The organism is Jejuia spongiicola (assembly GCF_023502325.1).
In the GTDB taxonomy this organism is placed as follows: Bacteria; Bacteroidota; Bacteroidia; order Flavobacteriales; family Flavobacteriaceae; genus Wocania_A; species Wocania_A spongiicola.
The window spans coordinates 115,343-230,685 of record NZ_JAMFLZ010000002.1 but is presented as its reverse complement, the minus strand read 5'-3'; the positions used below and the strand labels follow the sequence as shown (position 1 = coordinate 230,685).

General features: G+C 31.1%; 123 protein-coding genes and 1 pseudogene (2 of these 124 running past the window's edge). 78 read left to right on the top strand and 46 right to left on the bottom strand.

Features of this window, described 5'->3' with window-relative positions:
- A protein-coding gene (locus tag M3P09_RS05000) for an NAD(P)/FAD-dependent oxidoreductase (RefSeq protein WP_249972255.1) crosses the window boundary here: on the bottom strand, positions 1 to 919 show its 5' portion. The gene continues 359 nt to the left of window position 1, outside the view; the window shows 919 of its 1,278 coding nt (coding positions 1-919); the start codon lies at positions 917 to 919; the stop codon falls past the left edge of the window.
- A 133-nt stretch (positions 920 to 1,052) separates the two neighbouring features.
- On the opposite strand from M3P09_RS05000, the gene M3P09_RS04995 reads away from it, so the two are divergent.
- Both M3P09_RS04995 and M3P09_RS04990 read left to right on the top strand, forming a co-directional pair.
- Entirely contained in the window at positions 1,053 to 1,547 is a 495-nt protein-coding gene (locus M3P09_RS04995) for an RNA polymerase sigma factor (protein WP_099564305.1), read from the top strand.
- 4 nt (positions 1,548 to 1,551) lie between these two features.
- Entirely contained in the window at positions 1,552 to 2,193 is a 642-nt protein-coding gene (locus M3P09_RS04990) for a hypothetical protein (RefSeq protein WP_249972254.1), read from the top strand.
- Here M3P09_RS04990 and M3P09_RS04985 read toward each other — a convergent pair.
- The gene (locus tag M3P09_RS04985; RefSeq protein ID WP_249972253.1) at positions 2,190 to 2,774 is read right to left on the bottom strand and encodes a pseudouridine synthase; all 585 of its coding nucleotides are present in this window, start codon (positions 2,772 to 2,774) and stop codon (positions 2,190 to 2,192) included. The two genes, M3P09_RS04990 and M3P09_RS04985, sit on opposite strands and share 4 nt — an antisense overlap.
- Positions 2,761 to 5,052 carry a type IA DNA topoisomerase gene (locus M3P09_RS04980; RefSeq protein ID WP_249972252.1) on the bottom strand — a complete coding sequence of 764 codons (2,292 nt, stop codon included), beginning with the start codon at positions 5,050 to 5,052 and terminating at the stop codon, positions 2,761 to 2,763. The genes M3P09_RS04985 and M3P09_RS04980 overlap by 14 nt, the downstream gene beginning before the upstream one ends.
- Positions 5,053 to 5,226: 174 nt before the next feature.
- On the opposite strand from M3P09_RS04980, the gene M3P09_RS04975 reads away from it, so the two are divergent.
- Positions 5,227 to 6,504, top strand: coding sequence for a T9SS type A sorting domain-containing protein (locus tag M3P09_RS04975; RefSeq protein ID WP_249972251.1), 1,278 nt, complete (start codon positions 5,227 to 5,229; stop codon positions 6,502 to 6,504).
- A 52-nt stretch (positions 6,505 to 6,556) separates the two neighbouring features.
- Here M3P09_RS04975 and M3P09_RS04970 read toward each other — a convergent pair whose 3' ends face one another.
- Genes M3P09_RS04970 through M3P09_RS04955 form a run of 4 tightly spaced genes read right to left on the bottom strand, consistent with a single transcriptional unit; the run spans position 6,557 to position 10,061 of the window.
- Complete coding sequence (locus M3P09_RS04970) at positions 6,557 to 7,762, bottom strand: DUF418 domain-containing protein (RefSeq protein ID WP_249972250.1); 1,206 nt, start codon at positions 7,760 to 7,762, stop codon at positions 6,557 to 6,559.
- 4 nt (positions 7,763 to 7,766) lie between these two features.
- Entirely contained in the window at positions 7,767 to 8,564 is a 798-nt protein-coding gene (locus M3P09_RS04965) for a lysophospholipid acyltransferase family protein (RefSeq protein ID WP_099564310.1), read from the bottom strand.
- Between the two features lie 52 nt (positions 8,565 to 8,616).
- Positions 8,617 to 9,258 (bottom strand): NUDIX hydrolase, encoded by a 642-nt coding sequence (locus M3P09_RS04960; RefSeq protein WP_249972249.1) that lies wholly within the window; start codon positions 9,256 to 9,258, stop codon positions 8,617 to 8,619.
- A 14-nt stretch (positions 9,259 to 9,272) separates the two neighbouring features.
- Positions 9,273 to 10,061: an alpha/beta hydrolase gene (locus tag M3P09_RS04955; RefSeq protein ID WP_249972248.1), complete on the bottom strand. Its 789-nt coding sequence runs from the start codon at positions 10,059 to 10,061 to the stop codon at positions 9,273 to 9,275.
- Positions 10,062 to 10,188: 127 nt separating this feature from the next.
- Between M3P09_RS04955 and M3P09_RS04950 the strand changes: the two genes are divergently transcribed.
- Both M3P09_RS04950 and M3P09_RS04945 read left to right on the top strand, forming a co-directional pair.
- Positions 10,189 to 10,893, top strand: coding sequence for a peptidylprolyl isomerase (locus tag M3P09_RS04950; protein WP_249972247.1), 705 nt, complete (start codon positions 10,189 to 10,191; stop codon positions 10,891 to 10,893).
- 127 nt (positions 10,894 to 11,020) lie between these two features.
- Positions 11,021 to 13,180, top strand: a complete 2,160-nt coding sequence (locus M3P09_RS04945) for a M3 family metallopeptidase (protein WP_249972246.1) — start codon at positions 11,021 to 11,023, stop codon at positions 13,178 to 13,180.
- 242 nt (positions 13,181 to 13,422) lie between these two features.
- Here M3P09_RS04945 and M3P09_RS04940 read toward each other — a convergent pair whose 3' ends face one another.
- The gene (locus M3P09_RS04940; RefSeq protein WP_099564315.1) at positions 13,423 to 14,025 is read right to left on the bottom strand and encodes a trimeric intracellular cation channel family protein; all 603 of its coding nucleotides are present in this window, start codon (positions 14,023 to 14,025) and stop codon (positions 13,423 to 13,425) included.
- A 150-nt stretch (positions 14,026 to 14,175) separates the two neighbouring features.
- Complete coding sequence (locus tag M3P09_RS04935) at positions 14,176 to 14,895, bottom strand: RDD family protein (protein WP_099564316.1); 720 nt, start codon at positions 14,893 to 14,895, stop codon at positions 14,176 to 14,178.
- A gap of 24 nt (positions 14,896 to 14,919) precedes the next feature.
- Between M3P09_RS04935 and M3P09_RS04930 the strand changes: the two genes are divergently transcribed.
- The 7 genes from M3P09_RS04930 to M3P09_RS04900 all read left to right on the top strand — a co-directional run bounded on the left by M3P09_RS04930 (position 14,920) and on the right by M3P09_RS04900 (position 21,502).
- Positions 14,920 to 15,909 (top strand): stage II sporulation protein M, encoded by a 990-nt coding sequence (locus tag M3P09_RS04930; protein ID WP_099564317.1) that lies wholly within the window; start codon positions 14,920 to 14,922, stop codon positions 15,907 to 15,909.
- Complete coding sequence (locus tag M3P09_RS04925) at positions 15,906 to 16,628, top strand: hypothetical protein (protein ID WP_249972245.1); 723 nt, start codon at positions 15,906 to 15,908, stop codon at positions 16,626 to 16,628. Before M3P09_RS04930 ends, M3P09_RS04925 begins: the two co-directional genes overlap by 4 nt.
- Entirely contained in the window at positions 16,628 to 17,833 is a 1,206-nt protein-coding gene (locus M3P09_RS04920) for a DUF4350 domain-containing protein (RefSeq protein ID WP_249972244.1), read from the top strand. The genes M3P09_RS04925 and M3P09_RS04920 overlap by 1 nt, the downstream gene beginning before the upstream one ends.
- A gap of 2 nt (positions 17,834 to 17,835) precedes the next feature.
- Positions 17,836 to 18,906 carry an AAA family ATPase gene (locus M3P09_RS04915; RefSeq protein WP_249972243.1) on the top strand — a complete coding sequence of 357 codons (1,071 nt, stop codon included), beginning with the start codon at positions 17,836 to 17,838 and terminating at the stop codon, positions 18,904 to 18,906.
- A gap of 15 nt (positions 18,907 to 18,921) precedes the next feature.
- Positions 18,922 to 19,455 (top strand): hypothetical protein, encoded by a 534-nt coding sequence (locus M3P09_RS04910; RefSeq protein WP_099564321.1) that lies wholly within the window; start codon positions 18,922 to 18,924, stop codon positions 19,453 to 19,455.
- Positions 19,456 to 19,465: 10 nt separating this feature from the next.
- The gene (locus M3P09_RS04905; RefSeq protein ID WP_249972242.1) at positions 19,466 to 20,797 is read left to right on the top strand and encodes a DUF58 domain-containing protein; all 1,332 of its coding nucleotides are present in this window, start codon (positions 19,466 to 19,468) and stop codon (positions 20,795 to 20,797) included.
- A 282-nt stretch (positions 20,798 to 21,079) separates the two neighbouring features.
- Positions 21,080 to 21,502, top strand: coding sequence for a DUF2141 domain-containing protein (locus M3P09_RS04900; RefSeq protein ID WP_099564323.1), 423 nt, complete (start codon positions 21,080 to 21,082; stop codon positions 21,500 to 21,502).
- An 86-nt stretch (positions 21,503 to 21,588) separates the two neighbouring features.
- Here the strand turns inward: M3P09_RS04900 and M3P09_RS04895 are convergent, their stop codons facing one another.
- Positions 21,589 to 22,068 carry a Dps family protein gene (locus tag M3P09_RS04895; RefSeq protein ID WP_249972241.1) on the bottom strand — a complete coding sequence of 160 codons (480 nt, stop codon included), beginning with the start codon at positions 22,066 to 22,068 and terminating at the stop codon, positions 21,589 to 21,591.
- A 104-nt stretch (positions 22,069 to 22,172) separates the two neighbouring features.
- On the opposite strand from M3P09_RS04895, the gene M3P09_RS04890 reads away from it, so the two are divergent.
- Positions 22,173 to 23,111, top strand: a complete 939-nt coding sequence (locus tag M3P09_RS04890; protein ID WP_099564325.1) for a LysR substrate-binding domain-containing protein — start codon at positions 22,173 to 22,175, stop codon at positions 23,109 to 23,111.
- Positions 23,112 to 23,146: 35 nt separating this feature from the next.
- Here the strand turns inward: M3P09_RS04890 and M3P09_RS04885 are convergent, their stop codons facing one another.
- The 3 genes from M3P09_RS04885 to M3P09_RS04875 all read right to left on the bottom strand — a co-directional run bounded on the left by M3P09_RS04885 (position 23,147) and on the right by M3P09_RS04875 (position 24,919).
- Positions 23,147 to 23,344 carry a hypothetical protein gene (locus tag M3P09_RS04885; RefSeq protein WP_099564326.1) on the bottom strand — a complete coding sequence of 66 codons (198 nt, stop codon included), beginning with the start codon at positions 23,342 to 23,344 and terminating at the stop codon, positions 23,147 to 23,149.
- A 125-nt stretch (positions 23,345 to 23,469) separates the two neighbouring features.
- Positions 23,470 to 24,270: a TIGR00266 family protein gene (locus M3P09_RS04880; RefSeq protein WP_099564327.1), complete on the bottom strand. Its 801-nt coding sequence runs from the start codon at positions 24,268 to 24,270 to the stop codon at positions 23,470 to 23,472.
- Positions 24,271 to 24,463: 193 nt separating this feature from the next.
- Positions 24,464 to 24,919, bottom strand: a complete 456-nt coding sequence (locus tag M3P09_RS04875; protein WP_249972592.1) for a DUF4442 domain-containing protein — start codon at positions 24,917 to 24,919, stop codon at positions 24,464 to 24,466.
- Between the two features lie 143 nt (positions 24,920 to 25,062).
- On the opposite strand from M3P09_RS04875, the gene M3P09_RS04870 reads away from it, so the two are divergent.
- The 5 genes from M3P09_RS04870 to M3P09_RS04850 all read left to right on the top strand — a co-directional run bounded on the left by M3P09_RS04870 (position 25,063) and on the right by M3P09_RS04850 (position 29,593).
- Complete coding sequence (locus M3P09_RS04870; RefSeq protein ID WP_099564329.1) at positions 25,063 to 25,509, top strand: DUF4870 domain-containing protein; 447 nt, start codon at positions 25,063 to 25,065, stop codon at positions 25,507 to 25,509.
- 69 nt (positions 25,510 to 25,578) lie between these two features.
- Positions 25,579 to 25,920, top strand: a complete 342-nt coding sequence (locus M3P09_RS04865) for a PadR family transcriptional regulator (protein WP_099564330.1) — start codon at positions 25,579 to 25,581, stop codon at positions 25,918 to 25,920.
- Positions 25,917 to 27,767 (top strand): PspC domain-containing protein, encoded by a 1,851-nt coding sequence (locus tag M3P09_RS04860; RefSeq protein ID WP_249972240.1) that lies wholly within the window; start codon positions 25,917 to 25,919, stop codon positions 27,765 to 27,767. The genes M3P09_RS04865 and M3P09_RS04860 overlap by 4 nt, the downstream gene beginning before the upstream one ends.
- Before the next feature lie 107 nt (positions 27,768 to 27,874).
- On the top strand, positions 27,875 to 28,603 hold the full coding sequence (locus M3P09_RS04855) for a head GIN domain-containing protein (protein WP_099564332.1): 729 nt from the start codon (positions 27,875 to 27,877) through the stop codon (positions 28,601 to 28,603).
- Positions 28,604 to 28,753: 150 nt separating this feature from the next.
- On the top strand, positions 28,754 to 29,593 hold the full coding sequence (locus tag M3P09_RS04850; protein WP_249972239.1) for a GIN domain-containing protein: 840 nt from the start codon (positions 28,754 to 28,756) through the stop codon (positions 29,591 to 29,593).
- 95 nt (positions 29,594 to 29,688) lie between these two features.
- On the opposite strand, the gene M3P09_RS04845 is transcribed toward M3P09_RS04850, so the two are convergent.
- From M3P09_RS04845 to M3P09_RS04820, 6 genes are all read right to left on the bottom strand, one after another.
- Entirely contained in the window at positions 29,689 to 30,000 is a 312-nt protein-coding gene (locus tag M3P09_RS04845) for a hypothetical protein (protein ID WP_099564334.1), read from the bottom strand.
- 228 nt (positions 30,001 to 30,228) lie between these two features.
- Entirely contained in the window at positions 30,229 to 30,999 is a 771-nt protein-coding gene (locus tag M3P09_RS04840) for a hypothetical protein (protein ID WP_249972238.1), read from the bottom strand.
- A gap of 199 nt (positions 31,000 to 31,198) precedes the next feature.
- Positions 31,199 to 31,600, bottom strand: a complete 402-nt coding sequence (locus tag M3P09_RS04835; protein ID WP_249972237.1) for a rhodanese-like domain-containing protein — start codon at positions 31,598 to 31,600, stop codon at positions 31,199 to 31,201.
- 9 nt (positions 31,601 to 31,609) lie between these two features.
- Positions 31,610 to 31,927, bottom strand: coding sequence for a rhodanese-like domain-containing protein (locus M3P09_RS04830; RefSeq protein ID WP_249972236.1), 318 nt, complete (start codon positions 31,925 to 31,927; stop codon positions 31,610 to 31,612).
- 125 nt (positions 31,928 to 32,052) lie between these two features.
- Positions 32,053 to 32,673, bottom strand: coding sequence for a thioredoxin family protein (locus tag M3P09_RS04825; protein WP_249972235.1), 621 nt, complete (start codon positions 32,671 to 32,673; stop codon positions 32,053 to 32,055).
- A 6-nt stretch (positions 32,674 to 32,679) separates the two neighbouring features.
- Complete coding sequence (locus tag M3P09_RS04820) at positions 32,680 to 33,228, bottom strand: TlpA disulfide reductase family protein (RefSeq protein ID WP_249972234.1); 549 nt, start codon at positions 33,226 to 33,228, stop codon at positions 32,680 to 32,682.
- A gap of 294 nt (positions 33,229 to 33,522) precedes the next feature.
- Between M3P09_RS04820 and M3P09_RS04815 the strand changes: the two genes are divergently transcribed.
- The 8 genes and pseudogenes from M3P09_RS04815 to M3P09_RS04785 all read left to right on the top strand — a co-directional run bounded on the left by M3P09_RS04815 (position 33,523) and on the right by M3P09_RS04785 (position 40,283).
- Positions 33,523 to 34,929 (top strand): anthranilate synthase component I family protein, encoded by a 1,407-nt coding sequence (locus tag M3P09_RS04815; RefSeq protein ID WP_249972233.1) that lies wholly within the window; start codon positions 33,523 to 33,525, stop codon positions 34,927 to 34,929.
- 2 nt (positions 34,930 to 34,931) lie between these two features.
- The gene (locus M3P09_RS04810) at positions 34,932 to 35,498 is read left to right on the top strand and encodes an anthranilate synthase component II (RefSeq protein ID WP_249972232.1); all 567 of its coding nucleotides are present in this window, start codon (positions 34,932 to 34,934) and stop codon (positions 35,496 to 35,498) included.
- Positions 35,499 to 35,510: 12 nt separating this feature from the next.
- Complete coding sequence (trpD, locus tag M3P09_RS04805; protein WP_099564341.1) at positions 35,511 to 36,503, top strand: anthranilate phosphoribosyltransferase; 993 nt, start codon at positions 35,511 to 35,513, stop codon at positions 36,501 to 36,503.
- Positions 36,503 to 37,288: an indole-3-glycerol phosphate synthase TrpC gene (trpC, locus tag M3P09_RS04800; RefSeq protein WP_249972231.1), complete on the top strand. Its 786-nt coding sequence runs from the start codon at positions 36,503 to 36,505 to the stop codon at positions 37,286 to 37,288. The genes trpD and trpC overlap by 1 nt, the downstream gene beginning before the upstream one ends.
- A pseudogene (locus M3P09_RS17410) lies at positions 37,285 to 37,881 on the top strand (phosphoribosylanthranilate isomerase); the annotation flags it as partial. The gene trpC and the pseudogene M3P09_RS17410, both read left to right, overlap by 4 nt.
- Before the next feature lie 30 nt (positions 37,882 to 37,911).
- Positions 37,912 to 39,093, top strand: a complete 1,182-nt coding sequence (trpB, locus tag M3P09_RS04795; protein ID WP_347709805.1) for a tryptophan synthase subunit beta — start codon at positions 37,912 to 37,914, stop codon at positions 39,091 to 39,093.
- A gap of 3 nt (positions 39,094 to 39,096) precedes the next feature.
- Positions 39,097 to 39,861, top strand: a complete 765-nt coding sequence (gene trpA / locus M3P09_RS04790) for a tryptophan synthase subunit alpha (protein WP_249972229.1) — start codon at positions 39,097 to 39,099, stop codon at positions 39,859 to 39,861.
- Between the two features lie 5 nt (positions 39,862 to 39,866).
- A complete protein-coding gene (locus M3P09_RS04785; RefSeq protein WP_249972228.1) occupies positions 39,867 to 40,283 on the top strand; it encodes a DUF805 domain-containing protein in 417 nt (138 codons plus the stop codon).
- A gap of 30 nt (positions 40,284 to 40,313) precedes the next feature.
- Here M3P09_RS04785 and M3P09_RS04780 read toward each other — a convergent pair whose 3' ends face one another.
- Positions 40,314 to 41,129: a sugar phosphate isomerase/epimerase gene (locus M3P09_RS04780; protein ID WP_249972227.1), complete on the bottom strand. Its 816-nt coding sequence runs from the start codon at positions 41,127 to 41,129 to the stop codon at positions 40,314 to 40,316.
- On the bottom strand, positions 41,129 to 41,851 hold the full coding sequence (locus tag M3P09_RS04775) for a phytanoyl-CoA dioxygenase family protein (RefSeq protein WP_249972226.1): 723 nt from the start codon (positions 41,849 to 41,851) through the stop codon (positions 41,129 to 41,131). The genes M3P09_RS04780 and M3P09_RS04775 overlap by 1 nt, the downstream gene beginning before the upstream one ends.
- 102 nt (positions 41,852 to 41,953) lie before the next feature.
- On the opposite strand from M3P09_RS04775, the gene M3P09_RS17405 reads away from it, so the two are divergent.
- From M3P09_RS17405 to M3P09_RS04760, 3 genes are all read left to right on the top strand, one after another.
- Positions 41,954 to 42,817, top strand: coding sequence for an AraC family transcriptional regulator (locus M3P09_RS17405; protein WP_249972225.1), 864 nt, complete (start codon positions 41,954 to 41,956; stop codon positions 42,815 to 42,817).
- A gap of 1 nt (position 42,818) precedes the next feature.
- Positions 42,819 to 43,271 carry a tRNA (cytidine(34)-2'-O)-methyltransferase gene (locus tag M3P09_RS04765; protein WP_249972224.1) on the top strand — a complete coding sequence of 151 codons (453 nt, stop codon included), beginning with the start codon at positions 42,819 to 42,821 and terminating at the stop codon, positions 43,269 to 43,271.
- Positions 43,272 to 43,390: 119 nt separating this feature from the next.
- A complete protein-coding gene (locus tag M3P09_RS04760) occupies positions 43,391 to 44,608 on the top strand; it encodes a serine hydrolase domain-containing protein (RefSeq protein WP_249972223.1) in 1,218 nt (405 codons plus the stop codon).
- 91 nt (positions 44,609 to 44,699) lie between these two features.
- On the opposite strand, the gene M3P09_RS04755 is transcribed toward M3P09_RS04760, so the two are convergent.
- From M3P09_RS04755 to M3P09_RS04745, 3 genes are all read right to left on the bottom strand, one after another.
- Complete coding sequence (locus M3P09_RS04755; RefSeq protein WP_249972222.1) at positions 44,700 to 44,933, bottom strand: VF530 family protein; 234 nt, start codon at positions 44,931 to 44,933, stop codon at positions 44,700 to 44,702.
- A 133-nt stretch (positions 44,934 to 45,066) separates the two neighbouring features.
- Positions 45,067 to 45,276 (bottom strand): DUF6500 family protein, encoded by a 210-nt coding sequence (locus tag M3P09_RS04750; protein WP_099564351.1) that lies wholly within the window; start codon positions 45,274 to 45,276, stop codon positions 45,067 to 45,069.
- Positions 45,277 to 45,281: 5 nt separating this feature from the next.
- Complete coding sequence (locus tag M3P09_RS04745; protein ID WP_249972221.1) at positions 45,282 to 46,583, bottom strand: DEAD/DEAH box helicase; 1,302 nt, start codon at positions 46,581 to 46,583, stop codon at positions 45,282 to 45,284.
- Positions 46,584 to 46,760: 177 nt separating this feature from the next.
- Between M3P09_RS04745 and M3P09_RS04740 the strand changes: the two genes are divergently transcribed.
- On the top strand, positions 46,761 to 48,617 hold the full coding sequence (locus M3P09_RS04740; protein WP_249972220.1) for a M1 family metallopeptidase: 1,857 nt from the start codon (positions 46,761 to 46,763) through the stop codon (positions 48,615 to 48,617).
- Here the strand turns inward: M3P09_RS04740 and M3P09_RS04735 are convergent.
- Genes M3P09_RS04735 through yaaA form a run of 3 tightly spaced genes read right to left on the bottom strand, consistent with a single transcriptional unit; the run spans position 48,614 to position 50,800 of the window.
- Complete coding sequence (locus M3P09_RS04735) at positions 48,614 to 49,294, bottom strand: uracil-DNA glycosylase family protein (protein ID WP_249972219.1); 681 nt, start codon at positions 49,292 to 49,294, stop codon at positions 48,614 to 48,616. The genes M3P09_RS04740 and M3P09_RS04735 overlap by 4 nt on opposite strands.
- The gene (locus tag M3P09_RS04730) at positions 49,295 to 50,017 is read right to left on the bottom strand and encodes a hypothetical protein (protein ID WP_249972218.1); all 723 of its coding nucleotides are present in this window, start codon (positions 50,015 to 50,017) and stop codon (positions 49,295 to 49,297) included. It lies immediately after the preceding gene.
- A gap of 24 nt (positions 50,018 to 50,041) precedes the next feature.
- Positions 50,042 to 50,800, bottom strand: a complete 759-nt coding sequence (yaaA, locus tag M3P09_RS04725; protein WP_249972217.1) for a peroxide stress protein YaaA — start codon at positions 50,798 to 50,800, stop codon at positions 50,042 to 50,044.
- A gap of 389 nt (positions 50,801 to 51,189) precedes the next feature.
- Here yaaA and M3P09_RS04720 point away from each other — a divergent pair, with 389 nt between their 5' ends.
- From M3P09_RS04720 to M3P09_RS04710, 3 genes are all read left to right on the top strand, one after another.
- A complete protein-coding gene (locus M3P09_RS04720; RefSeq protein WP_249972216.1) occupies positions 51,190 to 51,645 on the top strand; it encodes a hypothetical protein in 456 nt (151 codons plus the stop codon).
- 284 nt (positions 51,646 to 51,929) lie between these two features.
- Positions 51,930 to 53,510: an L-serine ammonia-lyase, iron-sulfur-dependent, subunit alpha gene (locus tag M3P09_RS04715; protein ID WP_249972215.1), complete on the top strand. Its 1,581-nt coding sequence runs from the start codon at positions 51,930 to 51,932 to the stop codon at positions 53,508 to 53,510.
- A 40-nt stretch (positions 53,511 to 53,550) separates the two neighbouring features.
- Complete coding sequence (locus M3P09_RS04710) at positions 53,551 to 53,979, top strand: DUF1801 domain-containing protein (RefSeq protein ID WP_249972214.1); 429 nt, start codon at positions 53,551 to 53,553, stop codon at positions 53,977 to 53,979.
- A gap of 38 nt (positions 53,980 to 54,017) precedes the next feature.
- Here the strand turns inward: M3P09_RS04710 and M3P09_RS04705 are convergent, their stop codons facing one another.
- Together M3P09_RS04705 and M3P09_RS04700 are read right to left on the bottom strand one after the other, a co-directional pair.
- A complete protein-coding gene (locus tag M3P09_RS04705) occupies positions 54,018 to 55,052 on the bottom strand; it encodes an RluA family pseudouridine synthase (protein WP_249972213.1) in 1,035 nt (344 codons plus the stop codon).
- Positions 55,053 to 55,084: 32 nt separating this feature from the next.
- Positions 55,085 to 55,651, bottom strand: coding sequence for a PASTA domain-containing protein (locus M3P09_RS04700; protein WP_099564362.1), 567 nt, complete (start codon positions 55,649 to 55,651; stop codon positions 55,085 to 55,087).
- A gap of 140 nt (positions 55,652 to 55,791) precedes the next feature.
- On the opposite strand from M3P09_RS04700, the gene M3P09_RS04695 reads away from it, so the two are divergent.
- From M3P09_RS04695 to M3P09_RS04680, 4 genes are all read left to right on the top strand, one after another.
- The gene (locus M3P09_RS04695; RefSeq protein ID WP_249972212.1) at positions 55,792 to 56,766 is read left to right on the top strand and encodes a D-alanine--D-alanine ligase; all 975 of its coding nucleotides are present in this window, start codon (positions 55,792 to 55,794) and stop codon (positions 56,764 to 56,766) included.
- Between the two features lie 19 nt (positions 56,767 to 56,785).
- Positions 56,786 to 57,241 (top strand): pantetheine-phosphate adenylyltransferase, encoded by a 456-nt coding sequence (coaD, locus tag M3P09_RS04690; protein ID WP_249972211.1) that lies wholly within the window; start codon positions 56,786 to 56,788, stop codon positions 57,239 to 57,241.
- On the top strand, positions 57,238 to 57,717 hold the full coding sequence (locus M3P09_RS04685) for a hypothetical protein (RefSeq protein ID WP_249972210.1): 480 nt from the start codon (positions 57,238 to 57,240) through the stop codon (positions 57,715 to 57,717). The genes coaD and M3P09_RS04685 overlap by 4 nt, the downstream gene beginning before the upstream one ends.
- A gap of 194 nt (positions 57,718 to 57,911) precedes the next feature.
- Positions 57,912 to 58,358 carry a HEAT repeat domain-containing protein gene (locus M3P09_RS04680; protein ID WP_249972209.1) on the top strand — a complete coding sequence of 149 codons (447 nt, stop codon included), beginning with the start codon at positions 57,912 to 57,914 and terminating at the stop codon, positions 58,356 to 58,358.
- A 159-nt stretch (positions 58,359 to 58,517) separates the two neighbouring features.
- On the opposite strand, the gene M3P09_RS04675 is transcribed toward M3P09_RS04680, so the two are convergent.
- Positions 58,518 to 60,131, bottom strand: a complete 1,614-nt coding sequence (locus M3P09_RS04675; protein ID WP_099564367.1) for a SulP family inorganic anion transporter — start codon at positions 60,129 to 60,131, stop codon at positions 58,518 to 58,520.
- Positions 60,132 to 60,246: 115 nt separating this feature from the next.
- Positions 60,247 to 60,615, bottom strand: a complete 369-nt coding sequence (locus M3P09_RS04670; RefSeq protein WP_249972208.1) for a hypothetical protein — start codon at positions 60,613 to 60,615, stop codon at positions 60,247 to 60,249.
- A gap of 207 nt (positions 60,616 to 60,822) precedes the next feature.
- Here M3P09_RS04670 and M3P09_RS04665 point away from each other — a divergent pair, with 207 nt between their 5' ends.
- Both M3P09_RS04665 and M3P09_RS04660 read left to right on the top strand, forming a co-directional pair.
- On the top strand, positions 60,823 to 62,559 hold the full coding sequence (locus tag M3P09_RS04665; RefSeq protein WP_249972207.1) for a M14 family metallopeptidase: 1,737 nt from the start codon (positions 60,823 to 60,825) through the stop codon (positions 62,557 to 62,559).
- Positions 62,560 to 62,669: 110 nt separating this feature from the next.
- Positions 62,670 to 63,596 carry a hypothetical protein gene (locus tag M3P09_RS04660; protein ID WP_249972206.1) on the top strand — a complete coding sequence of 309 codons (927 nt, stop codon included), beginning with the start codon at positions 62,670 to 62,672 and terminating at the stop codon, positions 63,594 to 63,596.
- 99 nt (positions 63,597 to 63,695) lie between these two features.
- Here the strand turns inward: M3P09_RS04660 and M3P09_RS04655 are convergent, their stop codons facing one another.
- Complete coding sequence (locus M3P09_RS04655) at positions 63,696 to 64,277, bottom strand: NUDIX hydrolase (RefSeq protein WP_099564370.1); 582 nt, start codon at positions 64,275 to 64,277, stop codon at positions 63,696 to 63,698.
- A gap of 132 nt (positions 64,278 to 64,409) precedes the next feature.
- Here M3P09_RS04655 and pyrE point away from each other — a divergent pair, with 132 nt between their 5' ends.
- A complete protein-coding gene (pyrE, locus tag M3P09_RS04650; RefSeq protein WP_249972205.1) occupies positions 64,410 to 65,054 on the top strand; it encodes an orotate phosphoribosyltransferase in 645 nt (214 codons plus the stop codon).
- Between the two features lie 25 nt (positions 65,055 to 65,079).
- Positions 65,080 to 65,475 (top strand): SRPBCC family protein, encoded by a 396-nt coding sequence (locus M3P09_RS04645; protein WP_249972204.1) that lies wholly within the window; start codon positions 65,080 to 65,082, stop codon positions 65,473 to 65,475.
- Here M3P09_RS04645 and M3P09_RS04640 read toward each other — a convergent pair.
- A complete protein-coding gene (locus M3P09_RS04640) occupies positions 65,472 to 66,200 on the bottom strand; it encodes a biotin--[acetyl-CoA-carboxylase] ligase (RefSeq protein WP_249972203.1) in 729 nt (242 codons plus the stop codon). The genes M3P09_RS04645 and M3P09_RS04640 overlap by 4 nt on opposite strands.
- A gap of 93 nt (positions 66,201 to 66,293) precedes the next feature.
- Here M3P09_RS04640 and rsfS point away from each other — a divergent pair, with 93 nt between their 5' ends.
- The 7 genes from rsfS (at position 66,294) to M3P09_RS04605 (ending at position 72,355) form a co-directional block, all read left to right on the top strand.
- On the top strand, positions 66,294 to 66,665 hold the full coding sequence (gene rsfS / locus M3P09_RS04635) for a ribosome silencing factor (protein WP_099564374.1): 372 nt from the start codon (positions 66,294 to 66,296) through the stop codon (positions 66,663 to 66,665).
- Positions 66,666 to 66,674: 9 nt separating this feature from the next.
- The gene (ftsH, locus tag M3P09_RS04630) at positions 66,675 to 68,627 is read left to right on the top strand and encodes an ATP-dependent zinc metalloprotease FtsH (RefSeq protein ID WP_249972202.1); all 1,953 of its coding nucleotides are present in this window, start codon (positions 66,675 to 66,677) and stop codon (positions 68,625 to 68,627) included.
- Between the two features lie 117 nt (positions 68,628 to 68,744).
- Positions 68,745 to 69,353, top strand: coding sequence for an LUD domain-containing protein (locus M3P09_RS04625; RefSeq protein WP_099564376.1), 609 nt, complete (start codon positions 68,745 to 68,747; stop codon positions 69,351 to 69,353).
- A complete protein-coding gene (locus M3P09_RS04620; RefSeq protein ID WP_099564377.1) occupies positions 69,354 to 70,175 on the top strand; it encodes a phosphatidate cytidylyltransferase in 822 nt (273 codons plus the stop codon).
- Positions 70,165 to 70,821: a phosphatidylserine decarboxylase family protein gene (locus M3P09_RS04615; protein WP_249972201.1), complete on the top strand. Its 657-nt coding sequence runs from the start codon at positions 70,165 to 70,167 to the stop codon at positions 70,819 to 70,821. The genes M3P09_RS04620 and M3P09_RS04615 overlap by 11 nt, the downstream gene beginning before the upstream one ends.
- Positions 70,814 to 71,080, top strand: coding sequence for an acyl-CoA-binding protein (locus M3P09_RS04610; protein ID WP_099564379.1), 267 nt, complete (start codon positions 70,814 to 70,816; stop codon positions 71,078 to 71,080). Before M3P09_RS04615 ends, M3P09_RS04610 begins: the two co-directional genes overlap by 8 nt.
- A gap of 153 nt (positions 71,081 to 71,233) precedes the next feature.
- A complete protein-coding gene (locus M3P09_RS04605; protein ID WP_249972200.1) occupies positions 71,234 to 72,355 on the top strand; it encodes an SGNH/GDSL hydrolase family protein in 1,122 nt (373 codons plus the stop codon).
- Between the two features lie 106 nt (positions 72,356 to 72,461).
- On the opposite strand, the gene M3P09_RS04600 is transcribed toward M3P09_RS04605, so the two are convergent.
- Positions 72,462 to 75,092 (bottom strand): valine--tRNA ligase, encoded by a 2,631-nt coding sequence (locus M3P09_RS04600; protein WP_249972199.1) that lies wholly within the window; start codon positions 75,090 to 75,092, stop codon positions 72,462 to 72,464.
- A gap of 242 nt (positions 75,093 to 75,334) precedes the next feature.
- On the opposite strand from M3P09_RS04600, the gene M3P09_RS04595 reads away from it, so the two are divergent.
- On the top strand, positions 75,335 to 75,760 hold the full coding sequence (locus M3P09_RS04595) for a DUF1573 domain-containing protein (RefSeq protein WP_099564544.1): 426 nt from the start codon (positions 75,335 to 75,337) through the stop codon (positions 75,758 to 75,760).
- A gap of 51 nt (positions 75,761 to 75,811) precedes the next feature.
- Here M3P09_RS04595 and M3P09_RS04590 read toward each other — a convergent pair whose 3' ends face one another.
- The gene (locus M3P09_RS04590) at positions 75,812 to 77,146 is read right to left on the bottom strand and encodes an aspartyl protease family protein (protein WP_249972198.1); all 1,335 of its coding nucleotides are present in this window, start codon (positions 77,144 to 77,146) and stop codon (positions 75,812 to 75,814) included.
- Between the two features lie 124 nt (positions 77,147 to 77,270).
- On the opposite strand from M3P09_RS04590, the gene M3P09_RS04585 reads away from it, so the two are divergent.
- From M3P09_RS04585 to M3P09_RS04570, 4 genes are all read left to right on the top strand, one after another.
- A complete protein-coding gene (locus tag M3P09_RS04585) occupies positions 77,271 to 78,461 on the top strand; it encodes a pyridoxal phosphate-dependent aminotransferase (RefSeq protein WP_249972197.1) in 1,191 nt (396 codons plus the stop codon).
- 4 nt (positions 78,462 to 78,465) lie between these two features.
- Entirely contained in the window at positions 78,466 to 79,479 is a 1,014-nt protein-coding gene (gene murB / locus M3P09_RS04580; RefSeq protein WP_249972196.1) for a UDP-N-acetylmuramate dehydrogenase, read from the top strand.
- A gap of 69 nt (positions 79,480 to 79,548) precedes the next feature.
- The gene (locus M3P09_RS04575; RefSeq protein ID WP_099564385.1) at positions 79,549 to 80,079 is read left to right on the top strand and encodes an RNA polymerase sigma factor; all 531 of its coding nucleotides are present in this window, start codon (positions 79,549 to 79,551) and stop codon (positions 80,077 to 80,079) included.
- Positions 80,080 to 80,090: 11 nt separating this feature from the next.
- Positions 80,091 to 80,879 (top strand): anti-sigma factor, encoded by a 789-nt coding sequence (locus M3P09_RS04570; protein WP_099564386.1) that lies wholly within the window; start codon positions 80,091 to 80,093, stop codon positions 80,877 to 80,879.
- Between the two features lie 77 nt (positions 80,880 to 80,956).
- Here the strand turns inward: M3P09_RS04570 and aqpZ are convergent, their stop codons facing one another.
- Positions 80,957 to 81,643: an aquaporin Z gene (gene aqpZ / locus M3P09_RS04565; protein WP_099564387.1), complete on the bottom strand. Its 687-nt coding sequence runs from the start codon at positions 81,641 to 81,643 to the stop codon at positions 80,957 to 80,959.
- A 134-nt stretch (positions 81,644 to 81,777) separates the two neighbouring features.
- Here aqpZ and M3P09_RS04560 point away from each other — a divergent pair, with 134 nt between their 5' ends.
- The 7 genes from M3P09_RS04560 (at position 81,778) to M3P09_RS04530 (ending at position 89,072) form a co-directional block, all read left to right on the top strand.
- On the top strand, positions 81,778 to 81,981 hold the full coding sequence (locus M3P09_RS04560; RefSeq protein WP_099564388.1) for a membrane or secreted protein: 204 nt from the start codon (positions 81,778 to 81,780) through the stop codon (positions 81,979 to 81,981).
- 6 nt (positions 81,982 to 81,987) lie between these two features.
- Entirely contained in the window at positions 81,988 to 83,100 is a 1,113-nt protein-coding gene (locus tag M3P09_RS04555) for a glycosyltransferase (RefSeq protein WP_249972195.1), read from the top strand.
- Positions 83,091 to 83,642: an RNA polymerase sigma factor gene (locus tag M3P09_RS04550; protein ID WP_249972194.1), complete on the top strand. Its 552-nt coding sequence runs from the start codon at positions 83,091 to 83,093 to the stop codon at positions 83,640 to 83,642. The genes M3P09_RS04555 and M3P09_RS04550 overlap by 10 nt, the downstream gene beginning before the upstream one ends.
- Positions 83,635 to 84,855, top strand: coding sequence for an Nramp family divalent metal transporter (locus tag M3P09_RS04545; RefSeq protein WP_249972193.1), 1,221 nt, complete (start codon positions 83,635 to 83,637; stop codon positions 84,853 to 84,855). The genes M3P09_RS04550 and M3P09_RS04545 overlap by 8 nt, the downstream gene beginning before the upstream one ends.
- 53 nt (positions 84,856 to 84,908) lie before the next feature.
- A complete protein-coding gene (lipA, locus tag M3P09_RS04540; RefSeq protein WP_249972192.1) occupies positions 84,909 to 85,787 on the top strand; it encodes a lipoyl synthase in 879 nt (292 codons plus the stop codon).
- Between the two features lie 2 nt (positions 85,788 to 85,789).
- On the top strand, positions 85,790 to 86,806 hold the full coding sequence (gene gap / locus M3P09_RS04535) for a type I glyceraldehyde-3-phosphate dehydrogenase (protein WP_249972191.1): 1,017 nt from the start codon (positions 85,790 to 85,792) through the stop codon (positions 86,804 to 86,806).
- Positions 86,807 to 86,870: 64 nt separating this feature from the next.
- Positions 86,871 to 89,072, top strand: a complete 2,202-nt coding sequence (locus M3P09_RS04530; protein ID WP_249972190.1) for an ATP-binding protein — start codon at positions 86,871 to 86,873, stop codon at positions 89,070 to 89,072.
- Here the strand turns inward: M3P09_RS04530 and lpxK are convergent.
- Positions 89,062 to 90,066 (bottom strand): tetraacyldisaccharide 4'-kinase, encoded by a 1,005-nt coding sequence (lpxK, locus tag M3P09_RS04525; RefSeq protein WP_249972189.1) that lies wholly within the window; start codon positions 90,064 to 90,066, stop codon positions 89,062 to 89,064. The two genes, M3P09_RS04530 and lpxK, sit on opposite strands and share 11 nt — an antisense overlap.
- Before the next feature lie 53 nt (positions 90,067 to 90,119).
- On the opposite strand from lpxK, the gene M3P09_RS04520 reads away from it, so the two are divergent.
- From M3P09_RS04520 to M3P09_RS04505, 4 genes are all read left to right on the top strand, one after another.
- Positions 90,120 to 91,214 (top strand): Nif3-like dinuclear metal center hexameric protein, encoded by a 1,095-nt coding sequence (locus M3P09_RS04520; protein WP_099564395.1) that lies wholly within the window; start codon positions 90,120 to 90,122, stop codon positions 91,212 to 91,214.
- 3 nt (positions 91,215 to 91,217) lie between these two features.
- Positions 91,218 to 91,997, top strand: a complete 780-nt coding sequence (locus M3P09_RS04515; protein WP_099564396.1) for a zinc ribbon domain-containing protein — start codon at positions 91,218 to 91,220, stop codon at positions 91,995 to 91,997.
- A gap of 216 nt (positions 91,998 to 92,213) precedes the next feature.
- Positions 92,214 to 92,873: a peptide-methionine (S)-S-oxide reductase MsrA gene (gene msrA, locus M3P09_RS04510; protein ID WP_249972188.1), complete on the top strand. Its 660-nt coding sequence runs from the start codon at positions 92,214 to 92,216 to the stop codon at positions 92,871 to 92,873.
- A gap of 188 nt (positions 92,874 to 93,061) precedes the next feature.
- Positions 93,062 to 93,355 carry a DUF2584 family protein gene (locus M3P09_RS04505; RefSeq protein ID WP_249972187.1) on the top strand — a complete coding sequence of 98 codons (294 nt, stop codon included), beginning with the start codon at positions 93,062 to 93,064 and terminating at the stop codon, positions 93,353 to 93,355.
- A 117-nt stretch (positions 93,356 to 93,472) separates the two neighbouring features.
- Here M3P09_RS04505 and M3P09_RS04500 read toward each other — a convergent pair whose 3' ends face one another.
- On the bottom strand, positions 93,473 to 94,276 hold the full coding sequence (locus M3P09_RS04500; RefSeq protein ID WP_249972186.1) for a class I SAM-dependent methyltransferase: 804 nt from the start codon (positions 94,274 to 94,276) through the stop codon (positions 93,473 to 93,475).
- A gap of 32 nt (positions 94,277 to 94,308) precedes the next feature.
- Here M3P09_RS04500 and M3P09_RS04495 point away from each other — a divergent pair, with 32 nt between their 5' ends.
- The gene (locus M3P09_RS04495) at positions 94,309 to 94,977 is read left to right on the top strand and encodes a hypothetical protein (RefSeq protein WP_249972185.1); all 669 of its coding nucleotides are present in this window, start codon (positions 94,309 to 94,311) and stop codon (positions 94,975 to 94,977) included.
- 148 nt (positions 94,978 to 95,125) lie between these two features.
- On the opposite strand, the gene M3P09_RS04490 is transcribed toward M3P09_RS04495, so the two are convergent.
- Complete coding sequence (locus tag M3P09_RS04490) at positions 95,126 to 95,545, bottom strand: (4Fe-4S)-binding protein (RefSeq protein ID WP_099564402.1); 420 nt, start codon at positions 95,543 to 95,545, stop codon at positions 95,126 to 95,128.
- 117 nt (positions 95,546 to 95,662) lie between these two features.
- Between M3P09_RS04490 and kynU the strand changes: the two genes are divergently transcribed.
- The 12 genes from kynU to M3P09_RS04430 all read left to right on the top strand — a co-directional run bounded on the left by kynU (position 95,663) and on the right by M3P09_RS04430 (position 106,642).
- Positions 95,663 to 96,934, top strand: coding sequence for a kynureninase (gene kynU / locus M3P09_RS04485; RefSeq protein WP_249972184.1), 1,272 nt, complete (start codon positions 95,663 to 95,665; stop codon positions 96,932 to 96,934).
- A complete protein-coding gene (locus M3P09_RS04480; RefSeq protein WP_249972183.1) occupies positions 96,927 to 98,324 on the top strand; it encodes an FAD-dependent oxidoreductase in 1,398 nt (465 codons plus the stop codon). Before kynU ends, M3P09_RS04480 begins: the two co-directional genes overlap by 8 nt.
- Before the next feature lie 6 nt (positions 98,325 to 98,330).
- Entirely contained in the window at positions 98,331 to 98,732 is a 402-nt protein-coding gene (locus M3P09_RS04475; RefSeq protein ID WP_249972182.1) for a RidA family protein, read from the top strand.
- 44 nt (positions 98,733 to 98,776) lie between these two features.
- Positions 98,777 to 99,142 carry a GIY-YIG nuclease family protein gene (locus M3P09_RS04470; RefSeq protein ID WP_249972181.1) on the top strand — a complete coding sequence of 122 codons (366 nt, stop codon included), beginning with the start codon at positions 98,777 to 98,779 and terminating at the stop codon, positions 99,140 to 99,142.
- Positions 99,135 to 100,577 (top strand): aldehyde dehydrogenase, encoded by a 1,443-nt coding sequence (locus tag M3P09_RS04465; protein ID WP_249972180.1) that lies wholly within the window; start codon positions 99,135 to 99,137, stop codon positions 100,575 to 100,577. Before M3P09_RS04470 ends, M3P09_RS04465 begins: the two co-directional genes overlap by 8 nt.
- Before the next feature lie 4 nt (positions 100,578 to 100,581).
- Positions 100,582 to 101,022 carry a GNAT family N-acetyltransferase gene (locus M3P09_RS04460; RefSeq protein ID WP_249972179.1) on the top strand — a complete coding sequence of 147 codons (441 nt, stop codon included), beginning with the start codon at positions 100,582 to 100,584 and terminating at the stop codon, positions 101,020 to 101,022.
- A gap of 1 nt (position 101,023) precedes the next feature.
- Positions 101,024 to 101,806: an SDR family oxidoreductase gene (locus tag M3P09_RS04455; RefSeq protein ID WP_249972178.1), complete on the top strand. Its 783-nt coding sequence runs from the start codon at positions 101,024 to 101,026 to the stop codon at positions 101,804 to 101,806.
- Between the two features lie 27 nt (positions 101,807 to 101,833).
- Positions 101,834 to 102,370, top strand: a complete 537-nt coding sequence (locus M3P09_RS04450) for a 3-hydroxyanthranilate 3,4-dioxygenase (protein WP_099564411.1) — start codon at positions 101,834 to 101,836, stop codon at positions 102,368 to 102,370.
- 90 nt (positions 102,371 to 102,460) lie between these two features.
- The gene (locus M3P09_RS04445) at positions 102,461 to 103,543 is read left to right on the top strand and encodes an amidohydrolase family protein (RefSeq protein WP_249972177.1); all 1,083 of its coding nucleotides are present in this window, start codon (positions 102,461 to 102,463) and stop codon (positions 103,541 to 103,543) included.
- Between the two features lie 6 nt (positions 103,544 to 103,549).
- Positions 103,550 to 104,692 carry a hypothetical protein gene (locus M3P09_RS04440; RefSeq protein WP_249972176.1) on the top strand — a complete coding sequence of 381 codons (1,143 nt, stop codon included), beginning with the start codon at positions 103,550 to 103,552 and terminating at the stop codon, positions 104,690 to 104,692.
- A gap of 112 nt (positions 104,693 to 104,804) precedes the next feature.
- Complete coding sequence (locus M3P09_RS04435) at positions 104,805 to 106,349, top strand: peptide MFS transporter (RefSeq protein WP_249972175.1); 1,545 nt, start codon at positions 104,805 to 104,807, stop codon at positions 106,347 to 106,349.
- Positions 106,350 to 106,420: 71 nt separating this feature from the next.
- A complete protein-coding gene (locus M3P09_RS04430; RefSeq protein ID WP_099564415.1) occupies positions 106,421 to 106,642 on the top strand; it encodes a hypothetical protein in 222 nt (73 codons plus the stop codon).
- Here M3P09_RS04430 and M3P09_RS04425 read toward each other — a convergent pair.
- Both M3P09_RS04425 and M3P09_RS04420 read right to left on the bottom strand, forming a co-directional pair.
- Positions 106,595 to 107,356 carry a LytR/AlgR family response regulator transcription factor gene (locus M3P09_RS04425; protein WP_249972174.1) on the bottom strand — a complete coding sequence of 254 codons (762 nt, stop codon included), beginning with the start codon at positions 107,354 to 107,356 and terminating at the stop codon, positions 106,595 to 106,597. The two genes, M3P09_RS04430 and M3P09_RS04425, sit on opposite strands and share 48 nt — an antisense overlap.
- The gene (locus M3P09_RS04420; protein WP_249972173.1) at positions 107,356 to 109,299 is read right to left on the bottom strand and encodes a sensor histidine kinase; all 1,944 of its coding nucleotides are present in this window, start codon (positions 109,297 to 109,299) and stop codon (positions 107,356 to 107,358) included. Before M3P09_RS04420 ends, M3P09_RS04425 begins: the two co-directional genes overlap by 1 nt.
- A gap of 190 nt (positions 109,300 to 109,489) precedes the next feature.
- Here M3P09_RS04420 and M3P09_RS04415 point away from each other — a divergent pair, with 190 nt between their 5' ends.
- Positions 109,490 to 110,134 carry an O-methyltransferase gene (locus tag M3P09_RS04415; protein WP_249972172.1) on the top strand — a complete coding sequence of 215 codons (645 nt, stop codon included), beginning with the start codon at positions 109,490 to 109,492 and terminating at the stop codon, positions 110,132 to 110,134.
- A 218-nt stretch (positions 110,135 to 110,352) separates the two neighbouring features.
- On the opposite strand, the gene M3P09_RS04410 is transcribed toward M3P09_RS04415, so the two are convergent.
- From M3P09_RS04410 to M3P09_RS04390, 5 genes are all read right to left on the bottom strand, one after another.
- Entirely contained in the window at positions 110,353 to 110,640 is a 288-nt protein-coding gene (locus M3P09_RS04410; RefSeq protein WP_099564419.1) for a Sec-independent protein translocase subunit TatA/TatB, read from the bottom strand.
- A gap of 71 nt (positions 110,641 to 110,711) precedes the next feature.
- Positions 110,712 to 113,018, bottom strand: coding sequence for a M1 family metallopeptidase (locus tag M3P09_RS04405; protein WP_249972171.1), 2,307 nt, complete (start codon positions 113,016 to 113,018; stop codon positions 110,712 to 110,714).
- 97 nt (positions 113,019 to 113,115) lie between these two features.
- Positions 113,116 to 113,619 carry a DUF6702 family protein gene (locus tag M3P09_RS04400; protein WP_249972170.1) on the bottom strand — a complete coding sequence of 168 codons (504 nt, stop codon included), beginning with the start codon at positions 113,617 to 113,619 and terminating at the stop codon, positions 113,116 to 113,118.
- Positions 113,620 to 113,784: 165 nt separating this feature from the next.
- A complete protein-coding gene (locus M3P09_RS04395) occupies positions 113,785 to 114,585 on the bottom strand; it encodes a carboxypeptidase-like regulatory domain-containing protein (RefSeq protein WP_249972169.1) in 801 nt (266 codons plus the stop codon).
- Positions 114,572 to 115,343, bottom strand: partial view of a carboxypeptidase-like regulatory domain-containing protein gene (locus M3P09_RS04390; RefSeq protein ID WP_249972168.1) — the 3' portion only. It continues 41 nt past the right edge of the window; 772 of the gene's 813 nt are visible here — the last part of the coding sequence; the start codon falls outside the window, past its right edge; its stop codon occupies positions 114,572 to 114,574. The genes M3P09_RS04395 and M3P09_RS04390 overlap by 14 nt, the downstream gene beginning before the upstream one ends.

Here is a 115,343-nt window from a genome sequence, read left to right as displayed (position 1 = left end):
CAATGTCTCCTAAAGCAAAAATATTGGTATAACCTTCTACCTGATTAAACGCATTAACTTTATATCGATTTATACGATCTAACAAAGATTTACCATGTAACCCTTTAACAGGATTTCCAGTAACACCTGCAGCCCAAATTAATGTTTCAGACTCCATTTCCAGGCTAGAATTAGTAAGCACTTTTTTGCCGTCGTAATCTTTAACAAACGTATCGCATTTTACATGTACTCCTAGTTTTTTAAGAAACTGTTCAGCCTTTTTTGAAGCGTGCTCGCTCATTGTTGGCAATACACGAGGGCTCCCTTCAAGCAAATATATTTCCATATCATTAGCATTCAAATCACGATAATCTCTTGGCAAAATATGATTCTTAAGCTCTGCAATAGCTCCTGCTAATTCAACACCAGTTGGTCCGCCACCAACAATAACAAAATTCAATAAAGCTTTTCTAAATGCTTTATCGTTTGTTATAGCAGCTTCTTCAAAATTTTGTAAAATCAAACTTCTAATATTCAAAGCTTGTGGCACCTTTTTCATTGGCATACTGTATGTTTCGATCGATTTATTACCAAAATAATTGGTCTTTGTCCCAGTAGCAATCACTAAAAAATCAAAGCTTAAAATTCCTATATTAGTAGTGATTTCTTGACTTTCAGTATCAATGTTTTCAACTTCTGCTAAACGAAAAAAGGTGTTTTTATGCTTTTTAATTATTTTTCTAAGCGGGTAAGCAATAGAATCTGGCTCTAAACCTGCAGAAGATACTTGATATAATAAAGGTTGAAAGGTGTGATAATTACGTTTATCAATTAATACAACTTGAACTTTTTTATTAGCTAAGGTCTTTGCCAAATTAATACCAGCAAAACCGCCTCCAACAATAACAACTCTTGGCAAACTCGATTGGGGAATATTCATAAAAAAGGGTCTAAAAATATTATAACACAAAGATACTATATAACCAATTTATACACTACTTTTAAATATTATTTTAAGCTAATTGTAACTTTTTAAATATTTAAGCTACTTACCTTATAACTAAACCATCAAATTGAATAAAGAACTTGAACATAGCTTTGTTGAATTGCTAGAAAAGCATCAAAACATTATACATAAAGTATGCCGTTTGTATACTAATAATTATGATGCTCATAATGATTTATTTCAAGAAATAACAATACAACTTTGGAAAGCTTACCCGAAATTTCGTGGTGATGCTAAGTTTAGTACTTGGATGTATCGTGTAGGTTTGAATACCGCTATAACACTTTACAGAAAATCAAAACGACGTATAAATACACAAAATTTTGAAGGTGTAGAGTTTAAAATAAAGGCAGAAGATTATGATGATACTGAAGAGCAGCAATTAAAAGTGCTTTATAAGGCGGTACATCAATTAAATGATATTGAAAAAGCACTTGTTTTCTTGTATTTAGAAGACAAAGATTATAGAGAAATAAGTGAAACCTTGGGTATTAGTGAAGTGAATGCACGTGTGAAAATGAACAGAATTAAAACAAAACTTAAAACCATATTAAATCCGTAATACTATGGATGAATTAGATTTATTAAAAAAAGATTGGAAAAAAGATGATAATAATTTTCCAAAATTATCTTACAATGAAATTTATAAGATGATTTTAAAAAAATCGTCTTCCATCGTAAAATGGATATTTATTATAAGCTTGCTAGAATTTGCTTTCTGGACTTTTATTTCTTTTTTCTTAAAAGATACTGAAAGTATGAAACGCTTTAACCAGTACGACGCAGACGCTGTTTTAATCCCTTTAATGATAGCCGGTTATATTATTCTAGGTTATTTTTTCTATTTGTTTTTCAAAAACTATAAAACAATTTCGGTAACAGATAATGCCAAAATTTTAATGGAGAATATTTTAAAAACAAGAAAAACCGTAAAGCAATATGTTGCATTCAATTTAATTTATCTAGTTATATCTACTATAGTTGTTTTGTTTTTAGAGTTTGATAGAGATCAGCAAGTAATAGACCAAGTAAATCAAGCTGCGGCAAACGGAGAGGCTTTTAAGTTTTATACAGGTATTATTATTGCAACTGTACTACTATTAGCAGCTGCTATTGGTCTTCTTCTTTTCTTTTATTGGTTGGTTTACGGCATCTTATTAAAACGCTTAAACAAAAATTATAAAGAGCTCAAAAAACTAGAAGTCTAAAAGAATTTATCAACTTCCACAACATCACCTGCTTGCATTTGATTTAAATGAATATCCCCTACTCTAACGCGAACTAAACGTAATGTAGGGAATCCAACAGCAGATGTCATTTTCCGAACTTGTCGAAACTTACCTTCGTTTAATGTTATTGATACCCAAGATGTTGGACCATGTCTATCATCTCTAATTTTTTGTGAGCGTGTAGGTAAATTTGGAGTTTGATTTAGCTTAACAACCTTACAAGGCTTGGTTTGATATTTTTTACCATCAAAACCAATTTCTACACCGCATTTTAATTGCTCTATAGCTTTCTCGAAAATAGCGCCATCAACCTGTGCATAATACTCTTTTTCTACTTTTTGACTATTTACAAAATAACTCATTTTACCATCAGTAGTAATGAGCAATAACCCTTCTGATTTTTCGTCCAAACGACCTATAGCCATAGCATTTTCAGGAAAATTATAAAGATTCCCTAGAAACTTCTTTGATTGCTGTTTAGAATCATGACTTTTAAACTGACTCAGATAACCGTAGGGTTTATAGATTATGAAATGACGGTGTGTTTTAGATGTTTCCATTCAAAATACTATACACAAGTTCTCTTGTTGGTGTTTGCCCATTTATTTTAGTTCTTACAGCTTCAAAAGTCATTTTAAAATCACATCCCGATTTATAGTCACTGCAGCCATAAGCTGTTTTTCCTTTTATAACTGTTCCTTTTTTACACTTCGGACAAAATAAGTCTTTAGTTTTCGTTTCTACAGAAGTCTTTTTAGGTTCTAATTTTAGTTTAAAATTATCATCAAAACGAATTAAACCTTCAACCTTCCCAGAATCTGTTTTAAAACCTTTTAAGTTAACGGTGCTTCCTTTTTGAAGTAGTCTTATAAACTGCTTTTCTGAAATTTTTTTACCATTAAAATCAAAAGGCAATACAAAATTACATCCAGACTTATACGCACTACACCCATAAGCCGTTTTGCCTTTAATAAGGGTTCCTTTTTTGCATTTAGGGCAGCCTTCAACAGTTATACCTATCGTCTTTTTAACTGCTGCTTTTGCAGTTCTATTTTTTATTACTGTAGCTTGAGATATGTTAGCGCGTTTTGTCTCACTTCTCACTTCGTACACTAAAGCATCAACCATTCGTTTCATATTTCTTATAAATGCACTCGCGCTAAATTCACCTTTCTCAATATCTTTTAATTGTTTTTCCCAAGACCCTGTTAATTCAGCAGATTTTAATAGTTCATTTTGAATAGTTTCAATCAACTGAATACCTGTAACTGTTGGCAACACCTGTTTTTTATTACGTTTTATATATTTTCTTTTAAATAATGTTTCAATAATATTGGCACGAGTTGATGGTCTACCAATACCATTTTCTTTCATTAAATCACGCAACTCTTCATCGTCAACCTGTTTACCAGCAGTTTCCATAGCACGCAACAAAGAAGCCTCGGTAAACTGATTTGGTGGTTTGGTTTCTTTTTCTAAAAACGATGGCTCATGAGGTCCTTTTTCTCCCTTTTCAAACGTTGGTAAAATCCCAGATTCTTTTTCTTTTTTATTCGAATTTTCAAAGACAAGTCTCCAACCTTTCTCTAAAATTTCTTTTCCTGTAGTTTTAAAAACTACTTTTGCTGCATTTCCTAAAACCGTAGTATTGGATACTGTACAATCATCATAAAAAACCGCGATAAACCGTTTTACGATAATATCGTAAACTTGTTGTTGATTATATTGCAAATTGATTTGCATCCCTGTTGGTATTATAGCATGATGATCGGTTACTTTTTTATCATTAAACACTTTCTTTGATTTTTTAATAGGTTTCCCTAAAAGTGGTTGAGTTAACTTTGAATAGTTTGTCAATTTTTGAAGAATACCTGCAACTTTAGGATATACATCATTAGGCAGAAATGTAGTATCTACTCTTGGATAAGTCACGACTTTTTGTTCGTATAACTTCTGTACAATTTTAAGCGTTTCATCTGCTGAAAAACCAAACTTAGTATTACAATACACCTGCAAACCAGTCAAATCAAACAGTTTGGGTGCATATTCTTTCCCTTTCTTTTTGGTAATAGAATCTATTTCAAATTCGCTTTCCTCTACCTTATTAGCTAAAGCTTCACCGTCCTCCTTTTTAAGAAAACGCCCCTCTTCGTAACTAAAAAGTGTATCTTTATAAAGTGTTTGCAACTCCCAATAGGGTTGCGGTTTAAAGTATTCAATTTCCTTAAATCGGTTTACAACTATAGCTAACGTTGGTGTTTGCACACGACCTACAGATAGCACCTGTTTATAGCCACCGTGCTTAACAGTATATAATCTGGTAGCATTCATGCCCAAAAGCCAATCTCCTATGGCTCTAGAAAATCCTGCATAATATAAATTGTCATAATCTGAAGCTGGTTTTAAATTTTGAAAACCTTCTTTGATAGCTTCAGTAGTTAATGAGGAAATCCATAAACGTTTCACCTCACCTTTATAATTTGCTTCATTCATCACCCAACGCTGGATAAGTTCTCCTTCTTGACCTGCATCACCGCAGTTTATAACTACGTCTGCTTTATCAAATAAACTTTTTACAATATTAAACTGCTTTTGAATACCTGAATTTGCTACCACTTTGGTTTCAAATTTTTCAGGGAGCATCGGTAGATTATTCAAATCCCAGCTTTTCCAATAAGGTTTATAATCGTTAGGCTCCTTTAAGGTACATAAATGCCCAAAGGTATAGGTAATAGCATAGCCATTACCTTCATAATAACCATCGCGTTTAGTATTAGCACCTAACACAGTTGCTATTTCTCTTGCTACACTTGGTTTTTCGGCAATACAAACCTTCATTGATTTAATACTTATATTTCCTTAAAGAAGTTGCAAAATAAGGATTTACTAATGCTTTTTAAAGTAGAATTACTAGGAGTTATTAACTATCAAAAGTATTTTGAAAAAAAATAAAAACCCGCACCCCTTTTAGAGAATAATAATTACTTTTAATTCATAATTTAATTCATCATTATGGGCAAAATATTCTTTTCAACCTTTTTCTTTTTAATCACTTTTACTCATGCTTTCTCCCAATGTCCAAATAGTGATATAGTTTTAAAAACTCAAGCAGATATTGATAATTTCGCAACTAATTACCCTGGATGTACTAATTTAAGTGGTTCATTAACTATAGGAGATATTCCTATGGTAACAAGTTTAATAAATAACCTTAGCGGTTTGAGTTCTTTAACCAGCATAAGTGGTAATTTATATATTTTTGGAAATTCTAATATTTCAAGCTTAACTGGGCTAGATAATATTGAAACTATAGGAAATAAATTAAGCATTACTGGGAATAATTCCATTTTAAATTTTAATGGATTAAATTCCTTGAAAACTACTGGTGAGTTAGATATAAGGTTGAATGATTTGTTAGAAAACTTTTCAGGGTTAAGCAATTTAACAACTGTAAGCAATTTAACAGTTTCAAATTGTCCTAAATTGAAGAATTTCATAGGTTTAGAATCTGTTACAGCTGTAAACAATTTTGCATCATTCTTCAATGATAATTTAGAGAATTTTAATGGATTGAATAATCTAAATACAGTTAGCGGCTCTCTAAACATTGAACAATGTAATCTTTTAAAAGATTTAACAGGTTTAAATGATGTAACATCTATCGGAATTACCCTCAGAATATTTAATAATAATGAAATGATTAATCTTAATGGTCTGGAAGCCGTAAAAACTATTGGAGCCATTAATATCTCTGATAATAACAAAATGCAATCCTTAGATGGTTTAGATTCTGTTATTTCTCTAAATGGATATCTTGGTGTTTTTGGCAATATGCCGAATCTTGTTGACATTTCAGCCTTATCAAACATAGAGTATACAACAATATTTCATTTATACATACAAGACAATATAAATCTTTCTGTATGTGAGGAACCTAATATTTGCGAGTATTTAAATAAAGGTAATCCATCATCAATTTCTGGTAATTCTACTGGTTGTACTACAGAACTAGAAGTTGTTAATAAATGTACTTTATTAAATCTAAATAAGTCAAAACTTCAAAAGGTAATGCTTTATCCAAATCCGTCTGAAAACATTTTTTTTATTGAAGGAAACTCAAAGCTAATTATTGAAAGTATTAAGATTTATAACACTGAAGGTTTCTTAATCAAAGATATACGCAATTCTGACAGAAAAATTAATATTGAAAATTTTTCTACTGGCATGTATTTAGTAAGTATCAACACAACTAACCATGGAAAAATATTCAAAAAAATCATCAAACTTTAAATTTAGCATAGAAATAGATAATAGAAAGTTATGATTTTCAAAATATTAGTGATTAAATATAAGCGTTAGTATTTTTATTGGTTTGTTTCTTTGAAAATACCCATGTTGCTTTATGCCAAATCGTTTCTAAAGGGCCACGTTTATTGTTTTTCATCCACCAATAAGAAAAATATCCAATTAAAACAGAAAGCACAATACTTATTAAAAAGCTATACGTTGCTCCTGTATATTTATAAAGCCCAAAACCAAAACCGTAATATAAAGTAGAACCTATAATAGATTGTAGTATATAATTTGAAAGGCTCATTTTTCCTATAGGTGATAAAGCTCTTAAAACTTTATTCCAAGCTTTCTTTTGAAATAAAAGAACAAAACCAGATACTAACACCACCATAAATGAAAGATTCGTCCATGAAGTCTCAATAGTTTTTAAAGGACGACGAATTACTTCACTAACAAATATATTGTCTACATTTTTTTGAAACACATACAAAACAACAAAAGCTATACTTGAAACTACTAATGCTTTTGTCCAAAACTTATTACTCTCTACAGATGGCTTAAAAAGCTTTTTTCTACCAGCTAACATACCAAATAGAAATAACGATAAAATATGTAAAAAACGACCATTCTCGTTACTCCATTTTAGCACTGCTATTTTACCATTGGTTAAATTCCCTTTAACAGTATTAATGAATGAGCCATCTTTTATATACTCATCCATTTTGCCAAAATAAGCCCAAGACTCTGGGTTTCCAATAACAGCATCTGGGTTTTCAATAGCCTGTAATAATCTAACAATTTCTATAGGTTGCAATAATAAAATAATTGCAACACCTAAAACTACTTTATTATTTAAACGAGCGAAAGGAATAAGTAAAAACCCTATCACGGCATATATGGTAAGTATATCACCTTGATAGAACGCAGAGTTTATAATCCCAAAAACTAATAACAAAACGAGTCTCCATGCAAAAACAGGTCTAAAATCTTTGCCTTTTTTAGCTTGATTATCTGTTTGAATAAAAAATGTTAATCCAAAAAGCAACGCAAACATAGCATAAGACTTTCCTGCAAACATAAAAAAGGAACTATCCCAAACCATTTTATCTAATTTCACTAACCAATCTGGGAAGTTTTCTGGCAAAAAATACACATCAAAATGTTCGAGGTTATGCAGTAACATTATTGAAACTATAGCCAAACCTCGCAAAGCATCAACTACATGTATTCTATTATTATCTTTAGTAGAAACCATTAAATTACCACTCTCGCTTTTTATTTAATTCTTCTTGAGCTTCTAACTCTTTTTGAGGAATCACTTTTAAAAACGACGGATGTTGTTCTATAGCGTATTCTATTCTTTTTACAATATCGTCTGTAGTCTCATTATCGTAATCAATTTCTAAAGGCTCTTTTATTTCAAAAGTTTGAAGAATATTTTTCTTTTTAATACGGAGTCCTTTTTTATCAAATGATCGCCTAAACCCATCAATAACAATAGGCACCACAATAGGCTTATAGCGCTTAATTATATGCGCAGTTCCTTTACGTATAGGCTTAAAAGGTGTAGTTGTTCCTTGCGGAAATGTAATAACCCAACCATCATCTAATGCTTTTCCTATACTAGAAATATCACTCATTTTTACTTGACGGTTAACATCCTTTCCTTCAGATCTCCAAGTACGCTCTATACTTATCGAACCTACATAGGCTAATATTTTTGGTAACAACCCTGCTTTCATGGTTTCTTTTGCAGCTACATAATATATATTAAGCTTAGGGTTCCATAAATAACCTACATTTTTTATGGAATCTGTACGCCCGCTTAAACTTGCGTTAAACACATGAAACATAGATACGACATCAGCAAAATAGGTTTGGTGATTTGAAATAAATAGAACATTAGTATCAGGTAAGGTTTTTATAATTTCTGAACCTTCTATTTGCAACTCATTAAAGCCGCGAAAGCGTCGATGAGTCATAACTCCAAGAATTCTTATGAGCCATTTTTTTACAATAAGAATATGTCCGAATGGATTCCTTTTAAATAATCCCATAAATCACACGTCAAAATTAGTTAGTTGCAACAAATGTAATAAATCTTGCAAACTATAGCATTTGTTTTAACATGTCTTTAATTTCGCTAAGCATCATAGCTGTTGCTCCCCAAACAATATAATTATTTAACTTAAAGGCTGGCACTTCAACATCTATACTATACGATGTTGTAACAGTTTTTGTAACTAATTGATTATCATCCAAAAAATGCAGTAAATCAATCTCAATAATAGCTTCTACCTCATTGTCTTGCTTAACAAATTCTGGTGTGCTTTCAGAAATTCCAATAAATGGCTGTACATGAAAATTACTTGGAGGAATATAAACTTCAGATAATTGTTTAACAACCTTAATGTTTTGAATTGGAACACCTACTTCTTCAAATGTTTCTCTAACGGCAGCATCTTGTAACGATTTGTCTTGATCTTCCAGCTTCCCTCCAGGAAACCCAACTTGAGCGGAATGCACACCATTATAAGTTTTTCTTAAAATTAAAACCAGTGTTGTTTTCTGGCTTTTATCTGGATAAAACAATGCTAAAACACCTGCTTTTTTAGCATCTTTAATTGCTTTTCTTTGGCGCCGTAATAACTCCTGGCGAAACGGTGGTACCATTTTAAAGTGAGATGCTTCGGCTGGTAGTGATATATTTTCTATTTTGGAAATAGCTGTTAAAAAATCTTCGAAATTCATTTAATTAAAAGTGATTATTTAATGATGTTCATAAGCCATTTTTCAGCTAAAACAGGCCATGTTTCAGCAGCTGCATTTCCTTTTCTTAAACCATATCCATGTCCTCCTGATGGCAATACATGTAATTCAACTGGTCTTTTAGCTTCCATAAGTGCGTTTGACAAAACCAAAGAACCTTTATTTGAGTAAGCGTCATCTGTAGTTGCAAATATAAACATAGGAGGCGTTTGATTTGTAATAGACAATTCTGGCGAGATGGAATTGTTTTCACCTGTACTTAAATAGGCTGGATAAATAAGAACAGTAAAATTTGGTCTACAAGAATTTTCATCAATTGTATCTGTTTTTTTATAAGTTTTTTTATCAAAATTGGTTGATGCTCTTGCAGATAAGCTTCCACCTGCTGAAAAACCTAAAACGCCTATTTTTTCTGGATTACAATTATAATCTTTTGCTTTGCTTCTCACAATTCTAATAGCTCTCTGTACATCATTTAAAGCCCCTAAACGATTATCTGGAACTCTATACTGCAATACAAATGCTGTAAAACCTAATGTATTCAACCATTTTGCAATTTCATAGCCCTCTAAATCGATTGCCAAAATTTGATAACCTCCACCTGGGCAAACAATAATACTTGCACCATTATTCTTTGCATTATCCGGTTTATAAACTTCTAAAATAGGGTTAGTAACATCTGTCAACCTAATAACATTATTACTAGTATCAGAAGTTTGAACAGCATGGTGTTTTTCATTTATTTCATTAGGTACTTGATCTGTCCATAAATTTATGGTTTCCATAGTTTGAGGAAAATTTTGTAACGTAAAAAAGATAGCAATACTTAAAAATATGATTTGTTTTTTATTGATATATGTATAAAACATAAACTGAATTATTTATTTTTGGTATCGATTAAAAATTATTTAAATGCGTTTTAAATTATTCTTTTTACTTTTTTTATTTTTTTTGAATTGTGAAGATAAACAATCTAAAAAGAAAAATAACCCTATAGTTTCTGAGGCTCCATCTTCAAAAAAAGAGGCTAAAACTATTGTTACAGAAGAAGACAAACGTGAATTCCCTAAACTAAACTCCAAAAATGCGATGTCATTTTTTTTAGAATATGATAAGCATAATAAAGAGAATAAAGTACGTATAACTACAGATTTTGGAGCTATTGATATTTTATTATTTAATGAGACTAAATTTCATCGTTCTAATTTTATCTTTTTAACGAAACAAAAATATTTTAATGACACACAATTTTATCGTGCCATTGATAATTTTATAGTACAGGCGGGAAATAGCGACGACAGAAAAACTGGAAAAAAACGAGTAAATATTGGCAGATACCTATTACCAACCGATACAAAACGAGGTTTTAAACATGATAGAGGTGTTATATCAATGCCTAGTAGTGAAATTGATAATCCGCATAAACTAGCATCACCTTTCGAATTTTTCATAGTGCAGCAACGTGGTGGGGCACATTTTTTAGATGGAGATTATACTATATTTGGTAAAGTTATCAAGGGTATGGATGTTGTTGATAAAATTGCGGCTGTTGAAACCGATGAAGCCGATTGGCCTTTAAGGAATATCTATATCCGCAATGTGGAAATTATTGATTAATCTACCTAGAAAGATTAGTACTTACTCCCTTCCTTTATGAGAGATCACCTCTCCTTTTTAACTTAATATTATAAAAAATTATAAGTTAATTCAATACCTTACAAAACTTTAAAAACTCAAACTAAAAATGAATACTAAAACACTAATTAAACCTTTGGTTTTTTGTGTATTACTTTCAGTTATTAGCTGTAAAGATGGTGCCAAAACTGACTCGAAAAAAGACACATTGTCTATGAATGATAACACATTACTTCAAGAATGGACTGGATTGTACGAAGGCGTTCCTGCTTTTGACAAAATGAAGGTTGAAGACATCAAAGAAGCTATTGAAATCGGCATGAAGCTAAGCTTAAAAGATATTGATGCCATTGCAAATAATGCTGAATCGCCAACTTTTGAAAACACTATTGTAGAAATGGAACGCTCTGGCGAGGAATTAAATAGAATATTCTCATATTACGGTATTTTAAGTAGTAACATGAGTTCTCCTGAATTTAGAAAAGTTAGAGGAGAGTTGACTCCTAAACTATCTGAATATAGATCAAAAATATCTCAAAACGAAAAACTATTCAAGCGTATAAAAACGGTTTATGATGCTTCGCAAAAATCACCTTTAGAGGCAGATCAGCAACGTGTAGTTGATTTAATTTACAAACGTTTTGAAATGAATGGTGCTAATCTTGATGCAGAAAAAAAGAAACGCTATGCAGAAATAAATAAAGAGTTATCAAGCCTTTACAATGATTTTTCTAACAACGTACTACATGACGAAGAAAACTATGTTACCTACCTATCCAAAGACCAATTGGGTGGTTTAAGCGAAGGTTTTATAAAATCTGCTGCTAAAATTGCTACTGACAAAGGACAAGACGGAAAGTATGCTATTACAAACACTCGTTCATCAATGGATCCGTTTCTAACTTATTCTACTGAGCGTGAACTTCGTAAAAAAGTCTGGACTAACTACTATTCTCGAGGTGATAATGGCGATGAATATGATAATAATCAAATCATAGCCAAAATTTTAAAACTACGTAAAGAGCGTGTAGGATTATTGGGCTACGATAATTATGCAGATTGGAGATTGCAAGATCGTATGGCTAAAAACCCAGAAAACGCTATGGGATTAATGAATGCTGTTTGGCCTGCCGCCATTGGTCGTGTGGCTGAAGAAGTAGCAGATATGCAAGCTATAGCAAATGCTAATGATGATAATATTACTATTGAACCTTGGGATTACAGATATTACGCTGAAAAAGTGCGTAAAAAGAAGTATAATTTAGATAGTGATGAAGTTAAACAATACTTGCAATTAGATAAATTAACTCAAGCATTATTTTACACGGCTGGGCGTTTGTTTAATTATAAATTCACTCCAGTTAAAGAAGGTAGTGTTCCAGTATTTCATCCAGATGTTAATGTTTGGGAAGTAACCGATAAAGGTTCTGGAGCACATATAGGCTTGTGGTATTTAGATCCGTTTGCTCGCGAAGGAAAACGTTCTGGAGCATGGGCAACAACCTATAGAAGTCATACCACGTATGATGGAAAAACAAATGTATTAGCTTCAAATAATTCTAACTTTGTAAAAGCTGCCCCTGGAGAAGCTGTTTTAGTTTCGTGGGACGATGCCAATACGTTTTTTCATGAGTTTGGACACGCTTTACACTTCTTTTCATCAAATGTAAAATACCCAACTTTAAATGGAGGTGTTAGAGATTATACCGAATTTCAAAGTCAGTTGTTAGAGCGTTGGTTATCTACAGACGAAGTTATTAATCAGTTTTTAGTGCATTATAAAACAGGAGAGCCAATTCCTGCAAATTTAGTAGCAAAAATTAAAAAAGCATCTACTTTTAATCAAGGCTTTGCTACTACAGAGTATTTAGCATCTGCCATTATGGATATGAAGCTACACTTGGCAGATCCAACAAACATTGATATTGACAAATTTGAACGGGAAACATTGGCAGAACTAAAAATGCCTAAAGAATTACCAATGCGCCATAGAACACCACATTTTGGACATGTTTTTTCTGGTGAAGGTTATGCTACGGCATATTATGGCTATATGTGGGCTGATGTTTTAACAAGTGATGCCTCTGAAGCATTTAAAGAAGCTCCTGATGGTTTTTATGATAAAGATATAGCTGATAAATTAGTAAAGTATTTATTTGCACCGAGAAACTCTATGGATCCTGCGGAAGCGTTTAGAAAGTTTAGAGGTCGTGATGCCAAAATAGAGGCTTTATTAAGAGATAGAGGCTTTCCTGTACCAAATAATTAAAAAATAAAACACTAGATATTAATGAGTAAAAGCCATGCAAAATAGTATGGCTTTTACTTTGAAACGGTTTCGCGTTAGGGATTGTAATGGAAATCCTTTTTAAAAAGAATAACGCTATATATAATGTATTAAACCAAGCTTATACAAATTGCATGGCATTCACTCCACGCAATGGCACTTTAAAAAGATTGTATTGGAAAGCCCGACTTTTTGTTTTTTTCAAAAAGTAACGCCCAAATAAATTAGCTTTTATATATAGTTGGTAAGGCAATTTTAAATTTTACTGCTAATAACCTTGTAAGGATTACAACTATGCCAGCGATTATAAAAACCCAATTGTTTTCTATTGGTAATTCGCTTAATAAAAAATATGTTATCCCTCCAAGAATACAAGCTGTCGCATATATTTCTTTTCTAAAAATAACAGGTATTTCGTTGCATAAAATATCTCTAATTACACCACCAAAGCTGGCGGTCATCGTCCCCAATGCTATACAAATTATTGGGTGCAATCCTGCATTGATTCCTTTATCAATACCTACTACAGTATATAAACCAATACCAATGGTATCGAACAAAAACAATGAAGTTCTTAAATAATTTATTTTACTTCTAAAGATAATTGCAAAAATTGCTGAAGCTATAATTGTGTATGTAAATGTCATATCTTTCATCCAGCTCACTGGTGTTTCTCCAATAAGCAAGTCTCGAAGTGTGCCACCTCCTACAGCTGTTACAAAAGCAATTATAAGTATTCCAAATAAATCCATTTTTTTATTAATGGCAATAAGGACACCAGAAATGGCAAAAGCAATAGTTCCTAAAATATCTATGGTATAAAACATATTTTTTAATTAATCTGTTTCTGAAATAAACTCGAAAGTAGTTCTTAAAATTATTCAACTCTTAGTATCTAACTTCAAAAAATGAGATCCCGAGACAATCTCGGGATAAGCGATTCACACAATTTTGCTTTGCAAAAATTGGTTCTCTGCTTACATATTTTGAGTGTAAAAATTATAATCTTTTAAAATAACATCAATAAATTCAATATCTGTTCTTTGTTTTACGTTTTTAATCTCCACTACTTCAATTAATTTATTTCTAAGCTTTATTAAAGTTTGATAATCTTTAGATGCCTTAGCAACAGTAAATGTATCTTTAATAATTCGTGCATCATTATCTGATAATTTAATAACATTTGGATATGTTGGCTTATAATCAGTTTTTAAATTTTCTAGAATAGTGTGGCTAATATTAACTTTATCTTTTAAAGCAATAACTGCTGTCCCAGCAACCATATCACCTAGTCGCTGTTGTTTTTTACTAAACATTATTACAAAAAAGCCTAAACCAAAAATGTAAACATCTACTATCCTAAAAAACCAACGTACCACATAATCTGCCAATGAAGCTTGATAACCATCAATTTTTACAACTCTAATTTTTAAAGCGCGTTTGCCAATGGTTTGTCCTTCCAAAAGTGATTCTAAAACTAAGGTGTAGAACATTACAGGGAAACTTAATACAGTGTTAATGGCTATTTGAGACCATTCATCCATGTTTTCAAATGCACCAAAAGTCCAATTTAAAACTAACAAATAACCAATTTTAATGGCTGTATCTATTATAAATGCTAATAAACGTTCTCCTGCTCCTGCAGCTGTGAATTTTATTTTTACATTTTGGGTCGTGTTAATTTGTAACTCTGACATTTTATATTTTAATTTATCAAATATATGAGGGAAGTTTCATTCATCAAACAAAATAAAGAAAAATGGCTGAGTTTTGAGGCCGCTATTTTTAATAATGATTTTAAAGACCCCGACGAACTTGCATCTCAATACATTCATTTAATTAACGATTTGGCTTACGCACAAACCTATTACCCTAAAAGTAAGGTGATTGTGTATTTAAATCAACTTGCTGCCAAAGCTTTTCAAAAAATTTACAAAACCAAAAGAGAAAACACAAACCGATTTATTGAGTTTTGGAAAACCGAAGTCCCTTTAATTTGTTATGAATATCGAAAATTTATTTACATCGCTTTCATCATTTTCTTTGCTTTTACTTTCATTGGAGTGATTTCAGCTGCAAATGATGGAGAGTTTGTACGTTCAGTTTTAGGCGACAATTATGTAAATATGTCCATTGAAAACATTGAAGCTGGTGACCCTGTAGCGGTTTATAAAAGCGGTAGTAATTGGGGCAGTTTTATTGGTATTACTATTAATAATTTACGAGTAGGGATTATAGCTTTTATATTGGGTGTATTTGGAGGTATTGGCACACTGTATATTATGTTTAAAAATTGTATTATGCTAGGTTCTTTTCAGTATTTTTTTTACGAAAAAGAAGTCTTTTGGGAAAGTGTCCGTGGTATTTGGATTCATGGTTCTATGGAAATTTTTGCTATAGTTATTGAAGCTGCTGCCGGATTAATTCTTGGTGCTAGCATTTTATTTCCTGGTACACACTCTAGATACACTTCTTTTAAAAATGGTGCTAAAACTGGTGTAAAAATTTTAATAAGCACCTTCCCTTTTACCTTTTTTGCTGGTTTTTTAGAAGGCTTCATAACGCGCTATTCTAATATAATGCCCCATTGGTTATCGGTTGGAATCATTTTAATTACCCTCGGAACTATTAGCTATTATTATTTAATTTATCCTTTCAAAGTGCAAAAAGAAATTACTCAACTACCTATTTTAAATCAATCTTCTATTTGAAAATAATAAGATTACATATTATTTTTCTGATTTTGATTTTTGCAAATCCTCAAAATGCTTTTGGTCTTTCTACTTTTCAAGAGCCTAATCAAATCAGAAAGTTTGATGACGATTTTAAAACGCGTTATTCAAATAGAAAATATAATTATGAAGGTAAAGAAGTTGTAAACCAATCTCAAGGCGGTTCTGGAAAATATGAAGATTATAAAAACGGCAACCCATCTATAAAAGAACGAAATGATTCTGATAGTTTCAGTATTAACTTAGGGCCTTTTGCTTGGTTATTTTATTTGGCATTAGCAATGGCTGTAATCTATTTAGTATACATTTTACTTAACGAAGGTGGTTCTGGTTTATTTTCATCTAAGCAAAATAGAACACTTAACGATTACGAAGATATAACCGCAGAGAATATTGAAAATGCAGATATTAATTCTCTTATACAAAATGCTGAAAACAACAACAATTTTAGATTAGCCATTCGGTATTATTATTTGCTAGTTTTAAAAAACTTAAGCATAAAAAATCATATAAAATTTGAAGACGATAAAACCAATACAGAGTATTTAAATGAAATAAGTCAAAAACCATTCAGTAAAAAGTTTGCTTACATTTCTTATTTATACAACTACATTTGGTATGGTGAATTTCCTTTAAATCTTAATGAATACAATAAAGCTAGACATCATTTTGTAACCCTTTTAACTCAGGTGAAGTAATGAAGAAAGCGCTGCCTATACTTTTCATTATTGCCGCTTTAATTGTTACAGCTGCTGTTACTTTTAGTATAAAATCTACAAAAACAGTTGATTGGGAAGAGTCTTTTAATGAAAAAAGTAATAAGCCTTACGGTGTAAGTGTTTTTTACAAAGAGCTTCCTAGCCTTTTTAAAAACCATAAAGTTAGAACAGTTTACCATCAACCTGATAGTTATTTACAAGCGCACTCTGAAGACAGTTATGGCGACCATGTTGCTGAAGGAAGCTTTGTTATTATTGGAAATTCTGATTATTTAGAAGACGATTCTATTGATGAATTATTACATTTTGTCGACTCCGGAAATACGCTTTTTATATCAGATTACTACTTTACTCAAAAAATTCATGACACATTAAACTTTGATGTTGAATATATTGAGAACACAAAAGATAGTATTTCATATCAATCTTTAAAATACCTCGACATAAAAGATATTACTATTGATAGAAATGAAGGCGACAATTATTTTTCTAATTTCGATACTATAAACTATAAAGTTTTAGGGCATTCCAAAATTGATTATAAACATATAAATTTTATTGAAGCCCCTTTTGGAGAAGGAAAAATATATCTTCATTTAGAGCCAAAAGCCTTTACCAATTACAACCTTTTAAAAGAGGGCAGGTATAAATACGCAGAAGGTATTATTTCCTATTTACCAGAAAATGATGTGTATTTTGACTCCTATACCAAAATACAAACCGGATATGATGGGAATGTTGAAAAGAAATCAAACCTAAGTTGGTTTTTAGAACAATTATCTTTTAAGTGGGCTTGGTACACAGCCTTAATTTTTGGTATTCTTTTTATGGTTTTTAATGCTAAACGCAGGCAACGCATTATTAAAATTATAAAACCATTGCAAAATACAACCGTAGCTTTTGTTAAAACTATTTCTAATCTATATTTTGAAACTCAGGATCATAAAAACTTAGTAGATAAAAAAATAACGTACTTTTTGGAACGCATTCGAACCGATTTTAATATAGACACTACCATTTTGAATGAAGAATTTATAGTAAAATTAGCTTCGAAAACAGGAAAGAAAAAAGAAGACGTCAAAAAACTAATTGATTTTATAAATTGGTTACGCACTAAAAATGAGTTTTTTGAAGACAACCTAATAAAACTGAACAAGCAAATTGAAGCTTTTTATTTAAACTAATTATGGACGAAAATAAAGAAGAGAAAGACCATCAAGATTTTATACCTAAGCCAGAAGACGTAGTATCATCAATAGACGATAGTGCCCTTAAAGAAACTAACGATTTACAATTTAAAAGCCGTTTGGATTTAACCGAGCTTCAAAATAGTGTTGAAAAAATAAAACATGAAGTTGGGAAGGTAATTGTTGGTCAAAAAGACATGGTAGACATGCTAATTGCATCACTTTTAGCAAAAGGGCATTCGCTTATTGAGGGTGTTCCGGGTGTTGCAAAAACCATTACCGCAAAACTATTGGCAAAGTCATTAAGTGTTGGTTTTAGCCGTATTCAATTTACACCAGATTTAATGCCTAGTGATATTTTGGGAACCTCAGTTTTCAATTTAAAAGACTCTGAATTTGAATTTAAAAAAGGGCCTATTTTTTCTAATATGATTTTAATAGACGAAATTAATAGAGCACCTGCTAAAACTCAAGCTGCTTTGTTTGAAGTGATGGAAGAACAGCAAATAACAATAGATGGTAACAAATTTAAATTAGAATCCCCTTTCATGGTTTTGGCAACTCAAAACCCTGTAGAACAAGAAGGAACCTATCGCTTACCAGAGGCACAGTTAGACCGATTTTTATTTAAAATTGATGTGGATTATCCAAATTTAGATGAAGAGATTGAAATTCTTTCAAGAGAACACCAGCTAAGAGACACTGAAAAGACAGAAACTATTTCATCTTTTTTAACTGCTAAACAAATAGCAGAGTATCAAAATTTAGTTACACAAATTTTGGTAGAAGAACATTTACTAAAATATATAGCAGAACTTATTGTAGCTACACGTAGTAATCGTTTTTTATATTTAGGGGCTTCACCAAGAGCTTCAATAGCTATACTAAAATCTAGTAAAGCTTTTGCAGCTATGTCTGGGCGCGATTTTGTAACTCCTGAAGATATAAAACGAGCCGCAATTCCTGTTTTACACCACAGAGTTATTGTAACGCCAGAACGCGAAATGGAAGGTGTATCTAGCAAACAAATTATTAAACAAATTATTGAAACTGTTGAGATTCCTCGTTGATAAAAATCCATTAAAATGAATAAATCTATTTTAAAAAACTCTGATCATTGCAAGCTTTGTGACAATATGCATTTTGATTTTAATAAAGGGGTTTTTTGCGGCTTGGATATGAAACGTCCAAAATTTAATAATAAATGTATTAACATATATTTGGATGAAGCTTACAAAGAAAAAATTAAAACTATAAACATTGAATATGAATCAGTATTAAAAACTAAAACAGACACATTTGGTCATATAATAATTTATTCAACAATAGGAGTTTTTATTCTTATTCTAAACTATGTTTTAACCCAATATATTTTTAACAAAGGCTTTATCTCAACGATTTCAATTATAATATTTGTTATCGCATTAATACCATTAGGGAGAGCAATAGGAATATTTAATTTTTATAGAACGGCACTATCAATAGCGAAAAAGAAAAAAATGATCTTGGATGAATTAACCAAACTTTATAATCATTCTTATGATATAAATATTGAACATATAGTAGACAGTTTGAAAAATGTTGAACATAAGGTAGATTTAAGTATTAAAAAAAAGTAAAATATACTCAATGAAATTCTTTAAACCATTCTACATACAACCACGGTTCTTTTATGCTGGCATTGGCATTGTTGTATTGTTTGCTTTAAGTTATTTTGTTCCGTTGTTATTTAATATTGCACAACTTTCAATTTTAGTACTTGCCTTGCTTTTCTTTATAGATTTTCTTATCATTTTCATTGGTAAAAATAAAATAGAAGCCACCCGAATTTTACCAGATAAGTTTTCAAATGGAGATAAAAACGTTATAGATTTAAATATTAATAACAACTTCCCATTTACTATTTATCTTGAAATTATTGATGAAATCCCAGAACAATTTCAAGTAAGGGATTTTAAAATTAAAGACCATATTACTACTCGTAAAACAAAATCAATTCAATATCATTTAAAACCAACCGAACGTGGTGAATATCATTTTGGAAGTTTAAACGTTTATGCATCTTCAATAATAAAATTAGTTGCAAAACGCTTTACTTTTAACCATAATGCCATGGTAAAAACTTACCCAAGTTTTAAGCAATTAAAAAAGTTTGAGCTATTAAACATCAATAAAAATGCTTTAGAGCATGGTATAAAAAAAGTACGTCGACTTGGGCATACTATGGAATTTGAGCAGATTAAAGATTATGTTTTAGGCGATGATTTACGCACTATAAATTGGAAAGCTACTGCAAAGCGCGGTCAATTAATGGTAAATCAATTTCAGGATGAAAAATCGCAACCTATTTACTCCATTATAGACAAAGGGCGTGTTATGAAGATGCCTTTTAACGGTTTAAGCCTTTTAGATTATACCATTAATGCAACATTAGTAATAAGCAATGTGGTTTTAAAAAAACACGATAAAGCTGGTGTGCTTTCGTTTTCTAAAAAAATTGAAAACATTGTAGTTGCAGAGCGAAGAAGTTCTCAAATGCAACTTATTTTAGAATCGCTTTATAATGTGAAAACAGATTTTTTTGAAAGTGATTTTAGCAGGTTATATGGTAATATAAAAAGGCATATTACACAACGAAGTCTTATTTTAATGTATACTAATTTCGAAACTTTGGATGGTTTAAACCGACAACTTCCTTACTTAAAAGCCATTGCAAAAAACCACTTACTGGTTGTTATTTTCTTTAAAAACACCGAGTTAAACAGTATAATTTCCGAGAAAGCAGAAACCGTACAACAAGTTTACGATAAAGTAATTGCTGAGAAATTTGCCTTTGAAAAACGTTTAATTGTAAACGAGTTAAAGAAATACGGTATCTATTCCATATTAACCACACCTGAAAATCTTACCATCGATACCATTAATAAGTATTTAGAAATTAAAGCTCGAGGCTTACTTTAATTTGGGCGTTACCAAAAGGGTCAGGCTTTCCAATACTATTTTTTTAAAGCTTCGCTTCGGTATCTTAAACCAAAAGATATTTTGGCTTCGATAGTTTAAAAAAAGGATTTCCTTTATAATCCCTAACGCAGCTGTTTATAATGATAATTGCATAATATTAACTTCTATCTTTTAGCTAAATACAATTCATCATTTAAAATCTACAGTTGAGTAATAGCAATTATTAAATCCTTTTTTTCTACTGGATATTTGAAGTGTTGAATCATTAAAAACTATAAAATCATGAAAACACTATCACTAATCATCACCTTATTATTTGCTATTACTTTAACAAACGCACAAGAGCACTCAGAAGGAAAAACAATTACCGTTACCATTGAAAATATTAAAAACAATAAAGGAAATGTATTATTAGCTCTTCATACAGAAAATACATTTATGAAAGGACAAGGCATTAAAAATGAGCAAAGCAAAATTGAAAACGGAAAAATAACTGTAACATTTAAAAATGTTGAACCTGGAACATATGCTATAATGGCATTACATGATGAAAACGAAAATAACAGAATGGATTTTGAAGATAATGGTATGCCAAAAGAATCATATGGTATGTCAAATAATTCAATGAGTTTTGGTCCGCCACAATACGCAACTGCTAAATTTGAATTTAAAGATGAGGATTTAAAAATGGATATAATATTTTAGTACTAATACATCATAAAAAAGCGACCTATTGGATTACAAACGTAATCCATAAGTCGCTTTTAAAACTAACCAACTAAACTAAAAAACTAAACCGTTTCGTTTAACCAAGCTTTCATCATCCATACTGTTTTTTCTTGCTCGGTTATAAAATCACTCATCATAGAGTTTGTTCCTTCATCGTTTGCATTACCCGCTTTTTCTAAAATAGCCCTTTCAATCTTTAAAAGCTGGGTTAAAGATTCTACTATTAATCGTACTGCCTTATCATCTTCAGAAATATTTTTACCAACTTGCACTTCAGCTTTAGCTGAATAATCTTCAAAAGTATGTAAAGGTGTTTCACCTAAAGTCAATATACGCTCAGCTATTTCATCAACTTTAATATTAGCATCGGTATATAACTCTTCAAACTTAACATGTAAGTCAAAAAAACGCTTCCCTTTAATGTTCCAATGTATGCCTCTTAAATTTTGGTAATATATTTGAAAGTTAGCTAGTAAATGATTCAAATCACTAGCTAAAGCCTTGGTTTTAGAGGTATTTAAACCTATACTATTATATGTCATTTTTATACTATTTTTTATTTACTACAAATTTAATTTATAATTAACAGGTGTTTTGATAAATTTTATTGATAGTTTTTATATTTTTATAGCCTAAATTGATACTTATGACAATAACACAATTATACTACGTTTTGGCGGTAGCCGAAAATCAAAATTTTACTAAAGCAGCCGAAAAATGTTTTGTTACTCAGCCTACACTTAGTATGCAAATTCAAAAGCTTGAAGACCAACTTGATGTACAAATATTTGATAGGAGTAAAAAACCAATTGAATTGACTGAAGTAGGTCGAAAAATTGTTAATCAAGCTAGAAATATTGTTAACGAATCGTATAGAATTCAAGATATTGTAGATCAACAAAAAGGATTTATTGGAGGTGAATTTAAACTTGGTATTATTCCAACAGTAATGCCTACGCTTTTACCAATGTTTTTAAAGACTTTTATAAAGAAACACCCAAAAGTAAAGTTAAAAATAGAAGAGTTAACCACAGAAGAAATTATTGAACGCATTACAGATGGGCATTTAGATGCAGCAATAGCAGCTACACCTCTTGAAAATGAATTAATTAAAGAACGGGTACTATTTTTTGAACCTTTTGTAAGCTATATTCCAAAGAACCATCGCTTACACTCAAATAAAAAAATTAATGTATCCGATTTAGATTTAAATGATATGCTATTACTTGAAGATGGGCATTGCTTTAGAGATGGTGTTATTAATCTTTGTAAGGTTTTTAAAAATCATACCGATGATCAATTTCAGCTAGAAAGTGGTAGTATTGAAACGTTAATAAAACTATCAAACGAAGGGCTAGGAATGACGCTTTTACCTTATTTGCATACTTTAGATATTAACGAAAAAGAAAAAAATAATTTACATCATTTTAACGAGCCTACACCAGCGAGAGAAGTGAGTTTAATTTACCATAAAAGCGAGTTGAAAATGCAAATTATTGAAGCTTTACAAGATGTTATTTCTAGCATTATTCGAGGAGCAATTGCTTTTCAAAATGTAGAAATAATAAGTCCAATTCCTAAGTAAACAAAACTAAAAAAGCGACTAATAGTCGCTTTTTTTTATGCTTTTAAATAGATTAAACATTGATTTAATTCCGGGTTCTGCTGTACAAGAGAATGAATAAAAATTTTAAGCTCTTCAATCTCGTAAGGTAGTAATCTACTTACCGCTTTCTGTACTTCCTTGCAAAACAACGTAGTATCAAAACTTACTTTTTTAAGTACCGTTTTGGTATACTCTAGCATTGCTCTTGCCATAATTACTTATTAGGATTTTGGTTTAAATTAAAAGTAGATCTGCGTATAGGCTATATTTTTTTTATTAAACATATAAATTTAGTAAAAAATTGCTTTGCTTTTTTAAATTAAAGAAAATTTAACACTTAAAATCTATTATCGCCATCTAATAAATCTCCTAAGCCCCCTAATATACTACCTTCTCCTTTGCTTTTGCCTCCAGACCTTGGTGCCGATGCCAAAACACGACCAGCTAACCTACTAAATGGTAACGATTGCACATAAACTGTCCCAGGTCCCTGAAGCTTAGCAAAAAACAAGCCTTCTCCTCCAAATACTGTATTCTTAATACCTCCTACAAATTCAATATCATAATCTACGGTTTGATCAAAACCTACAATACAACCAGTATCAACACGCAACGTTTCTCCAGCCTGCAATTCCTTTCTAGCCATAGTACCTCCAGCATGCACAAATGCCATACCGTCTCCTTCAAGCTTTTGCATAATAAAACCTTCTCCTCCAAATAAACCCCTTCCTAATTTTTTAGAAAATTCTATACCAACGCTAACTCCTTTTGCTGCACATAAAAATGCATCTTTTTGACAAATAAATTTACCTCCAAATTCAGTCAAATCTATTGGTATGATTTTACCTGGATATGGTGATGCAAAAGAAACATTTCGTTTTCCTACTAAATCATTATAAAAGGCTGTCATAAATAAGCTTTCTCCAGTAAGGATTCGTTTACCTGCTCCAAGAATTTTACCCAAAAAACCAGAATCTTTTTGAGATCCATCGCCAAAAATGGTTTCCATTTTAATGCCTTCGTCCATCATCATAAAACTTCCTGCTTCGGCAACTACACCTTCTTGCGGATCAAGTTCAATCTCTACATATTGCATTTCTTCGCCGTAAATTCTATAATCAATTTCGTGTGCTGTCATCTTTTTAATTTTTTAGTTGATTCGTTTATATGTTGATGCATTTAAGGTTTTGTTACACTATTTTTAAAATTACAAAAAAATAAATTCCAAATTCTAAATTGGTAGCTGAAAACGAAAAAGCTATTGCCTCATAAAAAGTTTAGAAAAAAAGTTGAACATGGTTTGTTATATACTGAGACTAAGACAAAAAAAACTACTGCTTCGCTTTAATACTCCATTCAAAATTAAAGGTAGATACAACCACACCATCTTTATTAGTTCCTACAGATTTCATCCAAATGGTTTGACCTTCTCCAGTTTCGATAGTTCTTTTCAAAGCATTATCTATTAATTCACCATCATTACAAACAAATGTAATTCTACCTGTAGCCTTTTTAGTAAATGTTGCATTATTAGTAGTTACTAGCATTGAAACCTTTTTACCACTTTCTTGAATTTTTGCCATAACAATAGCTCCTGTAGTAAGCTCTGCTGCCATGCCTTGTACAGCCCAAAACAATGATTTAAAGGGATTTTGGTTTAACCATCTATGTTTAACAGTTACTATACAGGCTATATTATCAATAGATTTAACTCTAACACCCATAAAGAAAACTGCTGGTAATTTAAAAATGTTGAATGTGTTTATTTTACTAGGTGTTAACTTCATTATAAATTCATTTTTATCAAAATTATCGAAAATAATCGACATATCAATTTGTTAAAATTTTGTTAAAATTAAGTACTATGCGTAACATAATACCTTCTTTTAGACATATATTTGCATAAGAAACTATTATATGTTTTAAAATCATGCAAGACAATCATCAAAAAAACATCGCTACATTTATTCATTTATCAACCTTTAGTAGGTTTATAATCCCATTCGGAAATTTTATTGGTCCTATAATATTATGGGTTACTAACAAAGATAAATCTGATTTTATAGATACTCATGGCAAACAAGCTATTAATTTTCAGATAAGTATTTTACTATACGCCATTATTTTGGGAACCTTAACTATTCCATTTTTTATTTTTAAAGTTTTTAATGGTATAGACTTTATAGATTTTAATGGCTTTCATGATTTTCATATTAATATTGGCGAACCATCACCATTACTTTATATAGGTGGTACTCTAGGTGCATTTGCAATAATAGGTTTTATTTTAGAGCTAGTTTTTATAGTTATAGCTAGTTTAAAAGCTAGAGATGGTGAAATATATCATTACCCATTAACCATCAATTTTTTAAAATAACTTTCATCAATAATCAATCATAATCAATCAAAAAATGAACAGTTTCACAATATTTAAACGCTTTAGAATATGAAGATAGAAAACACAAAAGCACAGATGCGTAAAGGCGTATTAGAATTCTGCATACTATCAGTCTTAAAAGACGACGATGCATACGTAGCAGAGATTTTAGGCACCCTAAAAGACGCAAAATTGCTTGTTGTAGAAGGTACTATTTATCCACTACTAACAAGACTTAAAAACGCTGGTCTTTTAAATTACAGATGGGAAGAATCGACCTCTGGACCGCCAAGAAAATATTACGGTTTAACAGAAACTGGTAAACTGTTTTTAAAAGAATTAAACACTACTTGGAGTGAATTACATAATGCAGTAACTATAGTAACAAGCCAAAAAACAACAAAAAAATGAATAAAACAGTCAACATAAATTTAGCAGGTATATTTTTTCATATAGATGAAGATGCTTACTTAAAACTACAACGCTATCTTGAGGCTATAAAACGTTCATTTACAGACTCTCAAGGTCGTTCTGAAATCATATCAGACATCGAAGCTCGTATTTCTGAGCTTTTCAATGAGCGCGTACAAAACGATAAACAAGTTATACGAATTAAAGAGGTAGATGAAGTTATCTCTATTATGGGTCAACCAGAAGATTATTTGGTAGATGACGAAATTTTTGAGGATGAACCACAAACTACTTATAAGAGAAAATCAGCACCATCAAAAAAATTATTTAGAGATACCGATAATTCCTATATAGGAGGTGTATCTTCTGGATTGGGACATTATTTTGGAATTGATGTCTTATGGGTACGCTTAGCTTGGATTATTTTAATATTTGGAGCTGGAACAGGAATTCTTTTATATATACTACTTTGGATTTTAGTTCCTGAAGCTCAAACAACATCAGAAAAAATAATGATGACTGGAGACCCAGTTAACATTAGTAATATTGAAAAAAAAATTAAAGATGGGTTTGAAAATGTTACAGAAACGGTAAGCGATGTTGCTAAAAATGTTACAGATTCTGTTTCTGGTGCTGCAAAGAATGTAAGCGATTCTGTTTCTGGTGCTGCAAAAAAAGTAGACCTACAAAAACAAGGCAACAAAATTAAATCATCTTCAAAAACTTTTTTTGATACTATTGGAGAAGTAATTATGTTTTTCTTAAAAGTTTTTGCAAAATTTATTGGCATAATATTAATAATTGTAGGAGCTTCAACACTTATTGCTTTAATAGTAACGCTATTCTCTTTAGGAGTTGTAGATATAATTAACATCCCTTGGTTAGACCATGCCGATATTGTTAATGCAGGAAATACACCAGTATGGTTAGTTTCATTATTAACATTTTTCACAGTTGGAATACCATTTTTCTTTTTGTTTTACTTAGGCTTAAAGATTCTTATTAATAATCTAAAGTCTATAGGTAATATTGCAAAATTTACACTTTTAGGCGTATGGTTAATATCAATAATAGGGCTGGTAATTGTTGGTGTAAGGCAAGCAAGTGAGCACGCCTTTGACGAGCGTGTCATTGAAAAGAAAGAGTTACAAATTACAGCAAATGACACTATAAACTTAAAAATGGTCGGAAACGATTTGTATAAAAACGGAACAAATAGACATAACGAATCTTTTAAACTTATCCATGATGAAAACGGAAATAAAACCATTTATTCGTCTGATATAGTTATTATAGTAAAATCTACTACCGATTCTTTAGCCACATTAAGTGTAGATAGAAGTGCAGATGGTAGAAGTTATGAAAAGGCTATAGAGCGTGCTAAAAATATAAACTATAATTATACTCTGAAAAACAACATGTTACTTCTTGACTCTTATTTTACGACAAACGCTGAGAACAAATTTAGTGATCAAGAAATAATGCTTACTCTATATTTACCAGAGGGCACCGTTATAAAGTGTAATGAGAACTCAAAAACATTTTTTTATTATCATAATTACAACGGCACTATTATAACACATGGTAATACTAATCATTATTTAAAAATTTTAGAAGATGATATTGAATGCTTAGACTGCCCAATTGAAGAAGATGAGGAAGACTATGAAGTAAATGTTGACTTAAAGGATGAAAATTCCAGTCTAAAAATAAATGAAGATGGTTTGAAAGTAACCGTAGATAGTTCTAGTTTAAAAATTGATAAGACTGGAGTCAAAGCCAATGGAGATGAAGTTAATGTAAATATAGATGGTGATGGCATCTCAATAAAATCTAAAGACAACTAAAACAATTCATCATTAAAAATTAACAGTTCAGGTATTTAAGTTTAAAATTGTTTAGTACAATGCAGATATTTGAATAGATAAAAAACATCAATCAAAAACAAATAATTATGACAACACTAACAAAAATTATCGTAGCTACATTATTAAGCTTAACATTATTTTCATGCAATTTTGATATTAACATGAACTCTGGTGTTCGTGGCAATGGCAATGTACAAACAGTAGAACGATCCATTACAGAATCATTTACAGCTATTAAAGCTACTGAAGGTTTAGATGTGTATTTAACACAAAGTAACAGCGAAAGTATTACTGTTGAAGCTGATGAAAATTTACATGACCTTATTATAACCGAAGTGGTTGATAATGTATTAAAAATACATACTAGAGAGAATATAGGCAGATCAACTTCAAAAAAAGTTAGAGTAAGTTTTAAAGATATTTCAGCAATTACTTCAACAAGTGGTAGTGACGTATACTCAACTAACACTATTACAACAGATTATTTAATATTAAAATCTACTAGCGGAAGTGACATGAAACTAAATGTAGATACTTCAACTTTAGAATGCCAATCAACCAGCGGTAGTGACTTAAAATTATCTGGGAAAACAAAAAAACTAATTGCTGAAGCTACAAGTGGTAGTGATATTAAAGCGTCAAATTTAATTGCCGAATCTAGTCAAGTAAAAGCAACAAGTGGAGCAGATATTACTGTAAACACTTCAAAAGAGCTTACAGCAAAAGCAAATAGTGGTGGCGATATAAAATATTATGGTAACCCAGAAAAGGTAAACAAAAGTGATGGACCTTCTGGAAGTATTAGAAAGCAATAAACAAAACGACCAACCTTACCAACCTTAATAACCAACTCCTTTTAAAACCCATCTTAAACTAAGTTTAGTTTAAGATGGGTTTGTTTTGTACTTAAATGTGACATTTTATAATAAAACTGGTCTAAAACTATATAACCAACTTATAAAGTCATGAAAAACAGACAGTTTCTTATATTAATCTTTTCTTTAAGCATTTGCTTTATAACCCAAGCTCAAAAAGCAAAGAAGGTAAAAGGCAATAGAAATGTAACCACTTTACATACCCCTTTAAACTCTTTTCATACTATAATTGTTGATGAAGATTTTGAAATTGATATTATATTCAACAAAGTACCCTCTATAGAGGTTGAAGCAGATGAAAACCTTCACGAATTTATAACATTTAGTGTTCGAGATAGCGTACTCTCGTTTAATAAAACAAGAAGAATTACTTCAAAAAAAAGGTTAAATATAAAGGTGAATTATGATGATTTCTTAAATAATATTGAAACTAGAGATAATAGTAAAATATTTTCGTTGGCAACAATGGATATAACAAATACTAACCTTAAAACAACTGGAAACTCGAAAGCTGGGTTAACAATAGAAACCAAATATTTTAATTTTGAAAGCCATGGTAAGGCTAAAGTGGATCTTAATTTAACAGCGGACAGTACCAATATTGTTTTAAATGGTAACAGCAAATTAAACGCTTTAATTCATTCACCTATTTTAAAAGCTGATTTATATCAACGTGCAAATGTAAATATAGAAGGGGAAAGTGATGATTTATTATTAAGAACTGACAACAACTCTCAGTTTTATGGCAAAAATTTTACAGTAAAAAATTGCAATCTCTATTCCGAGATTGCAAGTGATACCACTATTGAGGTTACTGATAAAATAATTGTCTCTTTAACAGGGTCTAGTGATTTGTATTTATATAATGATCCAAAAATAGTTATTGACAAATTTACCAATACATCAAAAATTCAGAAAAGAGAAAAATAACAAAGGACTTAGCTTATAAATGGTTTAATAAAACAAAAAGCCTCAATGTTTTAAATTTAAAACATTGAGGCTTTTTGTTTTACAACTATGAGAATTTATCCCACTTTTTTCTGCTTCATTTTTTCAACACGCATTTTGTTCAACTTCTCATTATTAAGTTTCATTTCTTCTAAAAGCTTAAGTTCGTGATTAATTTCTTCACGTCTTTTATTTTGCTTTCTAAGTTTTTCATCTCTTATAGCTTGTTTTCTTTTTCTTTCTTCAAGCCTAATTTCTTCAAGCATTAATTCTTTTTTCTCTGCTTTCTTTTGTTTAATTTTTGCTAAAGCAATAGAGCCATATGTATATCCATATATACTTAAAAATAATAATGCTATTATTGATAATATTATAAAGCCGTTATCCATAACTTTTTTCTTAGGTAGTTTATTAAGTGTTTTTAAAGCTCTACAAAGCTTTTGTTTTCCATATTTTTAATAAAAGTATAAAAAAAGTATAGTGGCTAAAAATAAAAAAGGTGAAGTACTCAAAAAGAAGTTAAAATAATTATTGAATCAAAAAAAACCTTTGAAATGCATAAAAAGCACCAAAGGTTTTTTAATTAAAAGTAGATTAAAGCCTTCTTATAAAATATATTAATGGCCACTCATATGCTTATTATATGACCATATTTCGTCCCAAGAATTCGAGAAGGTTCTATTAGCCATATCAATAAACATTTGCCAATTTTCTTCTCCATGTACTTTTTCAAAAGTCTTTTTAAAACTATTTTCTTCTTCATCAAACTCTGTCCAATTTTTATAAAAACCTACCGAAGCTACATGACGCCCTAAATCACCTTGTCTAAATTCATTAAAATATAAGCCCCAAGGGTTTACACCATCCATAGCTTTAACAGTTTCACTTACATATTTGTAAAATTGATTTACCGATGATACTTGTCCTTTTTCAATCTCACCAACTCTTACAAACAAAAGCGGATAGTTTATACTTTCTCCTTTTAACATGCTAGTATTAGATAATTTATCGTCTTGTGTCCAATACTCAATGGTATTTATTTTTTTTATATATGGCATTACGTTATCCCTCCAGTCTTCGTCGTGCCCTCCTTCACCAGGACGCGTATCATTATGTTTATAATGCATTGGCCCCATTTGCCATACAATTTTTCCCGAATTGGGTCCAGAAACTATATTATAAACCGTTGCTGTGTAAGGGGCTTCTTTATGGTATTGCGCATTATGTTTTCTCATGTTTTCTGATAATACTTTTAATTTAGTATTATCTGGAGTTAACAAAATGTTCTCCCACATAGTATATGATTTGTCTTCTTGGGCATTTGCTGTTACTGTGGCACTAAAAACCATAGCAATAACAGCTATTACTGAAATTGTTTTTTTAATCATAATTAAAATTATTTGGTTGGTTAATTAACTATATAACTATTATATAGTTTGCTATTAATAATGATTTAGGAGAATTTAAATTTTATAATAAATGATATAGAATCATTTAAGATGAAGGCTCATCATTTGGAGTGAATCAAATATAATGAATATTTGGTTATGATGTTATTTCATAAAAAAACTCTCAAAACTGAGAGTTTTAAAGATTAGATTTTAAATTAAATCCTTTCTGTTTCCATTTAATTATTCCGCCTTCTAAATCGTATATTTCAGTAAAACCGGCTTCAAATAATTTTTTAATACTTTTCGCGCTTCTTTTTCCAGAGCGACAGTACACAATTAAGGGCTTATTTTTGTCAAGTTTTTTAATGCTTTCTGTAAAATCTGGCGATAAAAAATTTATGTTTTGAGCATTTTCAATATGCCCTCCTTTAAATTCTTTTGGTGTTCTAACATCAATTAATTGTACGTTATCTAATTGTAAAAGGGGTTGCAAATCTTCTGCTGACACCACTTTAGCATCACTTTTTGTTTTTTTATAATAACTAACAATAATCGTTGCTACTACTAATAACACTAGAAAAATTACTATTTTTTTCATTTAATAATTTTAATCTAAATCTACAAGATCGCCTTCCCATTCTAAAATACCTCCTTCAAGATTATAGGCATTTTCAAACCCTAATTGATTCATAATATTACAAGCTTGCCCGCTTCTATTACCAGACCTGCAATACACATAGTAGCTTTTATCTTTGTCAAGCTCTTCTATCTCATTAACAAATTCTTGCCCTTTATAAATATCTATGTGAATGGCATTAACAATAATACCATCAGCTACCTCATCATCTGTTCTTACATCAATAATAACTGCATTATCATCATTTTCTAATTGCGACACCCATTCTTCTTGACTTAAATTTTCCATTTTTTTAAATTGAAATTGATACTTACAAATTTAATACATCTAATCAAATAATAGCTAAAAAAAGTCCGAAGTATAAAACTTCAGACTTTTATATTTTAATCTTTACAAAAATGTACGTTTTGCTTTTATGCTTTAATTGAGCAACCTATAGCTCTCGTTTCGGTTTGTTCAACTTTTTTTCCATTAAGTAATGCATCCACAGCATTTTCAACATATTTAGTATTAACAGCCGATGCATCTTTATAATTATCATCTATTGCCCCTATATATTGAACCACATTGCCTTTACTAGTTTTTTGCAAAATAAATATATGCGGTGTTTTAGTAGCTCCATATTTTGGATATACATCTTGTTTTTCATCAATTAAATATGGAAATGTAAACCCTTTACTTTTTGCCCTAGATTTCATCGCATCAAAATTATCTCCTGGTTTTACATCAGTATTATTTGGCATAATTGCAATTACTGGATAGCCTTTACTGGCATATTTTTCATTTAATGCGATAATTCTATCTTCATACATAACAGCATATGGGCATGTATTACAAGTAAATGTGATAATAAAACCTTTAGCGTCCTTGTAATCTGATAAAGATACCATAGTCTCATTAATGTTTTTAAGTGAAAAGTCTTCAGCTAAATCACCTACTTTATATCCATCACCGTTGTTCGAATTAGTAATTGTAAAGGCACTTACGCACATAACAGTTACCAATGTTGCTATTAATTTAATTTTCGTTTTCATCTTATTTTATTTTAAGAATGTTTTTATTTCTCTTTGTAATTCCTCGTAAGTAAAAGATTGCTCGAAAAACTTACGGTCGTTTTTATTATAAATAATTGTTGCTGGAATAGAACCAGACCAACTTTTGTCTACCTTAGGAATCCAAGAATTCATATCTGCATCATCTAAAGCAATTACCTTAGATTTTAGTTTCTTTTCTTTTATAAACGGTTTTAGTTTAGATTCGTATAAGTGAGGAAAATCTAAACTAACCAATATAACTTCAACATTTTTATTATTGTATTTAGCATTTAATTTTTCAAAATATGGCAACTCTTTAATACAAGGTGCACACCATGTTGCCCAAAAATTAATCACGTAAGTTTTATCATCTTTTTTATTTAAAAACTTCTTAAACCCTTCATAATTGTAAACCTCTAAATCTAAGCCTATAATATTATCATTACTTAATACTTCCTTTTTACTAGTAGTATCAATTGCAACCTCGGTTTTTTTATTTCTTTTAGCGCAACTAAATGTTAATAGTATTGCAATAATTATTACTTTAAATTTCATAAGCATAAAATTAATTAATAGTTTGTTGCTAATATTACAGTTTAACAAACTTTTAAATAAAAAACATACTAAACTTTTGTTTAGTTTTATTTTCATTTCTATATTTGAGCAGTTAAAAAAACAAAAAATGAACAAAATTTTAAATACTAATTGGTGGTGGTGCTTTCGAAACTAATCTTCGTGAAGTAAATCCCTAGTATATTTAAAACTTAAAATATTCAAAAGGCTTGTCGTTCACGACAAGCCTTTTTTCTTTGTTCTAAAGTTATTTTAGAATAAAATAAAAACTATAAGATGAAAAAATTTAGTCTTTACACGCATCACAAAAAAATCTTAACAGATACTATTACACCTGTTACTGTTTATTATAAAATACGTGATAAATACCCCAATAGTATCCTTCTGGAAAGTGGAGATTACCACAGAAGCCATAAGAATTTCTCGTATATCTGTTTTAACCCAATTGCCTCAATAAAAGTTGAAAACGAAGTGATCTCTGAAACCTTCCCAGATGGAAGCACAACAGATTTAGAAATAACAAAAGGTGTTAATGTAACTAACGAAATTCATAATTTCACTAAACGTTTTGACACAAAATCTGAAGAAAATTTCAAATTCATCAATAACGGTATTTTCGGTTATACAGCTTATGATGCCGTAAGGTATTTTGAAGATGTTGAAATTAGCAAAAAAGATGACTCTGTAGTTATTCCAGATATGTATTATGCTGTTTATCAGAATATAATAGCTATAAATCATTTTAAAAACGAAGCTTATATTTTTGCGCATTGTTATGATGGAACGCATAATAATATTGATGACATAGATAAACTGATTAATGTTCAAAATTTTGCCTCATATAACTTCAGTTCAAAAGGCGATATTAAATCTAATTTAACGGATGATGAGTTTAGAGAACATGTTGAAGTAGCCAGAAAACATTGCCAACGCGGAGATGTTTTTCAATTGGTCTTATCCAGACGCTTCTCTCAGGAATATACCGGAGACGATTTTAATATTTACCGTGCTTTAAGAAGCATTAACCCCTCGCCTTACCTATTCTATTTTGATTACGGCGATTTTAAAATATTTGGAAGCTCGCCAGAAGCTCAACTTATTGTGGATGATGGTCTAGCCGAAATTCATCCTATTGCAGGAACATTTAAGAGAACTGGTGACGAACAAAAAGATGAAGTTTTAGCCGAAAAACTTAAAAATGATGATAAGGAAAATGCTGAGCACGTTATGCTAGTTGATTTAGCCAGAAACGATTTAAGCCGACATGGGAACGGTGTAAAAGTGGTAACGTATCGCGAAGTTCAATTCTTTTCGCACGTTATACATTTAGTAAGTAAGGTTACAGGACATAAACATAAAGAGACTTCAACCATGCAAGTCGTAGCAGACACCTTTCCAGCTGGAACTTTAAGTGGTGCACCAAAACACAGAGCCATGCAACTCATTGAGAAATACGAAAAAACAAGTCGTGCCTTTTATGGGGGAGCTATAGGCTTTATGGATTTTGATGGCAACTTTAACCATGCTATTATGATTCGTACTTTTTTAAGTAAAGATTACAAACTTAATTGGCAAGCTGGTGCAGGATTGGTTTCAAAATCTGATCAAGAAAGCGAGCTACAAGAAGTTTACAATAAATTAGGAGCATTAACTAAAGCTATTAAATTAGCAGAAGACATTTAAAGATGAAGAAAGTATTAGTAATAGACAATTACGATAGTTTTACATATAATCTTGTACATTATTTAGAAGATTTAAACTGCGCTGTAACAGTAGTAAGAAACGACAAATTAACTTTAGAAGATGTTGAACCTTTTGATAAAATTGTATTATCACCAGGTCCAGGAATTCCAGATGAAGCAGGTTTACTAAAGGCTATTATTAAAAAATACGCCCCTACGAAAAGTATTCTAGGTGTTTGTCTTGGTCAACAAGCTATAGGCGAAGTTTTTGGAGGCTCATTAATCAATTTAGACGATGTTTATCACGGCGTTGCAACCAATGTAACCATAAGTGTTGATGGTGAATACATTTTTAAAGACTTAGATAAAAATATTGAAGTTGGGCGTTACCATTCTTGGGTTGTAAATCCAGAATTACCAGATAGTTTAGAAGCCACTTCTTTTGATGCAAACGGACAAGTTATGTCTTTAAGACATAAAATATACGATGTAAGAGGTGTGCAATACCATCCAGAATCGGTATTGACACCAGATGGAAAGAAAATATTAGAAAATTGGGTAAATAATTAGCCAATAGTAAAGATGAAAAATATACTAAATAGACTTATAAATCACGAAACCATCTCAAGCGAGGAGGCAAAACAGGTTATTGTTAACATATCAAACGACATGTATAACCCAAGTCAAATAACATGCTTCCTGTCTGTTTTCATGATGCGAAGTATTACCATAGAAGAATTGAAAGGCTTTAGAGATGCTCTTTTAGAACTTTGCATATCCATAAACCTCAAAGACTTTAATGCTGTAGACATAGTTGGTACAGGTGGCGACGGTAAAAACACCTTTAACATATCTACTCTATCCTCCTTTATTACTGCAGGTGCTGGAGTCAACGTTTCCAAACATGGTAACTATGGCGTATCATCAACTTCTGGTTCATCAAATGTTATGGAGCATTTAGGAGTAAAGTTTTCCAACAACGAAGATTTTTTAAAACGCTGCCTAGATAAAGCAGGCATATGCATATTACACGCTCCATTATTTCACCCTGCTATGAAAAATGTAGCTCCCATCAGACGAGAGTTGGGCGTAAAAACCTTTTTTAACATGTTGGGACCTTTGGTTAATCCTTCATTTCCAAAAAACCAAATGCTAGGTGTTTTTAGCTTAGAACTTTTACGCCTATATAGTTTTATATATCAAAACACAGATAAAAATTACAATATTATTTATGCCTTAGATGGATACGATGAAATTTCATTAACAGGAAAAGCTAAAATTGTTTCAAATCATACTGAAAAATTGTTTTCTCCAAAAGATTTGGGAGTTTCTAAAATTAAGCAAGACGAAATTTTTGGAGGAAACACGGTTAAAGATGCAGCAAACATATTTGTAGATATCATTAGCGGTAATGGAACAGAGGCACAAAATAATGTAGTTTGCGCTAATGCCGGATTAGCGATTGCAACTACAAAACAAATTACACATCAAGAAGGTTTTGAAATAGCAAAAGAATCGTTGTTTTCTGGTAAAGGAAAAGCAAGTTTAGATAAATTGATTGAGTTAAGTAAATAATGAACATCTTAGACAAAATAACATTAGATAAACGCAAGGAAGTTGAACTTAGAAAAAGTCTAATTCCAGTGTCTCAATTAGAACAATCCGTTTTATTTGAAAGAGTAACAATATCACTTGCAAATAACTTGCGACACAGCAAATCAGGAATTATAGCAGAACATAAAAGGCGCTCACCATCAAAGTCTGTAATCAACAATACATTAAACGTCCAAGATGTAGCAAAAGGTTATGAAGCTGCAGGGGTTTGTGGTATGTCTGTTTTAACAGATGGTAAATATTTTGGAGGCTCTTTAGACGATTTATTAACGGCAAGAGCAAGTTGTAATATTCCTTTATTAAGAAAGGAATTCATTATAGATGAATACCAATTGTTAGAGGCAAAAGCTTATGGTGCTGATGTTATTTTATTAATTGCTGCAATACTTTCAAAAGACGAAATAAAACAATTCTCTGAGTTTGCCAAAACCTTGAATTTAGATGTCCTTTTAGAAGTTCATAACGAAGAAGAGTTGCACAAATCTATCATGCCTAGTTTAGACATGCTAGGTGTAAACAATAGGAACTTAAAAACATTTGATGTTAATTTAGATATCAGTAAAAGTTTAAGTAACCTTATTCCTGATGACTTTGTAAAAGTTTCTGAAAGTGGTATCAGCAATATAAATGCAATAAAAGAATTACAACCTTATGGTTATCAAGGCTTTTTAATAGGGGAAAACTTTATGAAAACTGATAACCCAGGAGTCAGTGCAACAGAATTCATTCAAAATCTAGAGAAATGAAACTGAAGGTTTGCGGAATGAAATATCAAGATAATATTGAACATGTTGCAGCATTGCAACCTGACTATCTTGGTTTTATATTTTATGAAAAATCAGCAAGACATTTTGATACTGAGTGCATCCTAGACTTACCAAAATCAATTAAAAAAACAGGTGTTTTTGTTGACGCTGACATTGACTTTGTAATAGAAAAAATTAACAAACATAATTTACAAGCAGTTCAATTGCATGGCAAAGAATCATCTAAGTATTGTAAACAACTAAAATCTGAAAGTGTTGAAATAATCAAAGTATTTTCAATAAAGGATGAGTTTGATTTCAGTGTTTTAAATCCTTACGAGGGTATTGTTGATTACTTCCTGTTTGATACTAAAGGGAAACTCCCTGGAGGTAACGGGTACACATTTGATTGGAACGTATTAAACAATTATCCTTCAACAACACCATTCCTTTTAAGTGGAGGAATTGGACTGAATCAAATTGACGATATTAAAAAATTTCAGCGGAGCAAAGCTTCAAAATATTGCTATGCGTTAGATGTAAATAGTAAGTTTGAAATAGAACCTGGCTTAAAAAATATTGAAGACATAAAAAAATTTAAAAATAATCTGATTTCTAAAATCATGAACTATAACGTAAACGAAAAAGGTTACTATGGCGAATTTGGGGGTGCATTTATACCAGAAATGCTATATCCAAATGTAGAAGAGTTACGCCAAAATTATTTAAAAGTAATGGCTGAGCCAGATTTTAAAAAGGAATTTGACCAACTACTTAAAGATTACGTAGGTCGCCCTTCTCCCTTATATTTTGCTAAACGTCTTTCTCATAAATATAATACCAAAATATATTTAAAGCGCGAAGACTTAAATCATACAGGTGCACATAAAATAAACAATACTATCGGGCAAATTCTAATGGCTAAGCGTTTAGGTAAAACTAGAATTATTGCAGAAACTGGAGCAGGTCAACACGGTGTAGCCACCGCTACAGTTTGTGCTTTAATGGGGCTTGAATGTATAGTTTATATGGGAGAAATTGATATTGCAAGGCAAGCACCAAATGTTGCCAGAATGAAAATGTTAGGCGCAAAAGTTGTACCTGCATTATCAGGAAGTAGAACCTTAAAAGATGCTACAAACGAAGCCATTCGCGATTGGATTAATAATCCTGTAAACACGCATTATATTATTGGTTCTGCCATTGGCCCACACCCTTATCCAGATATGGTAACACGTTTTCAAGCAGTGATTTCAGAAGAAATTAAATGGCAATTAAAAGAACAAACAGGTAAGAAAAACCCAGATTATGTGGTGGCATGTATTGGTGGTGGAAGTAACGCTGCTGGAACATATTATCATTATTTACATGAAGAAAACGTTGGTATTATAGCTGTAGAAGCAGCAGGTTTAGGAGTTGATTCTGGTGAAAGTGCAGCAACCTCTGTTTTAGGAAAAGAAGGCATTATTCACGGTTGTAAAACATTATTAATGCAAACTGCTGACGGACAAATAACCGAGCCTTACTCTATTTCTGCAGGATTAGATTATCCTGGTGTTGGTCCCATGCATGCACACTTATGTAAAACGGGACGTGCAGAATTTATAGCAATTACAGATGATGACGCTATGAAAGCTGGTTTAAAATTATGCAAATTGGAAGGTATTATCCCCGCTATTGAAAGTTCTCATGCATTAGCCATTTTTGAACGGAAAACGTTTAATCCAGACGATGTTGTTGTGGTAAGTTTATCTGGACGTGGCGATAAAGATTTACAGAATTATATAGATTATTTTAAAATTTAAATTGTGAACAGAATAAATCAAAAACTTCAAGAAGACAAAAAATTATTGTCTATATATTTTACTGCCGGTTACCCACATATTAACGACACCGTTTCAATAATCGAAGATTTAGAAAAAAATGGTGTTGATATGATTGAAATAGGTTTGCCTTTTAGCGACCCATTAGCTGATGGTCCTACTATTCAAGTAAGTTCAACGCAAGCATTAAAAAATGGCATGACTACCGATGTGCTTTTTGATCAATTAAAAGACATTAGAAAGTCAGTTAATATTCCATTAATTATTATGGGATATTTTAACCCCATGTTTCAATATGGCGTAGAAACTTTTTGTCAAAAATGTCAAGAGATTGGTATTGATGGTTTAATTATACCCGATTTACCTGTTGATGTGTATCACGAAGAATATCAAGCTATTTTTGAAAAATATGGTCTTATTAATGTGTTCTTAATTACGCCTCAAACCAGTGATGAACGTATACGATATATAGATTCTATTTCAAACGGATTTATATACATGGTAAGTAGCGCCAGTACAACAGGAGCACAATCTGGTTTTGGAGATGAGCAAACGCAATATTTTGAGCGTATTGCTAAAATGAACTTAAAAAATCCACAAATTATTGGTTTTGGTATTAGTAATAATCAAACGTTTACTCAAGCTACACAATATGCAAAAGGCGCTATTATTGGAAGTGCTTTTGTAAAGCATGTTACTAATAATGGTATTAAAAATATTAAAAACTTTGTTGATACAATCTTGAATTGAGTTTTATGAAATGGTTTAAAAAAGTATTAATTGAAAATTATGCCAATTTTTCGGGTAGAGCTAGACGACAAGAATACTGGATGTATGCTTTGTTTTGGTCAATCATTGTAATCTCTATGAGTATTTTGGCAGAATACACTGAAAAATACTTAGGGTTTACATGGGGGTTTACATTCTTCATCATATTTTCTATTGCCACTCTAATTCCATGGTTAGCAGTAAATGTTAGACGGCTACACGACACAGGAAAAAGCGGAGGTTATTTCTTTGTTAATTTCATACCCTTAATTGGTCGAATTTGGTATTTAATTTTAGTTTGTACCGATGGAGAGTCGGGGCCAAATCAATACGGCCCTGATCCAAAAAAACCCAATATCAATGATGAAATTGACGACATAGGAAAACCTCTTTTGGATGAATAGTTTTTATAGAATGAGTTAATTATTTAGACTCTAAAGATTCCATTTTCTTTGTATTTCGTTTTTCACAAACAGGTTTATGTCCCATTGATTACCTAGTGGTGTTTCAGTATTAGGTTGATACAGCGTATACGGAAAAGGTCCATATTCGGTAGTAATTGTTATAAACTGCCGACTACTTTTTGCTGCATTTTCTATCATGGCTGTCCACCACTTATTAAACTGATTTAACTCTTCAACATAAACAGAATCTCTTGGGTCTATAACTTGTGCGCTTTGAGACGAACCAACACGTGCGTGTATATGATAGGTATGTTGAATAGCTTTTTGCAGAGCATTTTCTTGGTTTTCTAGTAAAGTTTCGGCAACACAACACCAATGTGAAATGTCTGATGTTAGCTTTAAAAAAGGTAACGATTCTAAATATTTATAACAAACATGAGCTGCAAAAGAAAACCTAGACCGATGCGTTTCATGAGTAATAACCACCTTCGTTTCGGCTTCAATAGCTTGGGCTATTTCAATTAATTCAGCATTCTGTTCAAAAGTAAAAAAATCCATACCTGTATGCGAATTCACAAATAAAGGTTTAGCTTCAACCAAGTTATACAAATGTGATTTATAATTCTCTTTATGAGTCTTAAAATCAACATCTTTTGTTTGCCAATGCTGTCCTATAAAATCTAGCTCAAAATCTTTAAGCATTAAAAGTATGTCATGTTTTTCTTGCTTATTAAAAGGCAAATCAATTTCTACACCACTAAATCCATTTGCCTTTACTTTATTCAAAAAGGTGCCCCAATCAATATCTGCACTACCCCAGCGCGGGTAAATAAATTTTAATTCCATTATTTTTTATTTCTTATTTCTCTATCTCCTGTATGATCTACTCCTTGTTCCCGTTCTAGTACAATCATGCTTTCAGGTCTAAAATTTAAAATCAAAGCTCTTCGTCGACTATTAGTACTATTTCCTTTGCTAAAATGAAGAGTAAACCCATCATGAAATGTACACCCTCCTGAGTTTAAAGGAATGCTTTGGGCTTCCTTAGTATCTGTTTTACAAAACAATGCTCCTTTATTTGGCATAGCATAATGTTTCAAAATATTTGTAGATTTTTTTTTCGGAATAAACCACATACATCCATTAGCTTCATAAACATCATCTAATGCTACCCAACAACTTACAGCTCTTTTATCTGGCATTTTTATCCAATAGGCTGCGTCTTGATGCCAAGGTGTTTCTGTATTTGTATATGGTGCTTTATTTATAAGCATATCAAAGTCTAAAGCCATATCGCTTCCCAACAATAGCTTCGCATAGTTAAGAGCTTGCTTATAAACATTCATTTTAGATAGCTTAGGTTCTATAAGACTAGGTCTCATAATTTGAGTTATTTTTTCAACAGGTCCACCAGAGCCTCCTGATAAGTCGCTTCTTAATCCTTCAGTTCTTTTTTTATCCTTTAAGAGGTAATCATATAAAACTCTAAGTTCTTCAACCTCATCTTTAACTATTAATGATTCTAAATGAGTAAAACCATGACTTAAAAATTTTTCCCTTAATTCCATAAAATATTTAATTATATTAACTTTTAATTTATTTCAAATAAATAGTAAAGATTCTTTAAAGTCTTTTAAATTTGTATTACCCAACAATTTTATACATAAACAGTGCAAAATCAAACAAATGATCGCGTCGTTTATAACCTAAACACATTAGGATATAAGCGTTGTAAACAATTTGGGCATTATAAGTACACTAAAGTTAAGCCAAGGTTAGAAAACCATATACACAAAGACATTATTGAAATTTGTTATTGCTTAAAAGGTCAGCAATTTTATAATATTGAGCAAAATGAGTTGAAACTTAATGGCAATGATATTCTTATTGTGTCGCCTAACACGATACATAGTACAGGGGTTTACCCAGAAGATAAAGGTGAGTTATTTTGGATACAGATTTCCTTAAATAATGATCTTGGTAAACTATGCAACCTACCTTTTTTGCAATCTAACTATATATTAAAAGCGCTAACCAAAAAATCAAATGCGGTATTTAAAGGTGCTTTTTCTTTAAAAAATATTTTGAATGCACTATTTACTCAATTAGAAAAACCACAAAGTATTCTTAGTGTAATAACTATAAATCATTTAATCATTCAACTTTTACTTGAAACATTATCACTAACTGAAAAACCCCAGGAAGTAAAACCTACCATAAGGTTAAATATTATTAATGAGTACATTGAAAAGAATTTAAGTAGGTCTATCTATGTAGATGAATTGGCTGGAGCAATAAAAATATCTGTCTCTTATTTTAAAACTTGGTTTAAAGAAAATACTGGAATAACACCAAATGAATACATTAATCGATTAAAAATTAAGCAAGCAAAGGTTGATTTACTAAATGAAAAAACAATAACTCAAGTAGCTTTTAATTTAGGCTATAATTCATCTCAATACTTTGCCACATCCTTTAAAAAATTTACAGGAATAACGCCCAAAGCGTATATTGCCAAACATAACACAAAATAAAATGCCTTTAAACATTGTTTTAATAGAACCCGAAATACCTAATAATACAGGAAACATAGGTCGATTAGCTTTAGCCTCTGGATCACACTTGCATTTAGTAAAGCCATTAGGGTTTGAAATTAGCGATACACGATTAAAACGTGCTGGTTTAGATTATTGGAAACATCTTCAAATTACGTATTATGAAAACATTGAAGATTTTTTCTTAAAAAACAAAAACGCAAATATGGCTTTTTTATCAAGTCATGGAACAAAAAATCATTGGGATATTCCTTTTGAAAATAATATGTTTTTAATTTTTGGTAAAGAATCGGTAGGATTACCTAAACCAATAATAGAAACGCATAAAAACCAGCTTTATAAAATTCCTTTATACAGCAAGCATGTTAGAAGTTTAAATCTTGCAAATGCGGTAGGCATTGTGGTATATGAAGGCTTGAAACAGCTTAGCTAATTCCAATATTGACTTTGTGAAAATTTTCGACTACCTTCGTTTTAACGGTGGATGTAAGTCATTGAAATGCATTTATATACATAAAAAACATTACTAACAAGCTTAAGAAACAAAGTTTAATGAATAAAATAATCATAGCCCTTTCAATTTTTATTTTGGTAGTTGCTTGCGGACAAAAAAACAGCTCAGAAAAAAAGAACTCAAAGAGTTATTCGAAAATTAAAGATTCATTAACTACTCAAATTGACAAAATCAACGAGAACGGAAAAATAGTTGGGTTTTCTGTCATAATAGTAGATTCTACCGGAATTCTTTATAATAAAGGATTTGGATTTGCAAACTCCACTACCCAAAAAAAATATTCAACCCAAACCGTTCAACCCATTGCCTCAATTTCAAAGACCTTGATTGGGCTTTCATTATTTAAAGCCAAAGAAATGGGCAAACTTAATCTTGATGAACCCATAGATAAATATCTTCCTTTTACAGTATCAAACCCAAATTTTCCAGAAACACCGATTACGATAAGACAATTAGCCATCCACACATCTTCAATAAACGATTCGGATAGTTTTTGGGAAAACGATTATATACTTATCGAAAAAGATCATAAAAAAGGTACAGGAATACCCGAATATTTCAATGAGTCTCAGACGGAATTATCGCTCCCTGATTTTTTAAAAAATTTATTGACCGAAAAAGGTAATCTGAATAACGGCGAAAGTTATACAGCAAATAAACCATCCACAAAATTTAACTATTCAAATGTTGGGTCAAATCTATGTGCACTTGTAATTGAATCGGCAACTGGAGTTCCCTATCGAACGTTTACCACAAAGTACATTCTTGAACCTTTACAAATGAACGCCTCAAGTTGGGCCGCTAAAAATAACGAATCAAAAAATCGTTCGACATTATATGCAACCAACAAACAAATTATGGCGAATTATACAACTGTAGGCTTTCCTGCAAGCGGACTAACTACATCTAGCACCGATTTAGGTAAATATTTGTCTGAACTAATTAAGGGCTATTCAGGAAACGGAAGTTTATTGACAAAAGAAAGTTATGATGAACTTTTTAAAAAGCAATTGACCAAAAACCAACTTCCAGAAGGAGTTGATGCAAACTCGGGTATTTTTATTGATTATTCGAAAAGGGGTATCGGTTATAGTGGCTATGACCCAGGCCTTATGGCGTATATGTATTTTAATCCAGAAAGCTTGATTGGTAAAATAATTCTTATAAATACGGACACGGATTTCGATGAAGAAGTTCGACCGACCTTAGATGAAATTTATAACGTTTTAGGTGAATATGAAATCAAGTTCAAATAAAAAGCCGGTTGGTAATAATGCATATGAATTTCACAGTACCCTTCGGGGTGCTACACTTCATACACTAACCGTTAAACGAACCAAAAAAAAATCAACTTTTTCTATTCCGATTCTTTAACATATTTAAATACATATTCTCAACTTTAGTGCGTGCCCAAGGAGTGCGTCTTAAAAATTTTAAGCTAGATTTTACTGAAGGATTATCAATAAAGCATTTAATTTTAATGGTGTGACCCATATATTCCCAACCATAGTGAGCTACCAAATCGTTTATAATTTGCTCTAATTTCACTCCATGTAACGGGTTATTTGGTTGAGATTCCATAAGCTGTCTGGTCGAGCGCAGTCGAGACCTTCTTAAATGATTTATAATATTAACCTCTCGTCAAGCTGCGCTTGGTATCTTCAATATAAAATATATTTTATATTTCGATAATGCTCGAGGAGGCAAAAACAATCTACTCTACTAATTCTTTAATTTTTATAGCCTTTTCAAAATGATCTAGCTTATGCTCCATAATCCACCAAGTTGCCGCTTCCATAAGTAACTCTGGGTCATCATTCTTATTTGCAAAAAAAGCATAAAAAGATAATCCAACATTGCTTCCTTTTTGCTCAATCTTTCGGTTACAAACTTCAATGATTTTTTTCTTTAAAACGGTTCGCATCACTTCTAGTTTCTTCGATCGTTAAACTTCTTTTTATTGTTTCGTTTGGGTCTTCTATTAGAATTATTTCGGTCTCTATTAGATTGATTAGAGTTAGAATTACGATTATTGTTCCTATTCCTAGGATTTCTAGAACGGTTTTGCCCTGGTTTAATAGGTTCTGTAGATGCATTTGGGTCTGGTTCAAACCCTTCAACAATTTCTACAGGCAACTTCATTCCAACTAATTTTTCAATCCCTCTTAAATATGTTATTTCGTCTGCACTCACTAATGATAGCGCTTCACCGCTAGCTCCTGCTCTACCCGTTCTACCTATTCTGTGTACATAATCTTCTGAAATATTAGGCAATTCAAAGTTAACTACATGAGGTAATAATGGAATATCTAAACCACGAGCCGCAATATCAGTAGCAACTAAAACACGTACATTTCCGTTTTTAAAACCTGCTAATGCCTTAGTTCTTGCGCCTTGACTTTTATTCCCATGAATAGCCGCTGCAGTAATACCTGAGCTAATCATTTTTTTACAAAGCTTATTTGCACCATGCTTAGTACGAGTAAAAACCAACACCTGTTTCCAATTGTCGTCAGAAATAAGCTTGATAATCAAATTAGTTTTCAGGCCTTTGGCTACTCTGTAAACTTTTTGTGAGATTGCTTCAACAGTTGTATTCTCTGGAGTTGCTTCAACATGCACAGGGTTATTTAAAATACCATGCGCTAACTTTTTAATCTCTTTTGAAAACGTAGCAGAAAACATCAAATTTTGACGTTTCTCTGGCATAGATTTGATTACTTTTTCAATATCCCTTAAAAAACCCATATCTAACATTCTGTCCGCTTCATCTAAAACAAAAATTTCAACACGCTTAAGCGATAATAATCCTTGATTTTGTAAATCTAATAAACGTCCTGGAGTAGCTACTAAAATATCAACACCTTGACGGATAGTTGCAACTTGCGGTTTTTGATTTACGCCTCCAAAAATTACGGCGCTTCTTAAATTTAAAAACTCGCTATATTCTCTAACATTAGCATATACTTGTGCTGCCAATTCTCGTGTTGGAGTTAAAATTAAAGCCCGTATGGGTCTATATTTTGCTTTCGGATTTTCAGAAAGTATGTGTAAAAGCGGTAATGTAAAACCTGCTGTTTTCCCTGTTCCTGTTTGCGCCGAAGCTAAAACATCTCTACCCTCTAAAACAGGTGGGATAGCTTTTTGTTGAATAGGACTTGGGGTAGTGTATCCTTTTTTGCTAATGGCTTTTAGCAAGGCTTCGGATAAGCCTAAAGAGTTAAATGACATATAAATTGTTTAATAAAGTTCTAAAACGAACATTTTTGAGATGACAATCTATAAATTACATAGCACCCCTTTTTAATAAAGCGCAAATGTACATCTTATTTTCTCTATGTTCTTTTAATTCTTGGTTTTAAAACAAAAACAATTAACTTCGCTCCTACTTATATTTTTAAATTAATTATGAAAAAAACGCTTTTACTATTAGTGAGTTTAATACTCTTTATTTCGAGTTGTTCTAACAATAATAAAAACGAATCTATGCCTAGTTATATAGAAGAATCACATTCTTTTTCGCAACCGAATGATGCCGCTATTACGCATTTAGATTTAGATATTAATGTAGACTTTGATAATGAAATTATACATGGTAAAGCTTCGTATTTAATTAATAATAATGATGCATCAGAAATAATTCTTGATTCAAAATTCTTAGATATTGAAAATGTTCAAGCTGATGGTAATGACACCTCTTTTTCTTTAGGTGATTTTGATGAACAGTTAGGAAATCCTCTTAAAATTGAAATCAAAAAAAACACGAAACGCATTACTATTTTTTATAAAACAACTCATAAAACAGAAGCCTTACAATGGCTAAATCCACAACAAACCGCAGATAAAAAACACCCTTTTTTATTTACACAAGGTCAAGCTATTTTAACTCGAACATGGATTCCTATTCAAGATAGTCCGCAAATTAGAATTACTTATAATGCTAAAGTTAAAGTCCCTAGTAACTTAATGGCAGTTATGAGTGCCGAAAACCCAAAGACTAAAATACCTAACGGAGCATATACTTTTAAAATGGCACAGCCAATTTCTCCATATTTAATTGCGCTAGCAGTTGGAGATTTTGATTATAAGGCTATAAGTGACAGAACAGGTATTTATGCCGAAAAATCTATACTAGACAAAGCACATTATGAGTTTTCGGATATGGAAAACATGGTTGCTTCTGCCGAAAAACTTTACGGAAAATATGCATGGGAGCAGTTTGACGTTATTGTACTACCTCCAAGTTTTCCTTTTGGTGGCATGGAAAATCCGCGATTAACTTTTGCAACTCCTACTGTAATTGCTGGCGATAAAAGTTTAACATCGCTTATTGCTCATGAATTAGCTCATTCTTGGTCTGGAAATTTAGTTACCAATGCGACTTGGAATGATTTCTGGTTAAATGAAGGGTTTACTGTATATTTTGAGATGCGTATTATGGAAGCCCTTTATGGAAAAGATAGAGCTAACATGCTTGCAAAAATTGGAAGACAAGATTTAGAAGAAGAATTAGAAGGTTTTAAAGATGCTCCAAACGATACCAAATTAAAGCTTAACTTGAAAGATAGGAATCCTGATGATGGCATGAATAGTATTGCTTATGATAAAGGGTATTTATTTTTAAGAACTTTAGAAGAAACCGTAGGTCGTGAAAAGTTTGATGCCTTCTTAAAAAACTATTTTCAAACTCATGCGTTTTCTACAATTAACACCGAAAAATTTATTGATTTTTTAAATACAAATTTATTGGAAAAGTATAGCATCACATTTAACACAAATGAATGGGTTTATGAAGCAGGAGTGCCAAGTAACCAATCTATTATTGTTTCTGATAAATTTGAAACCGTTGAAAAAACAATTCAGCAATTTGTTAAAACAAATACAGTAGATAAAGCACTTACCAAAGATTGGACAACTCAAGAATGGGTACATTTTGTTAGAAACTTTCCTAGTGATATTAAAACGGAGCATTTAGCAATGATAGACGAGGCTTTTAATTTAACCAACTCAAACAATTCTTATATTGCAATGGTATGGTACGAGCAAGCCATAAATCATGATTACCATGGAAATAATATTGATACAAAAATTGAAGACTTTTTAATTAAAGTAGGCAGACGATGGTATGTTTCAACTATTTATAAAGCATTTAAAAGAAATAACAAAACTGATGAAGCTTTGGCTATATATACAAAAGCAAGACCAAACTATCATGCTGTAACTGCAAATACAATTGATGCATTATTAGGCTATAACCAAGACTAAAAAAACTCTCGGTATTGCATCACTCTAAAATCGAAAGTATTAAATTTTGGGTTTTTAGCTTTTAATTGTTTGTAAAGCGGAATTCTACTTATTGAAATATTAGCGGCTCCAGAACCAGAAGTAAGAGAAACGGTTTTAATGATTCGCTGAGGCAGAACAGGTTCCTGTAGGTCGCTTAGAATGACAAATTGATGTATTCGTGGTACTTCATTATTTATCAATTCTAGCTTAATATTATAATCCTTAATATGTTTTCTAAAAAAATATTCAGGACCATTTTTACTATTTCCTCCAGTAAACAATAAAGTGTCAATATTTGGATATTTTTTTAGATAGTCAATAACATCGCGAAGCTTAATATTTTGCATCCCTAAATCAGAAGCATCTATTTTTTCGCGTTCTGCACTGTCAACAATATCACAAACTCCAATTTTATGTTTTATTAAAAATTTCTTGCGCTCATTTACTGCTTCTTGGGAGTTATCATAACGCAAATTGAGATTATGAATTTTATCTATTTTTTTCCACAAAGAATTATAATAACTTCCATAACAGAAATTAACATCCTTCTCTAAAAGTTCGCCTGTAGAAAATCGTGGTGGTGGCAACGTGCCTACAATTAATTTGATAGTATCTTTTTGAATAAATGGTTTATATGGGTGTTTATGAAAAAACATTTAAAAATCCTGCAATAGTTTTTCAACTTCTTGTATCGTGGCTTTAAACAATCTTTTATTAGGCTTTGTCATATGCTGAGATTCTGTGGATATCTCTTCTAAAATTTCTTTGGCCTCGGTTTCTTTTTTTCTGCTTATTAAAAATTTAGCAAAAATTAATCTTTCATTATAAAATGAATAACGAATATCTATAGCTCTTAAGTTTGTTTCGGCTTCATCAAACTTACCGAGTCTCTCTAAAGCTAGGCCGTATAAAAATTGTGATCTTGATTTTTTAAATTCTGGATGTTCTTTTATTTTTTCGGCATACAAAACAACACTTTCACAATCTTCAATATTAAAATAAGCTTCAATCAATTGCTTAATCACATAAAAATCATTTTGCATATTACCTTCTAAAGCCTCTAGATAATTTGAAATAGCATTATTAAAGTCTTTATTTTCTAAATGAGCATCAGCTAAATTAACTCTGTTTTGGTAAGAATCTGAAAACTTAAGTTGCTTTTCTAAATCTTTTATTTTTTTGGTTGGGTTTATTATATGTGTTATTTCACTTGTTATTTTTTCTGCATCACGTTTATTATAAACTTGGGTGATTAAATAGATAGCACACCCTATAGGTCCTAAAAAAAGAATTACAAACCACCAATAATATGCATTCCTGTTGTTGTAAAGATGATATAAGCAATAAACTTGAAGCGCAATAATTAGGTAATAATACATTTAATATTAGTTGGTGTTTTAATTTTATCTTATAAAAACTAGTTCGGTTTCTGTACTCATAGGTTCACTAAAGTTATAACCTTCGTAATTAAATGCTTTCAAATCATCAATAGTTTCAGCATTGGTATCTATAACATAACGTGCCATAAAACCACGTGCTTGTTTAGCAAATGTCATAATCATTTTATATTCACCGTTTTTAAAATCTTTAAAATTAGCAGTAATTACTGGTACTTTTAAGGCTTTAGTATCTATGGCTTTAAAGTATTCATTACTTGCTAAATTTAAAAACAACTCGTCATCTTCTAATTCTTCGTTTAATGCATTGGTAATAGTTTTACGCCAAAACTCATACAGGTTTTTGTTTTTACCAACAGGAAATTTAGTTCCCATCTCTAAACGATAAGGCTGAATTAAATCGGTAGGTTTTAAAATACCATACAAACCAGAAATAATACGCACTGTATTTTGAAGTGTTTCTATTTTTTCTTTAGGAATGTTGTAAGCATCTAAACCTCTATATACATCGCCGCTAAAAGCATAAACGGCAGGTCTAGAATTTTCTTTTGTAAAAGGGAGTACCCAATCTTGATTACGCTGATAATTTAATTGTCCTAAATTATCTGAAATCTTCATAAGTTTCGATAAACTTTTAGCCGATTTCTTTTTAAGCAACTTATTTAAACGTTCAGACTGCTTCAAAAAACAAGCTTCGGTGTTTTTACTTATTGGTATTTTACTTTCAAAATCTAAAGACTTTGCTGGTGATAAAACGAGTTTCATTGAAAATATTTTTTATAACTAACCAAATTTACAATTAGTAATGGACTTTTAAAATGTAAGTTAACAATTATTTATAATGGCATGATAAATCGAATTGATACTATTGACTTTGTAAAAAAATTCAGCTACCTTCGTTTAACGTCGGATATAAGTCATTCAAACGACGCATATCCGTAAAAAACATTGTATGCAATTAAAACAAGTATTGAAACAATATGAATGTGATTGAGAAGTTAAAATATCATCAAGAAAATGAACTCGAAGAATGGATTGACAGTGATGACAAAGTATCTCGAAAATTCTCAAAAGAGTTAGTTAAATATTCAAAAGACCATTTGAATGAAATTAAACAATACTGCGTCAACACTATTCCAAGTGAATTTTCAAGTTTGAGTATTATCTATGAAGCATTTTCAGAATATTCTATTGATTTTAATGAGTTTTTATTTGAGGAAATACAACGAGTAGTCAATCTTGCAAAAAACAAAAGAATTAAACCTGAATATTTAGAAGTACTTACCGATATAGAGACTGAAGATATTTACTCAAAAACTGAAAATACCTATATTGATATTATGGAATTTTTAACTTCTAATCTTCATTTACAAAATGACTCGAAATTCAATATAGAACTTTTAGATGTAATTGGATGGTTCTTAATTGAACTTGATGAAGATGATGAAATTTCGGAATCCATAATTTGGATTAATCGAATAACAGAATTGGCTAATAATGCAGATGTAAATGTGAAAATTAAAGCTCGAGAAGTCCTTAAAGAATCGGATATTTCAAGTTCTTTGAATCCTCTTTCTATTATTGAAAAAATTAAAGGAATATTTAAATAAACTGCATACAACAATGGCTATAATTCATTGTGGTTTAGTGCCACATCAAAATATAAGTATAAATCAATGGATGATTTCTAAGCGGAATAATCCTGCGGATGATTCCACAACGAAATCATAGCCGAGACGTTAAACGAACTTTCGAAAAATACATTTAATAGTTTAAATACGCTTATTCTCTTCGATGTTAAGGAACTATGCTTAAATAATTTTGCAAAAAAAACAGCTATCTTCGTTTAGAAACTACTCAATAGCCTCACCGTTATATTGAATTTTAAAAAATTATGAAAAATAGACCAGGGATTTTTAATGATGTCATTGGACCAATTATGAGAGGCCCGTCTAGTTCTCATACAGCCGCATCATGGCGTGCAGCTAAAATATGCATGGATATTTTAAACGAGCCTCTTACAAAAGCTATTATTGATTTTGACAAAGATGGTGCCTGGGCTCCAAACTATAGAGACCAAGGAACTACGATTGGTATTGAAGGTGGCTTATTAGGGATAGAAATGTCTGATGACCAAATAAAGAATACTGAACAAATAGCTGATGAAAAAGGAATATCAATCCAATATGAGGTAAATAGTTACCAAACCAATCATGCAAACACATTTAGATTAGCATTAGAAGGTACTCAAGGAAAGCAAACAAAAGTTACAGCCGTATCAATTGGCGGTGGCTCTTTCGAAATTCAAGACATAGATGGTTTTAAAGTAAGTATTAATGGAGGTTATTATGAATTACTTCTAAAGGGTGTTTCTAAAAACATTCACTTACAAGACCTTTTGTTATTATTCACAGAAAGCAAGTCCATATCAGAGTCTTTTAATAACGAAAAGCGATTAGTAAACATTAAATTCTCAAAAGAGATTTCAATAGAAACCATTAATAAATTAAAAGACACAATACCTTTTGATGAATTAACTATTATAAAACCAGTATTACCAATTATATCAGGAAATGAATCAGAATTACCTTTTACAACTGTAGCATCTCTTTTAGAGTATGCAGAACAAAAAAATCTTGATCTTGCAGCTTTAGGCTTACTATATGAAAAAAATCAGAGCGGTTTAGATGATCAAGAAGTGATAGATAAAATGAAAAGTATTGTTGCTATAATTGAAAATAGTATAAAAACGGGTTTAGAAGGCACTTATTATGAAGATAGAATATTGCCCCGACAATCACATTTAATTGATGATGCTCAAAAGAAAAAGAAAATTCTAGAGCATTCCATTGTAAATAAAATCATAGCCAATGTATCTGCCATTATGGAGTCTAAAAGCGCTATGGAAGTTGTTGTTGCAAATCCAACCGCTGGTTCCTGTGGTGTTGTAGGAGGTGTTTTAAGAGCTGTCGCTGATGACATAAACGCGTCTCATGATGAATTAATTCAAGCTTATTTTGCCACTGGAATTATTGGAGTTTATTTTGCTCAAGGCCCTGGTTTCTCTGCTGAAGAACATGGTTGCCAAGTGGAATGTGGTGCATCAGCTGGAATGGCAGCAGCCGGAATTGTACAATTATTTGGTGGCTCGGCAAAACAAGCTATTGACGCAGCTTCAATGGCTATTCAGAATATGATTGGGTTGATTTGCGATCCTATTGCAGATCGTGTAGAAGCACCATGCTTAGGAAAAAATGTAAGTGCAGCCGTTAATGCGTTATCATCAGCAACCATGGCTTGTGCTGGTTATAATGCACTTATTCCTTTAAATGAAGTCATTGAAACAGTATCATCAGTAAGTCTACAAATGCCTTCTTGCAATAAATGTACAGGTAAAGGTGGATTAGCTATTACAAAAACTGCTTGTGCTATAAAGGAAAAGTTGAAGCAGAAAAGCACACTAACTACTTCGTAAAATAATACAATTATTCTTTTCTATATTTAATTGATAAACAATGGCAAATCTTCAAATAAATACTAACCCGAAAGTGGAAGTGGTTTTTAATAATTATCCGGATTCAGTTAGAAGTAAACTATTACATCTTAGACATTTAATTATTGAAACGGCAAATGATATTGCCGAAATAACAACGATAGAAGAAACCATAAAGTGGGGAGAACCTAGCTTTTTAACAAAAAAAGGAAGTACTATAAGAATAAATCAAAAAAAAGGAGAACCAAACCAATACGCCATGTATTTTCAATGTACTAGTAAATTAATCCCAACCTTTAAAATGATTTATAAAGACACTTTTACTTTTGAAGGTTCCCGTGCCATGGTTTTTAACATCAATAGCAAAATTCCAGAAGAAGCATTAAAAAACTGTATTACAGCTGCTTTAATGTATCATAAAGTAAAGCATTTACCAAACTTAGGAATGTAAAATAAAAGCTAAAACCAAAAACAAGAATGGCAAGATTACTATAATTCTTGATGCTTAGAATAAGCTTTCCACTTTTCAATACATTGTTGCATATCATCAGGAATTGGTGTGTCAAAACTCATAAACTCTCCTGTTTTAGGATGCTTAAAACCTAATGTTTTTGCATGTAAAGCTTGCCTTGGAAGTATTTTAAAGCAATTCTCTACAAACTGTTTGTATTTAGTAAATGTAGTGCCTTTTAAAATTTTTTCACCACCATATCTGGCATCATTAAACAAGGTATGCCCAATATGTTTCATGTGCACACGTATTTGATGTGTTCTACCTGTTTCTAACTTGCAAGACACCAAAGTTACATAACCTAAACGCTCTAAAACCTTATAATGTGTTATAGCTGGCTTACCTTTATCTGCCTCATCATCAATAAAAACAGTGTTTTGTAATCGATTCTTGGGATGGCGCCCTATGTTGCCCTCAATAGTTCCTTCGTCTTCTTCCATATTACCCCAAACAATAGCTACGTATTCGCGTTCGCTAGTTTTTTCGGCAAATTGTAAAGACAAATGCGTCATCGCTTTTTCAGTTTTAGCAACCACTAAAAGTCCACTTGTATCTTTATCAATTCTATGTACTAATCCTGGGCGCTCACTCGAGTTATTTGGTAAATTATCAAATCTATGAATTAGCCCATTTATTAAAGTGCCCGAATAGTTTCCATGACCAGGGTGCACCACCATTCCTGCTTGTTTATTTACAACTAAAAGTTCATCATCTTCATAAATCACATCAATATCTAAATCTTCTCCTACTAATAAATTTTCAAAAGGCGGATGTGCAAATAACACACGAATAGCATCAAAAGGTTTTACTTTATAGTTAGATTTTACAGGCATGTTGTTTACAAAAACACTTCCGTTTTTTGCTGCAGCTTGAATTTTATTTCGCGTAGCATTTTCAACAAAATTCATTAAATATTTATCTATACGTAATGGTGTTTGCCCTTTATCTACCGTAAAAGAATAATGCTCGTATAAATTATCCTCATCGGGTAATTGCGGTGTATAGTCTTCCATTTTATTGAATCAATGCGTATTGAAGTATTCTATTAATTCTTAGTAGATGGCCGATTTCCATTACCAAGAACTAAGTCAATTTTTTCGGTTTTTGGCAGCATATCTCCAGCTTGTATGGTTTTACCTTTATGTGCCATTTTTAACACAATATCTCTACCAATATTATCAACATAAGTGAGTTTCCCTACTTTAAAATCTAAAGCTTCTAATGTTGGTTTTGCTTGCCTTAAAGTGCTTTCTATCAAATTAGGCACTCTTACTTTTCTATATCCAGAAGGGTTTAATGTTATATAAATTTTTCTATCCTCTTTAACTTTTGTACCTACTGGTGGGTCTTGTTCTATAACTGAAAATTTTGGATAATTAGGATTGAAATTTGCAGAGTCTTGAATTTGCATGACTAAATTATTCTCTTTTAATTCAATTTCTGCAACACTTATAGATTTTCCTGTTAAGTCTGGTACTGTCTCAAAATCGCCATGGTTTGTTGATGATTTTAACCACGATAACATAATAAAACAAAAAACAACTAATGCAACTATTGCTAAAGCAATTTGAGTAAAAAATGTTTTACTTACAAGAAATTTAATAATGCTCATCTATTATAATTTTCGATACGGCAAATATATAAAAACAGAACTGTTTTTTCTTTTGCAATATATATGATATTTTAGCTTAACTTATTATACTTACGTTTTATTGTAGGTTTTAGACTGACAGAAAAAGTATTTAAATATAAATGAAAAAAAATATTGCCATTATTATGGGAGGATATTCTAGCGAATATGAAATCTCATTAAAAAGCGGAAATGTAGTTTTTGAATCCTTAGATGAATCAAAATATAACATTTATCGCATTCATATTTTTAAAGATAAATGGGTTTATGTTAATGATAATGACAATGAATTCCCAATTGACAAAAACGACTTTTCAGTTAGTATAAATGGTACAAAAACCACCTTTGACTGTGTATTTAATGCAATTCATGGGTCGCCTGGAGAAGATGGTTTTATGCAAGGTTATTTTGAATTAATAAACATGCCACATACAAGTTGTGGTATGTACCAAGCTACTTTAACATTTAATAAACGAGATTGCTTAAGCGTATTAAAACCTTATGGTATTAAAGCTGCCGAATCGTTTTATTTAAACCTTGGAGATACTATTAATGAAGACGCAATAATTAATAAAGTAGGCTTACCATGTTTTGTTAAAGCTAATAAAGCTGGTAGTAGTTTTGGCATTACCAAAGTCTATAAAAAAGAAGATTTACAAAATGCCATAAAGGTTGCTTATAAAGAAGATGATGAAATTATTATCGAATCGTTTTTAGATGGTACTGAAGTCTCAGTTGGCGTTATTACTTATAAAGGCGAAACCAAAGTGTTGCCAATTACAGAAATAATAAGTAATAACGATTTTTTTGATTATAAGGCAAAATATTTAGGCGAGTCTGAAGAAATTACACCTGCGCGGTTAAGTGCTGCAGAAGAAGAGAAAGTAAACATAGTTGCTAAAAAAGTATACGAGGTTTTAAAACTAACAGGCTTTAGCCGAAGTGAATATATTTTTAAAGATGGTGAACCACATTTAGTAGAAGTTAACACAGTTCCTGGGTTAACGAGAGAAAGTATATTACCGCAACAAGTTATAGCAGCAAATATTTCTTTAGCTGATTTTTTTGGTAATGCGATTGAAGAAGCTTTAAGATAAAAGTTGTAATTTTATATTTATGAAACGAGCCATATTTCCAGGGTCATTTGACCCATTAACATTAGGACACTACGATATTATTAAGCGTGGCGTTACTTTATTTGATGAAATTATTGTGGCTATTGGTGTGAATGCCGATAAAAAATATATGTTTTCTCTTAATGAACGCATGAAATTTATTGAAGATGCTTTCGCTGATGAACCTAAAGTAAAAGTTGTATCATACAAAGGCTTGACCGTTGATTTTTGTCAAGAAATTGGAGTTGAATTTATTTTAAGAGGATTAAGAAATCCTGCCGATTTTGAATTTGAAAAAGCTATAGCCCATACCAACAGAGACCTTGCGCCTATTGAAACGGTATTTCTTTTAACAGCGGCTAAAACATCGTACATCGCCTCTTCTATAGTGCGAGATGTTATTAGAAATAATGGTGATTACACAAAGTTGGTTCCGAAAAGTGTACGCGTAAAATGAAATTTAAATACATATATATAATAACTCTAATATTTAACATTATTGGATGTAAAAATGCTGTCCAAAAAACAATTCCGATAAATAAAGAACTTGTTATTAAAGAAGTTGAAAACATGTTTGCTGACTACCACGGTGATATAAAAAAGCAAGGTCTTACTGCAGAATTTGACTATCTAGATAATTCCAAAGATTTTTTCTGGGTACCCCCAAATTATAACTCAGCATTAACTTACGACTCTGTTAAAAATATTTTAATAGCCAATGATAAATTAATTAGCAAAATTCAATTGTCGTTTGATACTTTAAAAGTATTTCCTCTTACAGATAGTTTAGCTAGTTATTCGGGAATTGTAAAAGGAAAAATGGTAGATACTTTAAACACTGTAACTAAATTTAAAATTATTGAGTCTGGCACATTAGTAAAACGTTACGATGGATGGAAATTACTAAATGGTCAATCTAGAAATTTAGATTAATAAAAAATATCAGTGTTTTTAAATATTGATTTTATTTATCTAAAAAATGAAATCGGCTTATTATAAAATTTGCTACTCTTTTAGTTGATGATAATTCATTTTACAAGTAATTCAAAGAATCGATTTGAATGAGTTTTATGTAACAATTCTTACTAATTATATACTAATAAGTATAATGATTTATTTAAAAATTCATGTTCCATCAAGTTACATACTTGCTTTTCAAACTCAATCTTGTTCAGCCATCTGAAAGGACAATACGCTTTTGGATGCATACTGATGAAATTGAAAAGTTGGAGTATGTTTTAAAACATGGAAACTACAAATCAAGACAGTTGGCTGCTGAAGCTTTAGGCGTTACTGGTTACACATCATCTATTCCTGTACTTTTTGAAGCCATAAATGATAAGATTCAGAATGTATCGATTGCTGCTTTAAATGCGCTTGAGAGCATTGGTTGTGAAGATGAATTAGGCTTTACCATTATAAAAAAACGTTTTAATTGGTTAAAAGAAAAACGTGAAAATGATAAAAAACGAGAAGCTAATAAAGGCAAAAAATATAAGATTTACCGCTGGGAACGTGCTAGTAAAAAATCGTTTGACCGAGTAAAAGAACAGTTAAAAAGACCTATGCGATAAGTCTTTTTTTGCGTTAGGGATTGCAATGGCATCCTTTTTTTAAAAGATAAAACAACTTTATTTAAAACTAAAATTTAACTAATAGCCGCGTCGCTCATTACTTGCTATAACAAAAAAAGATATAATGGAAAGCCCGACCCTTGTGGTAACGCTCAAATATTAAAGCTTATATTCTGAAAGTCCTTTAGTAAATGCTTCAGGGTTTTCGGCTAAATGATAACGTGGATCATCAATATCTTCTACAATAACTTCTCTGAATTTTGGGCTTGATTTGTAAAGTAATATTTTACAATCTTCGCTTAAATGCTTTAGTTTAATTGATTTTCCTTCTGCTTCATATTTATTAACTAAGTTAAAGATGGCTTCAATAGCAGAATGGTCGCTCACACGAGATTCAACAAAATCTACCTCAACATTTTCAGGATCATTTTTCACATCAAACTTTTCATTAAATGCTATAATAGAACCGAAAAATAATGGTCCCCAAATTTCATATATTTTAGTACCATCTTCACGCATACGCTTACGAGCTCGAATACGTTTTGCGTTTTCCCACGAAAATACCAATGCGCTTATAATAACTCCAGCAATTACAGCAATTGCCAAATCAAAAATTACGGTTAAGGCTGACACTGCAACCAAAACAATAACATCACTAAAAGGTATTTTGTTTAAAATTCTAAAACTACTCCATGCAAACGTGCCAATAACTACCATAAACATTACTCCTACAAGAGCTGCTATAGGTACTTGTTCGATAAGACCAGAAGCAAACAAAATAAACACTAACAGCATTAGCGCTGCAACTATACCTGAAAGTCTGCCACGGCCACCCCCTTTTATGTTAATTAACGATTGTCCAATCATGGCGCAACCACCCATACCACCAAAAAGACCTGTTACAATATTGGCTCCGCCTTGGGCTAAACATTCTTTATTAGTGTTCCCTCTAGTTTCGGTTAACTCATCAACTAAATTTAAAGTCATTAATGATTCAATTAAACCAATAGCTGCCAATATTATAGCGTACGGAAAAATAAATTTTATAGTTTCTAAGTTGAAAGGAACTTTACTAAATATATCGGTTTGAAACTGTGGTAATCCTCCTTTTAACCCTTCTCCTCCTCCATCTCGAATAAAGCTACCCACGGTTGCAACATCTAAATTTCCAAAAATTACTATAGCAGAAACCACCAAAATAGCAATCAAGGCTTCAGGTAATTTTTTAGTAAGTTTTGGCAAACCAAACATAATCCCCATAGTCAATGCAACAAGGCCTATCATTACCCATAGACTATTTCCTGTAAACCAATCGCCATTTACATCTTTAAACATGCCTAATTGCGATAAGAAAATCACAATAGCTAAACCATTTACAAACCCCATCATTACAGGATGCGGAATGAGTCTTACAAATTTTCCTAGCTTAAAAATACCAGCTAACATTTGTATAACTCCCATTAAAATAACCGTAGCAAACAAATAATACAACCCTAGTTGCTCGCCTTCTGCACCCATCGCATTTCCTTCAGCAACTAAGCTTACCATAACTACTGCTAAAGCTCCGGTTGCTCCACTTATCATTCCTGGTCGACCACCAAAAATAGAGGTTATTATACCAATCATAAATGCTGCATACAATCCAACCAACGGATCAACACCAGCAACAAATGCAAACGCTACCGCTTCTGGCACTAATGCTAAAGCTACAGTAATTCCGCTTAAAATATCATTTTTAGCATTTGCTGTTCGCTTTCTAATAAACTCAGTCATAATGGTTTGTTTTAAGAAGCGGCAAATTTAAGGTTAATATGGAGATGCACAAGTGCTTATTACTATATTTATTAAAGCAGTGTGCTAAAACGTTTGAGAAATAATCAATTACCACTTATTCTAAACTACCTAACCAAGTAACCGCTTCCTCTCTTTTATAAAATACTCTAATATTCAATTTATAATTTCCATTTACATTTATTAATGTTTCTGTAGACATTACTCCTCCTGTGGTATGAGCCACTACAGCCATGGCTTTAATTTGTTTTAAATTAGCAATATTTTTTTGAGCAGAAAACGTATAGCTATATGCATTCTTTTTATTTATTAGTAATGAAAAGGGAGATTCAAGAGAATTGAGTAAAAAATCGTGATATTCGGCAACCTTAACTTCATCTATAAGAACCCCATCATCAACAATAACCTCAGCTAGATTTTTACTTAAAATAACAATTTTTCCAAAAGATAAATTACAAATCTTCATAAATTTATTTTAATGAGAGACTTATAAAACTTAAAAACAACACGTTGCTGTTTCTCCTTTTAGCAATATACAATTACTGTAAGTTACTACATTTTATTTAAGTTAAATAGCTTTGAAAAGCTATAATTATAATAATATTGTAGTTTTATAGTATTTTCAAAAAAAATATCTTTTCATTAAAAAATTTAAATCAAAAATTTAATTAAAATGAGAATTCTTATAGTGCTTTTAATTTTAGTTGTGTCTTGCAAAAATTCAAATGAAAAACCGTATTATAACTTTGAAACTCATTTTGAAAAATCTGAAGGCATTGAAACTGCAACTTACGAACAAGCTATTAAGTTTTATAGAGATTTATCTAATGCTTATCCAGAAATTTCAATTCAAGAGATTGGAGAAACAGATTCGGGTAAACCATTACATATTGTAACTTTAAATAATAAATTTCAATTTGATTTTTCTGAAATACATAAAAACAAGCGCATTATTTTAATTAATAACGGGATTCATCCAGGTGAATCTGACGGTATTGATGCTACAATGATGCTTTTTAGAGATTTAGTAAACGGTAAAATAAAAGCTCCAAAAAATACTGTAATAGTTACAATTCCTATTTATAATGTTGGTGGGAGTTTAAACAGAAACTCAACAACACGTACCAATCAAAATGGTCCTAAAAATTATGGTTTTAGAGGCAATGCCAGAAATTATGATTTAAACCGCGACTTTATAAAATGTGATACCAAAAATGCTGAGACCTTTGCTAAAATTTTTCATTTAGTAAAACCCGATGTTTTTATAGATAATCATGTTAGTAATGGCGCTGACTATCAATATACTTTAACCCATTTATTCACTCAACACAATAAACTTAATGGAGATTTGGGTAATTATGTACATAATGAAATGATGCCCAAATTAGAAGAAAAGCTAAATACAAAAGATTGGGATATTACACCCTATGTAAATGTTTTTAATCAAGTTCCGGAAAAAGGGTTTTCTCAATTTATGGATTATCCACGTTACTCAACCGGTTACACAACTTTGTTTAATACCCTAGGCATGATGGTAGAAACCCATATGCTTAAACCTTACAAACAACGTGTTGAAGGGACTTATGAATTGATGAGAACAATGATTGAAATTACAGAAGAGCATGGTGATAAAATTACTGTACTACGTAAAAAAGCAAACAGTAATATTCTATCTAAAAAAACATACACGCTAAACTGGGAAATTGATACCACTAAAACCTCTACTTTAAGTTTTAAAGGTTTTGAAGGTGAAAGCATAAAAAGTGATGTAACAGGTTTTAACCGCTTAAAATATGACAGAAATAAGCCGTTTACTAAAAATATTAAATATCAAAACTATTTTAAACCCGCTTTAGAAATTAAAATTCCAACAGCTTATATTATTCCACAAGGTTGGCATCGAATATTAGATTTATTAAAATTGAATCAAGTAGAAATACACCAGTTAAAAAGTGATTCTATCTTTGCAGTAGAGAGCTATAAAATTGAAGATTATAAAACAAGACAGCAAGCTTATGAAGGGCATTATCCGCACTATAATGTTTCGGTGTCTTTAAAAACAGAGAAATTGACGTTCAAAAAAGGGGATTATGTTATAAAAACAAATCAACCTTCGCTTAGATACATTATTGAAACTTTAGAACCACAAGCGCCTGATTCATTTTTTAATTGGAATTTTTTTGATGCTATTTTGCAACAAAAAGAAGGGTTTTCACCTTACGTATGGGAAGACAAAGCGCTTGAATTATTAAATAATAATGAAAAACTAAGAATAGCTTTCAATGCAAAAAAACAATCTGATAAAGCCTTTACAAATAATTGGTATGCCCAGCTAGATTGGGTACATAAACAAAGTGAATATTATGAGAAAGCACATTTACAGTATCCTGTTTATAGGGTTGCTAATTAAGTTTTAAAATTTGACTTTGTAAAATAATGATAACTTTGTTTTTAATTACTGATATAAGGCTTTAAACAGTTTTATGTCGATAAAACATTATCAGTAATTTGAAAAAAGCTATGGCTAAACACATTTTATTAATCCTTTTTCTATCCATTATAAGTTTCAGTTGTAATGAAGAACAGGTACTCATAGAAGGAATTGTATTATCAGACAAGAAAGCTCATATTCTGATTTCTACAATTGATACACTTATTGTATCTAGACATGATGAAAAAACAAAAAAAATTGACAGCTTAGTAATTTTTCATGAAAACATTGCATCAGCAGATAATGATGGTTTTTTTTCTCTATTAGCATTTCCAAGTGACTCTATTTATTTCAAATCTTTTAATCATATTCCTCAATCAATATTAGTTTCTGATTATTTAAAAAGAAAAGACAAACTAATTGAATTAAAATCATGTAATTGGGAGTTTAAGTGTGACAAAGATCCTATACTTTTTGCGTTTGCTGCAAAAAAGATAAGTCTAGAACATAAACCTCCCGAGCCTTATTGCGATCAAGTAATTTTCAATCATCATTTCATAGCAAAGTATAAGGTTATTGAGAATGTATATGGAAATATTCAAGAAGATACTATTATCTTTTCCGTTTTCGATCATTATGGTTGGCCGAAATTCAAAAGTTATGAAAATATTCTTTTATTTGTTTCAAAACACTGTGATATTTTCATCCATGAAAAATATCAATATCAAGATATTTATAAAACAAAAAACGGAAAATGGGCTTCTCCTTATTTCAATGATGATTATAGATATTCTGAACAAGGTTTCCCTATAAGTCCAAAAAAAATTGAATTTGAAAACCCTGTTATTTTTGAGTACACAAATAATGATTCAATTGAATGGCTAAAAAAAAGATATCCTGAGCCTTATTATAAAATTGATAATGGCGAAGTTATCGCTCTCTACGGAAATTATTTAGATGAGTTATTTGAAATGAAAAAATTGACCATTCTCAAATCAAGAGGCTTTTTTGATTAAATTACTTTTAAAATTAATTAATCTGCTCCCTCATCGGAAATCATAGCTGGCTGCCTATCACTATTTCAAATCACGAAAATATTAAGCTACCTATAAACCCTAAACCAAAGCTTTAATATTGGCATAACTATTCTTTAGTGCTTTTTTTGTTTGTTCTTTATTAAGCCATTCAACTTTACTAATGCCTTCATTTTCTTGTGGATAAAGCTTTCCTTTAAAACTTGTTTTCATTTCAAACCAATAAGTTATCTTTATTTTATATCTCCCATTACGCTTAAAAATATGGTACGTAGTTTCTAAAGGCTTTGTAATTTTTAATCCACCAACACCTGTTTCTTCAGTAACTTCTCTAATAGCTGTTCTTTCTATAGTTTCGTTACCTTCGGTTTTTCCTTTAGGTAAGTCCCATTTATCATTTCTATAAATAAATAAAATATCTCCATCGTCATTATATACTTTTCCTCCACCTGCAACCACATTTGGCAGCTTTTTAAGAAACTTTTTAAGTAACTTTTTTTCCTTTTTCCCTATAAGTCTAGCCTCTTTTAGTTTTGTTCTGTTTAGAGTTCTAATAACTTTAGCTAAATCTACAGTTTTAAGCAAATAATTTTTAAAGCCTTCTTCTTTTTCAACTTTAGTCGTTAAAATAATAGGTTTATCATTAACAAAAATTTTTTGCATATAAGTTTGCTTAACCATTTCGTTTTGGTAAAAATATCATTTTTAAACACATTTTAACTATTGTTAAAAAAAATAATTTTATTCATCAATCTTCAGCTAAATAGAAATAAATTTATGTGTAATTTTGCTTTTATGATTTTTAACAAAAATACCGCTAGAAAAACCGCTGAAGTTTTATTACAAGTTAACGCTATAAAATTAAGCCCTAAAGAGCCTTTCACATGGGCTTCTGGATGGAAATCACCCATTTATTGTGATAACAGAATAATATTATCTTTCCCACCTATTCGAAACTATATACGAGAGGTAATGGGCAAACAAATTGAAAAACAATATGGCAAACCCGATGTAATTGCCGGCGTAGCAACTGGTGCTATAGGTATAGGTATGTTAGTTGCAGAATACATGGGTTTACCTTTTATATATGTTAGACCAGATGCCAAGGGGCATGGACGCAAAAACCAAATAGAAGGCTTCATTGAAAGCGGGCAAAATGTTGTAGTTGTAGAAGATTTAATTAGTACGGGTAAAAGTAGTTTAAATGCTGTAAGAGCTTTAAAAGAAGCCAATATTAACGTAAAAGGTATGATAGCCATTTTTACTTATGGTTTTGATATTGCAACAGAAAATTTTAAAAAAGAAAATGTAAATCTACATACTTTAAGTAATTACGAAAGTTTACTTGAACAGGCTTTAGAAACAAATTATATATCGCAAAAAGAACTGGAAACTTTGTCTGAATGGAATTCCAACCCGAGTGAATGGAACGCTAATTGATATATCTCATTAAAAATAATTAATTATGAATTTAGAATCACCTAAAATTAGCGTTAGTAAATCACCTCAAGAAGTATTTGATTTTTTATCTGATGTTAAAAATTTTGAAACATTAATGCCCGAAAACATAAGTAAATTTGAAGTTTTAGAGAATGATAAGTTTCTTTTTGCTTTAAAAGGTATGCCAGAAATAATACTTAAAAAGAAAGAAGCCGTGGCACCTAATAAAATTACACTAGGAGCTGCTGGTGGTAAATTAGATTTTTCTCTAATTGGAAATATTACTGAAACCGAAAATGGCTCTAGCGAAGTACAATTAGAATTTACTGGCGACTTTAACCCTATGATGGCTATGATGATTAAAGGGCCTATTAGTAAATTTATTGAAACCCTTGCCACAAGTATTCCAAATGCTATTTAGTACATTAAAGTAATTTCTTTTAGGTCAAATTTTTTAACAATTTCATCTTCTAAAAGCACTTGCAGCTTACCATATTTGGTAACACCTATTATAAAACCAGAAAATAAATCTCCTTCAACATTCTTAAAAGTTGAAGGTTTATTTTTTCTAAATAAATTGGCTTCATATTCATTTTTAACAGCATCATATTTGCCTTGTTGTAAAAGATTAGAATATGATTTAGTATGTTTTATAATGCTTCGCAAAATCTCATCTAAATTATAATGAACCCCAGTTATGTTTTTTAAAGACGATGCTCTAGGGAGGTTAATAAATTCTGTTTGGTTAACATTAATCCCAATTCCAATTATTGTAGAGTTAAGCTTGTTTTTTATGACATTTTCAATCAAAATTCCACAAATCTTCTTGTCTGCTGACAAAATGTCGTTAGGCCATTTAATATGCAAATCAGGAATATTTAATGTTTTTAAAGCCTTTAAAATAGCCAAAGAAATAGCCATGCTAATGTAAAAAGGAAATTCAACAACATGTATACTCAAATCTTTAAATAAGCTAAACATAAGGTTTCTCCCCTTGTCCGAGTCCCAATTAGTCCCCATTTGGCCACGGCCATTAGTTTGATGTTCTGCAACAACAATGGTATAATCGGCCACGGTTTCATTACAAATCATCTCTTTTAAAAAAGAATTTGTAGAATCGATGGCATTAAGTTTGATTATACGCATTTACAAGTTATTTTAAACCTTTAAAATCTTATGATTATTTTAAAGTATAAAGAACTAAAAAAATAATAACTTTGCACAAATTAAATAAAATTAATGGCGAAAGAAAAAATAAGCCCAGACCAATTAATATCTGTAATAATAAATGGCATTGAAGATGTTAAAGGTAAAGAGATTAGTATTCTAGATTTAAGAGATATTGAAAATACGGTTTGTGATTACTTTATAATTTGTGAAGGAACTTCAAACACTCAAGTAAACGCCATAGTCAATTCGATACAAAAAAAGGTAAGCAAAGAACTTAAAGATAATCCTTGGCATACCGAAGGTTTAGATAATGCCGAATGGGTATTAATAGACTATGTTAATGTTGTTGTACATGTGTTTCAAAAACATATTCGAGAATATTATGATATTGAAAGTCTTTGGGGTGATGCAAAAACAACAGTAATAGAAACTAGTTACTAAAAGAAACAAATGGCAAACGACAAAAAAAATATAAAAGAAAAAAAACCTAAGTTTAGCCCGTATTGGATTTACGGTATTGTATTAGCAATATTTTTAGGGTTTCAATTATTTAGCAGTGGTAGTTATCAAGATGGTGGAACTATAACACCTTCTGAATTTTTTAAATATGCTGAAGATAATGATGTTGAAAAAGTAGAAATTATAAATAGGCGTATTGCTCAAGTATACTTAACAAAAGAAGCCCAAGAAAAAGAGATTCATAAAAGCTCTAAGCCAAAAACTTTTATTCCTTCGGCAACTAAGCTACCTAATTACAAATTTGAAATTGGTGATCTTCAAAATTTTGAAAATGATTTAAAAGCCATTAACAAATATGATATTCTTAGTTGGGATACTAAAGAAAACGTTTGGGGAGATTTTCTATTAGGTATTTTACCTTTTATTCTATTAATTGGTGTTTGGATATTTATTATGCGTCGTATGTCTGGAGGCGCAGGTGGAGGTGCAGGTGGCCAAATCTTTAACATAGGAAAATCTAAAGCAAAATTATTCGATCAAAACACTGAAGTTAAAACGAGCTTTAAAGATGTTGCAGGTTTAGAAGGGGCTAAAGAGGAAGTTCAAGAAATTGTAGACTTTCTTAAATTCCCAGAAAAATACACAACACTAGGTGGAAAAATACCAAAAGGGGCTCTACTTGTAGGCCCTCCAGGAACAGGTAAAACCTTACTAGCAAAAGCTGTTGCCGGTGAGGCTAAAGTACCTTTCTTTTCTTTATCAGGTTCAGATTTTGTTGAGATGTTTGTAGGTGTTGGTGCATCACGTGTACGTGATTTATTCAAACAAGCCAAAGAAAAATCACCTTCAATTATATTTATTGATGAGATTGATGCCATTGGTCGTGCTAGAGGTAAAAACGCAATGTCTGGTAGTAATGATGAACGTGAAAACACACTAAATCAACTTCTAACAGAAATGGATGGTTTTGGAACTAATACTAATGTAATAGTTATTGCTGCAACCAATAGAGCAGATATTTTAGATAAAGCACTTATGCGTGCAGGTCGTTTTGATAGACAAATTTTTGTTGATCTTCCTGATGTCAGAGAGCGTAAAGAAATTTTTGAAGTTCACTTAAGGCCTCTTAAAAAAGCTAAGAATTTAGATTTAGATTTTTTATCAAAACAAACACCAGGATTTTCTGGTGCTGATATTGCAAACGTTTGTAACGAAGCTGCTTTAATTGCTGCCAGAAATGGAAAAAAAGCAGTAGATAAACAAGACTTTTTAGATGCTGTTGATAGAATTATTGGTGGCTTAGAAAAGAAAAATAAAATCATAACACCTAGCGAAAAGCGAGCAGTTGCTTTTCATGAAGCTGGTCATGCAGTTACAAGTTGGATGTTAGAACATGCAGCTCCTCTAGTTAAAGTCACAATTGTTCCTCGTGGAAGATCTCTAGGTGCTGCTTGGTATTTACCCGAAGAGCGTTTAATTGTTCGTCCTGAACAAATGCTAGACGAGATGTGTGCAGCTCTTGGTGGTCGTGCAGCAGAAAAAGTAATTTTTAACAAAATTTCTACTGGTGCTTTAAGTGATTTAGAAAAGGTAACCAAACAAGCTAGAGCTATGGTTACAGTTTATGGGCTTAGTGATAAAATTGGTAATTTAACGTATTACGATTCTTCAGGTCAAAGTGAGTACGGTTTTTCAAAACCTTATAGTGAACAAACTGCAGAATTAATTGATAAAGAAATTTCTGCAATTATCGAAGAGCAATACCAACGTGCTTTAAAATTACTTGAAGAAAATAAAGACAAATTAACAGAGCTTGCTGAAGTTCTTCTTGAGAAAGAAGTTATTTTTAAAGATAATCTTGAAAAGATATTTGGTAAACGTCCTTTTGAAAAAAGTAACTCTGAAGAAGCAGAAAAAGGAAAGATTACCGAAGAAGAAGAATAAATTCATAACAAATTTTGTTAAGCTTTTAGTAAAAATCTTAAATTAAGCCTATGGTTAATTTAAGATTTTTTATATTTGATAAAACCCATGAAAATTGAGTTAATAGCAACAATCTAAATGAGTCTTTTTAGAAAAATTTTTGGTTCAAAGTCTGACAGTTCGCAGCAAGAGCTAAAATCCAATGATAGAGGCAAATATATGCCCGAAATAAAACTACCAATAGACGAAAGGTTTACCATAAACTTTAAAGCTAATGGCGGTAAGTTTTTGTATTGCGAAGATTTGAATGAAATCTTCCAAAACTTAGGTAATATCATTGATGAAAACAAGTGGAATGATAAAAAAACTCTTCTCCTAGATGAGAATTTAAAAGAAAAATTTAAAAACTCTAATTTACAAACCACCACAAAAATTAGTGACTCTACCTTTTTCTTAACCACCTGCGAAAACTTAATTGCTAACGACGGTTCTTTACTTATTTCATCAAAACAAATATACGAGAAGAAACTTCCAGAACTGCCAATAAACTTTATTGTTTTTGCTACTACAAGTCAAATTGTTGAAAATATTGGAGAAGGTTTACGTGGTATTAAATCTAAAAACAGACAAAAAATTCCAACAAATATTACCGCTATAAAACATTTTAAATCTGATGATGACAAAGATTTTTTAAGTTATGGCAGTAGTGCAAAAAACCTATACCTACTCCTTTTAGAAGATTTATAGATGAAGGAAACTTTAATACGAGCCTTATCTGGTTTGATTTACGTTTTACTATTAATCGGCTGCTTATTTAACGAGCATGCCTTAATTATTCTATTTTTTGTTTTTGGACTAATCTCTATTGGCGAATTTCAAAAACTTATTCAGTTAAAAAGTATTGTTCCCTACTTTATATTTATTGTACTCTATATGGTTTTTGGCTATTGGCAATTAGTTTTAAACACCAATAAAGGTTTGGATGAAGCCACACAAATTTTAATGGTAATCACCATTTTTGTAGAACTTTTTTTAATAAAAGATTTGTTTTCAGAAAAAACCATTCCTTTGTTTAGTTCTAAGCGATTTATTCTTACAACCTTTTATATTTCTAGTGCTTTTGTATTTTTAATATTAATAGCAAACTACCATCACACTTATAATCCAAATATATTACTAGGCTCTTTTATTTTAGTTTGGGTAAACGATTCGTTTGCTTATTTAGTTGGTAAAAACTTTGGAAAGCAAAAGCTATTCGAAAAAATTTCTCCAAAAAAAACTGTTGAAGGCTTCTTAGGTGGCTTATTCTTTTCCTGTATTGCAAGCTATTTTATTGCTACCTTTACAGAAACATTAAACTTTACTAATTGGTTGATTTTAAGCATTATTATTAGTGTTTTTGGAACGATAGGCGATTTAATTGAGTCGAAATTTAAAAGGCAAGCTCAAGTAAAGGACAGTGGCATTATTATGCCAGGGCATGGCGGATTACTAGATAGATTAGATAGTATTATTTTTGCAGCACCATTTATATATTTATTTTTAAGAATTTTACAATATGTTTCATAAAGAAGGTTATAAAATTATATTCGTAACACTTGTTATAATTGTTGCATCATTTTTACTAGTAGACAGCTTTATAAGTATTCAATGGCTACGAACACTTATTTTGATTGCATTACTGGCTTTCTTAATATTAATTCTTCAGTTTTTTAGAAACCCTAAACGTCATACCGTTTTAAATAATAAACAAGTACTTTCTCCTGTTGATGGCAAAGTTGTTGTTATTGAGGAAGTTTTTGAAAAAGAATACTTTAAAGAAAAGCGCCTACAAGTAAGTGTATTTATGTCTCCAATAAATGTTCATGTAACACGTTACCCAATTAGCGGTAATGTTATTTTTAGTAAATACCACTCAGGTAAATATTTAGTGGCATGGCACCCTAAAGCAAGCGAAGAAAACGAACGGACAACAGTAGTTTTAGAAAACGAAACGTACGGAAAAGTGTTATACAGGCAAATTGCTGGAGCCTTAGCGAAACGTATTGTTAACTATGCAAAACAAAACGATAAAGCTACACAAGGTGGAGATTCAGGGTTTATAAAGTTTGGGTCGAGGGTAGATTTATTTTTACCATTAAATACCAAAATAAAAGTAGAGCTAAACCAAAAAGTACGTGGTGGCGAAAGTATTATTGCAGAAGTTAATGAGTAATGATGAATTAGACATAGAGTTTCAAGATGCGGTAAATCGAGTTAACGCACATACAGAGCCTTTTCCTGCTGATGTATTATTAAAACTTTATGCCTATTACAAAAGAGCAACTAACGATTATGGGAAACCACGAAGCAAAAAACCTATAATTAATGCATTCAAAACCAATGCTTTATTCCAAACAGAAAACATTACCGAAGACGAAGCTAAGCAAGAGTATATAAACTTGGTAACTAATTACTTTTTATATAGGAAATAATTTTTTGTTACTCTACTTATTTGGCTTGGTAAAAAAACTATTAACTTCGTTTAATAACATATATAGCTCATTCAGTGGATATTAAATTTTAAATTACGCTTCTTAAATACCATAACAAACGAAATTAGGCTTTAAAATGACAGACAAATAATTATGGCAGTAAAAAAGCACAAAGCAGTATTTCAATATTTTTTTATGACTTTGTTTCTAAGCCCTCTTACCTTCTGTAATTCTCAAGAGCAAAAAACTACTACCGTTTATCATGGTGCAGATTTTTTTATACTAGAAGGCACTAAAATTGCTGATTCTCTTAAAGAAAACAGATATGACAGGTTACCGTTTTCATATAAAGAGATTGTTCGAAAACCTGTATGGAAATTGTCTAAAGCTTCAGCAGGAATGTCAATTAGGTTTCTTTCAAATTCCACTAGTATTAGTGTGAAATGGAAAGTTATAAATAACAACGTAATGAATCACATGGCTGAAACTGGAATTAAAGGTGTTGATTTATATTTTAATAATATGGGAAGCTGGCAATACCTTAATACAGCAAGGCCAATTGGTATTGAAAATGAATATATGCTTATAGAAAATATGCCTGACGAAATGAGAGAATTTAAAATGTACTTACCTCTTTATGATGGCGTTGAGAATATTGAAATAGGAATTGATTCAACAAGTGTTATTAAGAAACCATTAAAAAAGAATGATAGGTCTATAGTTTTTTACGGAACCAGCATTACTCAAGGGGGGTGTGCATCTCGTCCTGGTATGGCACATACCAATATTATTTCCAGAAAATTAAATATTGATTGTATAAACTTTGGTTTTAGTGGAAACGGAAAAATGGAACAACCAATTAATAACTTAATTGCGGAATTTAATCCCCTATTTTATGTTATTGAATGCTTACCAAACATGACAACTGAGCAAGTAATAAACAGAACCATTCCCTTAGTAAAAACAATTAAAGAGAAACAGCCCGAAACTCCAATTATTTTTGTTGAAAATTTTTTATATGAATCATTAGCTCTAGATAAAAAGGAGAAGACTTTGATTGATGAAAAGAATAAAGCTTTAAAAATTGAATACGAAAAAATGATTAAAAGCAGTTTTAAACATATTTTTTATATAAGTAGTGAAAATGCTACAGGAATAGACCATGAAGGAACTGTAGACGGAGTACACTTTACCGATTTAGGCTTCATGAGGTATGCCGATTTTCTAATAGACAAATTTGTTCAATTTGGCCTTATAACTAAAGAAAAAGAGTAAAATGCATTATTAAACCCTTAGCTGTTTTAAGTAATAATAAGAAAACATACTAAGTTATAAGTAAATCTGCGTATACCTCCACTTAAGCAAATTTCGACAGAATAACCTAATTTAAACTCGCTAAGCTCGTTTTTAAAGTTTCAATTTTAGCTAAAGCATCTGCTTCTTTTTTCTTTTCACTTGCTACTACTTGCTCTGGTGCACCTGCAACGAATCGCTCATTTGAGAGTTTCTTTTGTACAGATTTTAAAAACCCTTCAGTATAATTTAACTCTTCCGTCAGCTTTTTAACTTCAGCTTCAACATCAATATTTCCAGCCATTGGCACAAAATATTCATTTGATTTTACTCTAAATGTTAAAGCACCTTCAACAGCTTCAGAAACATAATCAACAACTTCTAGGTTACCTAATTTGGCTATAATGGCATCAAACGTTTTACTAGATTTTTCATTATTAATTACCGAAAACCCAATAGGGTCTTTAAAGGCAATGTTTTTCTGTTTTCTAATAGTTCGAATACCAGAAATTACTTCAGAAGCAAAATCAAACTCAGAAATTAATGTATTATTTACCCTTTTACTTTCTGGCCATTGTGCTACAATTAATGCTTCTTTTGGGGTTCTTTCTGTAATATGCTGCCAAATTTCTTCAGTTAAAAATGGCATGAATGGATGTAATATTTTTAAATTATTCTCTAAAATAGAAATTGCTGCATCGTAAGTTTTCTTATCAATAGGTTGCTGATATGCTGGTTTTATCATTTCTAAAAACCATCCGCAAAAATCATCATAAATTAACTTATACATAGCCATTAAAGCATCACTTAGCCTATATTTACTAAAATGATCTTCAATCTCTGTTAATGCTTTTTGAAACTTAGCTTCAAACCAATCTATTGCAGTTTTAGAGGATTCTGGTTGATTTATATCAGATACTTCCCAACCATTTATTAACCTGAATGCATTCCATACTTTATTAGCAAAACCTTTCCCTTGATTACATAAGGCTTCATCAAACATTAAATCGTTTCCTGCTGCACTACTCAACAATAAACCAACACGAACACCATCGGCTCCGTAGGTTTCAATAAGTTTTAAAGCATCAGGAGAGTTCCCTAACGATTTACTCATTTTTCTACGCTGTTTATCACGTACTAATCCTGTTAAATAAACATTTTCGAAAGGTTTTTCATTTTTATACTCATAACCAGCAACAATCATTCTAGCTACCCAAAAGAATAAAATATCTGGTCCGGTAACCAAATCGTTAGTTGGGTAATAGTATTTTATATCTTCGTTTTCGGGGTTTCTAATCCCATCAAACACACTCATTGGCCATAACCAAGATGAAAACCAAGTATCTAATGCATCTGTCTCCTGGCGTAAGTCATTATTTGTTAGTATAGTGTTATTAGTTTTTTCTTTGGCTTTTTCCAGAGCTTGCTCTATTGTTTCTGCAACTACAAAATCATTTTTGCCTTCTCCGTAATAGTAAGCTGGAATTTGTTGTCCCCATAATAACTGACGAGAAATATTCCAATCGCGAACATTTTCCATCCAATGGCGATAGGTGTTTTCAAACTTTTTAGGAAACAACCTAATATCTCTATCTTCTAAAACCGATTTTAAAGCTGGTTTTGCTAACTCTTCCATTTTTAAAAACCACTGATCACTTAATCTAGGTTCAATTACTGCATGTGTACGCTCACTTGTACCAACTTTATGAGTTATATCTTCAGTTTTTACCAAAATACCCATATTCTCTAACTCCTTTGCCACATCTTTTCTTGCAACTACTCTATCTTTCCCTTCATGATGTAATCCGTAGCTATTTAATGACGCATCTTCGTTAAGTATATCTATAATTTCAAGATTGTGCCTGTCTCCAATTTCTTTATCGTTAACATCATGTGCAGGTGTAACTTTAAGACAACCTGTACCAAATTCAATATCAACATAATCGTCTTCAATAATTGGAATAATTCGATTACAGATTGGTACAATTGCATTTTTACCTTTTAAATCTGTAAAACGTTCATCATTAGGATTTATGCAAACAGCTGTATCCCCTAAAATAGTCTCAGGACGGGTAGTTGCAATGGTTACAAACCCATCTTCTCCTTCAATTCTATATTTAACATAGTACAATTTGTCAGTACGCTCAATATGATTCACCTCTTCGTCTGACAATGTAGTTTTTGCCTCAGGATCCCAATTTACCATTCGGTATCCTCTATAAATCAAGCCTTTTTCATATAAATCAACAAAAACCTTAATAACAGATTCACTCATGTCGTCATCCATGGTAAATTTTGTTCTATCCCAATCACAGGAACAACCCAGTTTTTTAAGTTGCTCTAAAATAACACCTCCATATTCGTGCGTCCAATCCCAAGCATGTTTTAAAAACTCATCACGAGATAAATCATTTTTATTAATACCGTGCTCTTTTAGCTTTGCCACTACTTTAGCCTCGGTAGCAATAGATGCATGGTCTGTACCAGGAACCCAGCAAGCGTTTTTTCCTTGTAAACGCGCACGACGTATTAATACATCTTGAATTGTATTATTCAGCATATGTCCCATATGTAAAACACCTGTAACATTTGGAGGTGGAATTACTATAGTATACGGCTCTCTTTCATCTGGTTCTGAATGAAAATAGTTTTGTTTCATCCAGTAATCGTACCATTTATCTTCTACCTGACTTGCATCATATTTTGATGGAATTTGCATACTTTGGAATAGTTTTTGAATATTGAAGTGCAAAAGTACTTATATTTCTTTTTCTGTGAAAGTTATAATATTGATTGATTAAAGGTTAATATTAATGGTTTAGCCCTTTTTTAGAAAAAAGCAGAAAAGTAATACGTACATATAACTAAGTTGAATATGTTAACATACGTGCATTACATCTAATATTTTTGTAGATTGTGGAAAAAGTAAGTATGTTTGACCAGAATTTAAAAGTAAAAGTAATGAAACAATTAATTACAATTTTATTTATCGGACTGATTAGTTTCTCTGTAAACGCTCAAGACAAGGTAGCAAAAATAGAGTTTAAATCAGAAACTATTGATTACGGAACTATTGAAAAAGGATCTAATGGCGTACGTGTTTTTGAATTTACAAATACAGGTGAAGCTCCTCTTATAATTTCTAAAGTATCATCTAGCTGTGGTTGTACCATACCTAAAAAACCAGAAGGGCCAATATTACCTGGTGCAACTGGTAAAATAGAAGTTAAATATGATACTAAAAGAGTAAATCCTATAAGAAAAACTATTACTGTTATTTCTAATGCTGAAACTCCAACAGTTGCCTTAAAAATTAAAGGTCTTGTTGTAGATTCTAGTAAGGAAAGTGTATTAGACAAGAAAAAGAAAAGTGTTATAGAACAATAATACTTTAAAAAGCTTATAAAATTGAATCCAAGCATTAATGCTTGGATTTTTTTATTTAAAAAAATCTTCTAATTGAAACGTATAATTTAAAATAACATCATCTCTATCTACTTTCAATCTTATTCTTTTACCATCATCATCATAAAACATATACATTATTTCTTGCAAAGTGTAATGATGAGCTGGCTTACCATTAATTGATAATACTACATCTCCATTTTTTAATCCAGCTCTATAAGCTGGAGAATCTATCCTTAGCTCTACAATCTCGTATGCTGGTTTTAATGAAAACTTATAACGTGCATCAAAAACAATTTTTGTTCCATTTTGATTAGTTTCATTACTCAAGTTATTATCTGAAATATAATTCTCTCTCTCTTTTACAAATCTAACACCGTTATGTGCTAGTTCTATACCGCTCTTATTATAACTGAATTTTTCATGATAGTATCCATTCTTTTTAAATGTCACTAAAGCATTTCTATAGTCCATTATAACATTAAATCGCTTTAAAATATTACCAGCTAAACTCCCATTACGCCCTTTAAATTTTCTTGCATGAGAAATGGATGTTGAATCTGGGTAGGCAACATTTGCCCTTTTAAGCACAAAACTTTTTAAAGAAAACTCATCAATTTTAGAGCGCTTACCATATACACTTCCACTAAGCCCATGCCCTAAAAAATCTTCAAAATATTTTTTATTTGAAACAATTCCTAATGTATCATCTTCAAATAACCATAAAGCATCACTACCTCCAGAATCAATCAATAATTTTACAGGAATTTGCTTATTTTTAATTTTAACTTTACTATTGATATAAGGCTTATTATTATAAAACTCTAAATTAAATCGTTCGCATTTTTTACAATCTTTATAGCGGTATTTTTCAGATTCAGTTAGTCTTATATATTTATGAGAATAATTCATTTCTACGACAAGATCTTTAAACAAATCAAAGCCTAAAATCCCGTGAACCGGAACCCCTAATCTTGGCGCAAAATTTAGGTTAGTATCGTATACAGCATATAAATCTTGATTTAACTTAATTGCATCTCCTATTCTAAAAACGTTATTTTTAGATCTTAAAGCTTCAACGGACTCTCCTTCACCTAGACCTCTTAAGTATATTTTTTCAGTATCTTTAATTTTTAAGGTATCTGAAACGTTTAAAAAGTTGAAAATGATTGGCTTGCTCACTCCTGTATCCAACAAAAAAGATAGTTCAACTCCATTAATCTCAACAGGAATTATAATTAAATTATTAATAAACTTAAACCTAATTTTATCTGATCTCTTTTTGTTCTGAACAACAAATTTTCCTTGTGAGTAACTAAAATTACTCAAACAAAAAAACAACAAAATAAGAGCTAAAGCTTTTTTCATATAGACGCGCAAAATATTTCTCTCATCAATTTACTAATCTTTATTATAGCTTTAACATTTATAGTCGTTTTTTAAAAAAACTTTAAGATAATTTTCTCAACTTTGTACTTTAAAATACTTTTAAATGCCAACAATATCAGAAAAAGGGCAATTAATGCCTCAATCTCCAATTAGAAAATTGGTTCCCTATGCAGAACAGGCTGTTAAAAATGGAAAATCTATATATTATTTAAATATAGGTCAGCCCGATATTAAAACGCCAAAAGTAGCATTACAAGCTATTAAAAATAGTAATATTGATGTTTTAGCGTATTCTAGATCCGAAGGATCAGAGGTTTATAGGCAAAAAATTTCGGCATACTATAAAAAGCATGATATAAATGTAAATCATGATGATATTATTGTAACAACTGGTGGAAGTGAAGCTTTACTATTTGCCTTTGGGAGTATAATGGATGTTGATGATGAAATTATTATTCCAGAGCCATTTTATGCTAACTATAATGGTTTTTCAACGGCATCTGGCGTAAAAGTTGTTCCAGTAATTTCTAAGATAGAAGATAATTTTGCGTTACCTCCTATTGAAGCATTCGAAAAACTTATTACATCAAAAACTAAAGCAATTTTAATATGCAATCCAGGGAATCCAACTGGGTATTTATACTCTAAAGAAGAAATTCAAAAATTGGCAGCTATAGTTAAAAAGCACGATTTATTCTTAATTGCTGATGAAGTGTATCGCGAATTTGCTTACGATGGTAACACACATTACTCTATTATGCAAGAAGCTGGATTAGATGATAATGCCATTATGATAGATTCTGTTTCAAAACGATACAGCATGTGTGGAGCAAGAATAGGCTGCTTGGTGTCAAAAAACAAGTCTTTAATTCAAACGGCATTAAAATTTGCTCAAGCGCGTTTAAGCCCGCCAACATTAGCTCAAATAGCTAGCGAAGCAGCATTAGACACACCACAAAGCTACTTTGACGATGTTATTGAAGAATATGTTGATAGAAGAAACATTTTAATTAATGAATTACAAAAAATTGAAGGCGTTAAAGTTGCAAAACCTAAAGGTGCTTTTTATTGCATTGTAGAACTACCTGTTAAAAATTCGGATGATTTTGCACAATGGTTGTTAGAGCATTTTGATGTTGATGGAGAAACAGTTATGGTAGCTCCAGCTGGTGGATTTTACTCAACTCCAGGGGTTGGTTTAAACCAAATACGTATTGCTTACGTACTTAAAAAAGAAAGCTTAGTAAAAGCGGTAAACATTATTAAAGAAGCTTTAAAAGTTTATACAGATTAAACTAGTGCATATAAAACAAAATATATCTTTAAAACCCTACAATACTTTTGGTATAGACGTACTAGCAAAACACTTTGTATCAGTTTCTAGTATTGGTGAATTGAAAAACATTTTAACGTTAAAGGCCTATCCTGATAAACTTATTTTGGGTGGAGGTAGCAATATGTTACTTACCAAAAACCAAGATGCATTAGTCATTCATATTAATTTAAAAGGAGTTACTATAGTTTCTGAAGATGATCATTTTGCAATAGTAAAAGCTAACGCTGGTGAAAATTGGCATGAATTTGTACTTTGGTGCTTAAAACACAACCTTGGAGGTCTTGAAAACTTATCATTAATCCCTGGAAATGTTGGCACTGCACCCATTCAAAATATTGGTGCTTATGGTGTAGAACTAAAAGATACTTTTGTTTCGTGCGAAGCACTTTCTTTAAAAACCAATAAAATAGAATCATTTTCAAAATCAGATTGTGATTTTGGCTATAGAAATTCAACTTTTAAGCAAGATAAAAAGGGCAAATATATTATTACTAATGTTACTTTTAAACTTAGCAAAAAACCTCATAAATTAAATATTAACTATGGTAGCATTTCCTCCCATCTAGAGCAAATGCAAATTAATAACCCTACCATAAAAGACGTTTCAAGAGCAGTTATTGCTATTCGAGAAAGCAAATTACCAAACCCTAAAGAAATTGGTAATAGTGGTAGCTTTTTTAAAAACCCAATTATTTCAAAATCACATTACAATACCCTAATTGAAAAGTTTTCAGATATGCCAAGCTATACTGTTTCTGATAATGAAATAAAAATTCCTGCAGGCTGGCTTATTGAAAAAGCAGGTTTTAAAGGTAAACGTTTTGGTAATTATGGTGTACATAAAAACCAAGCCTTAGTACTAGTAAACTATGGAGGTGCTAAAGGAATAGACATTTTAAATCTTTCAAAATTAATTCAGAAAACAATAAAAAGGCTCTTCGATATTTCAATAGAAGCCGAAGTAAATATCTTATAATCTAAAAGAAATTTCTAACTTTGAAATTATTAGTAATCATATAAACACATTGTTTAAACCAAATTTATCTTGATTTCAACCATAGAAAAAGACATTGTAAATCTACTTGAAAATGGCGACAAAAAAGCCATAACCTTATTGTATGAAAACTATGCTGATGCTTTATACGGTGTTATTAAAAAAGTAATTACAGACGAAAATACTGCTCAAGATGTGCTACAAGAAACCTTTGTAAAAGTATGGAGGTATTCAAAAAAATATGACTCCAGTAAAGCTAAACTGTTTACTTGGCTGTATAGAATCGCTTATAATACTTCTATAGACAAAGTACGATCATTAAAGAAAAAAACAGAAAAAGAAGTCCAAATGGAGACTTCTTCCGTATATAAAGTATCATCTGGAGAATTAAATCAGGATGTATTAGATATAAAAAAGCATCTAAATACCTTAGATGAAAAATATCAAATAGTAATTAATGCGCTCTTTTTTGAGGGCATGACACAACAAGAAGCCAGCGAAGAATTGGATATTCCGTTAGGAACAATAAAATCGAGATTAAAAATTGGATTACGTGAATTGAAAAAAATTTATAATCCTTAATAAATAACGTCATGAATGAGAAAATAACTACTTTTTTAAATTCTGGCCTATTAGAAAAATATCTACTAGGTGAAACTACTTCTGCAGAAACAGAAATGGTTGAAACTTATATTTCAAGATACCCAGAAGTACAGAATACATATAACACATTACAATACAACTTAGAAATTGTTGCAAAAAGTAATGCGGTTGAAGCACCTAAAAATGTTTTAAATAATATTTTAGAAGAACTTGATGAACAACCAGTTGTTAAATTAAAAACGTCATACAAATACAAGAAGTGGTATAAATTTAGTGTTGCTGCTAGTATTGCGGCTTTAATTTTTGCTGGAACATCATATTTGTTTTATGCCCAAAATCAAAAGCTTACAGAAGAGAACCAAGTTGTTGTCGATGAAATTTTTGATTTACGTAGTGATATTGCGCAAAACAATAAGATGCTCGATAATGTAATGCGACAACTTTTAAAGCTTAACAATCCTGAAACCGAAAAATACATTATTAAAGGGAACGAACGTGCTAAAGACTTAAAAACAGTTGCTTACATAAATCCTAAAGAAAAAACATCTATGATTGATGTTGTATCATTACCTCAATTACCAGAAGAGCAATGCTACCAAATATGGGCAGAACTGCAAGGTAAAATGGTAAGCCTAGGTATTTTAAGTGAAGCAGACAGACAGCTTAAATCTCTTCCTTATACTGAAGATGCTTTGGCTTTAAAAATTACAATTGAGCCTAAAGGCGGTAATAATATTGCATCAGTTGAAAACTCTGTGGCACAAATAAGCTTACAATAGTATTAATATATTAATTCCAAAAGCCTCATTTTATTTAAATAAAATGAGGCTTTCTTTGTGTTATAATAATTCTTAGTTTATTCTTTATCAAATAAAGCTTTATGAATAAAACCTGCAACAATTGCTCCTGCTATTGGTGCAACCCAGAATAGCCAAAGTTGACTAGTAAATTCGCCCCCTGCAAATAATGCTTGACTTGTAGAACGTGCTGGGTTTACCGATGTATTTGTAATAGGAATACTTATCAAATGAATTAAAGTTAAACCCAATCCAATAGCTATTGGTGCGAAACCTTTAGGCGCTCTTGCGTTAGTACTTCCTAAAATTATTAATAAGAAAAATGCGGTTAATAAAAATTCGGCAATTAATGCAGCTGTCATCGAATAACCATCTGGTGATAAATCGCCATAACCATTAGCAGCAAAACCACCAATACTTACAAAATCTGCTTTATTAGTTAATATTAAATATAAAGCTCCGGCTGCAACAACAGCTCCAATTAATTGAGCTACTATATAGCCTACTAAATTTTTAGCTTCGAATTTACCGCCAGCCCACAAACCTAGAGAAACTGCTGGGTTAAAATGTCCGCCAGAAATATGTCCAACAGCATAAGCCATAGTTAAAACTGTAAGTCCAAAAGCCAATGCTACGCCTACAAACCCAATTCCAAGATCAGGAAAACCTGCTGCAAAAACAGCACTACCACAACCTCCAAAAACAAGCCAAAAAGTTCCAAAAAACTCTGCAAATAATTTTTTCATAATTAAATAATTTTAATTGGTTAGATGTTTAATATACAAATTAATGGTTAGACACTAAAAAGTAATAATGTCACATTAAACGCTTTAATAATTAGGTTTAAAAGCATTATCTTTGCACCAAATCATTTACACACATGAAACTTCTTTTAATTACCATAGTTTTATTAGGGCTAGGAATTGCTGGAATTGCTATTAAAATTTGGGCAAAAAAAGACGGCAAATTTGCTGGAACTTGCGCAAGCCAAAACCCTATGTTAAATAAAGATGGTGAAGCTTGTGGTTTTTGCGGAAAAACACCTGATCAATATAAAGACTGTAACGAACCTCAACATTCCTAATCATTTATGGGTTTACTTGATTATATTTTCTACACATTTATTGTTGTAGTTTTTTTTCAAGTTATCTATTATTTATTTTTTTTAGGGCAATTTTCTTTTTTTAATCAAAAACATAAATCACCAAAAAAGTTAGATGTTTCTGTTATTATCTGTGCAAAAAATGAAGCAGAGAATCTAAAACAGTTTTTACCTTCAATTATATCTCAAGATTATTCAAACTTTGAAATAGTACTGATTAATGACGCTTCACATGATGGCACGCTTGAAGTTATGGAGGCTTTTTCATCACAGCATTCTAACATAAAGATAGTAGACGTTAAAAACAATGAAGCCTTTTGGGGTAATAAAAAATATGCCATAACGCTTGGCATAAAGGCTGCAAAATACAATCATTTATTATTTACTGATGCCGATTGCAAACCCGTTTCAAAGTATTGGATTACCGAAATGTGTTCTCACTTCACAACTAATAAAACCATTGTTTTAGGTTACGGAGCTTATTCAAAAATTAAAAACTCTCTACTAAATAAAATTATTCGTTTTGAAACCTTAATTACTGCTGTTCAATACTTTTCGTTTGCCAGAATAGGCATACCATATATGGGTGTTGGTAGAAATTTAGCATATACCAAAGCTGAGTTTTTTAACGCGCGAGGGTTTATGAGCCATATGAAAATTCGTTCTGGCGATGATGATTTGTTTGTAAATGAAACTGCTAATAAAAGTAACATTCAAATTTGTTTTTCAAAAGATAGTTTCACAAAATCTATTGCTGAAAAAACATTTAAGAAATGGTTTAAACAAAAAAGGCGACACATTTCAACAGCTAAATTTTATAAGTTAAAGCATAAAATCTTATTAACTTTAATTTATGTTTTAAACTTTCTGTTTTGGTTTTTAGCTATAACATTATTTGTTATTCAATTTAAATGGCAAATTGTAATTTTTATATTTTTAATACGATTAATCATCCAAACAGTGGTAATTGGACTTTCTGCTAAAAAATTAGATGAAAAAGATTTAATATTCTTTCTTCCTTTTTTAGAAATATTTTTAATTATTGCACAATTAACTATCTTTATAAATAATCTTATTTCAAAACCTAACCATTGGAAATAGAGGAAGCAATTAAGCGTGCCAAAAAAAACGATCAAAAAGCATTTAATTATTTATTGGATGTATTTTGGGATAACGTTTATGGTTTTCAACTAAAACGTACTCAAAATGAAAATGATGCCGAAGATATAACCATCCAAACATTTTCAAGAGCTTTTGACAAAATTGAAACTTTTAATGATGCATACAAGTTTAAAACTTGGTTAATTACCATTTCAAAAAATATTCATATTGATTTACTGAGAAAAGAAAAAAATTCTATTTCCCAAGTTATATCAAAAGATGATAGAGATGCATTTCAAGTTTTAGATGAATCTCCTTCTCCTGAAGACAAACTTATTACCGAACAACATTTAGCTAAACTACTTCGAGATATTAAACAATTAAAATCTCATTATCAAGAAGTTATAAACTTAAGATATTTTCAAGAATTAAGTTACAAAGAAATTTCAGCAGAATTAAAAGAGCCTATAAACAATGTTAAAGTAAAGCTTTTACGCGCCAAAAAACTATTGGCTGAAATTATTAATGAGGCTAATGATTAGCAAGTTAAAAAATCTTGGTCCAGGATTACTATTTGCAGGTGCTGCCATTGGTGTTTCACATTTAGTACAATCTACTCGCGCAGGTGCAGATTTTGGTTTGGGCCTATTATGGGCATTACTATTAATAAATTTATTTAAATATCCATTTTTTCAATTTGGACCAAGGTATGCGTCAGCTACTGGAGAAAGCCTTTTAGATGGTTACAAAAAATTAGGAAAGGGTGTTTTAGTTATTTACTATATTATAACTTTTGCAACAATGTTTACAATTCAAACTGCTGTAACCATTGTGACTGCAGGTTTAGCCTCGTCTCTATTTGGAGATTTTATTAGTATTGAACTATGGACAGTTATTATTATAATTATTTGTTTAACCCTACTCATTGTTGGAAAATATAAATTATTAGATAACCTTATGAAGGTTATAATTATAGTATTAACCATTACTACAGTATTAGCAGTAAGTTTAGCAGTAATTAATAATACAGAACCAGTTAGTTTTAACCAAATACTTCCAGATAATAGTGTAGAAATTGCATTTTTAATAGCCTTTATGGGTTGGATGCCAGCGCCATTAGATATTTCTGTAATTAACTCTCTTTGGGTTGTAGAAAAGAAAAAAAACCTTAAAGCATTTAATCCTAAAACTGCAATATTTGATTTTAATGTTGGCTATATTAGTACTATTGTATTAGGTATTGGTTTTTTACTATTAGGCGCTTTAGTGATGTTTAACAGCGGAGAATCTTTTAGTAATTCAGCAGGTAAATTTTCTAGTCAATTAATAAACATGTACAAAACTAGTTTAGGTAATTGGAGTTGGGCATATATAATTATTGGTATTGCTGCTTTTACAACTATGTTTAGCACTACTTTAACAACACTAGATGCTACTCCAAGAGCCATGGCTAAAACAACAAAATTGCTATTTAATAAAGCCTCAAAATTTAATTATACTTTTTGGATTGGATTATTATCAATTGGTACTATAGGTATTTTTATTTTTTTAGCTTCAGAAATGGGTTTACTTATTAAAATAGCTACTATACTATCATTTTTAACAGCACCATTCTTTGCTATAGTAAATTATATTTTAGTTTCTAGTAAACACACTCCAAAAGCATGGCAACCATCTAAACTAATGCATATTTTAAGTTGGTTAGGAATTACATTTTTAATAGGTTTTAGTGTTTGGTTTCTAACTACTTTATAAAGTTATTTTAATAGAATACTTTGTATCTTTGTGCTTTTGAAATTTGATACTAAATGAATACAGATACAGCTTCAAATATATTACCAGAACGTCAAGCTAAACCAAAGTGGCTTCGTGTAAAACTTCCAACAGGGAAAAAATATACCGAGCTTAGAGGTTTAGTAGATAAATATAAATTAAATACCATTTGCACTTCTGGAAGTTGTCCAAATATGGGTGAATGCTGGGGAGAAGGCACCGCTACATTTATGATTTTAGGTAATATTTGCACACGCTCATGCGGGTTTTGTGGTGTAAAAACAGGAAGACCTGAGACTGTAGATTGGGATGAGCCTGAAAAAGTAGCGCGTTCAATTAAAATAATGAAAATTAAACATGCCGTTTTAACTAGTGTTGATAGGGACGATTTAAAAGATATGGGCAGTATTATGTGGGCAGAAACTGTAAAAGCTGTTCGTAGAATGAATACTGAAACAACTTTAGAAACTTTAATACCCGATTTTCAAGGCATTGAGCAGCATATTGATAGAATTATAGCTGTTGCTCCAGAAGTCGTTTCTCATAATATTGAAACCGTTAGACGTCTAACTCGAGAAGTACGCATACAAGCAAAATATGATAGAAGTTTAGGTGTTTTAAAATATTTAAAGTCTCAAGGGCAACGTAGAACAAAATCTGGCATTATGTTAGGTTTAGGTGAGACCAGAGAAGAAGTTATTGAAACGCTACATGATTTGAAAGCGAATGATGTTGACGTAGTCACTATCGGGCAGTACCTACAGCCTAGTAAAAAGCATCTTCCAGTTAAACAGTTTATAAACCCAGATCAGTTTAAAGAGTTCGAGGAAATTGGTTTAGAACTAGGATTTCGTCATGTAGAAAGTAGTGCTTTAGTTCGTTCTTCTTATAGAGCTCAAAAACACATTCTTTAATTATGATTAGAGTTGCCATTAACGGTTTTGGAAGAATTGGCAGGCGTGTTTTTAACTTACTACAAGATTATAAAAACATACAAGTTGTTGCTATAAATGATTTAGCCGATACTAAAACTTTGAGCCATTTACTTAAGTACGACAGTGTACATGGAATATTTAATGGCAAAATTACATACGATGATAATCATATTATATTAGATGATGAAAAGATTATTCTATTAAATAATAATCATCCTAAAAATATAGATTGGACCCCTTTTAATATAGATTTTGTAATAGAAGCTTCAGGAAAGTTTAAAACTACTCAAGATTTACAATATCACATTAATAATGACGCTAAACGAGTTATTTTAAGTGTACCTCCAATTGAAGACGATATTAAAACTATTGTTTTAGGAGTTAATGACAATATTATTGATGGCACAGAGACTATTATCTCTAATGCATCTTGCACCACAAACAATGCAGCTCCAATGATTGATATCGTCAATAAACTTTGTGGTATTAATCAGGCCTATATTACTACGGTCCATTCTTATACTACAGATCAAAGCCTACACGACCAGCCACATAGAGATTTACGTCGTGCCAGAGCTGCAAGTCAATCTATAGTACCAACTACAACCGGAGCCGCAAAAGCATTGACAAAAATTTTTCCAGAACTTGCCAATGTAATTGGGGGTTGTGGTATTAGAGTACCTGTTATTAATGGATCATTAACAGATATTACGTTTAATGTAAAAAAAGAAGTTTCTATTGAAACCATAAATAATGCATTCAAAGATGCGTCAAAGAATCAATACAAAGGCGTTTTAGAATATACCGAAGATCCAATAGTTTCAGTAGATATTGTAGGAAACACTCATTCTTGTATCTTTGATTCTCAAATGACTTCTGTAATAGGAAACATGGTGAAAATAATAGGTTGGTACGATAATGAAACCGGTTATTCTAAAAGAATAATTGAATTAATATGCAATTTATCGGAAAAAAATGCACTTTTATCGATAAAATAATTATATTTGTCGAGAATATTAAATATAAATGCCCCAGATAAAGGTCTACATATATGCAATTTTAATGTTATTGAGCTACAGTTTGTATGCTCAAAACACAGTTGAGAACGATCCTGAAGTCATTCAAAACAACATTGACTATCGTATTACTCAAGCTAAATCCGATATAGAGAATTACGACTATTACGAAGCTCAAAAGAAGCTAGATGAGGCTTTAGAGATTGCTAAAAAAACAAATTACAAAAAAAGCGAAGGTATTATTTATTCAATGAAAGCCGAATTGCTGCTGGTTATTGAAAAAGAGGAGAATGCTATAAAATCTATAATTAAAGCTATAGAAATACAAAGCATAACTAACGATAATATAAATATTGGTAAGTCTCGCAAAATTTATGGAGATATTTACCTTAGTAAAAAAGATTACTACCAAGCTTTAGATCAATACACCGCAGCTAAAACAAAGTTTCAAGAGGAAGAATTAAATGAAAATTTAAGTGACGTTCTACTTTGTGAAGGTAAAGCTTATATGAGTTTAAATAACTTCAGAAAAGCTAGGGTGCATAACGAACAAGCCATTGCTTTAGCAAAAAGACATAACTACCTAAAAACACAAAGTAACGGGTTAGTAAATCACGGTAAAATTTACAGCATCTTAGGCGATAATGAAAAAGCATTAGAATTTGCAAGCGAAGGTGTTCAAATTGCAAAAGAAAACAATTTTGCAAATATTTTAAATGAAGGCTATTTAATTTTAAGCGAGATTAACCAAAATGTTGGAGACTATAAGCTTTCAAATGATTACTTAAAAGCACATATTAAAATATCAGATTCTCTTAGAGCTGTTAAACATGCTCATTTATCACCAGAAAAGCAAATTGAATTTTTGATGACTGATAAAATTGAGGAAAACAAAAAACAAGCTGAAGAGCTACAAGAAGCTAATAACAAAAATGATTTAAGTACTTTAATATCTATTTTAAGTGTTGCATTAATAACCATTTTATCTTTATTAACATTATCACTTTATAAAAACAATAACATAAGGTTAAAAACCAATAATATGCTCCATAAAAAAAATGGAGAACTTATTATTGCTAAGGAAAAAGCAGAATTAGCATCAAAAACTAAAGCTAACTTTTTATCAACGGTTACTCACGAGTTAAGAACACCATTATATGCTGTAACTGGTTTAAGTAATATGTTATTGGAAGAAAACCCAAAACCGGAACAAATTCAGCATTTAAAATCGCTAAAGTTTTCTGGTGATTACCTTTTAACTTTTATAAATGACATCCTTCAAATTAACAAAATTGAAGCTAATAAAGTTGAAATTGAACCTGAATCATTCAATCTTAAAAAGAAAATAACTAACATTGTTTTAGCTTTAGATAATTCGGCAAAAGACAATAATATTCAAATCCATTTTGAGTATGATGCAGATTTACCTGAAAACTTCATTGCAGATCAATTAAAGATCTCTCAAATACTTATAAACTTAGTTGGTAACTCTATTAAATTTACAAAAGATGGAGATATTTGGATTAGGGTTTATAAAATTGATCAAATAGACAATACTTACAGCCTTCGTTTTGAAGTTGAAGATAATGGAATTGGTATTAGTCAAGAAAAGCAAGACAATATGTTTGAAAGCTTTTCTCAAGGCTCAATTCAAATTAACAGAAAATATGGAGGTACTGGTTTAGGCCTTTCCATTGTAAAAGGTTTAATTGAGATTTTAAAAGGAGATATTTATTTAAAAAGCGAATTAGGAAAAGGCACAACTTTTTATTTTGAAATTCCTTTAGAATATACATCTGTTCAAGAAGCAAAAGAAAAAGTACCAACTTACTTTAGTGGTGATACTAGCGAGTTAGATTTAAATAATGTAAAGATTTTAGTTGTTGAAGACAACAAAATAAACCAAATGATTACTAAAAAGATTCTTACCAAAATGAATCTTAAATGTGATATTATTGATAATGGTGAAGATGCTGTAGAAATGATTAAAGCAAATGATTACAACATTATTTTAATGGATATTCATATGCCAGGAATTAGTGGTATTGAAGCCACAAAAATTGTAAGAAGCTTTGATAAAGAGCTAACTATTTTTGCATTAACCGCAGTGACAATTGAAGATAAAATGCATGAGTTTGAAGAGGCTGGATTTACTGATATAATTCCAAAACCATTTAAACAAGAAGAGTTTGAGAAAAAACTTTACAACGCTTTATCTTCAAAAAAGAACTCCTCTACTAGCGCTTAACGGCTTGCTTTATAATTTCATTAAACTTTAATGCATTATCTATAATCACAGTTATGGGTAAATAAAACAATTTCTCTTTTAACGATTCATATTGCTTTAAACGCATATAATCTTTTTCAGTAGTAACAATTAGTTCTTGCTTCTCTAATTTTAAAATATCTTCTTGCGAAAAATCATGATGATCTTTAAAATTTAAGTGCTCAAAGTTTAAATTTTTAGCTTCTAGAAAGTCAACTAAAGGTTTAGCATTTGCTATCCCAGTAACCAAAGTAAAGTTAGGTAAAGATTCAAGGTTTTTTGAAGAATCATTAGAAAAAACTTCATCTGCGTATGCAATAGAACTAAAAAAGGTAAACTGATGATTTTGTAATTTTAACTTACTTAAAATAGCTACTTTTTCAGATTTACTCAAATCCTTAGGACATTTAGTAACTATAATAACATTAGCTCGTTTCGCACCACTTCTTGGCTCTCGCAAATTACCCGTTGGCAACACAAAATCTTCAGTATAAATATTACCGTAAGTCGTTAGCAAAATATTAAAACCAGCCTTTACTTTTCTATGTTGAAATGCATCATCTAGCAAAATAACCTCGGGGTAATCTTCCAACCTTCTCAAAATATTAATTCCTTCGCTTCTATTAGAATCTACAGCAACTTGAATATCATCTTTAAACTTGCTATAAAATTGAAACGGTTCATCACCTAAAACATCAACGGTTGTATTTTTATCTCCAATCTGGAATCCTTTGGATTTTCTTTTATACCCTCTACTTAAAGTAGCAACTTTAAAATCATCCTTAAGCAATCTAATTAAATACTCTATCATAGGTGTTTTACCAGTACCTCCAACACTTAAATTACCAACGCAAATTACAGGAAAGTTATACGAAACAGATTTTTTAATTCCTAAGTCATATAATTTGTTTCGCAACCAAGTCACCAAATAATATATGGGAACAATAGGAAATAATATTTTTCTAATTAGCTTCACAGCTACGAAAATATAATATTTATATTTGTTTTAAATCAATACCAAAAAATAATATGATAGTTCAAGACGTCATAAATCATTTAGAAACATTAGCACCTTTGGTTTACGCCGAAGATTTTGATAATGTAGGCCTCTTAGTAGGCAACAATAAGGCAAAAATAACTGGTGTTCTTGTCACTTTAGATACTCTTGAAGCTGTTGTAGACGAAGCTATTGAGAAAAATTGCAATCTCATTGTGAGCTTCCATCCTATTATTTTTAAAGGTTTAAAAAAACTTACAGGTAAAAATTATGTAGAACGAGTTGTTTTAAAAGCTATTAAGCATGACATAGCTATTTACGCAATACATACTGCTTTAGACAATGCTTTACAAGGTGTAAACGATATGATTTGTAATCAGCTAGAATTAGTCAACAAACAAATTTTAATTCCGCAAAGCGAAACCATAAAAAAACTAACTACCTATGTACCAAAAGATGAAGCAGAACAATTAAGAACGGCTTTATTTAATGTAGGTGCAGGTAATATTGGTAATTATAACGATTGTAGTTTTAATGTTGAAGGGCTAGGAACTTATAAGGGTAACGAAAACTCAAGCCCAAGCATTGGTGAAAAAGGAATTTTACATACCGAAGAGGAAACTAAAATTACTGTTACTTATACTAAACATTTAGAATCGATAATACTCAAAACACTTTTTAAAACACATAGCTATGAAGAGGTAGCCTATGAAGTAACCACTTTAGAAAATAAAAACCAAAACATTGGTATGGGCATGATTGGTGAATTCGAAAAGCCAATGGAAGCCTTAAGTTTTTTAAATTATGTAAAAACAAAAATGAATACTGAGTGCATTAGGCATTCTGCAGTAACGAGTAAACCAATAAAAAGAGTAGCGGTTTTAGGAGGCTCAGGTAGTTTTGCTATTCAAGCTGCTAAAGCATCTGGTGCTGATGCATTTATAACTGCTGATTTAAAATATCATGATTTTTTTACAGCTGAAAACAATATACTTTTAGCAGATATTGGACATTATGAAAGCGAACAGTTCACAAAAAACCTTTTAGTAGCATATCTTACAAAAAAAATTACTAATTTTGCAGTCGTTTTATCAAACACAAATACCAATCCTGTTAAGTATTTTTAAAGTATGGCTAAAAAGAAAGAAGTAACTGTAGAAGAGCGCTTAAGAGCTTTATACGATTTACAACTCATCGATTCTCGTATAGATGAAATAAGAAATGTTCGTGGAGAACTTCCATTAGAAGTTCGTGATTTAGAAGATGAAGTTGCTGGACTAAACATTAGGTTAGAAAAACTTGTAGCAAATTTAGAAGTAATAGATAACGATATTACTTCAAAGAAAAATCTTATTGAAGAAGCTAAAGCTTTAATAAAGAAGTATAGCGAACAGCAAAAAAATGTTAGAAATAACAGAGAGTTTAATTCTCTTACTAAAGAAGTTGAGTTTCAAGAATTAGAAATTGAATTGGCTGAAAAGCATATTAAAGAATTTAAAGTTCAAATAGAGCAGAAAAAAGAAGTTATTTCTGAAACTAAAGATCGTATAAAAGAACGCGATAATCACTTAAAACACAAAAAGAGTGAATTAGATGCAATTTTAGCCGAGACTGAAAAAGAAGAGGAGGCTTTAATTAAAAAATCTGAAGATTATAAAACTCAGATTGAAGAGCGTTTAGTTGCTGCTTATGCAAGAATTCGTAAAAACGTAAAGAATGGATTAGCTGTAGTGGCTATTGAAAGAGGTGCTTCTGGAGGATCTTTTTTCACTATTCCACCACAAGTTCAAGTAGAAATTGCATCGCGTAAAAAAGTAATTACTGATGAGCATAGTGGTCGTATTTTAGTAGATGCTGCATTAGCTGAAGAGCAAAAAACAAAAATGGAAAAAATGTTTGCTAAACTTTAATCCGTTTTAAAAACACATATTTTAAAAAGCCTTCAGTTTTGAAGGCTTTTTTTATTTAATAAAGTTTATATAACTTGATGTTAAGGTTTTTTAATTAAATCCGACTTTTAAAAGAAACTCTTATTTTATGAAACTTCCATAACGAAATTTTGATTCCCAAGGGAATAATTATATGGAAGCTACATGTAACAAATAAAAGACAATAAATATAAACTCATGAAATCTTTTTTATCAACATTACTAATTACATTATTATTTAGTTGTCAAAACACAGCACAGGTTAACAAAAAACAACAGGAAGTAATTAATGCCGAACCAGTAGCTGTTAAAATTAAAAATGGAAAAGCACGTGCCTATTTTGCAAGCGGCTGTTTTTGGTGCGTTGAAGCTATTTATGAAAGTGTAAAAGGTGTTGAAGAATCTATTTCAGGATATTCTGGAGGGCATACAAAAAATCCAACTTACGGTTCAAGCAACACAGGAAGAACAGGGCATGCCGAAGCTGTAGAAATTATTTACGACCCTAAAGTTGTTAGTTTTGAAACTTTGGTTGATGTATATTTCGCATCTCAAAATGTTACCCAAGTTAACGGACAAGGTAACGATAGAGGCTCGCAATACCGTTCTATTATTTTTTATCAGAATGAGGAACAAAAACAAATAATTCTTAAAAAGAAAGAAGCCTTAGCAAAAAAACTAAACGTTAAAATTGCTGCAGAAGTTTACCCTTTTCAAAAATTTTGGATAGCCGAAGATTATCATCAAGATTATGAAAGGTTAAATCCAAATCATCCTTATATTCAAAATGTTTCCATACCAAGGTTAAATAGATTTAAAGCTAAATTTCCTAAAACATTATTGAAAGACAATCATTAAATAACTTTTAATTCTTACTTGATTTCATAAAAATTTTCAACTAATTTAGCTAAACGTTGAATGTAAAACACCTGTACTGAACTTGTTTCAGTATTAAAACGACTTCATATCCGTTAAAAATTACACGTAATTTTAACGATGATAATGAGTTTTAGAAAGAACAATAAATAAAGAAGTTTAACGATATTATGGGATTTCAGATTAAGTTTAATTGGGCTTTACAAATTGATTTGCAGAATCAAATAGAGACTAACAAAGAATATAATTTTTCTAAGACTGGTAATAGAGTATTCCCAATCAAGATTCCAATAGACTTAATAAACCTTAATAGAATTGCTATAGCCAAAATAGAGATATTGGAATTTACTAATACTAAAAATAATACTTCAGGGAAATATGTAGTATTAAAAATTTATTCAGGAGAGGAAAAAAAAATCCTAACCAACTATTGGGAAGAAAATCAATCCAACAAAATTAAGTAAAACCGGTCCAAACAAGATTATATCTTACCCGCCCATTTGATTATGGATGGATGTACCACATTGGCTTCATTCTTCAACAATCCTTACATATACCAGCGTTAAGTCTACTCTCAAAATTTATTTTAACTTAGTGGCTTTCAAAGTAAAAATCAAAGGATACAATTTATCTTTTGTAACAAACATTCCAGATTCAGTTTCTATTAAATCTGGCAATACGTTATAAGGACTTTCATCATGTTCATTTAAGTAATCTATATGCAAACCCGCCTCGGTTAAAGCAGTAATAACTTCTCCCAATCCATGATTCCAACCATATTCTTTACTAATCATTTTTGAGTTATTATTGGCATAAGTGCCTTCATATTCTTCATATATAACATCCTCTTGCATGTACCCGTATTTCATAACAGGCTTATCTTCTAAATAATCAAACATCCAAACTATAGGATGAAATTCTACCATGTAAAACATTCCGCCTTTATTAAGTCTTTCAGCAATCATATTTCCCCAAGGCCTTAAATTAGGCAACCAACCTATAACACCGTAACTTGTAAAAACAACATCAAAAGTATCCTTTATAAAATCAGAAGTATCTAAAACATTACAACATATAAAGTTTGCATCTAGCTTAAGCTCTTCATTTAATTGCTTAGCAAGTTTAATTCCTTCATCACTTAAATCAACTCCTGTACATTTTGCACCTAACCTGCTCCAACTTAATGTGTCTTGACCAAAATGGCATTGTAAATGCAATAAAGATTTACCATTTACATCGCCTAAAGCTTTCAATTCATATGGCATTAAAGACGACTTTCCTTTTTTAAAATCATCTAAATGGTACATTTCACTTTTGGCATGTACTTTTACTTTTTCGTTCCAAGTATTTTTATTGGTTTTAAAATAATCTTTATTGGTTGTCATTTTCAAATTATATCTTTACAAAAATCTAAATTATGAAAAAATTAATCGCCATTATAGGCATAATAAGTCTTTGTTATTCCTGCAATCAAAAAAAAGAAAAAACACAAATTGAAGCTCCTGTATCTGTAGCACAAAAAATTGCTAATGCGCATGGTTTTGAAAATTGGAAAAATGTTGCTGAAATACAGTTTACTTTTAATGTAGATAGAGATAGTAGCCATTTTGAGCGCACTTGGTTTTGGAAGCCAGCACAAGATTTAGTAGTAATGAAATCTAAAGACGAAACGGTTAAGTATAATAGAGCATCAATTGACAGTTTAAGTTTAAAAGCAGATCAAGGCTTTATAAACGATAAATTTTGGTTGCTTGTACCGTTTCAGTTGGTTTGGGATGATGGCACAACCATTTCTGATCCTATAAAAGAAAAAGCACCTGTAAGTAACGTAGAGATGAATAAAATTACGCTTACCTATTCAAACGATGGCGGATATACTCCTGGTGATGCTTATGATATTTATTTTGATGAGAACTATTTAATTAAAGAATGGATTTTTAGAAAAGGAAATCAAAAGGAACCATCAATGATTACAACTTTTGAAAACTATCAAGAGTTTAATGGTATAAAAATAGCTTTGGAGCATAAAAAGCAGCCTGAGAACTGGAATCTTAATTTTACAAATGTAAAAGTGATCTTAAAATAATTTTTGTCTTTTCTGTAATTTAAACATCTAGCTTACGACAAAGTTCGTATATAAAGTATAAATAGTTTTTTCCGCATTTGCGCCTATATATATGAAAAGCGCTTCAATCAATGGTTGAAGCGCTTTTCCCTTTTTAAACAGAACTATTTTAACCTTTAAAATCTTCTTTTACATGCGCTCCATCACAAAATGGTTTATTGTTTGATGCACCACATCTGCAAAAAGCGGTTGTTTTATTTTTAGTCTCAGACGAACCATCTTTATGAGTAACCTTAAGCGTTCCGTAAACCAATAAAGGGCCATTTTCTAAAACCTCAACTTTTGTTTCTAAGGTTTCAGACGACTCATCTCCTTCAGCATTCATATAAAATCTTAAAGCTCCTGAAGGACATGCTTTTACTTGGTTTATAATAGTTTCAGTGTCTGCACCATCAATTTTAACCCAAGGTCTATCTCTAGGTTGAAATACTTCGGGTAAGCCTTTGGCACAAATAGCAGAATGAATACATTTTTCGGCTTCCCAAACTACTGTAGTTTCTCCATTCGAATATTCTTTTATCTTTCCCATATCTTAAAGTTTTTACTAAATATACAAAAAAGAATATTCTTTAATTTAGTATAATTTATCAGTTCCTTTCTAACTTTATAATTCTTATTTTTGTTAGAAACCTAAATACAATTCACTTTGTCCAAATATAAATTAGGTCTTGAATATGCAAAAGAGCAAGACCAAAATGACGAATTATCACATTATAGAAATCAATTTCACATTCCAAAAAACAAGCATGGACATGAGTTAATTTACATGACTGGCAATTCCCTTGGTTTACAGCCAAAATCTACTAAATCTTACATCAATCAAGAGTTAGAAGATTGGGCAAAGTTAGGTGTTGAAGGTCATTTAGAAGCAAAAAACCCATGGCTACCTTATCATGAGTTTCTAACTGAAAGTATGGCAAATGTAGTTGGCGCAAAACCTATTGAGGTTATTGTAATGAATACTCTTACCGCCAACCTTCATTTTATGATGGTATCGTTTTATAAACCAACTAAAACGCGCTATAAAATACTTATTGAAAGTGATGCTTTTCCGTCTGACAAATATGCAGTAGAATCGCAATTACGTCATCATGGAATTGATGATAAAGAAGGATTAATTTTATGGAAACCTCGCAAAAATGAAGAGCTATTAAGGTATGAAGATTTAGAAGCTATCCTTGAAACTCAAGGCGATGAGATTGCTTTAATTATGATAGGTGGTGTTAATTACTATACAGGTCAATATTTTGATTTAAAAAGAATAACCGAGCTTGGTCACAAAAACAATTGTATAGTTGGTTTTGACTGTGCTCACGGTGCTGGAAATGTTGAGCTTAATTTACACGATTCGGGAGCTGATTTTGCCGTTTGGTGTACTTATAAATATTTAAATTCAGGACCAGGAAGTTTAGCAGGAGCTTTTGTTCACGAACGACATGCCTATGATAAAAATTTAAATCGATTTACAGGTTGGTGGAGTCACAACAAACAAACACGTTTCAATATGCGCGATGAATTTGATGTACTCCCAGGAGCTGAAGGATGGCAGCTTAGCAATCCTCCTATTTTATCTATGGCAGCCATTAAAGCATCATTGGATATGTTTAATGAAGTTGGTATTAATAAGTTAAACGATAAGTCTAAAAAATTAACTGGTTATTTCGAGTTTCTTTTGAAACAATTAGGAGAAGACACTATTAAAATTATAACGCCTAATAATTCTGAAGAGCGAGGATGTCAGTTATCCATCCAAGTTAAAAACGCTAATAAAAATTTACACAACAAATTAACTGAAGCCGGTGTTATAAGTGACTGGAGGGAGCCAGATGTAATTCGCTGTGCTCCAGTACCGTTTTATAATTCGTTTCAAGATGTTTATAATTTGGTTGAGAAATTGAAAGCTATTTTAAATGAATAAACAACAAAACATACTAATCATCGGCGCAGGTCTCTGTGGTTCACTCTTAGCCCTACGCTTAGGGCAACGAGGATATAATGTCACTGTTTATGAGATGCGTCCAGATTTGCGAAAAGTCGATATTTCTGCTGGTCGGTCTATAAATCTTGCTTTTTCAGATCGTGGCGACAAAGCCATGAAACTTGTAGGTATTGAAGACAAAGTAAAAGCGCTTTGTATTCCTATGAATGGTAGAATGATTCACGATAAAAAAGGAAATACGCATTTATCAAATTACAGCGGACGGGAACATGAATATATTAATTCCATTTCTCGTGGTGAACTTAATGGGTTGCTTTTAACCGAAGCAGAAAAACATAAAAATGTTTCTATTTACTTCAATAAAAAATGTAGATCAGTCGATTTTGAAAAAACCACTGCCCTATTTCAAGATTACAAAACCAAAGATGAGTTTATAGAAGATGCTGATGTTATTATAGCTACCGATGGGGCTGGCTCAGCAATGCGAAAAAGCTATTATTTAGGCAAAAAGTTTTTGTTCAGCTTTTCTCAAGATTATTTAACACATGGTTATAAAGAATTAAGTATTCTTCCTAAAGAAAATGGCGATTATAAAACCTATAAAAACGCGCTTCACATTTGGCCTCGTGGATCTTTTATGCTTATCGCTTTACCAAATCTGGATGGTAGTTTTACGGTTACTCTATTTTTAAGTTATGATGAAGGCGAATATAATTTTAACAATCTAACTACCGAAGAAATAGTTTTAGAATTTTTTCAAAAAGAATTCCCTGACGCTTTAACATTAATGCCTAATTTAATTGATGATTTCTTTGAAAACCCAACATCGCCTTTGGGTACTGTAAAATGTTCTCCTTGGCATTATAAAGGTAATACGCTTTTAATGGGCGATGCTGCTCATGCTATTGTACCGTTTTACGGACAAGGCATGAATGCCTCTTTTGAAGATGTTGTTGAGTTTGACAAAATATTAGATAAAAGCTTAGAAAGTTGGGAAGATACTTTTACCGCTTACGAAAAGGAACGCAAAAAAGATACCGATGCTATTGCAGATTTAGCTATTGATAATTTTCATGAAATGAAAGATCATGTAGCTAAAACTATATTCCAAGAAAAGCGTAAATTGGAAATGGATTTAGAAAAAAATTTTCCTAATGAATATTCATCAAAGTACTCGTTAGTAACTTTTAATGAAGACATTGGGTATAGGGAGGCTATGCTAAAAGGAAGAGCACAAGACAAAGCTATTTTAAATTTACTGACCGATGGAAAGATAGATTTAAAAGAAGACTTAAAAGTCATTTTAAATAAAGTAAAACAAGAAACCGAAGCTATTTTAGAAGATGATAAAATTGCTGGATTAAAATAGTAAAACATGAGTAACAAAGTAACACCAAGAGGCACTTATCCACACACCAAACGGGTTGGTGATTTTATATTTGTATCTGGCACCAGTTCTCGACGAGCAGACAACACCATTGCTGGTGTAGATATTATTGATGAAATGGGAACTAAACGTTTGAATATTGAAGTTCAAACCCGAGAAGTTATATTAAACATTGAAAAAAATCTAGCTAAAGAAGGTGCTACTTTAAATGATGTGGTTGATGTGACATCATTTTTAGTAAACATGAACGATTTTGCAGGTTATAATAAAGCATACGCCGAATTTTTTAATGCCGAAACTGGACCAACACGAACTACAGTTGCAGTACACCAATTACCGCACCCAGATTTGGTAGTGGAAATTAAGGTGATGGCTTATGTTAGAAATTAAATAACAAACTAAATGTCTCCTCGAGCGCAGTCGAGAGGTCTTTTATGAAACTATATTTTGTATATATATTAAAATGTTCTGATGGTTTAACTTACATAGGAGTTACAAATAATTTACCTAGAAGATTTGAAGAACACCAAAAAGGTTTAAATAAAAATTGTTTTACATTTAAAAGACGACCTTTAGATTTAATATTTCATCAAGAATTCAATGATATAAATCAAGCTATCTATTTTGAAAAGAAAATTAAAAAATGGAGCAAGAAAAAGAAACTAGCATTGGCAAATGGAGATTTTGACATGCTACAAATACTTGCAGAATGTAGAAATGCTACGCATTTTAATTTCAATCCAGAAACAAAAATAGGTCTCGACTACGCTCGACCAGACAAACAATCATCTCATGATTAACATCCAAAACTACATAAACGGAAAATTTATGTCCCCCATTGCTAATGGGTGGATTGACAATTACAATCCAGCGAGTGGAGAAGTATACGGGCAAATACCTAACTCATCCAAAGAAGACGTAGAAAATGCATACATCGCAGCAAAATCTGCTTTTCCAACTTGGTCGCAAACCACATTAGAAGAACGTAGTCGTATTTTAATAAGGGTTTCAGAATTACTAGAAGCCAACTTACAACGCTTTGCCGAGGCTGAAAGCAAAGACAATGGCAAACCTATTAGTTTAGCAAAAACAGTAGATATTCCACGAGCTGCAAGTAATTTTAGGTTCTTTGGCAATGCTATTACCCAATTTGCTAGCGAAAGTCACGAAAGTGTTGGTCAACAAGCTATAAACTACACACTTCGTCAACCTATTGGTGTGGTTGGTTGTATTTCACCTTGGAATCTACCACTCTATCTTTTTACTTGGAAAATAGCTCCAGCAATTGCTGCAGGTAATTGTGTGGTTGCTAAACCTAGTGAAGTTACACCAATGACAGCTTATCTTTTGAGTGAGGTACTAAATGAGGCTGGCCTTCCAAAAGGTGTTTTAAATATTGTTCATGGATTAGGAACAACAACTGGGCAAGCTATTATTGAGCACCCAGATATTAAAGCCATTAGCTTTACAGGAGGAACAGCAACAGGTGCACATATTGCAAAAGTTGCAGCTCCCATGTTTAAAAAACTGTCATTAGAGCTCGGTGGCAAAAATCCTAACATCATTTTTGCTGACTGTGATTATGACGATATGTTAGAAGCTACTGTACGGTCATCATTCGCCAATCAAGGGCAAATTTGTTTATGTGGAAGCAGAATTTTTGTTGAAACTTCCCTATATGAAAAATTCAAAAAAGATTTTGTTAAAAAAGTAACACAACTTAAAGTTGGACATCCTTCTAAAAGTAACACAAATATTGGAGCTTTAGTTTCTAAACCACATTTAAAAAAAATAAAAGAGTACATTCAAATTGCTAAAGAAGAAAATGGAACCATTTTATGTGGCGGAAACGATGTTACCGTTAAAGACTTTGAGGGTGGATATTACCTTGAACCCACCGTTATTGAAGTTGAAAACGATGAATGTAGAGTAAATCAAGAAGAAATATTTGGGCCAGTGGTAACCATTATGCCTTTTGATACCGAAGATAATGTTTTACAGATGGCCAACAAGGTAAAATATGGTCTATCGGCTACATTATGGACTAATGATTTAAAACGCACCATTCGAATGAGCAATCAATTACAAGCTGGTATAATATGGGTAAACACTTGGATGATGCGCGATTTACGAACACCTTTTGGTGGCGTAAAAGCGTCTGGAGTTGGTCGCGAAGGTGGTTTTGAAGCCTTACGTTTTTTTACTGAAGCAAAAAATGTTTGTATTAAGTATTAATCTTATGATAGCACTAGAAGACAATATTTACTTTTCATCAGATTATAACGATATGGATTTAGAGCTTATCTATACGTTTATTAAAAACTCATATTGGGGAGAAACAAGAACCTTTGAGGAACAAAAAATGGCCTCTGAGAACACCATTAATTTTGGTCTGTTTCATAACGGACAGCAAATTGCCTACACAAGAGTTATGACTGACAAGGTGTTTTTTGCTTATCTTTTAGATGTTTTTGTTATTGAAGATTATCAAGGTAAAGGTTATTCAAAATTATTAATTGATAAAATAATGAATTTTCCAGAGTTAAAGGCAATTGACAAATGGATGTTGGCAACAAAAGACGCCCATACTTTATACGAAAAGTTTGGATTTACTGCCATAAAAAGTCCAGAAAAATTAATGGAAAAATTAAGCGAACGCGCAAAAATAATATACGAATAAGATGAACTTAAATTTAAATAATAAAAACGCTTTAGTTTGCGGAAGCACTCAAGGCATAGGAAAAGCAACTGCCATGGCTTTAGCTGCAGAGGGCGTAAATGTTACCTTAGTAGCTAGAAATAGAGAAAAGCTAAAAGCAGTTTTAGAAAAATTGCCAGAACACAGAAACCATAATTATATAGTTGCAGATTTCTCAAACCCAAGAGAATTACAAGAACAGGTTATTAAATTTATCGAAAAAAACCATGGGTTTCATATTGTTATAAATAATACTGGTGGTCCAAGAAGTGGCCCTATTTTAACTGCTGCACTTGAAGAGTTTGATAATGCGTTTATACAGCACTTAAAATGCAACCAAGTTTTAGCTCAAGCAACTATTCCGTTTATGAAAGAAGTTGGTTTTGGTAGAATTATTAATATTATTTCTACATCGGTTAAAGAGCCTATTCCTGGTTTGGGTGTAAGTAACACCATTAGAGGAGCTGTTGGTAACTGGAGCAAAACATTATCTATTGAAGTTGGTGCTTTTGGTATTACTGTAAATAACGTGTTACCTGGATTTACCGAAACAGAGCGATTAAACGAGATTATTAAAATTAAGGCTACACAAGAAGACAGAAGCATTGAAGAGATGGCAGAAATAATGAAAAACTATACGCCAGCTAAACGCTTTGCTAAACCAGAAGAAACCGCAAATGTTATCACTTTTTTAGCAAGTGAAACAGCAAGTTATGTTAACGGAATTAACGTTCCGGTTGATGGTGGACGCACAAAAAGTTTGTAACTTTAAAGACAACAAAAAAATAAAATCATGAGTAAAGTATATCCTCCTATAAATTTTAAAGCTTGGATTGATGAAAATAGGCATTTACTAAAACCACCTGTAGGGAATAAAGTGGTTTGGAAAGATGGCGATTTCATTGTTATGGTAGTTGGTGGACCAAATAGCAGAAAGGATTATCACTATAATGAAACTCCTGAGTTTTTCTATCAAGTTGAAGGAGATATTGTTTTAAAAATTATTGATAAAGGCACACCAAAAGATATTCATATAAAAGAAGGAGAGATTTTTTTATTACCTCCAAAAGTACCACATTCTCCACAACGGGGGGCAAATACAGTAGGTCTGGTTATTGAATACCCAAGAGAAAAAGGAGTTCAAGATGCTTTACTTTGGTTTTGCGAAAATTGCACAACTAAATTATATGAAGAAGATTTTACGCTAGATAATATTGAAACTGATATGCCTAAAATTTTTGACAATTACTATAGCGATAATGATAAGCGCTCATGCCCAAATTGTGGTGAAGTGATGCAACCTCCAAAAAAAATTAAATTAGAAGATTAATTTATGAATCATCCATAACTAAATCTTGACACCCAAGAGAATAATTAAATGGATGCTATATGTGCCAAATAAAAAAATAAAATTAAACACATGAAACGAAAACTCCGCATTAACGGACATTCGCATTTACTCCCTTACCCTGAGGAGATTCCTCAATTTATGAAGGAGAAAGAAATATTTTGGGTTGATGATGAACGAAAACATATGCTTCAAAAAGGGTGGAAAAGACCTGTAACACATTCCAGTTTTTTTCTAGATGAAAAGCTAGAATGGATGGAAAGAAACAAGCTTGACCATGCTGTTGTTTTAAATCTATCTCAATTATACGGTAATGGATTACGCTTAGAAGAAATGAAAAAAGCGCTGCGCTTTCAAAACGATTTTAATGCTAAAATACAACATGATAATCCTGATAAATTTACCTGTGGATTTGTAGTACACCCTGGATTTATTCATGGTGCTTTATGGGAGATTGAACGTTGTGTTGAACAATTGGATATGAAAGTTTTATGTCTTCCTACGCATTTTATGGATTCTATTGGGCAATGGCGATCTGTTTTCGATAAAGAAAATGATGCTATTTTTGAAATGGCTGACAGGTTCAAATTAGCTATTGAAATTCATCCATACGATGGAGATAAGATGATAAATCTTGAAAATACAGCATGGCGCTTTCATCTTATTTGGATGCTTGCTCAATGTGGTGATGCTTATCATTTTTACACATTAAATGGTATGCAAGAACGTTTCCCAAATATTAGAACTTGTTTTGCTCATGGAGGACAATTGGCACAAATGAATTTGGGTAGACGTATACAAGGTTTTGATGGTAGACCCGATTTGTTTGAAGGGAAACATCATCCGCGAAAAGCTGTTGGCCATCCAAATATTTATTTTGACACTTTAGTACACGATACTGATTCACTAAAATTAATGATTGATCGCCAAGGCTCTAATCAAGTTATTATGGGGCTAGATGATCCTTATCCGCTAGGTGAAATGGAAAGTGATGCGCAATCATCTTACCCTGGAAAATTATTAGATTTAGCTATTGATAGAGATATAATCAATCAAAAACAATACGATGACATATGGGAAGATAATGTCCTTCGTTGGCTATTTGGAGATGATGAAATTGCCAAGAAAAATTTAGTTAAAAAAATATTAGAGTAATATATAATGACTGAAGTATCTGAATTTTATATATTATCACATATTTTCATTTCTTTAGTTGGAGCCATTTTGCTTCTTGCCATTTGGTATAATATTAGGCTTCGTTTTAAACAAATTCTTGAAGAAGATGACACCCAAAAACGCGTTGACAAAGGATTACTTTATCTAAGTCTTGCTATGTTTGTTTGGGTACTTTCTGGGTGCTGGTCTTACACTGGCAATCTATTTTCTTTCGAAAAAACAATTAGTTTTCAATTCGGCATCTATCTATTTTCCATAATTAATAATATGTTTTTGCTGTTGGCATTATTCTATTTTTATTATGCTCCTAAATTTATTTATAATAACAAAAAGAATGTTAAGCTTATTTTAATTGTTATAGCTATTACTTCTTTTGCTACTTTTTTCCTTTCCTATTTTTTTCAAGAAAATGATACTGCAAATGGAATCAAGTTAAGCGGAATTCCTGATTTATTACTCACAAGTTTTCTATGTTACTTATTAGGAATTTCATTATACAGAACATTTTCGCATAGAGGCTTAAAAATTGTTGGTGTCATATCTATCCTGATAATGCTTTTAATTGTTACTTCACAAGTTTCTAGTGTGTTTATAGAAGTTGGAAATGAGTTTAGTAACAACTTTTTAAAGATAATTGCTAAAGCTTCTTTAATATCAGTATTTTTAGTATTAGCAACTACTTGGGTTATTCGTTTAGCAAATATGCCTAAACCAAACGAAATGACCATCAGTTTTATGGATTGGAGTTTAGTAAAAATTAGTATTCCAACAAAAGGTGTTTTTGATCAAACTATAGATTTTGGTTCAAAAACCACTCAATATAAAAACTTACTCAAGTTTGCTATAAGACGAAAATACGGCGAAGGCAATTCGCAAAGTATATTTATAAGCTTAGGTGGTGAAATAAAAAATCAAACTTACTTGACAAGGATTATTGAGAATATCAATTCCATTTTACAACTAGACGCCACTCAATTGTTAGAAAGGCGTGATCTATTTACATTCATAGGAGAGGGCCGTTATAGATTGCGTATGATTCCTGATAACATAAATATTGACGTTACTTTACTAGAAGAATTTTATAAAATCCCAGAAAACAAGGAATATAAGTCACTATGCAACGCTTAAAAACTTCGGTCACAATTAAGCACAATCTATTATAATTTACTATTAATTACTACATCATTCTGTATTGACGGTGTCTTAAAATACATTGCCTTCAAATCAAAAAACAGAACAGATGCATACCATTAAATCTAATGAAGCTTTTGGGCATCCAAAAGGCTTAGTCTACTTATTTTTTGCTGAACTTTGGGAACGCTTTTCATTTTATGGAATGCGTGCCCTTTTGGTTCTTTATATGACCAAACAATTATTGTTCACTGACGATATGGCTTTTGGTGTTTATGCCGCTTATATGTCATTGGTTTATGTAACTCCCATGATTGGCGGTATACTTGCAGACAAAATCCTTGGGTTTAGAAAAGCCATATTATTAGGGGGCATTTTAATGGCTTTAGGACATTTCTTTTTAACTTTTGAGCACCCAATATTCTTTTACGGCTCACTAGGTCTCATCATTGTTGGAAATGGTTTTTTTAAACCCAATATTTCTTCGTTTGTTGGCGACTTATACAAACATGGAGACCATAGACGAGATTCTGGGTTTACCATTTTCTATTTAGGAATAAATTTTGGTGCTGCAGTTGCACCACTAATGTGTGCGTGGGTTGCAGCCTCTTATGGTTGGCATTACGGATTTGTACTTGCTGGTATAGGTATGGTAGCCGGATTGTTAGTTTTTAAAAGCGGGCTTAAAAATAATGTATTCGAAAATAAAGGCTTGGTTCCTGATGAAAACCTTTATAAACAAAAACACTTAGGAATCCCTAAAGGGACAATAATTACTATATGTGCATTTTTAGCCGTTCCTATTTTTGCTTTAATTATTAACTACCATCAATTTGAACATTATCTAGTTTGGATCGTTTCTGCTTTTTTAATTATCTACATCATTTACATATTAACAACGGTTAGTTTAACAGAAAAAAAACGTTTATTAATTGCTGTATACTTTACAGCTCTTTATGCCCTATTCTCAGCTATTTTTGAACAAGCTGGAAGTTCTTTAACCCTATTTGCAGATAGAAATGTAAACTTAGTAGGCATGGATGCAGCAGGTACAAATAGTATTAACGCTGGTTTTATAATGCTGTTTGCAATCCCTTTCTCTTTATTATGGACCTTTTTAAATAAGCGAAAAGCAAACCCAAATTCTGCTATTAAGTTTGGTTTGGGGTTATTGTTTTTAGGCCTAGGATTTTTAGTTTTTGCTTTATCAGCTCATAGCGTTGATGCATTTGCAAAAACTTCAATGCTTTATTTAATTGTTGGATACATGGTGTTAACTATTGGCGAGTTATTCTTATCGCCTATTGGGCTTTCAAAAATGACTGAACTGTCTCCACTAAAATATGTATCATTTATTATGGGTGTTTGGTTCTCTGCAAATTTTTATGGACACTTTTTTGCTGGTAAAATAGCCAAACTAACAACTGTAAATGAAGGAGAAGCCAATATGTTCTCTAAAGGTTTTTTTGGTCAAGTCGTTGAATTTGTAACTGGTATTACACCAGAAATTGCTTCCCAAAATAGTGATAACTTTCAGCAGCTTTATTCATACTTATCTGTGTATGCAAGTTTTGGGGTAATTACTATTATTGTTGGTATCTTTGCATTATTAATTTCGCCAATAATCAAAAAAATGATGTCTTGCGTTCATTAAAAATGAATAGTTGATCGTTTAGGCTATATCCAAGTTATTATGGACTCGGTGATCCTTATTCGCTTTGTGAAATGGAAAGTGATGTACAATCATCTTTCTCTGGAAAATTACTAGATTTAGCTATTGATAGAGATATAATCAATCAAAAACAATACGAAGACATGTGGGGAGTCAATGTCCATCGTTGGTTATTTGGAGATGATGAAATTGCTAAGCAAACGTTAATTAATAGAATTATAAATTTATTACATACTCATCCAACTTTTAATTTGTTGTGTATAAGTTCTACCTGAAATAACGCTTGTTTTTTGTTTATTTTGCAATGTAATAACATACCTACTATTAAAATATTTTTGAACCTCTTCAACATAAACTGTATTTATTATTACAGCCCTATGCACTCTTAAAAACTCATCTGGTAATTTATGCTCTAATTGAGATAAAGATAGATTAGTTAAGTGATTAGTAGTACTTGTAAATACGGTTACATATTTCTCATTGGCTTCTAAAAAAATAATATCTTCTAGCTTCACAAAAATTAACTTCTCTCCTTTTTTTATAGTAATAGAGGTCATTTTCTTTGTTCCTTTCTTTATAGAGATTTCTTTAATCGCTTCTAAAAGTTGTTGAGTGCTATTAGTGCCCTTAAATAATTTCAATTTTTTAATGGTCTTTTCAATACGCTCTAATCGCACTGGTTTTACTAAATAATCAATGCTATTAGTTTCAAAAGCTTTAAGCGAGTATTGATCATAAGCCGTACAAAAAACTACAATTGGAATAGTCTCTAATTGCTCCAACAACTCAAAACCAGTTAAACCAGGCATTTCAATATCTAAAAATATTAAACCGGGTTGTAATGTCTTTATTTTTTCTTTAGCCTCCGTACCATTTTTAGCGGTATCAATAACTTGAAATGTCTCAGGAAAGTTTTCAAGTAAACTAAGCAATCTTTCTCTTGCCAGAGGCTCATCATCAATAATAACAGTTCTATATGGTTTATTCATTATATCACAGTTTTTTCAATAGTAATTTTGATATGCTTTACTGGTGTATTTTCCCAACTAAGTGATGCTTTTTCTTCATAGGTTAATCTCAATAAATCGAATACCGTTTGTAATCCGTGACCACTTACCAAGCCTTCAAGGAATTGAGGTCCATTATCTTCGACTATAATATCAAGACCTATTTCACTATTTTTAATTTTCAGAATAATCTTTCCATTTTTTTCAATTTTAGAAACACCATGCTTTACAGCATTTTCAACCAAAGGCTGAATAATAAACATAGGGATTTTTACAGATTCAACATTTTTATCTACCTCTATTGAAAATTGTAAGCGGTCTCCAAAACGTATTTGTTCAATATCTAAATAATTTTTCACCATGTCTACCTCATCGGCAACCGTGCTCATTTTTTGTCCTTTTTTATTAATGGAGTACTTAAACAAATCGGATAATGACAATGCCATTTTTTCCGTTTTATCAGCATTTTTATGCGCTAAGCTGGCTATTGAATTTAAGGCATTGTATAAAAAATGTGGATTTATTTGCGATTGCAATAATTTGACCTCGGCTTGAGCATTTACTTCTTTTAAACGACTTAACTCTATATCTTTTTGTTTTACTAAAGAGTCTGAAAAGTTTTCAATATACAGTAACAACCCTCTACTCATAGCAAAAGTAAATACCAATAATAAAAATGGATTTAAACTAAACCAAGATGTATTACTATTGTTTTCTAAAAAAAAGATAGCAGCGACCGGAGCAATACAAACAAAAAAAGTAAACACCGTTTTAAGAGTTATTTGCAATGTAAAACTCATGTTGTTTTTAACAATAAATTTATCAAAAAGCATTAAGAACAAAGCAATCAATAATGCAACTATTATAAAAATAACATGAATACTTATATATTGACGCCAATGTTCAAATTCATAAGGCTTAGTCATATAAGTAAATATTTTAAAAACATACAGAATGCATATCATAAAATACAAAACAGGAGCAAAATAACTATAATAAAGGTGTTTATATTTTCTTCTATAAAAAAGGCTAAAACCTAAAACAAAAAGGATTACACCTAACATAATACTTGTCCAAATAGCAAAAACCTTTGTTTTCTCCCTATTTATATAATTGCTTGCATAATTCCAAGGATAAGTTTTATACATATAAGCTTTAAACTCCTTCTTTAAGTTAGGTGAGTATAATTTTTGTAATAAAAACTTATCCAATTCACTAAATTGACTTCCCATACTAACATTCTCTTTGTTATTCAATATCGAGTTTCTAGAATTGACTATTTTATCTTTTTTGCTTTGAAAAAATTGAGCACATGCCATTGTCCTAATAATATCTCTTTGAATTTCTCTTTTTCTTTGTTTCAAAGTAGAACTACTAGTAAATACATATTGTAAATCAGCCTGAAAAAGCCCAGATATTCCATTTTTTTTTGAATAAAATGTAGGTTCTCCATTGTAAATTTTAAAACCAGAAGTCATATTATAATTAAACCAATTACTGAATCCTTCATTTTCTTCAAAATGTAAATTAATTGTCACTTTTGTTAAATCTGAAAATTTATAATGATTAACATTTTTATTAGTCTCTCTATTTGGAAGAGTATCATTAAATACTTTACCTACATAATTCTTAAGGTAACCAATTTCTTTATTTGGCAACAAAAGTCTTAGTTCTTCCATAATTATATTCATTGCTAGACTATCTTTTGATGTCGCATTGATAAGTTTATATAAAATAGGTCCATTATACTTATACACCCTTTCGCCATAACCGTTAAACACACGCTCTTTAACATACTCCCAATTTTCATCTTTTGGTAAATCAGGATAATTATCATAATGATAGCTAGGGTTTTTACTCGTATCATCAATGATTATTATAGGAATTATTAAAGTAATAAGGATTAGTAAAATTATTTTCTTCATAATTGTAAATTTAATCTATTTAAACATCAAAGAAACTTGATAAATTTAGTTATTAAAACTAGTTTCCGACCAACTGCATTATAGACTTTACAAATTGCAATTAAGATGATTTAATGAAAACCGATACATAAAAAAGTAATACTTTTGATTTTTAATTAACTTAAATAGACCTAACAGGTCTGGTAAATAGATGCATTTTATACCAGAAAACATTGATGATTATGTTGTAAAACATTCTGAAGACGAACCAGTATTATTACAGAAACTAAATAGAGAAACTTACCAAAAAATATTGCAACCACGTATGCTTAGTGGGCATTATCAGGGTCGTGTATTGAGTATGATTTCTAAATTGGTTAATCCAAAAAATGTATTAGAAATTGGTACTTATACAGGGTATTCTGCATTATGTTTAGCAGAAGGGATACAAGTCAATGGCGAGCTACATACTATTGATATAAATGAAGAGTTATACGATTTTTCTAGAAAATACTTTGACAAATCTAACTATGGCAATCAAATAGTTCAGCATTTAGGTAATGCCTTAGAGATTATTCCAAAGCTTGATAAAACTTTCGATTTAATTTTTATTGATGCAGATAAAGAAAATTACTCTAATTATTTTGATGCTATAATTGACAAATTAAATTCTGGAGGCATTATTTTATCTGACAATGTACTTTGGAGTGGCAAAATATTAGAAACCACGTTTAAAAAAGAAGATACTTCTACTCCTGCTTTAATAGAATATAATCGTCTGTTAAAAAATGATAAGAGGGTTGAAACTGTAGTATTACCAATTAGGGATGGTTTAACTATTAGTAGAAAAAAATAACCTTTTTTAATAGAATCTTGGCAGATTGGTTGCGTTAAGGATTGCAGCGACATCCTTTTTTGTGCTTAACTATAAGTTTGATTTAAAACTTATTTTAAAATATATAGAAATACTTGATGAGGTACAGAAACAAGTACAGCACAAGAAAGATATAGCGGAAAGCCTGACCACATTTTGTGGGAACGCCAAAAACCTTCAACTAGGCTATGGATGCCAAATTATAGTTTACGCTTTACAGAGCCTGTAAAATCATCAAGGTCTTCTTTTACTTTATCCAGCTCTTTTTTTACATCTTTAGTAATGCTTGTATCTATACCGTTGTTTTCGGCAGTTTTGGTAATCTCATGTTTAATATCGTTAGTAGCGTCTTTAAGCGTGCGCATTCCTTTCCCTAAACCACGAGCTATCTCAGGTAATTTGTCGGCACCGAAAACCATAATAACGATAAATAGTATGAAAGCTATTTCTCCTCCGCTTATAAATAAAAATGTAGTTTGATAAATCACAGTACAAATATAGTGAGTTGTTTTGGTAGAATAAAAAAAGCCAACTATTAAAGTTGGCTTTTAAATAAAATTTATCCTTTTACTTTATCTTTAAATTGATCAAATTCGCTTTGCTTAATTTCTTTAGGCCAAGAATTGTTTGATGTATCAATATCTGCGGTTTCTTTATTAGGGTCAACGGAAATACTAACAATTTCTTTATCTGATGCTATTGCTTTACTAACTTCATTATCATTAAATCTCCATATTTGAGCAGGATACGTTTCTTTTTTAGATGTTCCGTCAGCATATTTATATTCCACAATAATAGGCATTACTAAGCCTCCTGGTTTTTCGAACGTAATGTTATAGAAATATTTAGGAGCTTTAATGTTTTTTTGTTCTTCAGGAGTAAAATTATCCATTATATACTCCTTAAGAGGTGTTGAATTTTCATCTGGAGTTCCATTTTTCATCTCCTCTTTAAACTCTTCACTGCCTTCTTCAACTAAATAAACTAATGGACGTAAATCGCTTACTTTTCTATTATGCTTTTTTAAATAGTCTTTTATATATTGATTAGGACCAGTTGACACATAGTACTTTTTTACTTCTTTAACACCAATATCTACCCAATCAGTTGTGTAAAACCAACCTCTCCAAAACCAATCTAAATCGAAAGCTGAAGCATCTTCCATAGTCCTAAAGAAATCCTCTGGAGTTGGGTGTTTAAACATCCAACGCTGTGCATATTCTCTAAACGAATAATCAAATAACTCCTTACCCATTACAGTTTCTCTTAGAATATTTAAAGCTGTTGCTGGTTTACCATAAGCATTGTTTCCAAATTGGTAGGTATTAAGGCCTTTAGTCATAATTGGAGCGATATAATCTTGATTGCCTCCCATATAAGGTACAATCATATGTGCTGGCCCACGATCAGATGGAAACGTTTTGTGTTGTGGCGATAATGCTTCTGGATATTTTTCTCCAAAATCTTGCTCTGCAACATATTGCACAAAAGTATTTAACCCTTCATCCATCCATGTCCATTGGCGTTCATCACTATTCACAATCATTGGAAAAAAGTTATGTCCAACCTCATGAATAATTACTCCCATCATACCATATTTTACACGGTCACTATAATTTCCTTCTTCATCAGGGCGACCATAATTCCAACAAATCATAGGGTATTCCATTCCTTGGCTTTTTGCATGTATCGAAATGGCTTTATGATATGGGTAATCAAAAGTCATCCTTGAATACGTTTCTAAAGTACTAGCTACAGCTTTTGTAGACCATTGTTCCCATAGCGGGTTTCCTTCTTTAGGGTACATTGATACTGCCATTACATCTTTACCTCCAATTTTAACAGCCATCATATCCCAAATAAATTTTCTTGATGTTGCAAACCCAAAATCACGTACATTCTCTGCATGTAATTTCCAAGTTTTAGTTTCATTCGAAAATCCTTTTTCTGCAGCTTCAGCTTCTGCTTGAGTTACAATAATAACAGGTTCGTCATAAGACTTTTTTGCTTGCTCGTAGCGTTGCATCATTGTTTTAGAGTAAACTTCTTTTCTATTTACAAGCTTACCTGTTCCATCTAAAATATGGTCAGCAGGCACTGTAATATTTACTTCGTAATCTCCAAATGGTAAAGCAAACTCATCGCGCCCCCAAAATTGCGAGTTTTGCCACCCCTCTACATCACTATATACAGCCATTCTTGGAAAAAATTGAGCTATAACATACGCTTTATTACCATCCTTTGGAAAATACTCATAACCAGAACGCCCATCTTCAACAACATGATCGTTAATGTTATACCACCATTTAATTGAGAATGAGAATTTATCACCAGATTTCATTGCCTTAGGTAATTCTACACGCATCATAGTTCTATTAATCATATGCCTTAACGGTTTCCCGTTTACATCCTTAACTTCAAGAATATTAAAACCTCTTTCTAAAGGTTCTTGCATATAATCAGCTGTAAATTTCGCTGGTGTTTGAACTACGTCTACACCACTTCCTTCAATTAAAGGCGATTTAGAGTCTTTTGCTCTTTTATTTTGTTCTAATTGCACCCATAAATACTTTAAAACATCTGGAGAATTATTAGTATAAGTAATGGTTTCAAAACCAGATAGCTTAGCATTTTTATCATCTAAAACAATATCCATTTTATAATCGGCTTGTTGCTGATAATATGCTACACCTGGCGCTCCAGATGCTGCTCTATACATATTTGGTGTTGAAAATTCGTCATACAATTGCTTAAATTTATTAGTATTTGTATGTCCTTTTTGAGGCTTTTGTTCTTCTTGATTTTGAGCATATGCACCTGTAGTAATAAATGCTACAGACAATAAATAATAAGCAAGTTTTTTCATTATAAATAGTTGTGTTTTATATTGTCTTTTAAAACAATCATTTCTTTATTTTAAAAGTTTTCGAAAATAATAAATTTTAGAGAGTATTAACTTTATTTTAATTAAAGTTTAACAAAGCATTATCTTTTTGTGGAATAAGCAAATAACTTTTCTGTTTAGCGTTTATTTTTGTTTTAACTATATTTTGTTGCTCTTCGTATAAATCAAATAATAGCTGATTAGTAATTTGAAATGTATTAATGGCTTTAACCCCCTCTATTTCTAGATAACATCTCATAATATCTGCATCGTATTCTTTACCTATAAAATTAAATTTTGCGTCCTTATTATTAATCTTAATCTTAATCTTATCGTTTAAATATCTTTCAATGTAAGTGTCAACAATTTCTAGTTCATTTTTATCAGCTAATGTTATATTTTCATCATAACGCTTACGTAATAAATTTTCAAAATCATCAATAAAAATTCTCGATGTTATCTGAACAGATTCTTTTTCTTTTATATAATTTATCTGGGTAACACTAACATAGTATTTATGTGCCGTAGTAAATGCTAATAACGGGATTATTAAAAAAAGGAAAAAAGACTTTGTAAACTTCATGCTATTTTTTTGCTAAAGTAATTATTTTAGGTTGCTAGTTTCAAAAAGCATTCCAAAAACATTTAAATCATTTGGGTGTTACCTAAAGGTCGGGCTTTCTACTATATCTTTTTTTCGTAGCTCAAAAAAGGGTGCCGCTACAATCCCTAACACATAACGAGTAAATCAATCATTAACAATTTTAAGATTAGCTTTATATGCTATTAGTTTTTCTCTTAAAAACTCAAAAATCTCAATATCTGTTTTGCCTTTGCACCTATTGTTGAAATTCTCATCCTCTTGACAGAAATAAAAAAAATCTATATGCTTACTTTCATCTAGTTCATAAACACTAAAAAAGCTCTCAGACAGTCTTACTTTTATATTATGCAACAGTTCATCATCTGCTTCAAGTTTTACTCTATTTTTTAACATTTTTGTCCTGCCAGAAACGCCATTCAATATTGGATTTAGAGGAATCCCACCTGTTAGAAGTCCTAAAAGCATTTTTGGTTTAAACTCTCCAGCCTCACTAAGGCGTCGTTCACTTTGTGTTGCAGGTTTGCCTTTATAACCAGGTATTCCAACATCAAAAAAATTAATTGGTGGGTCTCCTTCAACATTTTCAACATCAGACAATAAGTCTCCTGTTAGCACTTTCCCTACTACAACCTCATCCAACTTATTTATTTGTTCTTCAAGTTTTACATTTAGTTTTCTAATTAAAATTGTATTATTACTAATAGTAATAGTTTTTTGAATATGCTGAATTGACGAAAACATTATTGTATCATTTAATTTTGCTGTAATTGTAAACTCGCCCGCTTTATTTGTTGTTGTAAAAACTTGTGCCGTTTTATTTATTACATGTATATTTTCAACACTAACATTACTCACTACCTTACCGTTAATTTCAACAGATTGAGATACTGCTATTTGAATATTAAGCAATAGCATAAAATAAATAAATAGTTTAATTTTTTGCATCCTTTAATTTCAAAAACGCTTTGCTTTGTTTAATTAAAAAGTCAATTAAATATACTTCGTTTTCATCTTCTAAAAGCTCAAAATTCATTCCATTCTTATCAATAAATGCTAAAAATTGGTCAACCTCATCTAAAGGTATATTAAAGGTTTCATTAAGGTTTTTGTTTGAATAAACATCTAGTAAGTCTCTAGGCATTTTTTCTTCTACTTGTTTTTCAAAAAGTTTTTTCCGAAAACTTAATGGATTTTTTTTTAATATTAACTTAAGTATTTTACCAACATCAGGTAAATAATTACGCGCTTCAGGGTCTAATATTGATGTTAAGTGATTATTTACAACCGAGTTATCAAAGGCGTTGTCATCATTATACTCATAGTCTATATTCATATTACCCATATCAATAGCTATAGGGTCTACAGTTTTAACATTTAAGATATCTGTTTCTATATTTCCAGAAAGTCCTGACGATAATAAAACAGCATCCAATGTATTAACTTGTTCTACCAAATGTATTTTTAGTTGCTTAGACTCTATTGTTTCAGCATCAATATTGACGGAGACCGTTTCGAATTGCAAAGCAGATATTTCAATAATATCATTTAAAGCTATCTTAATAACAAATTCACCCTTAGCATTGGTTATTGCTCCTTTATTAGATGATGTATTATAAACTGTAACATTTTCTACCTCATTAACACTGGAAGTAATCAGTCCTTTTACTTCTATTCTGTTAATAGTTTGACCATGTATAACAAAT

Bases quoted from the DNA above. Each gene is read 5' to 3' on its own strand.
- M3P09_RS04695 (WP_249972212.1), top strand. From the start codon at position 55,792: ATGAAAAAAAATATTGCCATTATTATGGGAGGATATTCTAGCGAATAT.
- M3P09_RS04610 (WP_099564379.1), top strand. From the start codon at position 70,814: ATGAGTAATGATGAATTAGACATAGAGTTTCAAGATGCGGTAAATCGA.
- M3P09_RS04745 (WP_249972221.1), bottom strand. From the start codon at position 46,583: ATGTCATTTAACTCTTTAGGCTTATCCGAAGCCTTGCTAAAAGCCATT.
- ftsH (WP_249972202.1), top strand. From the start codon at position 66,675: ATGGCAAACGACAAAAAAAATATAAAAGAAAAAAAACCTAAGTTTAGC.
- M3P09_RS04780 (WP_249972227.1), bottom strand. From the start codon at position 41,129: ATGGAATTAAAATTTATTTACCCGCGCTGGGGTAGTGCAGATATTGAT.
- M3P09_RS04850 (WP_249972239.1), top strand. From the start codon at position 28,754: ATGAAAAACAGACAGTTTCTTATATTAATCTTTTCTTTAAGCATTTGC.
- M3P09_RS04885 (WP_099564326.1), bottom strand. From the start codon at position 23,344: ATGGCAAGAGCAATGCTAGAGTATACCAAAACGGTACTTAAAAAAGTA.
- M3P09_RS04640 (WP_249972203.1), bottom strand. From the start codon at position 66,200: ATGCGTATAATCAAACTTAATGCCATCGATTCTACAAATTCTTTTTTA.
- M3P09_RS04395 (WP_249972169.1), bottom strand. From the start codon at position 114,585: ATGCAAAAAATTAAACTATTTATTTATTTTATGCTATTGCTTAATATT.
- M3P09_RS04960 (WP_249972249.1), bottom strand. From the start codon at position 9,258: ATGAATTTCGAAGATTTTTTAACAGCTATTTCCAAAATAGAAAATATA.
- M3P09_RS04860 (WP_249972240.1), top strand. From the start codon at position 25,917: ATGAATAAAACAGTCAACATAAATTTAGCAGGTATATTTTTTCATATA.
- M3P09_RS04825 (WP_249972235.1), bottom strand. From the start codon at position 32,673: ATGAAAACGAAAATTAAATTAATAGCAACATTGGTAACTGTTATGTGC.
- M3P09_RS04905 (WP_249972242.1), top strand. From the start codon at position 19,466: ATGAAATTCTTTAAACCATTCTACATACAACCACGGTTCTTTTATGCT.
- M3P09_RS04680 (WP_249972209.1), top strand. From the start codon at position 57,912: ATGTTCCATCAAGTTACATACTTGCTTTTCAAACTCAATCTTGTTCAG.
- M3P09_RS04545 (WP_249972193.1), top strand. From the start codon at position 83,635: ATGATTAGCAAGTTAAAAAATCTTGGTCCAGGATTACTATTTGCAGGT.
- M3P09_RS04775 (WP_249972226.1), bottom strand. From the start codon at position 41,851: ATGGAATTAAGGGAAAAATTTTTAAGTCATGGTTTTACTCATTTAGAA.
- M3P09_RS04715 (WP_249972215.1), top strand. From the start codon at position 51,930: ATGAAAAATAGACCAGGGATTTTTAATGATGTCATTGGACCAATTATG.
- M3P09_RS04815 (WP_249972233.1), top strand. From the start codon at position 33,523: ATGAAAAAATTTAGTCTTTACACGCATCACAAAAAAATCTTAACAGAT.
- M3P09_RS04675 (WP_099564367.1), bottom strand. From the start codon at position 60,131: ATGACTGAGTTTATTAGAAAGCGAACAGCAAATGCTAAAAATGATATT.
- M3P09_RS04810 (WP_249972232.1), top strand. From the start codon at position 34,932: ATGAAGAAAGTATTAGTAATAGACAATTACGATAGTTTTACATATAAT.
- M3P09_RS04555 (WP_249972195.1), top strand. From the start codon at position 81,988: ATGGGTTTACTTGATTATATTTTCTACACATTTATTGTTGTAGTTTTT.
- M3P09_RS04915 (WP_249972243.1), top strand. From the start codon at position 17,836: ATGGACGAAAATAAAGAAGAGAAAGACCATCAAGATTTTATACCTAAG.
- M3P09_RS04420 (WP_249972173.1), bottom strand. From the start codon at position 109,299: ATGAAGAAAATAATTTTACTAATCCTTATTACTTTAATAATTCCTATA.
- gap (WP_249972191.1), top strand. From the start codon at position 85,790: ATGATTAGAGTTGCCATTAACGGTTTTGGAAGAATTGGCAGGCGTGTT.
- M3P09_RS04570 (WP_099564386.1), top strand. From the start codon at position 80,091: ATGAATGAGAAAATAACTACTTTTTTAAATTCTGGCCTATTAGAAAAA.
- M3P09_RS04875 (WP_249972592.1), bottom strand. From the start codon at position 24,919: ATGAAGTTAACACCTAGTAAAATAAACACATTCAACATTTTTAAATTA.
- trpC (WP_249972231.1), top strand. From the start codon at position 36,503: ATGAACATCTTAGACAAAATAACATTAGATAAACGCAAGGAAGTTGAA.
- M3P09_RS04445 (WP_249972177.1), top strand. From the start codon at position 102,461: ATGAAACGAAAACTCCGCATTAACGGACATTCGCATTTACTCCCTTAC.
- M3P09_RS04480 (WP_249972183.1), top strand. From the start codon at position 96,927: ATGAATAAACAACAAAACATACTAATCATCGGCGCAGGTCTCTGTGGT.
- M3P09_RS04785 (WP_249972228.1), top strand. From the start codon at position 39,867: ATGAAATGGTTTAAAAAAGTATTAATTGAAAATTATGCCAATTTTTCG.
- M3P09_RS04700 (WP_099564362.1), bottom strand. From the start codon at position 55,651: ATGAGCATTATTAAATTTCTTGTAAGTAAAACATTTTTTACTCAAATT.
- trpB (WP_347709805.1), top strand. From the start codon at position 37,912: ATGAACTATAACGTAAACGAAAAAGGTTACTATGGCGAATTTGGGGGT.
- M3P09_RS04870 (WP_099564329.1), top strand. From the start codon at position 25,063: ATGCAAGACAATCATCAAAAAAACATCGCTACATTTATTCATTTATCA.
- M3P09_RS04735 (WP_249972219.1), bottom strand. From the start codon at position 49,294: ATGTTTTTTCATAAACACCCATATAAACCATTTATTCAAAAAGATACT.
- M3P09_RS04625 (WP_099564376.1), top strand. From the start codon at position 68,745: ATGAGTCTTTTTAGAAAAATTTTTGGTTCAAAGTCTGACAGTTCGCAG.
- M3P09_RS04975 (WP_249972251.1), top strand. From the start codon at position 5,227: ATGGGCAAAATATTCTTTTCAACCTTTTTCTTTTTAATCACTTTTACT.
- M3P09_RS04910 (WP_099564321.1), top strand. From the start codon at position 18,922: ATGAATAAATCTATTTTAAAAAACTCTGATCATTGCAAGCTTTGTGAC.
- M3P09_RS04855 (WP_099564332.1), top strand. From the start codon at position 27,875: ATGACAACACTAACAAAAATTATCGTAGCTACATTATTAAGCTTAACA.
- M3P09_RS04450 (WP_099564411.1), top strand. From the start codon at position 101,834: ATGAGTAAAGTATATCCTCCTATAAATTTTAAAGCTTGGATTGATGAA.
- msrA (WP_249972188.1), top strand. From the start codon at position 92,214: ATGAAATCTTTTTTATCAACATTACTAATTACATTATTATTTAGTTGT.
- M3P09_RS04605 (WP_249972200.1), top strand. From the start codon at position 71,234: ATGGCAGTAAAAAAGCACAAAGCAGTATTTCAATATTTTTTTATGACT.
- M3P09_RS04495 (WP_249972185.1), top strand. From the start codon at position 94,309: ATGAAAAAATTAATCGCCATTATAGGCATAATAAGTCTTTGTTATTCC.
- M3P09_RS04940 (WP_099564315.1), bottom strand. From the start codon at position 14,025: ATGTTTTATACCATAGATATTTTAGGAACTATTGCTTTTGCCATTTCT.
- M3P09_RS04655 (WP_099564370.1), bottom strand. From the start codon at position 64,277: ATGCAAAAAATTTTTGTTAATGATAAACCTATTATTTTAACGACTAAA.
- M3P09_RS04930 (WP_099564317.1), top strand. From the start codon at position 14,920: ATGAGGGAAGTTTCATTCATCAAACAAAATAAAGAAAAATGGCTGAGT.
- M3P09_RS04840 (WP_249972238.1), bottom strand. From the start codon at position 30,999: ATGATTAAAAAAACAATTTCAGTAATAGCTGTTATTGCTATGGTTTTT.
- M3P09_RS04820 (WP_249972234.1), bottom strand. From the start codon at position 33,228: ATGAAATTTAAAGTAATAATTATTGCAATACTATTAACATTTAGTTGC.
- M3P09_RS04710 (WP_249972214.1), top strand. From the start codon at position 53,551: ATGGCAAATCTTCAAATAAATACTAACCCGAAAGTGGAAGTGGTTTTT.
- M3P09_RS04670 (WP_249972208.1), bottom strand. From the start codon at position 60,615: ATGAAGATTTGTAATTTATCTTTTGGAAAAATTGTTATTTTAAGTAAA.
- M3P09_RS04985 (WP_249972253.1), bottom strand. From the start codon at position 2,774: ATGGAAACATCTAAAACACACCGTCATTTCATAATCTATAAACCCTAC.
- M3P09_RS04755 (WP_249972222.1), bottom strand. From the start codon at position 44,933: ATGGAATCTCAACCAAATAACCCGTTACATGGAGTGAAATTAGAGCAA.
- M3P09_RS04425 (WP_249972174.1), bottom strand. From the start codon at position 107,356: ATGAATAAACCATATAGAACTGTTATTATTGATGATGAGCCTCTGGCA.
- M3P09_RS04685 (WP_249972210.1), top strand. From the start codon at position 57,238: ATGAAATTTAAATACATATATATAATAACTCTAATATTTAACATTATT.
- M3P09_RS04730 (WP_249972218.1), bottom strand. From the start codon at position 50,017: ATGTATTATTACCTAATTATTGCGCTTCAAGTTTATTGCTTATATCAT.
- M3P09_RS04990 (WP_249972254.1), top strand. From the start codon at position 1,552: ATGGATGAATTAGATTTATTAAAAAAAGATTGGAAAAAAGATGATAAT.
- M3P09_RS04750 (WP_099564351.1), bottom strand. From the start codon at position 45,276: ATGCGAACCGTTTTAAAGAAAAAAATCATTGAAGTTTGTAACCGAAAG.
- yaaA (WP_249972217.1), bottom strand. From the start codon at position 50,800: ATGAAACTCGTTTTATCACCAGCAAAGTCTTTAGATTTTGAAAGTAAA.
- trpD (WP_099564341.1), top strand. From the start codon at position 35,511: ATGAAAAATATACTAAATAGACTTATAAATCACGAAACCATCTCAAGC.
- lipA (WP_249972192.1), top strand. From the start codon at position 84,909: ATGAATACAGATACAGCTTCAAATATATTACCAGAACGTCAAGCTAAA.
- M3P09_RS04935 (WP_099564316.1), bottom strand. From the start codon at position 14,895: ATGTCAGAGTTACAAATTAACACGACCCAAAATGTAAAAATAAAATTC.
- M3P09_RS04615 (WP_249972201.1), top strand. From the start codon at position 70,165: ATGTTTCATAAAGAAGGTTATAAAATTATATTCGTAACACTTGTTATA.
- M3P09_RS04980 (WP_249972252.1), bottom strand. From the start codon at position 5,052: ATGAAGGTTTGTATTGCCGAAAAACCAAGTGTAGCAAGAGAAATAGCA.
- M3P09_RS04890 (WP_099564325.1), top strand. From the start codon at position 22,173: ATGACAATAACACAATTATACTACGTTTTGGCGGTAGCCGAAAATCAA.
- coaD (WP_249972211.1), top strand. From the start codon at position 56,786: ATGAAACGAGCCATATTTCCAGGGTCATTTGACCCATTAACATTAGGA.
- M3P09_RS04590 (WP_249972198.1), bottom strand. From the start codon at position 77,146: ATGAAAAAAGCTTTAGCTCTTATTTTGTTGTTTTTTTGTTTGAGTAAT.
- aqpZ (WP_099564387.1), bottom strand. From the start codon at position 81,643: ATGAAAAAATTATTTGCAGAGTTTTTTGGAACTTTTTGGCTTGTTTTT.
- M3P09_RS04895 (WP_249972241.1), bottom strand. From the start codon at position 22,068: ATGACATATAATAGTATAGGTTTAAATACCTCTAAAACCAAGGCTTTA.
- pyrE (WP_249972205.1), top strand. From the start codon at position 64,410: ATGATTTTTAACAAAAATACCGCTAGAAAAACCGCTGAAGTTTTATTA.
- M3P09_RS04600 (WP_249972199.1), bottom strand. From the start codon at position 75,092: ATGCAAATTCCATCAAAATATGATGCAAGTCAGGTAGAAGATAAATGG.
- M3P09_RS04460 (WP_249972179.1), top strand. From the start codon at position 100,582: ATGATAGCACTAGAAGACAATATTTACTTTTCATCAGATTATAACGAT.
- M3P09_RS04760 (WP_249972223.1), top strand. From the start codon at position 43,391: ATGAATAAAATAATCATAGCCCTTTCAATTTTTATTTTGGTAGTTGCT.
- M3P09_RS04415 (WP_249972172.1), top strand. From the start codon at position 109,490: ATGCATTTTATACCAGAAAACATTGATGATTATGTTGTAAAACATTCT.
- M3P09_RS04965 (WP_099564310.1), bottom strand. From the start codon at position 8,564: ATGGGATTATTTAAAAGGAATCCATTCGGACATATTCTTATTGTAAAA.
- M3P09_RS04660 (WP_249972206.1), top strand. From the start codon at position 62,670: ATGGCTAAACACATTTTATTAATCCTTTTTCTATCCATTATAAGTTTC.
- M3P09_RS04490 (WP_099564402.1), bottom strand. From the start codon at position 95,545: ATGGGAAAGATAAAAGAATATTCGAATGGAGAAACTACAGTAGTTTGG.
- M3P09_RS04435 (WP_249972175.1), top strand. From the start codon at position 104,805: ATGCATACCATTAAATCTAATGAAGCTTTTGGGCATCCAAAAGGCTTA.
- M3P09_RS04865 (WP_099564330.1), top strand. From the start codon at position 25,579: ATGAAGATAGAAAACACAAAAGCACAGATGCGTAAAGGCGTATTAGAA.
- rsfS (WP_099564374.1), top strand. From the start codon at position 66,294: ATGGCGAAAGAAAAAATAAGCCCAGACCAATTAATATCTGTAATAATA.
- M3P09_RS04515 (WP_099564396.1), top strand. From the start codon at position 91,218: ATGGCTAAAAAGAAAGAAGTAACTGTAGAAGAGCGCTTAAGAGCTTTA.
- M3P09_RS04845 (WP_099564334.1), bottom strand. From the start codon at position 30,000: ATGGATAACGGCTTTATAATATTATCAATAATAGCATTATTATTTTTA.
- M3P09_RS04945 (WP_249972246.1), top strand. From the start codon at position 11,021: ATGAATACTAAAACACTAATTAAACCTTTGGTTTTTTGTGTATTACTT.
- M3P09_RS04595 (WP_099564544.1), top strand. From the start codon at position 75,335: ATGAAACAATTAATTACAATTTTATTTATCGGACTGATTAGTTTCTCT.
- M3P09_RS04470 (WP_249972181.1), top strand. From the start codon at position 98,777: ATGAAACTATATTTTGTATATATATTAAAATGTTCTGATGGTTTAACT.
- M3P09_RS04505 (WP_249972187.1), top strand. From the start codon at position 93,062: ATGGGATTTCAGATTAAGTTTAATTGGGCTTTACAAATTGATTTGCAG.
- M3P09_RS04740 (WP_249972220.1), top strand. From the start codon at position 46,761: ATGAAAAAAACGCTTTTACTATTAGTGAGTTTAATACTCTTTATTTCG.
- M3P09_RS04920 (WP_249972244.1), top strand. From the start codon at position 16,628: ATGAAGAAAGCGCTGCCTATACTTTTCATTATTGCCGCTTTAATTGTT.
- M3P09_RS04705 (WP_249972213.1), bottom strand. From the start codon at position 55,052: ATGGAAGACTATACACCGCAATTACCCGATGAGGATAATTTATACGAG.
- M3P09_RS04955 (WP_249972248.1), bottom strand. From the start codon at position 10,061: ATGGAAACCATAAATTTATGGACAGATCAAGTACCTAATGAAATAAAT.
- M3P09_RS04465 (WP_249972180.1), top strand. From the start codon at position 99,135: ATGATTAACATCCAAAACTACATAAACGGAAAATTTATGTCCCCCATT.
- M3P09_RS04645 (WP_249972204.1), top strand. From the start codon at position 65,080: ATGAATTTAGAATCACCTAAAATTAGCGTTAGTAAATCACCTCAAGAA.
- M3P09_RS04765 (WP_249972224.1), top strand. From the start codon at position 42,819: ATGCCTTTAAACATTGTTTTAATAGAACCCGAAATACCTAATAATACA.
- M3P09_RS04880 (WP_099564327.1), bottom strand. From the start codon at position 24,270: ATGACAGCACACGAAATTGATTATAGAATTTACGGCGAAGAAATGCAA.
- M3P09_RS04400 (WP_249972170.1), bottom strand. From the start codon at position 113,619: ATGAAGTTTACAAAGTCTTTTTTCCTTTTTTTAATAATCCCGTTATTA.
- M3P09_RS04830 (WP_249972236.1), bottom strand. From the start codon at position 31,927: ATGGAAAATTTAAGTCAAGAAGAATGGGTGTCGCAATTAGAAAATGAT.
- M3P09_RS04530 (WP_249972190.1), top strand. From the start codon at position 86,871: ATGTTATTGAGCTACAGTTTGTATGCTCAAAACACAGTTGAGAACGAT.
- M3P09_RS04455 (WP_249972178.1), top strand. From the start codon at position 101,024: ATGAACTTAAATTTAAATAATAAAAACGCTTTAGTTTGCGGAAGCACT.
- M3P09_RS04500 (WP_249972186.1), bottom strand. From the start codon at position 94,276: ATGACAACCAATAAAGATTATTTTAAAACCAATAAAAATACTTGGAAC.
- M3P09_RS04440 (WP_249972176.1), top strand. From the start codon at position 103,550: ATGACTGAAGTATCTGAATTTTATATATTATCACATATTTTCATTTCT.
- M3P09_RS04430 (WP_099564415.1), top strand. From the start codon at position 106,421: ATGGAAAGTGATGTACAATCATCTTTCTCTGGAAAATTACTAGATTTA.
- M3P09_RS04475 (WP_249972182.1), top strand. From the start codon at position 98,331: ATGAGTAACAAAGTAACACCAAGAGGCACTTATCCACACACCAAACGG.
- M3P09_RS04585 (WP_249972197.1), top strand. From the start codon at position 77,271: ATGCCAACAATATCAGAAAAAGGGCAATTAATGCCTCAATCTCCAATT.
- M3P09_RS04405 (WP_249972171.1), bottom strand. From the start codon at position 113,018: ATGAAAAAACTTGCTTATTATTTATTGTCTGTAGCATTTATTACTACA.
- M3P09_RS04970 (WP_249972250.1), bottom strand. From the start codon at position 7,762: ATGGTTTCTACTAAAGATAATAATAGAATACATGTAGTTGATGCTTTG.
- M3P09_RS04665 (WP_249972207.1), top strand. From the start codon at position 60,823: ATGAGAATTCTTATAGTGCTTTTAATTTTAGTTGTGTCTTGCAAAAAT.
- M3P09_RS04835 (WP_249972237.1), bottom strand. From the start codon at position 31,600: ATGAAAAAAATAGTAATTTTTCTAGTGTTATTAGTAGTAGCAACGATT.
- M3P09_RS04560 (WP_099564388.1), top strand. From the start codon at position 81,778: ATGAAACTTCTTTTAATTACCATAGTTTTATTAGGGCTAGGAATTGCT.
- M3P09_RS04520 (WP_099564395.1), top strand. From the start codon at position 90,120: ATGATAGTTCAAGACGTCATAAATCATTTAGAAACATTAGCACCTTTG.
- M3P09_RS04950 (WP_249972247.1), top strand. From the start codon at position 10,189: ATGCGTTTTAAATTATTCTTTTTACTTTTTTTATTTTTTTTGAATTGT.
- M3P09_RS04900 (WP_099564323.1), top strand. From the start codon at position 21,080: ATGAAAACACTATCACTAATCATCACCTTATTATTTGCTATTACTTTA.
- M3P09_RS04620 (WP_099564377.1), top strand. From the start codon at position 69,354: ATGAAGGAAACTTTAATACGAGCCTTATCTGGTTTGATTTACGTTTTA.